Origin of the sequence: Pseudarthrobacter sp. CCNWLW217 (assembly GCF_037203985.1) — a bacterium.
In the GTDB taxonomy this organism is placed as follows: domain Bacteria; phylum Actinomycetota; class Actinomycetes; order Actinomycetales; family Micrococcaceae; genus Arthrobacter.
Genome location: NZ_JBBCBT010000004.1, coordinates 115,085 through 228,335 on the forward strand (window position 1 = coordinate 115,085; position 113,251 = coordinate 228,335).

Annotated in this window: 106 protein-coding genes (1 of these 106 only partly in view); 63 read left to right on the top strand and 43 right to left on the bottom strand. The window is 64.9% G+C overall.

What is annotated here, in order from left to right; all coding sequences use genetic code 11:
* Positions 1-226: the 3' portion of a hypothetical protein gene (locus V9L18_RS06635; protein ID WP_337346391.1), read on the top strand. The gene continues 5 nt to the left of window position 1, outside the view; 226 of the gene's 231 nt are visible here — the last part of the coding sequence; its start codon lies beyond the left edge, outside the window; its stop codon occupies positions 224-226.
* A gap of 111 nt (positions 227-337) precedes the next feature.
* Here V9L18_RS06635 and V9L18_RS06640 read toward each other — a convergent pair whose 3' ends face one another.
* Positions 338-1,852 (bottom strand): sodium:solute symporter, encoded by a 1,515-nt coding sequence (locus V9L18_RS06640; RefSeq protein WP_337346392.1) that lies wholly within the window; start codon positions 1,850-1,852, stop codon positions 338-340.
* Between the two features lie 297 nt (positions 1,853-2,149).
* On the opposite strand from V9L18_RS06640, the gene V9L18_RS06645 reads away from it, so the two are divergent.
* Positions 2,150-2,725 (top strand): helix-turn-helix domain-containing protein, encoded by a 576-nt coding sequence (locus V9L18_RS06645; protein ID WP_337346393.1) that lies wholly within the window; start codon positions 2,150-2,152, stop codon positions 2,723-2,725.
* Positions 2,726-2,860: 135 nt separating this feature from the next.
* Here V9L18_RS06645 and V9L18_RS06650 read toward each other — a convergent pair whose 3' ends face one another.
* On the bottom strand, positions 2,861-3,688 hold the full coding sequence (locus V9L18_RS06650; RefSeq protein ID WP_337346394.1) for a DUF559 domain-containing protein: 828 nt from the start codon (positions 3,686-3,688) through the stop codon (positions 2,861-2,863).
* Between the two features lie 306 nt (positions 3,689-3,994).
* Here V9L18_RS06650 and speB point away from each other — a divergent pair, with 306 nt between their 5' ends.
* The 10 genes from speB to V9L18_RS06700 all read left to right on the top strand — a co-directional run bounded on the left by speB (position 3,995) and on the right by V9L18_RS06700 (position 17,904).
* Positions 3,995-5,071: an agmatinase gene (speB, locus tag V9L18_RS06655; RefSeq protein ID WP_337346537.1), complete on the top strand. Its 1,077-nt coding sequence runs from the start codon at positions 3,995-3,997 to the stop codon at positions 5,069-5,071.
* A 5-nt stretch (positions 5,072-5,076) separates the two neighbouring features.
* On the top strand, positions 5,077-6,771 hold the full coding sequence (locus V9L18_RS06660; RefSeq protein WP_337346395.1) for a thiamine pyrophosphate-binding protein: 1,695 nt from the start codon (positions 5,077-5,079) through the stop codon (positions 6,769-6,771).
* A gap of 150 nt (positions 6,772-6,921) precedes the next feature.
* Positions 6,922-7,395: a MarR family winged helix-turn-helix transcriptional regulator gene (locus tag V9L18_RS06665; protein WP_337346396.1), complete on the top strand. Its 474-nt coding sequence runs from the start codon at positions 6,922-6,924 to the stop codon at positions 7,393-7,395.
* A gap of 118 nt (positions 7,396-7,513) precedes the next feature.
* Positions 7,514-9,451, top strand: coding sequence for an MDR family MFS transporter (locus V9L18_RS06670; protein WP_337346538.1), 1,938 nt, complete (start codon positions 7,514-7,516; stop codon positions 9,449-9,451).
* 124 nt (positions 9,452-9,575) lie between these two features.
* A complete protein-coding gene (locus V9L18_RS06675; protein WP_337346397.1) occupies positions 9,576-11,309 on the top strand; it encodes an ABC transporter ATP-binding protein in 1,734 nt (577 codons plus the stop codon).
* Positions 11,306-13,366: an ABC transporter ATP-binding protein gene (locus tag V9L18_RS06680; protein WP_337346398.1), complete on the top strand. Its 2,061-nt coding sequence runs from the start codon at positions 11,306-11,308 to the stop codon at positions 13,364-13,366. The genes V9L18_RS06675 and V9L18_RS06680 overlap by 4 nt, the downstream gene beginning before the upstream one ends.
* A 146-nt stretch (positions 13,367-13,512) precedes the next feature.
* Positions 13,513-13,929 (top strand): acyl-CoA thioesterase, encoded by a 417-nt coding sequence (locus V9L18_RS06685; RefSeq protein ID WP_337346399.1) that lies wholly within the window; start codon positions 13,513-13,515, stop codon positions 13,927-13,929.
* Positions 13,930-14,005: 76 nt separating this feature from the next.
* Complete coding sequence (locus V9L18_RS06690; RefSeq protein ID WP_337346400.1) at positions 14,006-14,245, top strand: PLDc N-terminal domain-containing protein; 240 nt, start codon at positions 14,006-14,008, stop codon at positions 14,243-14,245.
* A gap of 70 nt (positions 14,246-14,315) precedes the next feature.
* The gene (locus tag V9L18_RS06695; RefSeq protein WP_337346401.1) at positions 14,316-16,541 is read left to right on the top strand and encodes an McrB family protein; all 2,226 of its coding nucleotides are present in this window, start codon (positions 14,316-14,318) and stop codon (positions 16,539-16,541) included.
* A gap of 166 nt (positions 16,542-16,707) precedes the next feature.
* The gene (locus tag V9L18_RS06700; RefSeq protein WP_337346539.1) at positions 16,708-17,904 is read left to right on the top strand and encodes an McrC family protein; all 1,197 of its coding nucleotides are present in this window, start codon (positions 16,708-16,710) and stop codon (positions 17,902-17,904) included.
* A 28-nt stretch (positions 17,905-17,932) separates the two neighbouring features.
* Here V9L18_RS06700 and V9L18_RS06705 read toward each other — a convergent pair whose 3' ends face one another.
* Positions 17,933-19,588 (bottom strand): sensor histidine kinase, encoded by a 1,656-nt coding sequence (locus tag V9L18_RS06705; protein WP_337346402.1) that lies wholly within the window; start codon positions 19,586-19,588, stop codon positions 17,933-17,935.
* A gap of 102 nt (positions 19,589-19,690) precedes the next feature.
* Between V9L18_RS06705 and V9L18_RS06710 the strand changes: the two genes are divergently transcribed.
* Complete coding sequence (locus tag V9L18_RS06710; RefSeq protein WP_337346403.1) at positions 19,691-20,464, top strand: response regulator transcription factor; 774 nt, start codon at positions 19,691-19,693, stop codon at positions 20,462-20,464.
* Here V9L18_RS06710 and V9L18_RS06715 read toward each other — a convergent pair.
* From V9L18_RS06715 to V9L18_RS06725, 3 genes are all read right to left on the bottom strand, one after another.
* Positions 20,437-20,847 carry an Hpt domain-containing protein gene (locus V9L18_RS06715; protein WP_337346404.1) on the bottom strand — a complete coding sequence of 137 codons (411 nt, stop codon included), beginning with the start codon at positions 20,845-20,847 and terminating at the stop codon, positions 20,437-20,439. The genes V9L18_RS06710 and V9L18_RS06715 overlap by 28 nt on opposite strands.
* A gap of 582 nt (positions 20,848-21,429) precedes the next feature.
* Positions 21,430-21,903: a very short patch repair endonuclease gene (locus tag V9L18_RS06720; protein ID WP_337346405.1), complete on the bottom strand. Its 474-nt coding sequence runs from the start codon at positions 21,901-21,903 to the stop codon at positions 21,430-21,432.
* Positions 21,904-21,923: 20 nt separating this feature from the next.
* Positions 21,924-22,358, bottom strand: coding sequence for a pyridoxamine 5'-phosphate oxidase family protein (locus V9L18_RS06725; protein WP_337346406.1), 435 nt, complete (start codon positions 22,356-22,358; stop codon positions 21,924-21,926).
* 220 nt (positions 22,359-22,578) lie between these two features.
* Here V9L18_RS06725 and V9L18_RS06730 point away from each other — a divergent pair, with 220 nt between their 5' ends.
* Both V9L18_RS06730 and V9L18_RS06735 read left to right on the top strand, forming a co-directional pair.
* On the top strand, positions 22,579-24,306 hold the full coding sequence (locus tag V9L18_RS06730) for a purine-cytosine permease family protein (protein WP_337346407.1): 1,728 nt from the start codon (positions 22,579-22,581) through the stop codon (positions 24,304-24,306).
* A 137-nt stretch (positions 24,307-24,443) separates the two neighbouring features.
* Entirely contained in the window at positions 24,444-25,514 is a 1,071-nt protein-coding gene (locus tag V9L18_RS06735; RefSeq protein ID WP_337346408.1) for an alkene reductase, read from the top strand.
* A gap of 197 nt (positions 25,515-25,711) precedes the next feature.
* Here the strand turns inward: V9L18_RS06735 and V9L18_RS06740 are convergent, their stop codons facing one another.
* The gene (locus V9L18_RS06740; RefSeq protein ID WP_337346540.1) at positions 25,712-26,029 is read right to left on the bottom strand and encodes a hypothetical protein; all 318 of its coding nucleotides are present in this window, start codon (positions 26,027-26,029) and stop codon (positions 25,712-25,714) included.
* 123 nt (positions 26,030-26,152) lie between these two features.
* Here V9L18_RS06740 and V9L18_RS06745 point away from each other — a divergent pair, with 123 nt between their 5' ends.
* Entirely contained in the window at positions 26,153-28,687 is a 2,535-nt protein-coding gene (locus V9L18_RS06745) for a Tex family protein (protein WP_337346409.1), read from the top strand.
* A 57-nt stretch (positions 28,688-28,744) separates the two neighbouring features.
* Here V9L18_RS06745 and V9L18_RS06750 read toward each other — a convergent pair whose 3' ends face one another.
* Positions 28,745-29,536 (bottom strand): ZIP family metal transporter, encoded by a 792-nt coding sequence (locus tag V9L18_RS06750; protein ID WP_337346410.1) that lies wholly within the window; start codon positions 29,534-29,536, stop codon positions 28,745-28,747.
* A gap of 93 nt (positions 29,537-29,629) precedes the next feature.
* Between V9L18_RS06750 and V9L18_RS06755 the strand changes: the two genes are divergently transcribed.
* Positions 29,630-29,950, top strand: a complete 321-nt coding sequence (locus V9L18_RS06755; RefSeq protein ID WP_337346411.1) for a hypothetical protein — start codon at positions 29,630-29,632, stop codon at positions 29,948-29,950.
* A gap of 83 nt (positions 29,951-30,033) precedes the next feature.
* On the opposite strand, the gene V9L18_RS06760 is transcribed toward V9L18_RS06755, so the two are convergent.
* The 4 genes from V9L18_RS06760 to V9L18_RS06775 form a co-directional block, all read right to left on the bottom strand.
* Positions 30,034-31,917, bottom strand: a complete 1,884-nt coding sequence (locus V9L18_RS06760; protein ID WP_337346412.1) for an HNH endonuclease signature motif containing protein — start codon at positions 31,915-31,917, stop codon at positions 30,034-30,036.
* Positions 31,918-32,045: 128 nt separating this feature from the next.
* On the bottom strand, positions 32,046-32,441 hold the full coding sequence (locus V9L18_RS06765) for a DUF1622 domain-containing protein (protein WP_337346413.1): 396 nt from the start codon (positions 32,439-32,441) through the stop codon (positions 32,046-32,048).
* Between the two features lie 94 nt (positions 32,442-32,535).
* Positions 32,536-33,396: an SDR family oxidoreductase gene (locus V9L18_RS06770; protein WP_337346414.1), complete on the bottom strand. Its 861-nt coding sequence runs from the start codon at positions 33,394-33,396 to the stop codon at positions 32,536-32,538.
* Positions 33,397-33,400: 4 nt separating this feature from the next.
* Complete coding sequence (locus tag V9L18_RS06775) at positions 33,401-34,306, bottom strand: MSMEG_6728 family protein (protein ID WP_337346415.1); 906 nt, start codon at positions 34,304-34,306, stop codon at positions 33,401-33,403.
* 219 nt (positions 34,307-34,525) lie between these two features.
* Between V9L18_RS06775 and V9L18_RS06780 the strand changes: the two genes are divergently transcribed.
* Positions 34,526-35,053: a hypothetical protein gene (locus V9L18_RS06780; RefSeq protein WP_443197965.1), complete on the top strand. Its 528-nt coding sequence runs from the start codon at positions 34,526-34,528 to the stop codon at positions 35,051-35,053.
* A 109-nt stretch (positions 35,054-35,162) separates the two neighbouring features.
* Here the strand turns inward: V9L18_RS06780 and V9L18_RS06785 are convergent, their stop codons facing one another.
* Both V9L18_RS06785 and V9L18_RS06790 read right to left on the bottom strand, forming a co-directional pair.
* The gene (locus tag V9L18_RS06785) at positions 35,163-35,819 is read right to left on the bottom strand and encodes a transglycosylase family protein (protein WP_337346417.1); all 657 of its coding nucleotides are present in this window, start codon (positions 35,817-35,819) and stop codon (positions 35,163-35,165) included.
* Positions 35,820-36,010: 191 nt separating this feature from the next.
* Positions 36,011-38,662 carry an excinuclease ABC subunit UvrA gene (locus V9L18_RS06790; RefSeq protein ID WP_337346418.1) on the bottom strand — a complete coding sequence of 884 codons (2,652 nt, stop codon included), beginning with the start codon at positions 38,660-38,662 and terminating at the stop codon, positions 36,011-36,013.
* Between the two features lie 48 nt (positions 38,663-38,710).
* Between V9L18_RS06790 and V9L18_RS06795 the strand changes: the two genes are divergently transcribed.
* From V9L18_RS06795 to V9L18_RS06810, 4 genes are all read left to right on the top strand, one after another.
* Positions 38,711-39,790, top strand: a complete 1,080-nt coding sequence (locus V9L18_RS06795) for an adenosine deaminase (protein WP_337346419.1) — start codon at positions 38,711-38,713, stop codon at positions 39,788-39,790.
* A gap of 255 nt (positions 39,791-40,045) precedes the next feature.
* Positions 40,046-41,008, top strand: coding sequence for a pullulanase X25 domain-containing protein (locus tag V9L18_RS06800; RefSeq protein ID WP_337346420.1), 963 nt, complete (start codon positions 40,046-40,048; stop codon positions 41,006-41,008).
* A gap of 141 nt (positions 41,009-41,149) precedes the next feature.
* Positions 41,150-41,695 carry a YceI family protein gene (locus tag V9L18_RS06805; protein ID WP_337346421.1) on the top strand — a complete coding sequence of 182 codons (546 nt, stop codon included), beginning with the start codon at positions 41,150-41,152 and terminating at the stop codon, positions 41,693-41,695.
* A gap of 4 nt (positions 41,696-41,699) precedes the next feature.
* Positions 41,700-42,056: an acylphosphatase gene (locus V9L18_RS06810; protein WP_337346422.1), complete on the top strand. Its 357-nt coding sequence runs from the start codon at positions 41,700-41,702 to the stop codon at positions 42,054-42,056.
* A 16-nt stretch (positions 42,057-42,072) separates the two neighbouring features.
* Here the strand turns inward: V9L18_RS06810 and V9L18_RS06815 are convergent, their stop codons facing one another.
* From V9L18_RS06815 to V9L18_RS06825, 3 genes are all read right to left on the bottom strand, one after another.
* Positions 42,073-45,741: a TM0106 family RecB-like putative nuclease gene (locus tag V9L18_RS06815; protein ID WP_337346423.1), complete on the bottom strand. Its 3,669-nt coding sequence runs from the start codon at positions 45,739-45,741 to the stop codon at positions 42,073-42,075.
* Between the two features lie 119 nt (positions 45,742-45,860).
* On the bottom strand, positions 45,861-47,060 hold the full coding sequence (locus V9L18_RS06820) for a TerC family protein (protein WP_337346424.1): 1,200 nt from the start codon (positions 47,058-47,060) through the stop codon (positions 45,861-45,863).
* Positions 47,061-47,097: 37 nt separating this feature from the next.
* Positions 47,098-48,801, bottom strand: coding sequence for a RecQ family ATP-dependent DNA helicase (locus tag V9L18_RS06825; RefSeq protein WP_337346425.1), 1,704 nt, complete (start codon positions 48,799-48,801; stop codon positions 47,098-47,100).
* 230 nt (positions 48,802-49,031) lie between these two features.
* Between V9L18_RS06825 and V9L18_RS06830 the strand changes: the two genes are divergently transcribed.
* Positions 49,032-51,359: an FdhF/YdeP family oxidoreductase gene (locus V9L18_RS06830; protein ID WP_337346426.1), complete on the top strand. Its 2,328-nt coding sequence runs from the start codon at positions 49,032-49,034 to the stop codon at positions 51,357-51,359.
* Positions 51,360-51,440: 81 nt separating this feature from the next.
* On the opposite strand, the gene V9L18_RS06835 is transcribed toward V9L18_RS06830, so the two are convergent.
* Positions 51,441-51,770 carry a DUF6457 domain-containing protein gene (locus tag V9L18_RS06835; protein ID WP_337346427.1) on the bottom strand — a complete coding sequence of 110 codons (330 nt, stop codon included), beginning with the start codon at positions 51,768-51,770 and terminating at the stop codon, positions 51,441-51,443.
* A gap of 222 nt (positions 51,771-51,992) precedes the next feature.
* Here V9L18_RS06835 and V9L18_RS06840 point away from each other — a divergent pair, with 222 nt between their 5' ends.
* On the top strand, positions 51,993-53,186 hold the full coding sequence (locus V9L18_RS06840; RefSeq protein WP_337346428.1) for a serine hydrolase domain-containing protein: 1,194 nt from the start codon (positions 51,993-51,995) through the stop codon (positions 53,184-53,186).
* Between the two features lie 69 nt (positions 53,187-53,255).
* A complete protein-coding gene (locus tag V9L18_RS06845; RefSeq protein ID WP_337346429.1) occupies positions 53,256-53,609 on the top strand; it encodes a GNAT family N-acetyltransferase in 354 nt (117 codons plus the stop codon).
* 68 nt (positions 53,610-53,677) lie between these two features.
* Here V9L18_RS06845 and V9L18_RS06850 read toward each other — a convergent pair whose 3' ends face one another.
* A complete protein-coding gene (locus tag V9L18_RS06850) occupies positions 53,678-54,826 on the bottom strand; it encodes an ROK family transcriptional regulator (protein WP_337346430.1) in 1,149 nt (382 codons plus the stop codon).
* Between the two features lie 299 nt (positions 54,827-55,125).
* Here V9L18_RS06850 and V9L18_RS06855 point away from each other — a divergent pair, with 299 nt between their 5' ends.
* The 4 genes from V9L18_RS06855 to V9L18_RS06870 are packed head-to-tail and all read left to right on the top strand — an operon-like array spanning position 55,126 to position 59,637.
* A complete protein-coding gene (locus V9L18_RS06855; RefSeq protein WP_337346431.1) occupies positions 55,126-56,541 on the top strand; it encodes an ABC transporter substrate-binding protein in 1,416 nt (471 codons plus the stop codon).
* Positions 56,538-57,539: a carbohydrate ABC transporter permease gene (locus V9L18_RS06860; protein ID WP_337346432.1), complete on the top strand. Its 1,002-nt coding sequence runs from the start codon at positions 56,538-56,540 to the stop codon at positions 57,537-57,539. Before V9L18_RS06855 ends, V9L18_RS06860 begins: the two co-directional genes overlap by 4 nt.
* Positions 57,539-58,468: a carbohydrate ABC transporter permease gene (locus V9L18_RS06865; RefSeq protein WP_337346433.1), complete on the top strand. Its 930-nt coding sequence runs from the start codon at positions 57,539-57,541 to the stop codon at positions 58,466-58,468. The genes V9L18_RS06860 and V9L18_RS06865 overlap by 1 nt, the downstream gene beginning before the upstream one ends.
* A complete protein-coding gene (locus V9L18_RS06870; RefSeq protein WP_337346434.1) occupies positions 58,468-59,637 on the top strand; it encodes an MGH1-like glycoside hydrolase domain-containing protein in 1,170 nt (389 codons plus the stop codon). The genes V9L18_RS06865 and V9L18_RS06870 overlap by 1 nt, the downstream gene beginning before the upstream one ends.
* On the opposite strand, the gene V9L18_RS06875 is transcribed toward V9L18_RS06870, so the two are convergent.
* Complete coding sequence (locus V9L18_RS06875; protein ID WP_337346435.1) at positions 59,618-60,193, bottom strand: SGNH/GDSL hydrolase family protein; 576 nt, start codon at positions 60,191-60,193, stop codon at positions 59,618-59,620. The two genes, V9L18_RS06870 and V9L18_RS06875, sit on opposite strands and share 20 nt — an antisense overlap.
* Before the next feature lie 91 nt (positions 60,194-60,284).
* Here V9L18_RS06875 and V9L18_RS06880 point away from each other — a divergent pair, with 91 nt between their 5' ends.
* The gene (locus tag V9L18_RS06880) at positions 60,285-62,069 is read left to right on the top strand and encodes a class I mannose-6-phosphate isomerase (protein ID WP_337346436.1); all 1,785 of its coding nucleotides are present in this window, start codon (positions 60,285-60,287) and stop codon (positions 62,067-62,069) included.
* Here the strand turns inward: V9L18_RS06880 and V9L18_RS06885 are convergent.
* Positions 62,066-63,046: an ROK family protein gene (locus tag V9L18_RS06885; protein WP_337346437.1), complete on the bottom strand. Its 981-nt coding sequence runs from the start codon at positions 63,044-63,046 to the stop codon at positions 62,066-62,068. The genes V9L18_RS06880 and V9L18_RS06885 overlap by 4 nt on opposite strands.
* 88 nt (positions 63,047-63,134) lie before the next feature.
* Here V9L18_RS06885 and V9L18_RS06890 point away from each other — a divergent pair, with 88 nt between their 5' ends.
* On the top strand, positions 63,135-64,175 hold the full coding sequence (locus V9L18_RS06890; RefSeq protein ID WP_337346438.1) for a LacI family DNA-binding transcriptional regulator: 1,041 nt from the start codon (positions 63,135-63,137) through the stop codon (positions 64,173-64,175).
* Positions 64,176-64,216: 41 nt separating this feature from the next.
* Here the strand turns inward: V9L18_RS06890 and V9L18_RS06895 are convergent, their stop codons facing one another.
* The gene (locus tag V9L18_RS06895; RefSeq protein WP_337346439.1) at positions 64,217-65,209 is read right to left on the bottom strand and encodes a Gfo/Idh/MocA family protein; all 993 of its coding nucleotides are present in this window, start codon (positions 65,207-65,209) and stop codon (positions 64,217-64,219) included.
* 133 nt (positions 65,210-65,342) lie between these two features.
* Here V9L18_RS06895 and V9L18_RS06900 point away from each other — a divergent pair, with 133 nt between their 5' ends.
* From V9L18_RS06900 to V9L18_RS06920, 5 genes are read left to right on the top strand one after another with little or no spacing between them, the layout of a single operon-like run.
* Positions 65,343-66,407, top strand: a complete 1,065-nt coding sequence (locus tag V9L18_RS06900) for a zinc-dependent alcohol dehydrogenase (RefSeq protein WP_337346440.1) — start codon at positions 65,343-65,345, stop codon at positions 66,405-66,407.
* The gene (locus tag V9L18_RS06905; RefSeq protein WP_337346441.1) at positions 66,404-67,201 is read left to right on the top strand and encodes a sugar phosphate isomerase/epimerase family protein; all 798 of its coding nucleotides are present in this window, start codon (positions 66,404-66,406) and stop codon (positions 67,199-67,201) included. Before V9L18_RS06900 ends, V9L18_RS06905 begins: the two co-directional genes overlap by 4 nt.
* On the top strand, positions 67,201-68,526 hold the full coding sequence (locus tag V9L18_RS06910) for an MGH1-like glycoside hydrolase domain-containing protein (RefSeq protein WP_443197969.1): 1,326 nt from the start codon (positions 67,201-67,203) through the stop codon (positions 68,524-68,526). Before V9L18_RS06905 ends, V9L18_RS06910 begins: the two co-directional genes overlap by 1 nt.
* Positions 68,523-70,493, top strand: coding sequence for a glycogen debranching N-terminal domain-containing protein (locus V9L18_RS06915; protein ID WP_337346443.1), 1,971 nt, complete (start codon positions 68,523-68,525; stop codon positions 70,491-70,493). The genes V9L18_RS06910 and V9L18_RS06915 overlap by 4 nt, the downstream gene beginning before the upstream one ends.
* The gene (locus V9L18_RS06920; protein WP_337346444.1) at positions 70,493-70,705 is read left to right on the top strand and encodes a hypothetical protein; all 213 of its coding nucleotides are present in this window, start codon (positions 70,493-70,495) and stop codon (positions 70,703-70,705) included. The genes V9L18_RS06915 and V9L18_RS06920 overlap by 1 nt, the downstream gene beginning before the upstream one ends.
* A gap of 109 nt (positions 70,706-70,814) precedes the next feature.
* Here V9L18_RS06920 and V9L18_RS06925 read toward each other — a convergent pair whose 3' ends face one another.
* On the bottom strand, positions 70,815-71,195 hold the full coding sequence (locus V9L18_RS06925; RefSeq protein WP_337346445.1) for an STAS/SEC14 domain-containing protein: 381 nt from the start codon (positions 71,193-71,195) through the stop codon (positions 70,815-70,817).
* Between the two features lie 97 nt (positions 71,196-71,292).
* On the opposite strand from V9L18_RS06925, the gene V9L18_RS06930 reads away from it, so the two are divergent.
* Positions 71,293-72,654 (top strand): MFS transporter, encoded by a 1,362-nt coding sequence (locus tag V9L18_RS06930; RefSeq protein ID WP_337346446.1) that lies wholly within the window; start codon positions 71,293-71,295, stop codon positions 72,652-72,654.
* Here V9L18_RS06930 and V9L18_RS06935 read toward each other — a convergent pair.
* Positions 72,651-73,670 carry a LacI family DNA-binding transcriptional regulator gene (locus tag V9L18_RS06935; RefSeq protein ID WP_337346447.1) on the bottom strand — a complete coding sequence of 340 codons (1,020 nt, stop codon included), beginning with the start codon at positions 73,668-73,670 and terminating at the stop codon, positions 72,651-72,653. The genes V9L18_RS06930 and V9L18_RS06935 overlap by 4 nt on opposite strands.
* A 161-nt stretch (positions 73,671-73,831) precedes the next feature.
* Here V9L18_RS06935 and V9L18_RS06940 point away from each other — a divergent pair, with 161 nt between their 5' ends.
* From V9L18_RS06940 to V9L18_RS06955, 4 genes are all read left to right on the top strand, one after another.
* Positions 73,832-74,767, top strand: a complete 936-nt coding sequence (locus V9L18_RS06940; RefSeq protein ID WP_337346448.1) for a dihydrodipicolinate synthase family protein — start codon at positions 73,832-73,834, stop codon at positions 74,765-74,767.
* A 142-nt stretch (positions 74,768-74,909) separates the two neighbouring features.
* Complete coding sequence (locus V9L18_RS06945; RefSeq protein WP_337346449.1) at positions 74,910-76,208, top strand: Nramp family divalent metal transporter; 1,299 nt, start codon at positions 74,910-74,912, stop codon at positions 76,206-76,208.
* 154 nt (positions 76,209-76,362) lie between these two features.
* Positions 76,363-76,605: a hypothetical protein gene (locus tag V9L18_RS06950; protein ID WP_337346450.1), complete on the top strand. Its 243-nt coding sequence runs from the start codon at positions 76,363-76,365 to the stop codon at positions 76,603-76,605.
* An 81-nt stretch (positions 76,606-76,686) separates the two neighbouring features.
* Positions 76,687-77,019 carry a hypothetical protein gene (locus V9L18_RS06955; protein WP_337346451.1) on the top strand — a complete coding sequence of 111 codons (333 nt, stop codon included), beginning with the start codon at positions 76,687-76,689 and terminating at the stop codon, positions 77,017-77,019.
* Between the two features lie 10 nt (positions 77,020-77,029).
* Here the strand turns inward: V9L18_RS06955 and V9L18_RS06960 are convergent, their stop codons facing one another.
* Positions 77,030-77,926 carry an SDR family NAD(P)-dependent oxidoreductase gene (locus tag V9L18_RS06960; RefSeq protein ID WP_337346452.1) on the bottom strand — a complete coding sequence of 299 codons (897 nt, stop codon included), beginning with the start codon at positions 77,924-77,926 and terminating at the stop codon, positions 77,030-77,032.
* A gap of 194 nt (positions 77,927-78,120) precedes the next feature.
* Positions 78,121-78,870, bottom strand: coding sequence for an ArsR/SmtB family transcription factor (locus V9L18_RS06965; RefSeq protein ID WP_337346453.1), 750 nt, complete (start codon positions 78,868-78,870; stop codon positions 78,121-78,123).
* 293 nt (positions 78,871-79,163) lie between these two features.
* Here V9L18_RS06965 and V9L18_RS06970 point away from each other — a divergent pair, with 293 nt between their 5' ends.
* The 6 genes from V9L18_RS06970 to V9L18_RS06995 all read left to right on the top strand — a co-directional run bounded on the left by V9L18_RS06970 (position 79,164) and on the right by V9L18_RS06995 (position 86,586).
* On the top strand, positions 79,164-79,703 hold the full coding sequence (locus V9L18_RS06970) for a hypothetical protein (RefSeq protein ID WP_337346454.1): 540 nt from the start codon (positions 79,164-79,166) through the stop codon (positions 79,701-79,703).
* Between the two features lie 467 nt (positions 79,704-80,170).
* Entirely contained in the window at positions 80,171-82,240 is a 2,070-nt protein-coding gene (locus V9L18_RS06975) for a beta-galactosidase (protein WP_337346455.1), read from the top strand.
* 11 nt (positions 82,241-82,251) lie between these two features.
* The gene (locus V9L18_RS06980; RefSeq protein WP_337346456.1) at positions 82,252-83,226 is read left to right on the top strand and encodes an ABC transporter permease; all 975 of its coding nucleotides are present in this window, start codon (positions 82,252-82,254) and stop codon (positions 83,224-83,226) included.
* Between the two features lie 83 nt (positions 83,227-83,309).
* On the top strand, positions 83,310-84,179 hold the full coding sequence (locus V9L18_RS06985; RefSeq protein ID WP_443197968.1) for a carbohydrate ABC transporter permease: 870 nt from the start codon (positions 83,310-83,312) through the stop codon (positions 84,177-84,179).
* A gap of 5 nt (positions 84,180-84,184) precedes the next feature.
* Positions 84,185-85,843: an ABC transporter substrate-binding protein gene (locus V9L18_RS06990; protein WP_337346458.1), complete on the top strand. Its 1,659-nt coding sequence runs from the start codon at positions 84,185-84,187 to the stop codon at positions 85,841-85,843.
* Positions 85,844-85,851: 8 nt separating this feature from the next.
* Positions 85,852-86,586 carry a DUF624 domain-containing protein gene (locus V9L18_RS06995; protein WP_337346459.1) on the top strand — a complete coding sequence of 245 codons (735 nt, stop codon included), beginning with the start codon at positions 85,852-85,854 and terminating at the stop codon, positions 86,584-86,586.
* 21 nt (positions 86,587-86,607) lie between these two features.
* Here the strand turns inward: V9L18_RS06995 and V9L18_RS07000 are convergent, their stop codons facing one another.
* From V9L18_RS07000 to V9L18_RS07030, 7 genes are all read right to left on the bottom strand, one after another.
* Entirely contained in the window at positions 86,608-86,889 is a 282-nt protein-coding gene (locus tag V9L18_RS07000) for a hypothetical protein (RefSeq protein WP_337346460.1), read from the bottom strand.
* 44 nt (positions 86,890-86,933) lie between these two features.
* Positions 86,934-87,674, bottom strand: a complete 741-nt coding sequence (locus tag V9L18_RS07005; protein ID WP_337346461.1) for a hypothetical protein — start codon at positions 87,672-87,674, stop codon at positions 86,934-86,936.
* 1,084 nt (positions 87,675-88,758) lie between these two features.
* Positions 88,759-88,899 carry a hypothetical protein gene (locus V9L18_RS07010; RefSeq protein WP_337346462.1) on the bottom strand — a complete coding sequence of 47 codons (141 nt, stop codon included), beginning with the start codon at positions 88,897-88,899 and terminating at the stop codon, positions 88,759-88,761.
* On the bottom strand, positions 88,896-89,306 hold the full coding sequence (locus V9L18_RS07015) for an integrase catalytic domain-containing protein (protein WP_337346463.1): 411 nt from the start codon (positions 89,304-89,306) through the stop codon (positions 88,896-88,898). The genes V9L18_RS07010 and V9L18_RS07015 overlap by 4 nt, the downstream gene beginning before the upstream one ends.
* Positions 89,307-89,362: 56 nt before the next feature.
* On the bottom strand, positions 89,363-89,821 hold the full coding sequence (locus tag V9L18_RS07020; protein ID WP_337346464.1) for a hypothetical protein: 459 nt from the start codon (positions 89,819-89,821) through the stop codon (positions 89,363-89,365).
* Positions 89,822-89,881: 60 nt separating this feature from the next.
* A complete protein-coding gene (locus V9L18_RS07025; protein WP_337346465.1) occupies positions 89,882-91,222 on the bottom strand; it encodes an amidohydrolase family protein in 1,341 nt (446 codons plus the stop codon).
* A gap of 152 nt (positions 91,223-91,374) precedes the next feature.
* Positions 91,375-91,872, bottom strand: a complete 498-nt coding sequence (locus V9L18_RS07030) for a DinB family protein (protein WP_337346466.1) — start codon at positions 91,870-91,872, stop codon at positions 91,375-91,377.
* A gap of 75 nt (positions 91,873-91,947) precedes the next feature.
* Here V9L18_RS07030 and V9L18_RS07035 point away from each other — a divergent pair, with 75 nt between their 5' ends.
* Genes V9L18_RS07035 through V9L18_RS07050 form a run of 4 tightly spaced genes read left to right on the top strand, consistent with a single transcriptional unit; the run spans position 91,948 to position 94,465 of the window.
* Entirely contained in the window at positions 91,948-92,517 is a 570-nt protein-coding gene (locus V9L18_RS07035) for an AAA family ATPase (RefSeq protein WP_337346467.1), read from the top strand.
* A 24-nt stretch (positions 92,518-92,541) separates the two neighbouring features.
* The gene (locus V9L18_RS07040) at positions 92,542-93,033 is read left to right on the top strand and encodes a DUF3592 domain-containing protein (RefSeq protein WP_337346468.1); all 492 of its coding nucleotides are present in this window, start codon (positions 92,542-92,544) and stop codon (positions 93,031-93,033) included.
* 21 nt (positions 93,034-93,054) lie between these two features.
* Positions 93,055-93,918, top strand: a complete 864-nt coding sequence (locus tag V9L18_RS07045) for an alpha/beta fold hydrolase (protein ID WP_337346469.1) — start codon at positions 93,055-93,057, stop codon at positions 93,916-93,918.
* 40 nt (positions 93,919-93,958) lie between these two features.
* Complete coding sequence (locus V9L18_RS07050) at positions 93,959-94,465, top strand: GNAT family N-acetyltransferase (protein ID WP_337346470.1); 507 nt, start codon at positions 93,959-93,961, stop codon at positions 94,463-94,465.
* Here the strand turns inward: V9L18_RS07050 and V9L18_RS07055 are convergent.
* The 3 genes from V9L18_RS07055 to V9L18_RS07065 are packed head-to-tail and all read right to left on the bottom strand — an operon-like array spanning position 94,462 to position 95,575.
* Positions 94,462-94,779 (bottom strand): hypothetical protein, encoded by a 318-nt coding sequence (locus V9L18_RS07055; RefSeq protein ID WP_337346471.1) that lies wholly within the window; start codon positions 94,777-94,779, stop codon positions 94,462-94,464. The two genes, V9L18_RS07050 and V9L18_RS07055, sit on opposite strands and share 4 nt — an antisense overlap.
* A 44-nt stretch (positions 94,780-94,823) precedes the next feature.
* The gene (locus V9L18_RS07060; RefSeq protein WP_337346472.1) at positions 94,824-95,084 is read right to left on the bottom strand and encodes a helix-turn-helix domain-containing protein; all 261 of its coding nucleotides are present in this window, start codon (positions 95,082-95,084) and stop codon (positions 94,824-94,826) included.
* A complete protein-coding gene (locus V9L18_RS07065; RefSeq protein ID WP_337346473.1) occupies positions 95,084-95,575 on the bottom strand; it encodes a DUF2975 domain-containing protein in 492 nt (163 codons plus the stop codon). The genes V9L18_RS07060 and V9L18_RS07065 overlap by 1 nt, the downstream gene beginning before the upstream one ends.
* A 107-nt stretch (positions 95,576-95,682) precedes the next feature.
* Between V9L18_RS07065 and V9L18_RS07070 the strand changes: the two genes are divergently transcribed.
* Positions 95,683-96,012 (top strand): hypothetical protein, encoded by a 330-nt coding sequence (locus tag V9L18_RS07070; protein ID WP_337346474.1) that lies wholly within the window; start codon positions 95,683-95,685, stop codon positions 96,010-96,012.
* Between the two features lie 361 nt (positions 96,013-96,373).
* Here V9L18_RS07070 and V9L18_RS07075 read toward each other — a convergent pair whose 3' ends face one another.
* On the bottom strand, positions 96,374-98,653 hold the full coding sequence (locus V9L18_RS07075) for a beta-glucosidase family protein (RefSeq protein ID WP_443197967.1): 2,280 nt from the start codon (positions 98,651-98,653) through the stop codon (positions 96,374-96,376).
* Between the two features lie 320 nt (positions 98,654-98,973).
* On the opposite strand from V9L18_RS07075, the gene V9L18_RS07080 reads away from it, so the two are divergent.
* The 4 genes from V9L18_RS07080 to V9L18_RS07095 are packed head-to-tail and all read left to right on the top strand — an operon-like array spanning position 98,974 to position 102,878.
* Positions 98,974-100,095, top strand: coding sequence for a Gfo/Idh/MocA family protein (locus tag V9L18_RS07080; protein WP_337346476.1), 1,122 nt, complete (start codon positions 98,974-98,976; stop codon positions 100,093-100,095).
* Between the two features lie 31 nt (positions 100,096-100,126).
* Positions 100,127-101,080: a PmoA family protein gene (locus tag V9L18_RS07085; RefSeq protein ID WP_337346477.1), complete on the top strand. Its 954-nt coding sequence runs from the start codon at positions 100,127-100,129 to the stop codon at positions 101,078-101,080.
* A gap of 2 nt (positions 101,081-101,082) precedes the next feature.
* Positions 101,083-101,820 (top strand): cupin domain-containing protein, encoded by a 738-nt coding sequence (locus V9L18_RS07090; protein ID WP_337346478.1) that lies wholly within the window; start codon positions 101,083-101,085, stop codon positions 101,818-101,820.
* Between the two features lie 35 nt (positions 101,821-101,855).
* Positions 101,856-102,878 (top strand): LacI family DNA-binding transcriptional regulator, encoded by a 1,023-nt coding sequence (locus V9L18_RS07095; RefSeq protein ID WP_337346479.1) that lies wholly within the window; start codon positions 101,856-101,858, stop codon positions 102,876-102,878.
* Between the two features lie 35 nt (positions 102,879-102,913).
* On the opposite strand, the gene V9L18_RS07100 is transcribed toward V9L18_RS07095, so the two are convergent.
* From V9L18_RS07100 to V9L18_RS07110, 3 genes are all read right to left on the bottom strand, one after another.
* Positions 102,914-104,170, bottom strand: coding sequence for an MFS transporter (locus V9L18_RS07100; RefSeq protein WP_337346480.1), 1,257 nt, complete (start codon positions 104,168-104,170; stop codon positions 102,914-102,916).
* Entirely contained in the window at positions 104,167-104,625 is a 459-nt protein-coding gene (locus tag V9L18_RS07105) for a MarR family winged helix-turn-helix transcriptional regulator (RefSeq protein WP_337346481.1), read from the bottom strand. Before V9L18_RS07105 ends, V9L18_RS07100 begins: the two co-directional genes overlap by 4 nt.
* 170 nt (positions 104,626-104,795) lie before the next feature.
* Entirely contained in the window at positions 104,796-105,191 is a 396-nt protein-coding gene (locus tag V9L18_RS07110; RefSeq protein WP_337346482.1) for a DUF1801 domain-containing protein, read from the bottom strand.
* Between the two features lie 104 nt (positions 105,192-105,295).
* Here V9L18_RS07110 and V9L18_RS07115 point away from each other — a divergent pair, with 104 nt between their 5' ends.
* Positions 105,296-105,640, top strand: coding sequence for an iron chaperone (locus tag V9L18_RS07115; protein WP_337346483.1), 345 nt, complete (start codon positions 105,296-105,298; stop codon positions 105,638-105,640).
* A gap of 13 nt (positions 105,641-105,653) precedes the next feature.
* Here V9L18_RS07115 and V9L18_RS07120 read toward each other — a convergent pair whose 3' ends face one another.
* Positions 105,654-106,232, bottom strand: a complete 579-nt coding sequence (locus V9L18_RS07120; RefSeq protein WP_337346484.1) for a dihydrofolate reductase family protein — start codon at positions 106,230-106,232, stop codon at positions 105,654-105,656.
* Between the two features lie 127 nt (positions 106,233-106,359).
* Here V9L18_RS07120 and V9L18_RS07125 point away from each other — a divergent pair, with 127 nt between their 5' ends.
* From V9L18_RS07125 to V9L18_RS07135, 3 genes are all read left to right on the top strand, one after another.
* Positions 106,360-106,872, top strand: coding sequence for a mycothiol transferase (locus V9L18_RS07125; RefSeq protein ID WP_337346485.1), 513 nt, complete (start codon positions 106,360-106,362; stop codon positions 106,870-106,872).
* Between the two features lie 220 nt (positions 106,873-107,092).
* On the top strand, positions 107,093-107,470 hold the full coding sequence (locus V9L18_RS07130) for a VOC family protein (RefSeq protein WP_337346486.1): 378 nt from the start codon (positions 107,093-107,095) through the stop codon (positions 107,468-107,470).
* 364 nt (positions 107,471-107,834) lie between these two features.
* The gene (locus tag V9L18_RS07135) at positions 107,835-108,989 is read left to right on the top strand and encodes a GmrSD restriction endonuclease domain-containing protein (RefSeq protein WP_337346487.1); all 1,155 of its coding nucleotides are present in this window, start codon (positions 107,835-107,837) and stop codon (positions 108,987-108,989) included.
* An 81-nt stretch (positions 108,990-109,070) separates the two neighbouring features.
* Here the strand turns inward: V9L18_RS07135 and V9L18_RS07140 are convergent, their stop codons facing one another.
* On the bottom strand, positions 109,071-109,469 hold the full coding sequence (locus V9L18_RS07140) for a DUF1304 domain-containing protein (RefSeq protein ID WP_337346488.1): 399 nt from the start codon (positions 109,467-109,469) through the stop codon (positions 109,071-109,073).
* Between the two features lie 120 nt (positions 109,470-109,589).
* Here V9L18_RS07140 and V9L18_RS07145 point away from each other — a divergent pair, with 120 nt between their 5' ends.
* The 3 genes from V9L18_RS07145 (at position 109,590) to V9L18_RS07155 (ending at position 111,489) form a co-directional block, all read left to right on the top strand.
* Positions 109,590-110,627, top strand: coding sequence for a helix-turn-helix transcriptional regulator (locus V9L18_RS07145; protein WP_337346489.1), 1,038 nt, complete (start codon positions 109,590-109,592; stop codon positions 110,625-110,627).
* A 156-nt stretch (positions 110,628-110,783) separates the two neighbouring features.
* On the top strand, positions 110,784-111,248 hold the full coding sequence (locus V9L18_RS07150; protein WP_337346490.1) for a DinB family protein: 465 nt from the start codon (positions 110,784-110,786) through the stop codon (positions 111,246-111,248).
* Entirely contained in the window at positions 111,235-111,489 is a 255-nt protein-coding gene (locus tag V9L18_RS07155; protein WP_337346491.1) for a DinB family protein, read from the top strand. The genes V9L18_RS07150 and V9L18_RS07155 overlap by 14 nt, the downstream gene beginning before the upstream one ends.
* A gap of 139 nt (positions 111,490-111,628) precedes the next feature.
* On the opposite strand, the gene V9L18_RS07160 is transcribed toward V9L18_RS07155, so the two are convergent.
* Positions 111,629-112,036 (bottom strand): hypothetical protein, encoded by a 408-nt coding sequence (locus tag V9L18_RS07160; RefSeq protein ID WP_337346492.1) that lies wholly within the window; start codon positions 112,034-112,036, stop codon positions 111,629-111,631.
* Between the last annotated feature and the right edge of the window lie 1,215 nt (positions 112,037-113,251).

The window sequence follows — 113,251 nt, forward strand, 5'->3', positions numbered from 1 at the left end:
CACCACCGGACAGCACCCGGACATGCCGCACCTTGATGCCGTAGAAGCAGATCCCGCTTATGACTACGCCGAGGATGCGCCGGTTGACGCGAACGACTGGGATGCAGAGGACGAGTTCCTGGACGCTGAAGACGTAGTCATTCCGACCCCTCCGGTCGAAGTTGACGCCGAGGAGCGCGTGGTTCCGCTGGACCCCGAGGAGTTCCGCGAACCAGAACCTGAGTAGGACGGACGACGGCGGCGCCTCCCGTTCGCTGATGAGCGAAAGGAGGCGCCGCCGTCGTGCTTTGTACTGCTCGAGTCTGTCCCTGGGGTGGTTCGAGCCCTGTCGAAATCCTTACGGCGCAGTCACGGTGACAGGAACTTCGTTTTCCTTGCCGGCTACGCGCCGCGCCCAATTCCGCATGACCTGCGGGTCCGTGGGCTTGGTGAGCAGCGAGACCGCCACGTAAACCACGGCTGAGCTGATGAGGCCGAAGTAGATCGGTTCGTTGGCGAAGACGCCGTCCAGCGGGGCCTTGGCGTTGACCTCCAGCACGATCATGGTGCCCAGCGTGACAACCGAACCCACCGCCATGGAGGCCGCGGCAGCCAGGCCGGTTCCGCGCTTCCACACCAGGCCGCCCAGGATGGCGACCAGGAGCCCGCCCACGAGGATGTCGTAGGCGATTGTCAGGGCGGCCACGACGTCCTTGGTGATGATGGCGATCAGGATGGCCACGATGCCGAGCGAGAGGACCCACATGCGGTTGGCCTTGACGTCGTGCTCTGGGTTGTCGGTGTCGTCGGTGTTGATGTCCTTGCCGAACCAGCTGGCAACGAACGGCAGGACGTCGGCGCGGGCAACCGTGGCAGCGGCGATCAGGGCGCCGGAAGCGGTGGACATCATGGCGGCCACAGCTGCGGCAAGTACCAGTCCGCCGATACCAACAGGGAGGATTGTCTGGGCAACCTCGGCGTAGACGTCGTCCTTCGCCGCAATGTCGATCCCGGACAGGGCCACGCTGGCAGCCATGCCGATCAGGGCGCCGGCAACACCGTAGAGGATGCAGTAGATGCCGGCGGTGGCGCCGCCCCAGCGAGCTACGCCCGGGGTCTTGGCGGTGAACACGCGCTGCCAGATATCCTGGCCGATCAGCAGGCCCAGGGTGTAGACGACGAAGTAGGTGATGATGGTCTGCACGCCGATGCCATCCATCTGGAAGAAGCTTTCATCGACACGGCTGCGGATGCCGTCGAGGCCGCCCGCTGCATTGAGGGTGAAGGGAAGCATCAGGGCGAAGATGCCCACGGTTTTGATGACGAACTGCACCTGGTCCGCCAGGGTGATGGACCACATGCCGCCGATGGTTGAGTAGACCAGCACGATCGCTCCGCCGATGGCGATGGCGAGCCAGCGGTCCCAGCCGAAGAGGACCACGAAGATGGTGGCGTAAGCGCTGGTGGAGGTGGCGCACAGCATCAGTGTGTACGCCAGCATGACGATGCCCGAGGTCTGCGTTGCCTTGCTTCCATAGCGAAGGGTGAGCATCTGGGAGACCGTGTAGATCTTGAGCTTCTGGATAGTACCGGCGAAGAGGAGGCTCAGCAGCAGCACGCCGGCGCCGATGGCCACCACCAGCCACATGCCGGAGATGCCGAACTTGTAGCCGAGGCCAACGCCGCCGACGGTGGAGGCGCCGCCCAGGACAACGGCGGCCATAGTGCCTGTGTAGAGGAACGGGCCGAGCCGGCGGCCGGCCACGAGGAAGTCGCTGTTGTTCTTGGTGCGGGACTTACCCCACCAGCCGAAGGCAAGCATTGCGATGAGGTACACCACCACAATGGCGATGTTGACGAAGTTAGCGTCCATGTTGGGCTCCTTGGAGCTGATCTGCAGCGTGGCTCGAACCCGGCGGCGCTGCTGGGGAGGCCGGTGTTCCGCTGCTCTTACGAGGTGGGGATGAGGGGAATCCTCGGATGTTGCCTGTCTGCAATATTGCATAGGAGACAACACTTGTTGCCTAAAAGAGTAGGCTGTGACCGTGGTAACAGTCAAGGGCCCGCCGCAACGTCCCCCGGCTGTGGCGTAGCGGCGTCACATGGGTACGTGGCCATTAGGATTGCTCCAGAGATGGGGCCGGGGTTGCCGGCCATGAAAGGTCTGCACATGAAGGCACTGCCAGTAGAACCGAGCAACGTTCCGGTTGCCATCGGGTCCCGTATCCGGGCTGCCCGGCAGTCCCAGCGACTCACCATCGAGCAGGTTGCCGACGCCACCGGGCTGACCAAGGGCTTCCTGAGCCGTGTGGAGCGGGACCTCACATCGCCCTCTGTCGCTTCGCTGGTGACCCTCTGCCAGGTGTTGTCCATTTCCATTGGGGACCTGTTTGCCGCTCCCGAAACCCACCTGACCAAGCGCAACGACGGGCCCCGAATTTCACTGGGCGGCGAAGGGATCGTGGAGCGGCTGCTGACGGCCCGCTCAGAGCGGCGGATCCAGATTATCCAGGCTGTTATCGAGCCTCACGGCCGCGGCGAGTCCGAGCTCTACGCCGTGGACTGCGACGTAGATGTGCTGCACGTTATCAAGGGCAGCATCAAGCTGATCCTCACCAACGAAGAATACGAGCTCAGCACCGGGGACACCGTCACGTTTCCCGGACGCGAACCCCACACCTGGATCAACCCCACCGGCGAGGCCGTTGAGGTCCTCTGGGTGCTGGTCCCCGCCGCCAGTCGGTAGCGCGCGCTTTTCGGCTGGAGTTGTGCGTTCCTGCCCGGTTTGTGGCCGGGCTTCCGCGGGCGTCCCCTGTGCGGGCGCGGGCTGCCGCCCAGGCACAGCGACCTGGGCCGGAGTAACTGGGAAGGAGCGCTCGCCTTACCTGGCCGAGGCGTTCCTGGCATCGAGCACCGCCCTGATTTCCGCCACCACCTGCTCCGGGTTGAACCAGATGTGTTCGGGCATGTAGCGGAGGACGGCGAAGCCCTTGACCGTTGAGGTGTTGTTCCTGTGGCGGTCCCTGAGCATGTCCGCGCGCTTTGAATGAAAGGCGAATCCGTCGATTTCCACGATCAGGAAACCGTCCAGCAGGAAATCCACCCGCCCGATGCCGGGCAGCGGCACCTGGGCCTCGAAATCGATCCCATTGCTCCGAAAGAGATGCTGTGCGTCGACTTCCACTATCGATTCTGCCCGCAGGTCAAGCTCCTGCAGCGCGCGTCGAATGGGCCCCGAGCGGTCACCGCGTACCTCGGCCCTGAGTAGCTCCATTGGTACGCCGTGCAGCCGGACCGCCGATGTTGCGATGGCCGTGGACGACGGCGGCGCCAGGCACCCAAGTGCGTGCAGGACCACGTCTTCCACCGCCGCCACCGGCAGTTCCGGGTGGCCCTCGAATCGCACCGTCCGGTGCCGGACGAAGCCTTTGCCATGGCCGTGGTTGCAGGCCAGGTGCAGCCGGGACGGAGGGTTCCGGAGCCATAACCCGTGGCGTGCGGCTGCGCTGGCGCAGGTCAGCCGGCCGTTATGGTGGATTGCGGCGGCGAGGTCCGCGTCGCAGTTAGGTGCGAGGAAAACTCCCCGCCTGGGTTGCATGGCACCCAGCCCGGTCAGGCGCCCTAAGTCCCGTCTGGAGAATCCGGCGCTGAGGAGCTGGGCGGTGCGGGCAACCCCGCCGGCCTGTACAAGGTATTCGAAGATATCCATGGAGCCCATTGCAGGCTGCCGGAGCCGGATCTGACAGAGGAAGCAGGCCGTATGTGGGCAACGCACGCTACTTACTGTGCGTTCCTGCCCAGTTGCTTCCGCCGACGTCGCCTCCTGGCAGGGGATGTTCCCGGGATCCCGCGGCGCGAGATGGGCGCCGGCCGTGGACCGGGACAGTAACTGGGCAGGAGCGTTCGGGACACCTGCGCCCCAAGGACCGCTTGTAAACACTTGATGCGCATAAGGAAACTTCAAGGTATGATGGCTGTCACACCCGCCGACCAATCCTCGAAGGAGAGGCTCACTGTGAAAGAGCTGCGCATCGAAGCCAACGGCAACCTTGGCCCGATCGATTCATCCCGCATCCCGCGTTATGCGGGCGCTGCCACCTACGCCCGACTGCCGCGCCTGGACCAGGTGGCGAAGGCTGACGTGACGGTGGTGGGCGTGCCCTTCGACTCCGGCGTGTCCTACCGTCCGGGTGCCCGTTTCGGCTCTAACCACATCCGCGAGGCCAGCCGCCTCCTCCGTCCGTACAACCCCGCGTGGGACGTCAGCCCGTTCGAAAACATCCAGGTGGCCGACGCCGGCGACATGGCGGTCAACCCGTTCAACATCAATGAAGCCATCGAAACCATCCAGCAGAACGCCCTGGACCTCACCTCGGCCGGCAGCAAACTGGTAACCCTCGGCGGTGACCACACCATCGCCCTTCCGCTGCTCCGGGCAGCGGCCGAGCGCGCCGGCGGACCCATCGCCATGCTGCACTTTGACGCCCACCTCGACACCTGGGACACCTATTTCGGCGCCGAGTACACGCACGGAACCCCGTTCCGCCGGGCTGTTGAAGAAGGCATCCTGGATACCGAAGCCATCAGCCACATCGGCACACGCGGCCCCCTCTACGGCAAGAAGGACCTCGACGACGACCACCGCTTCGGGTTTGGCATTGTCACCTCCGCCGACGTCTACTACCAGGGCGTCCTGGAAACTGTGGCCAAGGTCCGTGACCGGATCGGGAACCGCCCGCTCTACATCTCGGTGGACATCGACGTCTTGGACCCCGCCCACGCCCCGGGCACCGGAACGCCCGAGGCCGGCGGCATCACCAGCCGCGAACTCCTGGAGATCATCCGCGGCTTCCGCGGCATGAACCTGGTGGGTGCCGACGTCGTGGAGGTCGCCCCTGCCTATGACCACGCCGAAATCACTGGCGTGGCCGCCAGCCACGTGGCCTATGAACTCATCACCCTGATGGCGGACAATGCTGTTGAAGGTGACCGCTTCGGGGCAGCCAACGGTTACGCCGCCCAAGCCCTTGGCCGGGAAGTCCGCCAGCCTGCCGGGTTCGCGGCCAGCATCCCCGCCGGAATCAAGGAGTAGCCAATATGATCGATTTCGATCCCGGCACAGCAGCCCCCACGAAGGGTACCGATGTGCGCAACGGCGGGGATCTCGTCGTCGAAACCCTTGAAGCCCTGGGCGCCAAAACAGTCTTTGGGATTCCCGGCCAGCACGCACTGGGCTTGTTCGACGCCATGGGCCGCGGCAACTTGCACTTCGTCTCCTCGCGCGTGGAGAACAACTCAGCCTTCGCCGCGGACGGCTACTCCCGCGCCACGGGCGAAGTGGGCGTGCTGTTCCTTTCCACCGGACCGGGCGCGCTGACCTCGCTCGCCGGGCTGCAGGAGGCTTACGCCACTGGTGTGCCCATGGTGGTGGTGGCCAGCCAGATCCCGCTCGAAGGACTCGGTGCCCGCCGCAAGGGCATGCTCCACCAGCTCGATGACCAGAAGGCCTCGGCCGCGAACGTCACCAAGAGCCAGCGGCTGATCCAGCATGCCTCCGGGATCCCGTCGGCCATCCAGGATGCCTGGACCGAGGCCATCTCCTCCCCGCAGGGGCCGGTCTGGCTGGAAATCCCGCAGAACGTCCTGCTGGATCCCATCATGGTCCCGCCGGTAGAGGATGCCCTCGCGGAGGCTGCGGACAACCCGCCCCGCGTGGAACTGGTCCGCGAAGCCGTGAAGTGGTTGTCGACGGCGGAACGTCCCGCCATCATCGCAGGCGGCGGGACGCGTCGGGGCCGGGCCGAGAAGTCCCTGCTCTCGATTGCCGAAAAGCTGCGGGCACCGGTGATCTGCACTCCCGGCGGTAACGGGGCATTCCCGTGGAACCACGAACTGTCGCTGCAGTCCTGGATCGAGGACCGCCACATGACCGACGTCCTGGAGGACGCGGACGTCCTGATCGTGATCGGCTCCTCCTTGGGCGAGGTCACCTCCAATTACTTCACTTTCGAACCCCGCGGGCGGATCATCCAGATCGATGCCGAACCCCGCGTGCTCGAGTCCAATCGTCCCGGCCTGGGCATCCGCGCCGACGCCGGCCAGGCGCTCGCCGCCCTCGATGAAGCCTTGGTTGTTCCCGTCGACGCCAGGCGCAACTGGCACGGCGTCAGGCCCGAGGACCTGGTGAAGGAGTCCCTTGCAAAGGTCAAGGCCCGGCTGGAATCCCAGGACCTGGCCAAGGAACTGAAGTTCATGGCCGACATCCGCGAAGCCGTTCCGGCAGATATGCAGACCTTCTGGGACATGACCATCTCCGCATACTGGGGCTGGAGCTGCTGGGATGCCCGGCAAGGCCAGTTCCACTCCGCCCAGGGCGCCGGCGGCCTCGGCTATGGTTTCCCTGCTGCAATCGGCGGCGCTGTCGGTCTGGAAACGGTGGGCAAGCCAAGTCGCGTCCTGGCTGTATCCGGTGACGGTTCGTCCATGTACTCCATCTCGGAACTGGCCACGGCCAAGCAGCACAACATCCCGGTCACCTGGCTGATCGTGGACGACGGCGGCTATGGCATCCTGCGCGAATACATGGTGGGTGCCTTCGGCAAGGCCACCGCCACCGAGCTGGCGCGCCCGGACTTCGTCAAACTGGCCGAAGCCTTCGGTGTGCCGGCCACCCGGGTGGCCCCGGAGGACGTGGGGGACGCGCTCAAAGCTGGTTTTGCCGCCGACGGCCCCAACGTCGTCGTCGTTGAGACCCTGCTCAAAATGTTCGGCCCCACCCACCTGGACTACTGAGCACCTCTTCCACAGCCGCGCGAGCTGGCAGCTAATAGCTGCCAGCTCGCGCTTTGTGGTTAAAAGGACAGTCCGGCGCGATTAGTTTCCTAAAGCAACCTTTTGGGTATATAGTTGCCTCAGGCAAACAATCGAGGAGCGTCCAGACCCATGTCAGTTGCGCCGGATACCGCGGCAGACCTCGTCTACCAAATATTTGACCTCCAGCGTGCGGTGCGATGCGTCGCCACAGCCAGCCTTCGCGGACAGGAAACCGGTGTGGCGCTGCAGGGCGTACTCCGGTTTGTGGGGGAGGGGGAGACCCGCGCCACGCGGCTGGCCGAGCGGCTTGGCGTCAGCGCCCCGGTCCTCAGCCGCCATATCGCCGAGCTGGAGGAACAGGGCTATGTCACCCGCCGGCAGGATCCCGACGACGGACGGGCCCAGCTGGTTGCCCTGACCTCCGAAGGTGCGGGCAAGCTGCGCCATATCGAGGAACAGCGCACGGCGGCGCTGCAGGACTACCTCCGCGAATGGAGCCAGGAGGACGCCGAGGACACGGCAAGAATCCTTCGGAAACTCACCGAATCCCTCAAACATTCAGCCCGGGCAAAGGCGGCCGGACCCAGTACAACTAACCACTAGGAGCAGATTTATGGCCAGCCACGCCGCCGCCCCCGCATCATCGTCCACCCTGTCCCAACAGCCGCCGGCCCCGCTGGCACCTCTGGCACCCGCACCAGGTCCGGAAGCGCAACCGGCGATGTCGCACCGCCAGATCATGGAAGCCCTGACCGGGCTCCTGGCCGCCTTCTTCACCGCCATCCTGAGCAGCACCATCGTGGCGAATGCCCTGCCCACCATCATGTCCGAACTCAAGGGCACCCAGACCGACTTCGCCTGGGTCATCACAGCAGCCCTGCTGGCCAACGCTGCCACCACCCCCATCTGGGGCAAACTCGCTGACCTGTTCGATAAGAAACTGCTGGTCCAGCTCAGCATCGTGGTGTTTGTGGCCGGCTCCGTCATGGCTGGCCTGTCCGAGACGATTCCGCTGCTGCTGACTGCCCGCGTGATCCAGGGAGTGGCGATGGGCGGGCTGACAGCGCTGGCCCAGGCCATCATCGGATCCATGATCCCGCCCCGGGACCGCGGCAAGTACTCCGGCTACATGGGCGGCGTCATGGCCGTGGGCACGGCCGGCGGGCCGCTCCTGGGCGGATTCATCGTGGACAGCCCGCTCGGCTGGCGCTGGACGTTCTTCGTCTGCGTGCCGCTCGCCGTCGTCGCCCTCATCCTGCTGCAGGTCACGCTCAAAATCCCGCACGTCAAGCGCCCGGCCAAGATCGACTGGCTCGGCTCCATCCTCCTCACATCAGGGGTAAGCCTGCTCCTGATCTGGGTATCCTTCGCCGGCAACCCAGACTACTACGACTGGTGGTCCTGGCAGTCAGGGCTGATGGTGGGTGGCGGCGTCCTGCTGCTCGCGCTGCTGGTGCTGGTGGAGTCCAAGGTGGAGCAGCCCATCATTCCGCTCAAGATCATCTCCGAACGGACCACCGCCCTGGCCATCCTCGCCTCGGTGGCAGTGGGCGTGGCCATGTTCGGCTCGTCAACCTTCCTGGGCCAGTACTTCCAGGTGGCCCGCGGCGCCACCCCCACCGAAGCGGGCCTGCTGACCCTGCCCATGATCGCCGGTAACCTCATCGGTTCCGTGGTGTCGGGCCAGCTGATCAGCCGCACCGGCAAATGGAAGCGCTACCTCGTGGGCGGGTCCATCCTGCTGATCGCCGGCCTCGGCCTGGCCGGCACCGTGGACCACACCACCGAGCTGTGGCTGACCGGCGTCTACACTGCCATCCTGGGCCTAGGGCTGGGCATGGTGATGCAGAACCTGGTCCTCGCCGTGCAGAACACCGTCAAGGCCACGGATATCGGCACCGCCAGCGCTTCGGTTGCCTTCTTCCGCTCTGTTGGCGGCGCGATCGGGGTATCAGTCCTGGGCGCGGTACTGGGCACCCGCGTCACCCAACTCGCCAACGAAGGGCTTGCCGCCGCCAACATCCCCGTGCAGGGCGACGGTGCCGGCGCCAGCATGGATCTTGTGGACCTTCCCGAACCCGTCCGCGAAATCATGCGTGCCGCTTACGGTGACGCCACGGCGCAAATCTTCCTGATCTCCGCCGTCATCGGCGTGATCGCCTTGGTGGCGGTCCTCTTCATCAAGGAGAAGCCGCTCCGCCGCACGGTAGACGTCCGTCCGGAGGGTGATGGTGCGGAAGCCGTGGCGGCTTCGCTTCCGGCTGCACCTTCGGCCGCGGCGGGCACGACGTCGGCACCCGGGCCGAGTGCGGACGTCGACGACATAGACCGAGAGTTCGTCGAGGTGCTGAGGCGGCAGCGCAGCGGCGAAATCGGCACCGGACGAGGAATGGAGGCAGCTGCCGTGAAGATGGTGCCCTTGATCCTGGAGACGCAGCAACTGCTCGCCGAACAGCAGCTGCAGCTTTCCGAAGCAATGTCTTCGGTCCAGCGGCAGGCGGCCCTCCAGCAGGGAATTGCCGCCGAACAGGCGAAGACGGCGTCCATGCTGAAGGCCGTGGCCAAGGAACTCGGCAAGGAACGGAAACTGCAGAAGGCGGCCGCGCATTACCTGGCCTCCGGCGGCAATCAAAAGGACCACGGTACGCCGATTGGATGATCTTTGGGTGCAGATGTTTCGCACGGGCAACAGATTTCGTAGAGTGGGAAGGCTAAGAATGTCAGCCCCGGCTGCTAGTACTTATCCACACCATTTCGCGCTCTCTCCCTAAGGATCCGTGGGCATGCTCCTCACCCTCATACGGCGCTATTCCAAGCCGTATTTGCCGTACATCGTTGCCGTCATCGTGTTCCAACTGGCGTCCACCATCGCGGCGCTCTACCTTCCCAGCCTCAACGCCCAGATCATCGATGAAGGCGTCTCCCGCGGGGACACGGATTTCATCTGGCGGACCGGCGGCGTGATGCTGCTGGTCGCCTTTATCCAGGTCGGAACCGCGATTGCCGGTGTGTACTTCGGCTCCAAGGCGGCCATGGCCATGGGACGCGACCTGCGCCGTGGGGTCTTCCGAAAGGTCACCAGCTTCTCCGCCAAGGATGTGAACACCTTCGGCGCGCCCACCCTCATCACCCGCGGCACGAACGACGTCCAGCAGGTCCAGATGCTGGTTCTGATGGGGCTGAACTTCATGGTGGCCACGCCCATTATGTGCATAGGCGGCATCATCATGGCGCTTCGCGAGGACATCAGCCTGTCCTGGCTTGTCTGGGTCTCCGTACCCGTGCTGATCGTCGTGGTGGGCTACCTGGTAGTCCGGCTGATGCCGCTCTTCCGCTCCATGCAGAAGAAGATCGACCGCATCAACGCTGTCCTGCGTGAACAGATCATCGGCATCAGGGTGGTACGCGCCTTTGTCCGCGAACCCTATGAAACTGAACGCTTTGGCGAGGCCAACAAGGAACTGACCGACGTGTCGCTGAAGATCGGCTCACTGTTTGTCCTGATGTTCCCTGCCATCGGCATGATCCTGCACCTGTCCACCGCCGCCGTACTGTGGTTCGGCGGTCAGCGCGTTGATTCCGGTGAGATGCAGGTGGGCGCCCTGACAGCGTTCCTGCAGTACCTGCTCCAGATCCTTATCGCGGTCATGATGGGCACGTTCATGGCCATGATGATCCCGCGCGCCTCGGTGTGCGCGGACCGCATTGGTGAGGTGCTCGACGTCGAACCCTCCATCCACGACCCCCAACGGCCGGAAACTCCCGCCACCCTGGCCGGCGTGGTTGAATACCGGAACGTCACCTTCGCCTACCCCGGTGCTGAGTCGCCGGTGCTGAGTAATATCAGCTTCACCGCGAAGCCGGGGGAGACCGTGGCGATCATCGGGTCTACCGGTGCAGGAAAAACCTCGCTGCTGTCCCTGTTGCCGCGCCTCTACGACATCGCTGAGGGCGAGGTACTGCTGGACGGTGTGTCCGTGGCCAACCTGGACCGGGCCGAGATCACCAAGCGCGTGGCCCTCGTGCCGCAGCGCCCCTACCTTTTCTCCGGCACCATCGAGCACAACCTGCGCTTCGGCAAGACTGAGGCCACCGACCAGGAACTCTGGGACGCGTTGCACGTGGCCCAGGGTGAGGACTTTGTCCGCGAGAAGAAGAACGGGCTCAACGCCCGCATTGCCCAGGGCGGCACCAACGTCTCCGGCGGCCAGCGGCAGCGGCTCTGCATTGCACGGGCACTGGTCACGAAGCCCAGGGTGTACCTCTTTGACGACTCTTTCTCGGCGCTGGACGTAGCCACCGACGCCAGGCTCCGTGCGGCCTTGAAACGGACTACCGCCGACGCCACCGTGATCATCGTGGCCCAGCGCATCTCCACCATTACCGAGGCGGACCAGATCCTGGTCCTGGACAACGGTCGGATCGTGGACCGGGGCACCCACGAGGAACTCTTGGAAACCTCGCCCACGTACCAGGAAATTGTTGAATCCCAGCTGAGCGTGGAGGAAATGGCATGAGCGCCCCTAAGAAAGACTCCACAGGCTCGTCCACCGAAACACCGGATCCCGTGGCATCGCCCGAGGTCCTGGAGGACGACGAATTCTTCGAGGAGGAGTACAAACCCTCGGAGGCCGACGGCGACATGTTTGGCGGCGTCCCCGCCAAGAAGGCGGAACACTTCTGGCCCTCCGCCAAGCGCCTGATGGGGCTGTTGAAGCCCGAAGCTGCTGGCATCTACGCCGTGGTTGCCCTGGTGGTGGTCGCGGTGGTCCTGAACGTTATCGCCCCCAAGATCCTGGGCCAGGCCATGGACGTGATCTTCGGTGGAGTAGTGGGCAAGCAGCTCCCCGCCGGCGCGAGCAAGGAAGAGTTCGTGGAAGGGCTCCGCCAGCAGGGGCAGGACAACTTTGCGGACATGATCTCGAAGATGGAGCTGGTGCCCGGAAGCGGCATCGACTTCCAGAAGCTGTCCTTCCTCATTGCCATCGTGCTGCTGATGTACTTTGTGGCCAACATCTTCCTGTGGCTGCAGGGCTACGTCCTGAACCGCATTGTCATGAAGGTCATCCGCCAGCTTCGCGACGACACCGAAAAGAAGCTGAACCGGCTGCCGCTAAACTACTTCGACACCCGGCAGCGCGGCGACGTCCTGTCCCGGGTGACGAACGACGTCGACAATATTCAGCAGGCACTGCAGCAGGCCTTCGCGCAGCTGATCAACTCCCTGCTGACGGTCATCGGCATTGTGGTCATGATGTTCATCGTTTCCTGGCAGCTGGCGCTGATTGCCTTGATCGCCCTGCCGCTGTCAGGTGTCGCCGCCGGCATCATCGGATCACGCAGTCAGAAGCTCTTCGCTGCGCAGTGGAAGAACACCGGCGCTCTGAACGGTCAGATCGAAGAGTCCTTCTCCGGCCACGACCTGGTGCGTGTCTTCGGCCGCGACGCCGACATGCTGGAGCGTTTCGAGGAACGTAACGAGGCCCTGTACAAGGCAAGCTTCGGCGCCCAGTTCGTCTCCGGCATCATCTTCCCGGTGATGCAGTTCGTCTCCTACCTCAGCTACGTCGGCATCGCCGTGGTGGGTGGCCTCCGCGTCGCCTCCGGATCCATGTCCCTGGGCGATGCCACGGCGTTCATCCAGTACTCGCGTGAGTTCACCCAGCCGCTGGGTCAGATGGCCGGAATGGCCAACATGCTCCAGTCCGGCGTGGCTTCCTCGGAGCGGGTCTTTGAATTCCTGGACGCCGACGAGCAGGATGCGGAAACCGCCACCGACCACCTTCCGGCCAAGACCGACGGGCATGTGGAGTTCCAGGACGTCACGTTCAGCTACACCGAGGACAAACCTTTGATCGAGAACCTGTCCTTCACGGCTGAGCCCGGGCACACGGTGGCCATCGTCGGGCCCACCGGCGCCGGCAAGACGACACTGGTGAACCTGGTGATGCGCTTCTACGAGCTCAACTCCGGGTCCATCACGCTGGACGGCGTGGACATCACCACCCTGAGCCGTTCCGAGCTTCGATCGAAGGTGGGCATGGTGCTGCAGGATGCCTGGCTTTTTGGCGGTTCCATCTACGACAACATCCGGTACGGCAACCTCGACGCCACCGAAGAGCAGGTCATGGCAGCAGCCAAGGCCACCTTTGTGGACCGCTTCGTCCGCGCGCTGCCGGAGGGCTACAACACGGTGATCGACGAGGAAGGCAACAACGTCAGCGCCGGCGAAAAGCAGCTCATCACCATCGCCCGCGCGTTTGTGGCCAACCCGTCGCTGCTCATCCTCGATGAAGCCACCAGCTCTGTGGACACCCGCACGGAACTGCTGGTCCAGAAGGCCATGGCCGCGCTGCGGACTGACCGGACCAGCTTCGTGATTGCTCACCGCCTCTCCACGATTCGCGACGCCGACACCATCCTGGTGATGGAGAACGGGAAGATTGTGGAGCAGGGCAACCACAAGACGTTGCTCGCGGCCGAGGGAGCCTACTACAGGCTCTACATGTCCCAGTTCGCCGGAGCGAATGCTGAGGAATCGCCCGTGGATGACTCGACGGCGGTGCACAGCTGACCGCGCAGGAGGCCGGTACGCGGGCGACTGGTGCGCCTGCGGCCGGAGACACGGCCGCAGGAACACCGGCGGCCGGCCCGGCGGACACCGGAACGGCCGCAGCTGAAAACAAGGCAGCACCCCGGCGCATCGAGGTGCTGGTCCCCATGCGCTGGGGCGACATGGACGCCTATGGGCATATCAACAACGTCCAAATAGTGCGGATGCTGGAGGAGGCGCGGATTGGTGCCTTCGGGCCTCCGCGCGGCGCCGGGCTGCCGGGCATCGAGCCTGAGGTGTCCCTCTTCAACGACGTACCAGAAGGCGTTATGGCGCTGGTGGTGGATCACCGGATCCGCTATGTCAGGACCTTGGAATACCGCAATGTCCCGGCCGTGGTCCAGGTGTGGGTCGGAGCGATTAAGGGCGCCAGCTTCGATATCCACTACCTTGTCCAGGACCCCGTCACCGGGGAGGACTGCGTCCGTGCCAGCAGCCACCTGGCATTTGTTGACGAGGCCACTGGGCGCGTGGTCAGGCTGACGCAGGAGCAAAAAGACCGGATGGCACCGTTCGCCGCCTAAGCCGTTGCGTTGGTCCTGTCCACACCGGAAACTGAAGACCTGGGCCACTGAAGGCCCGGACTAAGGAGCTTTAACCATGGCTAAGCTGAAAAAGAAGACCTGGAAAGAAATGCCCCCGGCGGCGCGGGCAGGAACTGTGCTGATCGGGATCGTCCAGATGGCGCTGATGGTGGCTGCGCAGCGGGATATCTCGAAGCGCCCGGCGGAGCTCATTAATGGGCCCAAGGCAGCCTGGCGGATGGCCGCCCTGATCAACTTCATCGGTCCCATGGGGTACTTTATCTTCGGCCGGAAGCGGACGGTGACGGGAAAGTAGGCACGTCCGGGTGCGCCGGGGTCAGGGTCCTTGGAGCGGGCGTTCAGCTTAAGCCTGTAAATTTGAACCCATGACCCCGACCGCTAAAACTGCCATGCCCCGCGCCCTCGGTATCTCCCAGGAGATTGAGGACGCGGCGTGGTTTGTGCTCGGGCCGGGCCTGCAGGGCAAGCCGTCCGCCTTGGACGGCCTGACCCTGACCTGGACATCGGAAGCAGCCACTGAACTGCACGACCGCCTGGACCGGGGCGTCCCGGATCCCAAGGCGCCCATGATGACCAACCTGCGCCAGAACCTCCAGGACTCGTCCCGTGCTGCCAAGCAACTGGCCGTTGAACTCCTGTTCCTCCAGTCCCTGCCGCTGGCACACGAGGTCAAGTCGCTCAAGGTCAAGCGTGCCCGGGTGGCGGAGGCTGCGTCCTGGCTGGAACCGCCGTTGGAACTGCCCGAGGAGCTGTACAAGGGCATGACGGACCACGGCGTCATCAGGGACCGCACAGCAGAATTCAACTGGACAATCTGGGACCACCTCAAGTGGCTCTGCCGTTTTGTGCAGCATGTGGACCAGCAAATTCCGGCCGCCATCAGCAAGGCACTCAAGGATCCGCTGAAGTTCCACGAGCTTGCGGCCGGCACCCCCGGGGACCAGCCCGCCATCCGGCGCAGCATCGAATACCTTGCGTGGCCCAGCTACTTCGAGCCGGTAGTTGCGGATGTGGAGCGGCAGGAAATCCGGGACGCCTTCGCGTCCCTGGTGGGCGGGGCGAAAGGCGACGCCGACGAAGACATCACGGCGGACATCCACCGCATCAGGCTGCACCTTGACGAGCAGGCGGGGCAGCGCATCGACTGGTATGCCCGCCAGCTGGTGAGCCAGTGGCGGAAGGTAGGCGATCCCGGCCGCCGGGCGTGGCTGCTGCGGACCCACAGCGATAACGCCGAGCTGCTTGCCGCCTGGCAGGGCGAGGAGAAGATAACGCTCGACGTCGAACATCTCCGGCTCCTTGACGCCGGGGTGACCGCCGGGCTGGTTCAGCACGCCGTGGACGAGGACTACAAGCACCTCGGCTACGTCGAACGCGAGGACACCAAAACCGCGGTCTTTGCGATCCTCACAGTCATGAAACCGGGCGACCTTGTCCTGTACCAGAGCTCTGGAAAGGTGCGGCTTGGCGTCGTGCTGGGGGAGCCCGAGTACAACGACGACAATCGCCGGATCCGACGCAAGGTGCGCTGGTTCGACGAAGCCCACACCACCACCGACCTTCCCCGCCATGTGCAGCGTCAGCTCGCCACACCGGGGATCGTCGTGGACGTCACCAAGGTTGTACAGGCCCTGCAGGCGCTGCTGCCGGCCGAGGCGGAACCGGAAGACGACGACGCCGGTGCTGCCGCCGTCGTTCCCCACCAGGAGGGTTTCCGTCCGCTGACCCGCGAATTCGCCGATTCGCTGCACATGGACCTGGAACCGCTGCAGGAGATCGCGGAACTGCTGGAGGAGAACCGCCAGCTTGTGCTCTACGGCCCGCCCGGCACCGGCAAGACGTACTTGGCCAAGCATCTCGCCGCGGAACTCGCTGATGACAGTACGGATGAGCGCGTGAAGCTCGTGCAGTTCCACCCCTCGTACGCCTACGAGGACTTCTTCGAGGGCTACCGGCCGGACAAGACCGACGAAGGCCAGGTGTCCTTCAAACTCGTCGCCGGACCGCTGCGCCGGCTGGCCGAGGAGGCCGCCAAACCTGGGAACGAAAAGAAGCCCTACTTCCTGATCATCGACGAGATGAACCGGGCCAACCTCGCCAAGGTGTTCGGTGAGCTGTACTTCCTGCTGGAATACCGCGACGACCGGATCTACCTGCAGTACAGCCCCAACGAGCCGTTCACCCTGCCGGACAACCTCTACATCATCGGCACCATGAACACGGCCGACCGCTCCATCGCCATGATGGACGCGGCCATCCGCCGCCGCTTCGCTTTTATCGAACTGCACCCGCAGACCGAACCCGTACGGGGTTCGCTGCTGCGCTTCCTGCAGGCACGGCAGCTGGACGCCACGCCCGCGCTGCTGCTGGACGCCCTGAACGCCGCGATCGATGAGTGGGACCGGGACCTGATGATCGGGCCGTCGTACTTCATGAAGCCTGCCGCCCAGACGCCCGCCGGGCTGCGCCGGATCTGGAAGTACGAGCTGATGCCGCTCCTCGAGGAGCACTACCACGGTCAGTTGACCCGGGCGCAGCTTGAGGAGCGCTTCGGGCTGGACCAGTTGCTGGGACGCCTTGCTGCCAGCTAGGCCGGCCCAGGCCCCCTCGCTGGCGACGGGACGGGCAGCCGGAAATCCGGCCGGAGAGCCCGCCGGAGGGCCGGCCGGAAAAGCTGCCGGCCAGGCGCTCAGAACAGCAACCGTCCAGCCAGGCGCTGGACGCCGGGGACCCGGCAACCCTCCGAGGCACCTGGTCCTGGACGAACTGTCCAATGGCATAGTGGACCGGCTCGATGCTGCCAGCGCGGCTTTCCTGAATTCCAGCGGCCTCGCGAAGGCCTCGCCGATGGGCATGGGCCTCTACCGGATCGAACCGGTGGGGAAGGTAGGCTCAGTCCGCACCTCCACGGTCCAGCTGGACGTCCGTCCCAAGGACCGGCTGGGCCTTAGCCGTCTCCTGTTCCTGCTCAGCTACGCCGGCAACCAGGGCTTCCGGAACGATTCTGTCGCCGCAGCGGAGGACCGCGATCTATGGAGCGCGCTGGCCGAATCCCTGGCCCAGCTCGCCGAACGCGCATTGGGGCGCGGAGTGCTCCAGGGCTACCTCAACGTCGACGAGTCGCTCCGGACCGTGAAGGGCAGGATCCGGATTTCGGACCAGATCTCCCGCCGCCCCGGCATGCTGGTTCCGCTGGAGGTGTCCTACGACGAGTTCACGGAGGATATCGCCGAAAACCGAATACTCCGGGCCGCACTGGAGCGCATGGGCAAGGTCCCTGGTGTCCGTCCCGAGGTCCTGAGCCGGTTGCGGCAGCTCAAGGGCAAGCTCGACGCCGTGACGCGCCTTCCCTCCGGCGCGCCGCTGCCGCCGTGGTCCCCCAGCAGGATGAACGTCCGCTACCAGGCCGTGCTTCGGCTCGCGGAGCTGATCCTGCGGAACGCGTCCGCGGAGGCAGGGGAGGGGAAGCAGCAGACGGCGTCGTTCGTGGTGGACATGGCCCAGGTGTTTGAGGACTTCGTGGGAGCAGCCCTCCGTGGAGCCATGGCGGCATACCCCGGGGAGCTGCGGCTGCAGTACAACGCCCTCCTCAGCGAGGCAGTGGACGACGCCGACCGGCTCTCCGTGCGGCCGGACGCGGTGCATCTTTTGGGCGGGCGTCCCGTGGTGGTCTATGACGCCAAGTACAAGGCTGCCTCAGACCTTGGCGCGTCCCTGTCCGCTGACCACTACCAGATGCTCGCCTACTGCACGGCTCTGAGGGTGCCTACGGCCTGGCTGGTCTACGCCGGCTCGGGCGAGGTGAAGCTTCGGCGGATCCTCAACACTGACATCGACGTCGTTGAGTTTCCGCTGGACCTTTCCCGGCCGCCGTCGGAGATCCTGGCAGCGGTGGCGGACCTGGCACGGCAGTCCTGGGGCGAAGTGGTCCGGGCCTCCAGGGCGGGAGGGTAAGCGCCCGTCGAGAATTTCGGCGGGCGTTTTAGACCGGCAGGCGGAACGTGAAAGTGGTTCCCTTTCCCAGCGAGGAATCGACCTCAATGGTCCCGCCGTGGGCTTCCACGATGGCTTTGCTGATGGGCAAGCCCAGGCCCACGCCCGGAATGGCAGTCCTGCGCACGTTGCTGGTGCGGAAGAACTTCGCGAAGACTTCGCCCTGATCGTCGGGGCTCATGCCCATCCCGGTGTCGCTGACCCGACACGTCAGGTGGCCGGCTTCCTGTTCCAGTGAGACCACTACGTTGCCGCCGTCAGGGGAGTACTTGATGGCGTTCGATACGAGGTTGTCCAGCACCTGGGAGATGCGGGGGCCGTCCACATGGGCATCGAGCCGCACGGGCGTATCGGCTTTGAGCACTACGCGGGAGGCATCAGCCTTGGGGAGGGCGGCGGACACCGTTGCGCGTACCAGCTCCGCAACGTCCACAGCGTGCGGCGACACGATCAGCTGGCCTTGCCTGCTGACCAGGAGGTCGGACACCAGGGTGAGCAGGCGTTCAGAATTGCGCCTGATGATTTCCAAGGGCCCAAGTTGGTCATCTCCGGGATCGTCCTCCAGCAGGATTTCGACGTACCCCAGGATGGACGTCAAGGGCGTCCTGAATTCGTGGGACACGCTGGAGACGAACTCGTCCTTCGCGGCCAGCGCGTTCACCAGGTCGGTCACGTCGCCGAAGACAATGACGGATCCGGCAAACTGCCCGTCGGCGTCCTTCATGGCACGGGCGCTGGTGGTGATGGCGCGCTGTTCCTTGCCTGAACCCAGCCAGACCAGGTAGTCCGTGAAGGTCTCGCCCAGGACGGCCCGGCGCACCGGCCGGTCCTCCACCGGGACCGGTGTGATGCGGTCTGCCGCAAAGACCAGCAGCTGGGATTCGTTCGGGTCCTCGATGTCCTTTGGCCGGGCCAGCTCGTGGTTGGCACGCTGTTTCCGGTTCATCAGGATGTCGTGGCCGTCGGCGTCCACCGCTAGGACGCCCAGATGCACGGTGTCGAGAACGGTGTTGAGCAGGGCTTCTTGCTGCTTTGTACTGCGCAGGCTCGCCTGGAGCTGCTCGTCCTTCTCCTCCAGGGTGCGCTGCTGGCGCATCATGCTCAGGGTCAGCACGCTCACTGATACGCCGATTCCCAGCATCATGACGGGCAGGAGCAGGGACCTGGACAAGCTGGGGCCTGACACGTCCCCGCGGAGCAGCAGCGGTACCCAGATGATGGCCAACGGGGCGAAGAAAGAGAGCCACAGTGAGGCCCTCGGATAATATCCTGAGGCGCAGAGCCAGATCACCGGGAATACCGCCAGCAGGCTGATGCCGGTCAGGCTCTCCTGGCCGCCCTCCCTGCCTACCGCGATGGAGACGAAATCCAGGAGCGGAATGAACAGGAAGCTGGTGTACGGCAGGCGTTCCCACGGCACCAGGTAGCACAGCGCCATGAGTACCAGTTGCGAGACCAGGAACGCCACAAAAAGCGGGTTGTCCATGGTCTCAGGGAAAAACGCCCATGTCAGGAACGCTGTGAAAAGCGTGGTGACAAACAGGGGCATCTGGCTCAGGGCAACGCGGTCCGTTAGCCGGTATTCGTGGAAGGGACGCCGGAAGAATTTCAGGCGGCCCGTGGCCCATGCAACGGGCTCACTCATGGTCAGTTGCCGGAGGCTCGATTAAGTCAAGACGCATGACAGCAGGATATCGGCAGCCAGCTATATACTTCAGACGGTGTCAAGCATGCTGAGGGGGCTGTAATGAGTGATCCACGTGTGGGCCTGGTTATTGAAGACGACCAGGACATCCGGGAACTGGTGCGCACAGTGTTGACGCAGGCAGGCTTTGACGTGACCGTAGCCGGAAGCGGAGCTGAAGGTGTCCTGGCGGCAAAGACCCTGAATCCGGACGTCATCACGCTGGACTTGGGGCTGCCGGACATAGACGGTTTTGAAGTGTCGCGCCAAATCCGGGAGTTCTCCGATGCGTACATTGTGATGCTTACGGCCCGCACCGATGAACTGGACACCCTGATCGGCCTGGAATCCGGCGCCGACGATTACCTGACCAAACCCTTCCGCCCCCGGGAGTTGCGGGCCCGTGTGGCCGCGATGATGCGCCGCCCGCGCGCCGCCGCCGAGCCGGCAGATGCCGCAAGCGCCGCCGACGCGGCCACCCGTGCCGAGCCCAATCCCAGCGGCCGGGGCAACTACACCCACAACGGGCTGGACCTGAGCTACGCGTCGCGCTCCGTGACGGTGGATGGGCAGGAGCTGAACCTGACCCGCACCGAGTTCGAACTCCTGTACGCCCTCCTGGAGGCGGGCCGGACTGTCCGGACCAAATCAGATTTGGTGAGGCGCCTCAGGGACGAGGATTACGACGTCGGCAGTTACATCAGCGAGGCCGACGAACGGTCAGTGGAAGTCCACATGGGAAACCTGCGGAAAAAACTTGGCGATTCGCCGCAGCGTCCGCGTTGGCTTCAGACGGTACGGGGTGTTGGTTACCGGCTGGCGCCGGTCGAGCGCTGAGCCTGGAGGCGGTGCAGGGTCTGCCGGCTGCACTGATTGATGGTTTTGAGGTATGCCGCCGCGAGCCGGGGAAGGACAACTGCGACGTCGCTGTGGGCTGAGTCGCTGCGGATGGCGCTCTCCAAATCCAGCGCCAGTCCGGCCAACCGCTCCGCTCCCACCATCTGGCTTGAAGTCTTGAGGCTAAGGATGGCGTCCACGGCACCGTTCAAGTCGCCCGTGGTCAAGGCCAGGCGGAGTCGGCCGATCCGATACGGGAGGTAGTCGATGAAGTTCCCGACAAAGACCGTGCAGTAGCCCTCGTCCTCGTCCAGTTCTTCCCGCAGCCTGTCCAGGACAGACTGGTCCACCAGCGGCCGCCCTGCATCATCAGACTGCGTCATGACGGTCCTTTCCGCTGGGGCCTCCCGCTCCGGAAATGCGGAGGTGGGTTGAGCCATCTTTCCTCCTTCAGATTAGGTCTGTTCCCCCGCCCTGTAAGGGTTTTGGAAAAGAATTGTGGCTTTCTTGATGAGACTGCGGATTTTCCAGCTAGGATCAAGCCGGTGCCGCCAGCACTGCCTGTTCGTGGCCCGGGCCACGTCTCGATTGTGGGCAAATGATCGCCTTGTTCCGAGTGTTGAAAACCGTGGTTCTCTCGCTTGGCGTGGGTGCCGCTTTGGTCCCCCCTATGTGGATATCGCGGCTTTGGACGGCTACAACTGGGGGACGTCCGCCGCCTGGAGCAGCTGGAGAAGGAAGCTGACTGGCGCATCAACAGCAGCGTTTCTTCCGCAGCGGCCTTCAGCTCCGCCTTGCTGGCCAGGCGCAGTTTGCCGTCTCTTCGTAGCTGGCAGGGATTTCGTAGCACGCATGGGCGGGAAAGGCACACGTTCCTTCCCCATAGTTGATCCGTTGGCCGCGCGATCGCGGCAACAGGGATTCCATCCTTGCTGCCGGTACTCAATATGGGCGGCGGCAAAGGATCAAGATCGCCTCAAGTTCCCTTCAGGCGGCTTACGGGACCGTTGGCTTACGGCACCGCCCAGGAACTGGACGAGCTGGGCCTCGAGGGCGGACCCGTCCTTCAGCTCGCATTCCCACACGGTCAACACCTCCCACCCGGCGTCTTCAAGCTGCCTGCGCTGATCGGCGTCGCGGTCCCTGGTGCGTGTGCGCTTGGCTTCCCAGAAGGTGGCGTTCGCCTTGGGGGCATGCTGGCCCACCCTGCAGTCATGGAAATGCCAAAAACAGCCGTTGACGAAGATGACCTTGCGGCGGCCCGCGAAGACCATATCGGGGTTGCCCGGCAGGCGGACCTTGCCCGCTCCGCCATGCAGGCGGTATCGGTAGCCTTTGGCATGCAGGAGGCGGCGGACCAGCAATTCGGGCTTGGTGTTCTTGCCCCTGATCCGGGACATGTTCCAGCTCCGCTGCTCGGGGGTCAGCCTGTCCGCCATACCTCCAGTCTAGGCAGCCCCTAGATGACGCGCTCCGGCTGCTCGCCAAGCTGGAAATGCCGGCCGCTCAGGGACGTGGGCACGATCTCCACATAGAAATCCTTGAGTGTGGGGACCCAGCTCTTGAGCCCCAGTTCCTCCACTGCGGCGAGCTCCGAGGAGTTGGTCAGGACCCGGGCGGTTCCCCGCAGGACGACGGACCACGCTTCGTCGGACAGGACTCCATCCGTTTCGAACAGGACCCTGGAGTTGATGGTGAGCTGCGCCAGCTTATTTCCGGGCGCCGTCCGCAGATAGATCTTCCGGTCCGAGGTTAGGTAGTTGACCGGGAAAATGTCGGGCTCGCCCGCTACTGAAACCACCAGCCGGCCGTGCTTGGTGGCGTCAAGGAGCTGCCAGGACTGCTCGTCGTCGAGTTCCAGGACGGGGTTGCCGTCAGTGTGGTTGAACATCATGGCTCCTATTCTTCTACGTTGCGTAGAAAATGGCTAGGGCTTTGGAGAATTCGCATCCTTTGCCCTAACCCGGGCGACATCTTCATTCATGACTTCACAACGCAGTCAAAAGGTGTAACTGAGTGGAAACAATACCGTGACGAATCCGTCGTACTTGCTGGCTACGGTCGCAGGAGACGTTCCACCAACGTTGTCCCCGCACGGAAAGTGACGCACTCACATGAGTAATGACCTGGAGAGCACGCGACTGCTGGACCCAACCGCGCCCGGAAGTGCCGCCGTCGTCCGCGGTCCGGGGCAAACCCCGACGGCGGGCAACACGGCCGCCCTCAGCGCCACCAAAGAGAGCCTGGAGGATTACACGCTCCGGTTCGCGCCGCGTTCATACCGGAAATGGAGCGCGGGCGTAGTTGCCACGAGCGCCCTGGGCGGCATTGCGTATCTGGCCGATTTCTCGATCGGGGCGAACATCGGCATTGCCTACGGCACCACGAATGCGGTCTTTGGCATCCTGGTGGCGGCGCTCATCATCTTTGCAACAGGGTTTCCGCTCGCCTACTACGCGGCCCGGTACAACATCGATCTGGACCTCATCACACGCGGTTCCGGCTTTGGCTATTACGGATCCGTGGTCACCAACGTCATTTTTGCCACATTTACGTTCATCTTCTTTGCGCTGGAGGGTTCCATCATGGCGCAGGGTCTGGAACTGGGGCTCGGCATCCCACAGTGGCTTGGGTATGCGGCGTCGACAGTGATCATCATTCCGCTGGTCATTTACGGGATGAACACCTTGGCCAAGCTGCAGGTGTGGACCACTCCGCTGTGGCTCCTGCTGATGGTGGTTCCGGTGGGATATCTGGTCATCTCCCACCCGGAAAGCGTCGACAGCTTCTTCGCCTACACCGGCGAATCAGGGGCAGAAGGACCCAGTGTTGCTTCAGTGATGCTGGCAGCAGGGGTCTGCCTGTCGCTGATGGCGCAGATCGCCGAGCAGATCGACTACCTGCGATTCATGCCGCCGCGGACCGAGGCCAACAAAGGCGCGTGGTGGCGGGCGGTGATCCTGGCCGGGCCGGGCTGGGTGATCTTCGGGGCCATCAAACAGATTGTTGGCATGTTCATCGCCATCTACCTCATTGCCACGCTCGATCCCGCAGCATCAGTGCACGCAAACGAGCCCGTCCACCAGTTCCTGGGCGTCTACCAGGAGATGATGCCGGCGTGGCTGGCCATGACGCTGGCAGTGGTGCTGGTGGTCATCTCGCAGATCAAGATCAACGTTACGAATGCCTATTCGGGGTCCTTGGCCTGGACCAACAGCTTCACACGCATCACCAAGACCTACCCGGGCCGAATGGTCTTTGTGGTGGTCAACCTGGTCATCGCGCTGGTGCTGATGGAAGCCAATATGTTCGACTTCCTGAACACAATCCTGGGCTTTTACGCCAACTGCGCCATGGCCTGGGTGGTTACCGTGGCGTCCGATATCGCCATCAATAAGTACCTGCTCAAGATCTCTCCGAAGACGGCCGAGTTTCGGCGCGGCATGCTCTACGCGGTGAACCCGGTGGGGTTCGTCTCCATGCTGGTCTCTGCGGGGATCTCCATCGCGGTTTTCTTCGGGGCGTTCGGTGGCGCTATCCAACCTTTCTCGCCGATCTTCGCCGTGGGGCTGGCGCTGGTCCTGCCTCCGGTCCTGGCGCTGGCGACCCATGGAAAGTACTACCTCCGGCGCACGGACGACGGCATTGACCTGCCAATGTTTGACGCCGACGGGAACCCGAGCGAGGACAAGCTGCCCTGCCACGTGACCGGGCTGGAGTTTGAGCGTCCGGACATGATCCGTTCGGCCCAAGACGGGCCCGACGGCGAGCCCCAATATGTGTCCTCCCTTGCCCTTTCGACCGATAAGACAGGGAAGTTGGTTTTGCCGGCCCAGACGTAGTTTTTGACGTTTTCACGGTGGGCGGCCCGTGCTTACTGCAAGGGCCGCCCACCGTGTTCCCGATCACAACCGGAATAGTTGCAGACGCCAGTCAGTTGGGCAGGGCAGTACCACTTCATTTCTGAAAGGAACTGCGCATGCTGTTTTCCCCGTTGACCCTCGGCGAGCTCGAACTCCCCAACCGCCTGGTGATGGCACCGCTAACCCGTCTCCGCTCCGGTGCGGAAGGTGTGCCCGGCCCCCTCGTCGTCGAGCATTACCGCCAGCGCGCGTCCCTGGGCCTTATCGTCAGCGAAGGTATTTACCCGAGCCCTGCCGGCCGTTCCTACCCGGGCCAGCCCGGGCTGGTCACCGAGGAGCAGGTCGCCGCGTGGAAGCATGTCACAGACGCAGTTCACGCCGAAGGTGGCAGGATCTTTGCCCAGGTCATGCACGGCGGGCGCGTGTCCCACCAGGACATCACCGGAGGCCATCCGATCGTTGGCCCCAGCGCCGTCGCCATTGAAGGTGAAGTCCGCACCCCGTCGGGCAAGGAGCCCTACCCGGTACCGCACGCGCTCACCTCCGACGAACTGCCCGTCGTGATGGACGAGATCGTCACCGCATCCCGCAACGCCATCGAGGCCGGCTTCGACGGCGTGGAACTGCACTCAGCCAACGGCTACTTGCTGCACGAATTCCTTGCGCCGAACTCCAACGTCCGCGATGACAGCTATGGCGGATCGCCGGAGAACCGGGCGCGCTTTGTCATTGAGACCGTCAATGCCGTAGTCGCAGCACTCGGCGCCAACCGTGTGGGCATCCGCATCTCACCGGAGCACAATGTCCAGGGGATCGCCGAAACGGACCTGGCGGATGTCCGCGCAACCTACGAAGTTCTCCTGGACAGCATTTCGCCGCTCAACCTCGCGTACCTGAGCATCCTGCACCACGAGCCCACCGGCGAGTTGGTCCAGGACCTCCGCGCACGCTTTGATGGGACCTTCCTGGTGAACACGGGCTTCGGTGTTGTCACTACCCGCGACGAGGCCGTGGCCCTGGTGGCCGACGGCCACGCCGATGCCGTGGTGGTGGGCCGGCCTGCCATTGCCAACCCTGACCTGGCCCGCCGCTGGAAGGAAAGCCTCCCGCTGAACGAGCCGGATGCTTCCACTTTCTATGGCGAGGGTGCCAAGGGCTACACCGACTACCCCGCGTACCAAGGCTGAGAGCCACATAACGACGACGGCGGCACCCGCTTGGGTGCCGCCGTCGCTGGCTGCACGGTGTGCTGTCCCGGCAGCGCGCGCCAAGAAGCCATCCGACGGCTTTTTGGCTCATTTTATGATTGGCCCGCCTGGATCCCTTGGGGTCCGGGCGGTGCTTACATGATATTCCACCGAATGGATTATCGCTAGGGTTTTCGCTAGAGGAATGCCTCGCGGCCCGTCCCCTCACGCATCACCAGCTTGCCGTCCTCGATTGAAACGAGCAGGCTTTTGGGTTTCCCGCTGACCTTGAGGATGCCTTTCAGGCCCCTGTTGGTGATCTCCACGCCCACCTGTGCCCCTTTCGCGGGCAACTCCACTGATCCTTCAAACGCTTCCCCGAGAAGGGGATTGGTGGAAACTCCGACGTCTCGACGGACCTCTTTGCCGTTGACCATGACGGTGATGTTGGCCTCGTCGAATCCTTCCTGAAAGACGATGAGCAGTTCCCGCATGGTGGCCTCTTCCTCGAGAATGATTACCTGTGACGGCAACTCCACTACAGCACTTCACGGCCCGTAGCGGAATACCCGGGCTGGCGCGGCCCTTGGTGGAGACTGTCGCTGGAGACCGTCAGACCCGTAGGGCAAAATGTTCTGGTGACCCAACTCCCGCACGCCCCGTCCGCCCCCGCATCCGCCCCCGCATCCGCCCCAACACTGGACAGCGCCATCCACGCCCAGATCGCCGCCGAACTTGGTGTGAAAACCTGGCAGGTCAAGGCTGCTGTGGAACTGCTCGACGGCGGGTCCACCGTCCCGTTCATCGCCCGGTACCGCAAGGAAGCCACCGGGACGCTGGATGACACGCAGCTCCGGGACCTCGACGAACGCCTGCGCTACCTCCGGGACCTGGAAGACCGCCGTCGTACGGTCCTTGAGGCGATTGCCGCGCAGGGACAGCTGACATCGGAACTGCAGGCGGCCATCCTTGCCGCGGACACGAAATCACGGCTGGAAGACATCTACCTTCCCTTCAAATCCAAGCGGCGCACCAAAGCGCAGATCGCGCGGGAAGCCGGATTGGAGCCGCTCGCCGACGTGCTGCTGAAGCGGCCGGAGCTGGACCCCGAACGCGAGGCCGCCAAGTACTTGAACCGAGAGCACTCCATAGACGACGCCGCTGCCGCGCTCGCCGGAGCCCGCTCCATTCTGGTTGAGCGTGTCGCCCAGGACCCGGACCTTGCCGCCACCCTGCGGGACCGGCTCTGGACTCAGGGCCGGATGGTGTCGCGGGTCAAGAAGGGCAAAGAGGCGGAGGGGCAGAAGTTCGCCGACTACTTTGAGTTCGCGCAGGCGCCTTCCGGGATGCCCTCGCACCGCGTCCTAGCCTTGCTGCGTGGCGAGAAGGACGGTGTCCTGGAACTGGATCTTGTTGAGGCAGATCCGACTAACGACGACGCGCTCGCTGCCGCCCGTGCCCGCTACGAGAATGCGGTGGCCAGGTGCCTTGGTGTCGCCGAACGGGGTCGGCCCGCCGACGCCTGGCTGATGCAGACTGCCCAGCTAGCGTGGCGCTCACGTGTACTTGCCCGGTTGACGGCCGACCTTCGCGGACGGCTGTTTACCGCCGCCGAGGACGAGGCCGTCCGGGTATTCGCCGCAAACCTGCGCGACGTTCTTCTCGCGGCACCTGCCGGCAACCGCGCCACCCTGGGGCTGGACCCGGGACTGCGGACCGGCGTGAAGGTGGCCGTGGTGGATGGCACAGGCAAAGTGGTAGCCACCGACACCGTGTATCCGCACGCACCGGCCCGGAAGTGGGACGAGGCCCTGGCCACGCTGGTCCGGCTGGCCCAGGAGCACAACGTTGAACTGGTGGCTATTGGCAATGGCACGGCGTCCCGCGAGACTGACAAGCTGGCCGCGGAACTGATCAAACTGCTGCCGGCCGCGGAGAAGAAACCGCAGAAACTGGTGGTCTCCGAGGCAGGGGCGTCCGTGTATTCGGCGTCGGCGCTGGCAGCCGCTGAACTGCCCGGGATGGATGTGTCCCTGCGGGGAGCCGTCTCCATCGCCCGGCGCCTGCAGGACCCCCTTGCCGAACTGGTCAAGATCGATCCGAAGTCCATCGGGGTAGGGCAGTACCAGCACGACGTGACGGCGTCGAAACTGGACCGCAGCCTGGACGCGGTGGTGGAGGACTGCGTGAACGCGGTGGGCGTGGACGTCAACACGGCGTCGCCCGCGCTGCTGAGCCGCGTGGCCGGCGTCGGGCCTTTGCTGAGCGAAAACATTGTGGCGTACCGGAACGAACACGGCCCGTTCGCCAAGCGCACCGACCTGAAGAAAGTGCCCCGGCTCGGCGCCAAGGCGTTCGAGCAATGCGCGGGCTTCCTGCGGATCACCGGGGGAGCGGAGCCGCTGGATGCCTCCAGCGTGCACCCGGAGGCATATGCAGTGGCGCGGAAAATCCTGGTGGCTGCCGGTTCGGCGCCGGCGTCGTCCCTTGATCCCCGGGAGTTCGTGGACGGGACCTTCGGGTTGCCCACGGTCCAGGACATCCTGGCTGAACTGGACAAGCCCGGCAGGGACCCGCGGCCCGCGTTTGCCGCCGCAACGTTCTCCGAAGGGATCGAAAAGATTTCGGACCTCAAGCCCGGCATGGTGCTTGAGGGGACCGTCACCAATGTGGCCGCTTTCGGCGCATTCGTCGACGTCGGAGTGCACCAGGACGGGCTGATCCATGTCTCGGCGTTGGCCAACCGCTTTGTGTCCGATCCGCGCGAAGTGGTGAAGTCCGGCCAGGTGGTGCGGGTCAAGGTCCTAGAAGCCGATCCCGAGCGGAAGCGTATCTCCCTGACACTGAGGCTCGACGACGAAACCTCACCATCCGGCGGGCGGCCGGAAGCTGGTCGTGGGGCTGGTGGGCGTTCGGAAGCTGGTCGTGGGGCTGGTGGGCGGCCTGAGGCAGGTCGTGGCGCTGGCGGGGGTTCGGAAGTTGGCCGTGGGGCTGGTGGGCGTTCGGAAGCCGGCCGTGGGGCTGGTGGGCGGCCTGAGGCAGGCCGTCAGGATCGCGGGAAGGCCCCGCAGCCGGCAGGCGGCCGGACTGCTGCCCCAAAGTCGGCGCCGAAGCCTGCGCCGGTGAACACTGCCATGGCGGAGGCCCTTCGTAAGGCGGGACTCGGCAAGTAGCTGGTTCCGTTTCCGCTAAGGCGCTCAAGCGAGGACGGGCGGTTCAGGCGAGCGGGTTCAGGCGAGCGACAGTACAAACGCAAGGACGAAACCCGCCGCAGTGCTGATGGCCACGGCGGGCCCGCCGTGTTCGTAAGCCTCAGGCATGAGTGTGTCGGCGAGTGAAGCAATGACCGCGCCGGCTGCGAACGCCAGGGGTAGGGAGATTGCTTCGGGGTCGGTACCGGACAGCGGGCCGGCTCCGATCACCACGGCGACTACCAGGAGGATTGCGCAGGCAAGCCACAGTCCAATGACGCTCAACGAGGAACGGCCTTGGCTGCGCATCGAGGCCGCACCCACCAGGGCCTCGGGCAGGTTGGAGACGAAGATGGCGGCGAGCAGGGCCAGTCCTCCGGTACCTTCTCCCAAGGAAACACCGAGGGCGACGTTTTCCGGCACGCCATCCAGGGTGACGGCTGCTAAGAGAGCCATCCCGGCCGCGCCGCGGGTGGAAACCTTGGCGGCTGGCTTGTCCTCCGCGGCAGCATCTGTGTCCAGCTTGGCGCTGCCTTGGAATTCATCGGCAGGTATCGCCTGGTCGCCGGGCTGGGCCCAGCGGTCCAGCAGTGCACTGAGGATTGTGAAGACGATGGCACCGCCCAGCAAGCCAAGTGCGGCCCGGATGATGCCACCGCGCTCATAGGCGTCCTCGAAGAGTTCAAACGCCAGGGCGGTAATCAAAGAGCCCGCTGCGAAGGCCAGAAGGATGGCCAAGAGCCGTTTGGGCAGCTCGAACCGAACACCGATGAAGGCACCCAGAACCAGTGCACTGGATGCTATGACGCCGAACAACAGCGACATCATCATCCCGTTAGTATAGGAGTGGCGGGCGGGCACGGGAACCTGTGAGTTTCTCAGCAGGAACTTTCGGCGCCGAGACGTATCTGCAAGGGTGGAACCATGACTTACTTCTTGGAGTACACGGTCCCAGCCGCTTCCGACGAGGAAGGATTCGCCTTTCCCCACGATGAAATCAGTCCCGGCACTACCGTCCCTTTGGTGCAGACAGATGCGGACATCGTTCATGCCCCCGACCTTCCGGCTCGGACGGGCATCATCGGAGCGACTGTCGCAGAAGCCAAGCTCGAGGCCGAGCAGCTCATCACGCATAGCCGCGCCACCGAAGCCACGCTTTATGAGGATCCGTCGAACTCGCTCCGGGCTGGCGTCGGAACCCGGGTGGCCACCTTCAAAGAGGGGCGCGGCTGGCAGGACGCCTAGCCAGACTGAGGCGGTTGGCTCCCTTTTGGTCGAGGCTCAGGGAGAGTGGAGAACGCCCAATCCGTGAAAGTGTGCAGGTCGTCTTAGGGCGCGGCAGGGCCAAAGACAGGCTCAAGTTGCTGTCCGAACGGCTGGTCTTCCGCCACGGCGGGGCTGTGTCCTTGGTCCTGGTCCGGGATCGGGCCGAGGAGCTGGGGTGGCCATTGGGGTGGTTCCCAGTCTTGGTGTTCGCTTTGGTAGTGGCGGCCGGTGGGTGAGGTCCAGCCGGGTGGTTTGTCGATGCTGGCTTGAGTGGGTGTCCAGGCGGTGGTGTGTTTCAGCCGGTGGTGTTTGGGGCAGGGCTGGCCGAGGTTGCTGATGCCGGTGGTGCCGCCGTCGGCCCAGGCCAGGAGGTGGTCTGCTTCGTTGTCCAGGGACTGGTTGTTGCAGCCGGGGAACGGGCATTTGCCGTCCCGGAGCCTCAGCCATTGGCGCATCGCGGCGGGGATCCGGTAGCTTTGGCGGCCGATCTCCAGTGGTGCCCCGTTGCGGGGGTCGGTCAGGACGCGGTGGAATGAGCCGGCGCCGTCGGCGACCAGGTTGCGGGCCATCGATGCCGGGATTGGCCCGTAACCGTCGAGGGTGGCTGGTTCGTTTGTGAGGCCCATCAGCGCGAACACCGGCACGGTCACGAGGACCTGCGCCGCCGGCGACGGGACTTGGCCCGTCATCAAGTCGTTGCCCGGCAGGACGTCGTTGCCCGGCAGGACGTCGCTGCCCGCCACGGATTCGTTGCCCGCCGGGGTCCCGGTGGTTTCGACATGGCCCGCCTGGACGTCGTTGCCCGCCATGGTCCCGGTGGCCAGGACCCTTCCAGCGTCGCCATGGCTGTCGGGGGAACTACCAGCGGTAAGGTCGGGGCCCGCGGGGCAGCCTGCCGAGACGTCGCGGTCCGGGGCGCGGCTGCCTGCGGCGGTCCGGCGGTCCGGGGTGCTGCCTGCGGCGGCATCACGGGCCGGGGTACAGCCTGCGGTGGGGTTGATGGTGGCGGGGCCTGCATCGGCGACCGCGGCGATCCGATGGGTGCTGGCCTCGGCCGGCTCGGCCGGGCTGGCCGTGGTGCCGGTGTAGCCTGCGCTGAGGAGCAGTTTGGCGGCGATGTCGGCGCGGAGCTGGGTCATGGTGCGGGTCTCGGCCGGGCCCTGGAGGGTGCGGGCGGCGGCGGTGATGCCGTTCCAGATCCCGGCTGCCCGGTCCGCGGGCAGGTAAGCCGAAAGCCAGGCCATGCCGTCCCGGTCCGGGACGTACTCCAGCCGCCGGTCCAACACACTCCTGGCATGGCGCTTTTCGATACTGACCGGGTGGTGCCGTTCCCGCCAGGCCCTGGCCTTGGCCCGGAACCGGGACGGGACCAGCTCCCCGGCCGGGCACTCCCGGGCCCGGTCCGGAACGTCCGGGCCCAGGAAACGGGCCTCCAACGCCGCCGCCCCGGCCGCATCCAGGCCGGTAGTTTCATCGACCATGACCCGCGCGTGCTGCCACGACAGATCCCCGGCCTGCAGCGCAGCCAGCGTCAGCGGCAAGGCAGTGGTCAGCTCATGGGCCTGCGCCAACAGCGCCGAGGCCGAGCGTTCACTCACCGTCAGCGCACACGCGACCTCGGACACCACACCCATCTCCTGGGCCGTGTGTTCCCCAGGGCTCCTGACCGGGCCGTCCAGGGCCGCAGCCTTTCCCGCGTACGCGGCGGCCAGGCGAACCCTGAACGCCGCCACCATCGCGTCCACCCGGACCGAACCGCCGAGCCCGTCCAGGCACGCATCCGCCTGCCCCCGCAAGGGATCACCACCCCCGGACCCCGTTCCGGAATCCGTCTGGGAACCCGTCCCGGAACCGCGGCCATCCAGCCCCCGGCGCACAAAGGCAGCAAACTCCGCAGCAGCAGCCTCGAAAGCCTCCACCGCCTCCTCAACACCCGGGATCCCCATACCCCCATCATCCAGCGACCCGCCAACAAAAACACCACAGCACATCGCCTATGTGGATAACCTCCGACCACCAGGACCGCCTTAGGTGATTGGGCCAGTCAGGGGGGGGCAAGCTGGTGTCCGCGTGCTTAGGTCTCCGCGCGGGCCCGCTCGGAGGGCGTCTCGGAAGGTTCCTTCTGCCATGGCCAGCGTCCGGTGATCTCCAGTTCCAGCGAGAAGCTCAGGAAGGTTCGGATCAGGACGATGATCGCGAGCACGCCCACGCTTTCATACGTGGGTGTCACGGCAACTGTGCGAATGATATCGGCGGCCACCAGAAGTTCCAGGCCCAGCAGGATGGACCTCCCCAACAGTTGCCGGTAAGAACGGTACACGGTCAACTTTTCGGCTCCAGCAGGGCGCTTTCGAGGCTGGTAGCCGCGCAAGGCCATGGGAATCGATACGACAGCGCCGATGACCATAACGGCTACTCCGGCGAAGTCCATATATCTGCCCACGGCTTCGATGATGTGCTGGAAGTCCACGATGCTCCTCGGTTACGACGGGTTCTCACAGCTCAGTACGCCGCGGTGCGGCTTACGGCGGTCCGGCCCCAAGTGTACGTTCGCGCACAGGAAGCTAGGGGTGACGGGCGCCTTTACCGGCAAGGATGTCGCGGTAGCCCTCGCGGAATGACGGGTAGGCGAACTCGAATCCGGTGCTCCGGAGCAACGCATTGCTGCACCGCTTGTTGCCACCGCGGGCCTCGCCAGCAGGGCCGATCGGCGGTTCGGCATAGCCCATCTCGGAGGCCAGGAAGCCCAGCACGTCGCCGAGGTCGGCCGGCTCATTGTCCACGCCAACATATACCGGAGCAGGCATGGACTCCATGGTGCATAGATGGACGATGGCCGCCGCTGCGTCGTCCCGATGGATCCTGTTCGTGTACCGCGGCTCGTCTGGAGCGACCGCCGCTCCGTTACGGACCTGGTCGATAAGCCGGGTCCGCCCGGGCCCGTAGATTCCACCGAGCCGCAGGACCACCGGTGCGCATGCGGTGCCGCGCAACCGCGAAAGCAGGAGTTCCTCAGCCTCGCGGATGATGCGCCCGGAGAAACCACCAGGTGCCGCCGTCGTACTTTCATCAACCCAGCCACCGCCCGCGTCCCCATAGACGGCAGTGGAGGAAACAAAGAGGACGCGGCGTGGTGTCACGCCGTCGCGGTCCAAGGCGTCCAAAACGTGGGAAAGCCCGTCCACGTACGCTGCCCGGTAGGCCGCTTCCGTGGGTGAATCGGCTGCCACTGCAATCACGACGGCGGCAATTCCGGCCGGGATAGCGGGAAGGGCCGCGGTGGACAGGTCAGCTGCGACGCCTTCGATTTCTGCGGGAAGTTTTTCCGGCGAGCGTCGCCAACCCACTACGCGGTGTCCTGCCGCAGCGAAGCGCAGGCCCGCTTCCGTGCCCAGATCGCCGCAGCCGGCCAGGAGGATGGTCATGCGGTCAGGGAGCGGGGACCGGGAAGAAGACCCGGGGGTCCTGCAGGAGTGCCGGGTAGTCGAAGGCGGAGCGGTCGATCACCTCGGTGACGCTGAAGTTCCGGCCAAAGCGGCCGTCGTCGAGCGTGATGGGCCGGCCCAGGACCTGGCCTACAGCGAACTTGGCGCCGTCCTCGAACGAGACCGCCACAGCGGTTTTGCCAGGGAGGGTGGCAAACGCTTCCTCCTGGGCCTGGCGCTTCCTCGTGGGCTTCTTGATCTTCGCCTTGGGGGGAAGCTTCCGGGGCTGCTTGGAGGGACGGCGCGACCCGTCGTCCGCATAAACAAGGGAGTAATCGTCCTGCTCGGCGGCAGCAATGGCGCGGCGGACCGGCGGCAGGGCCACGGTGTTTAGTGTCTCCGGGCTGAATTCTGCATGCGGTGAGCGCAGGATCCACAGGATGTCGCCTTCGGGGTCCTCGGGCAGGAACTCATGCTTGGGCTCGGGCCAGATGTAGTCAATGTCCGGTATGGCGTCAGGGAACACAGATTTGTAGAACTTGGGTTCCTTGCGGAGGAGCTTTGACCGGTGGCTCAGGTGGAAATCCGAATTTCCCAGCCATGGCGGCATGGGGATTTTGGCGGCGTAGTCGGGGTGGGCTGCCTGCGGAGCGAACTCGGTGATGTTGGCGCGGGTGTTGTCCGGGTGGCCACGTTCAGTCCACTCGTCAACCATGGCCAAGCCGTACATGGTCAGTGCTGGAACGTAGCCCATCCACATCCGGACGGCCGGGTGGGTCTGCCAGCCGTACTCAGGGATGACCAGCGCCCGAAGGGTCTGCAGCGCTTCGACGCGCTGCTTGCCGAGCCTGGCAGTGTCCAGTGCTGCGGCGCTCTGCCGGAAATCGGGGTACGGAAGGAAGGTTTGCATCCCTTCAGTCTGACGGCATGCGGCCCAAGTGCCAATTGCAGTGCCGGCCGCCACAGGAGAAAGCCGGAGGATGTTCACATAGTGGACCGATGCATACAGCAGGTAGGCCTTACCACTAAGATCACCGAAACACCCCAGCGTCCCGGAAGCCTTTACATGACAACTACACCTGAAATGACCCCCGGTACTGCACAGCCTTGCACGCCTAAGTTCGGGCAGATGCTGAGTCCGGAGGCCAACGGCATCCTGGTCCTTGATGAGTTCATAATCGACCCCGCCACGGCCCGCAAGGACCAGCACGGATTCCGCGCCGCCCTGGCGTCTGTGGCCCTGACCCTCCGTAAGATCGCCGCCCTTCGCGTCATCATCGCGATTGTGGCCATCGGAAACCTGCCGCTGTTCCTCCTGACCAGCGGCTGGTGGATCTACGGCGTCTCCCTGGCCCTCGTCATCGGCGTCCACGCGGCTGTGTCCTGGCTCAACAAGCACGAACCCAAAGTCCGCCAGCGCCAGAGCCTCGAACTGCACCTGCACCGTGAACGGAGCGCGAATTACCGCAAAGTCCGTGACGCTGTGAAGTACATGATCGACACGCCCAGCCGCATGAACGAGCACCTTTACCTCGAACTGCTGGCAGCCAAGCGCGTGGCACTGAACGTGGCCCACGGCACGGTGGCCCTCCTGGATACCAGCGATGACGCCGCCTGGAAAGTGCGCATCATCCGCGAAATCCCGGCCGTAGCGTAACCGCAGCAGCCGGTCCACAAGCTCAAGACACAACAACGACGCCGGAGCTCCCCGCTGGGGGGAGCTCCGGCGTCGTTATTCCGGATAGAAAGCCGGGGTTCCTGGCAGCCTAGGCTGGAAGCTGAAGGACCTGGCCCTCAAACACGAGGTCAGGATCAGCGACGGTGTCCGTGTTGGCGTCGGCCAGGCTCTGCCAACCGCCATCGATGCCCAGCTTTTCGGCTGCGGTGCTGAGGGTATCGCCCGCCTCTAGTGTGTAGGTTTCGCCGCTCAACGCCACGGGTGCGACGTGCTGGGCGGCCTGCACCGCGTCAGTCGGCGCTGCCAGTGGCGCGCTCTGAACGGGGACGTTTTGGGCCGGTGCCGTCTCGACCGGCACGCTCTGGACCGGCACGCTCTGGGGAGCAGTGGCGCCGCCTCCACCGCTCAGGCCAAGCTGGGAGGCGCAGGACGGCCACGCACCCCAGCCCTGGGATGCTTGCACTTGTTCGGCCACGGCGATCTGCTGCTCACGGCTGGCGTCTGCAGCCGAGCCTGTGCCGCCGTAGGCTGCCCACGTGCTGGCGCTGAACTGCAGGCCGCCTGTGTAGCCGTTGCCGGTGTTGGTGGACCAGTTGCCGCCGCTCTCACACTGCGCCAGGGCGTCCCATGTTGATGTGCTGGTGGCCGCGTTAGCGGCTGTTGCGGAGAGTGCAAGCCCTGCTGCTGAGACGGCGGCAAGGGTGACTCCACGGCGTGCGGCAGTACGGAAGGTGGTGTTTTTCATGTGGTGATGCTCCTGAAGGCCACCTGCGCTCGATCCGTCCCCGGAGGTCGTTGCGCCACTGCCCGCCCCTGACGAATAGAGGTCATTTTCGGTGTCTGCCGGCCGGGCAGTTCTGGTGGAGGCAGCACCGGGCATTCCTGTCGCCCGTTTGGCGGGCTTGTCTTTCACGCTAGGACATCACGGTGCCGTTATCAAACCGAGATGCCTTCTGGGAGTTGGCTGGTGGTCGGTTGGGGAAGTGCCGCGGCCAGGTAAGCGGCAGTACGGCTGTGCGGGGAACGCGCGACGTCGGCAACGGTTCCGGCGGCGACGATCCTGCCGCCGGCGTCCCCGCCGGATGGGCCCAGGTCGATGACCCAGTCCGCCCCAGCTACGACGGCCATCTCGTGTTCCACCACCACCACGGTGTTGCCGCTGTCCACCAGCCCGTGGAGTTGGGCCATGAGCAGTTGGACATCGGCGGCGTGGAGCCCGGTAGTGGGCTCGTCTAGAAGGTAGAGGGTGTGGCCCTTCTTTGCGCGCTGGAGCTCGGTGGCCAGCTTGATGCGCTGGGCCTCGCCGCCGGAGAGTTCAGTGGCCGGCTGGCCCAGGCGGAGGTAGCCCAGGCCGACGTCCCTAAGGCTCTTCAAGCTGCGGGCCGCGGCGGGAACATCGGCCAGGAACGCTGCGGCAGCGTCCACCGTCAGGCGGAGCACCTCGGCCACGTTCTTCCCCCGGTACGTCACCTCCAGGGTTTCCGGGTTGTAGCGGGAACCGCCGCACTCCGGGCACGGGCCGTAGCTGCCCGGGAGGAAGAGCAGTTCCACTGCCACAAAGCCCTCGCCCTGGCAGGTTTCGCAGCGGCCGCCTGCCACATTGAAGGAGAACCTCCCGGCGCCGAAACCGCGAGCTCGGGCCTGCTCCGTGGCGGCGAACTCCTTGCGCACGGCGTCGAACAGTCCGGTATACGTGGCGAGGTTGGAGCGGGGTGTGCGCCCGATGGGCTTCTGGTCCACAGTGACCAGCCTGTCGATCCGGTCGGTGCCGCTGACAAGGCCCACCGACAACGGCGTAGCAGGTCCCTCCTCGTCCGGGCCTTCCGTCTGCGTAGCTTTTGCCGGTTGTCCCGCCTGATGGGTCCTCAGTCCGGATCCCACCACCTCCCCGAGGACGTGGCTCACTAAGGTGGACTTGCCTGAACCGGACACTCCCGTGACTGCCGTCAAGACGCCCAACGGGAACCGCGCATCGAGATCCTTGAGGTTGTGCCGACTGATGCCGGCCAGCTCCAGCCAGCCATCGGGCTTCCGGCCACCGCCCGTCCGTGGCGCGCCGCCGCCGTCGGACTTGCTGCGTCCAAAAGTGCCGCCCTCGGGCGAACCGCCGCCGGACCCGCTGTGGGCCCCACCGCCGTCGAACAGGAACGGGCGGGTAACCGATTTTTCGATGGCCGCGAGCCCGGCAACGGGACCGCTGTAAAGCACCTCGCCGCCGCCTTCCCCCGCGCGGGGTCCAACGTCCACGAGCCAGTCTGCCCGGCGGACCACGTCCATGTTGTGCTCCACCACGAAAACCGAGTTCCCGGACGCCTTGAGCTGGTCCAATACCGCCAGGAGCGGCTCCGCGTCTGCCGGATGGAGGCCGGCCGACGGCTCGTCCAGCACATAGATCACGCCGAACAGTCCGGAACGCAGCTGTGTGGCGATCCTCAGCCGCTGCATCTCGCCGGGTGAGAGGGTGGGAGTGCCGCGGCCCAGGGCCAGGTATCCCAGGCCCAGCTCCAGCAGCACGGTGATGCGCTGCAGGAGGTCTGCGGTGATGGCTACCGCCACCTCGTTTTCCTCGCCGGAGGATTGCCGGCGGGAGGCAGTTCCGGCGTCCTTCAAAACGGCGGTCGGACGGAGGATCTCGGCCAACTCGGCCATCGGCGTTGCGTTGAATTCTGCGATGGTCCGGCCCGCGAAGGTTACGGCGAGGGCTTCAGTCCGGAGCCCGGTGCCGCCGCAACGCGGACACGGCCCGGACTCCATAAACGCCAGGACGCGCTCGCGCATGGCGGTACTCTGGGAGTCCGCCAAGGTGTGCAGGACGTAGCTTTTGGCGCTCCAGAAGCGCCCCTTGTAGGGTTTGGCCACCCGGTCCCGCTCGGGGGTGACTTCCACGACGGGCTGTTCATCGGTGAACAGGATCCAGTCGCGTTGCTTCCTGGGCATCTTCCGCCAGGGCACGTCCACGTCGTAGCCGAGATGGCTGAGGATATCGCGGAGGTTTTTTCCCTGCCACGCTCCCGGCCAAGCCGCGATGGCACCTTCCCGGATGGTCAAGGTGGAGTCCGGGACCAGGGATTCCTCGGTCACCGTATGGGCGACGCCCAGTCCGTGGCATTCGGGGCAAGCTCCGGCGGCGGTGTTCGGCGAAAAGGCGTCGGAGTCCAATGGCTCGGCGCCCGCCGGATAGGTCCCGGCCCGTGAAAAGAGCATACGGAGCGAGTTGGAGAGCGTGGTCACCGTGCCCACCGTGGAGCGGCTGCTGGGCGCGCCGCGCCGCTGTTGAAGCGCGACGGCGGGCGGCAGCCCGGAGATCATCTCCACCTTGGGATTGTGGCCCTGCTGGATAAGGCGGCGTGCGTACGGTGCCACTGATTCGAAGTAGCGCCGCTGGGCTTCGGCATAGATGGTGCCAAAAGCCAGTGACGACTTACCCGAACCGGAGACCCCGGTGAACGCCACGATGGAGTCCCGCGGCACATCCACGTCCACGTTCTGCAGGTTGTTCTCGCGCGCGCCCCGGACCCGCACAAAGCCGTCCGAAAGATGGTCAGGAGTGGGAAGGGAAATATCGTCAGCCTGCTGAGGGTTCCGCATTGATCCGACTCTAGCCGCGAACCGGCCGGTGGGCGATATCCTGACCCGATGGACAATTACCGGGACACAGCCGCCACTCCTTTCGCCGAACCGGAAGTTCCGGCGTCGGACCTTCCAGACACGGAGCTGGCCGGGACCGAAGCGGTTGTGAGGATCCTGCCCGTCGCGGAACTGCACCTGCACATCGAGGGAACCCTGCAGCCGGAGCTGATCTTTGAGTTGGCGGAGCGCAACGGCATCTCCCTCCCATATTCGGGGCTTGACGAGCTTCGTGGACTGTACGAGTTCACCGACCTTCAGTCTTTCCTGGACCTGTACTACGCCAACATGGCGGTGCTGCAGACGGAACAGGACTTCGCCGATATGACCCGCGACTACCTGGCCCGGGCTGCGGCCGCCGGTGTCCGGCACGCCGAGATCATGATGGACCCGCAGGCCCACCTGTCCCGCGGCATCAGCTTGGAAACCTGTGTCAACGGAGTGGCCTCCGCCTTGGCGACCTCGGTGAAGGACTTCGACATCTCCACCATGCTGATCGCCGCGTTCCTTCGCGACCTCTCTGAGGAATCCGCGCTGGAAGTCCTGGATGGATTGTTGGCCATGAACGCCCCGATCGGCGCGATCGGCCTGGACTCGGCCGAGGTGGGCAATCCGCCGTCGAAATTTGAACGCCTCTTCGCCAAAGCCCGGGAAGCGGGCCTGCGGCTGACCGCCCACGCGGGCGAGGAGGGACCGGCGTCGTACATCATCGAGGCGCTGGACATCCTTGGCGTGGAGCGGATCGACCATGGCATCCGGTGCATGGAGGATCCCGACCTGGTGGAGCGGCTTGTAGCAGACCGGATTCCGCTGACAGTCTGCCCACTGTCCAACGTCCGGTTGCGCGCAGTGGATACGCTGGCGGACCACCCGCTGCCCGCCATGCTGGCAGCCGGGCTCAACGTCTCAGTGAATTCGGATGATCCGGCGTATTTCGGCGGCTACGTGGACGACAACTTCGCCCAGCTCGAAACTGCCTTGGGGCTTTCCGACTTTGACCGTTCCCGGCTGGCCGCCAACTCCATCCACTCGTCCTTTGCCTCGGAGGAGCGCAAAGCGGAGCTGCTGGACGAACTGAACCGGGCGTAGCCCAAAGCCTTGGACGCAACCGGGGCTACCAGCAGCTAAACTAGTGCCGCAAAGCGTGTCTGGGCGGGGACCGGCGGAAGCCATTTCAGCGCCCCGGGTTGAGTAAACAGCCCCAAACCCGAGACTCCCGCCTCACTTCCGGTGTTACACGCGTCATAGTCGGTCACGACACGCAGAGTTAACCAATTCAAGTCGTGCGATTTAACAGGCTATTGGCAAGATGCCTATTGACCGATCGCTTTACAAAGGGGAACCATGGCCAAGTCCACTACAGAAAACACCAACCTTCGACTCAAGTCCGTGCTGGATGTCCTGACGGAAGGCACGTGGACCGGCGATGCTCTGAACGCAGGAGGCGTGCTCGCAGAAGCCACCGCCCGCGTACCGTTCAGCCCGCACGAGGCCGAGCTTCTCAGCGGCGGGATCCCCCGCGGACACAAGACCCTCACGTCCGCTACCGCCAAGCTGGTCAAGGCCGGCTGGCTGGTCAAGGGCCGCTCCGGTTGGACCATCACCGAGGACGGGATGCGGGCCACGGTTGCCTTCCCTGATGCGGACTCGTTTGCCTCGGCGCTCGACGCCGGAACTCCCGTCCCTGCCGACACCCCGGTTCCGGTTGCGCCTGTTGCCGCCCCCGCCAAGGTTGCCGCGGCCAGGACTACCCGCAAGAGCGCCGTGGTCAAGGACTCAGCAGCCGGCGATGAGGTCGCCAAGAAGGCTCCCGCCAAGAAGGCCCCTGCCAAGAAGGCGCCGGCGAAGAAGGCTGCCGAGGCTGTCGGCAAGGCCGCCAAGATTATCGAAGAGGCCGTGGAGCCGGTGGTCAAGGCTGTCCGTACGCGGAAGGCTGCTACGAAGACGAAGACGAAGTCGGAAGCGGCTGTGGCGGAATCGCTTGAAGGACCGGATGTGGAAACCTTCCCGCAGCCCGAGGCCGTGGCAGTGGCGGGTGACTTCAACACGCTCCTTGGCGCTCCCGAGGACTGGGCTCCGCAGTACGACGAAGCCCAGATGACGTTCGATTTCGTCGCCCAGCAGTGGGTTATCAGTGCCGAACTGCCTGCTGGCTACTACACCTTCAAGATCGCGTTGAACCGTTCCTGGGAAGAGAACTACGGCGCGTTCGGCACCTTCGATGGCCCCAACCACGAACTGCACCACAACGGCGGCACTGTCACCATCCGTTACGATCACCGCACCAGGGATATCGTCATCAGCTGACTGCGCCGGGGATCTTTTGTCCAGTAGTGGGCCGGCCTGCGGATCCTCCGTGGGCGCCCCTCTCTGGACAAAAACTGCGGAGTGACGCACTGTGGGTTTTGGTCGCTGTGACCGGTTTCCACCCACCTAGGAGATGCGGAAATGACTCTTCCCTCAGGAATCACGCCGGGCGTCTGGACATTGGACATGTCCCACAGCGAGATCGGCTTTACGGTCCGCCACGCGGGCATCAGCAAAGTCCGCGGCCGCTTCACGGACGCCAGCGCCGAGGCCAGGATCGGCCAGTCCTTGGCCGACGCCTCGCTCCACGCCACCGTTAAGACAGCCAGCTTCGATTCCGGCGACGCCAATCGGGACGCCCACGTAAAGGGTCCGGATTTTTTCGACGTGGAGAACTTCCCCGAGATGACTTTCCGGGCCACCTCAGCAGAAGGCGACGGCGAGGACTACACGCTCACAGGCGACCTCACCATCCGCGGCGTCACCAAACCCATCGAACTCGAAGTTGAATTCACCGGCGTGGCCGTTGATCCCTTTGGAGCCACCCGCGCCGGCTTCTCCGCAGAGGCCGAGATCAGCCGCAAGGAGTTCGGCCTGACGTGGAACGCGGTCCTGGAAACGGGCGGTCTCCTGGTGAGCGACAAAGTCAGGATCAACGTCGAAGCGGCGCTGGTCAAGCAGTCCTGACGCCATGGCAGCTTCCGAAGGGCGGCATTCCGGGAGGCACTCCGCTGGGCGGGATCCATCAGGACCGGACTGGGCAGGGCCGGACGACGGCGACATCCGGCTTTCCGCTCGCGTCTTCGGCGCGGTGCAGGGCGTCGGATTCCGCTTTTGGACGATGGGGAAGGCGGAGGAGTTGGGCCTGACGGGGTTGGTGAAAAACCTCGACGACGGCTCGGTCTCGGTGATTGCCGAGGGACCACCAGCCCGGGTGGAGGAGTTGCTCGACTGGCTGAAGTCGGACAACACCCCCGGCAGGGTGGAAAGGGTTGAAGATACCCTGTCCGCGGCCGAGGGTGCCTTCCGGGGTTTCAAGGCCCGCTGACCGGGGCGTTTTACTTTTAGCCCGGCCGGACGACGCTGGTCCTGGGGCTTAGGCCGATGAACGCTCCGAGTTGCTCCAGCACCTCTGGTTTCCGGGGCATGTAGTTGGTGAGTTCGGGGGAGCGGACAATCACTGCCCGCCACTGGCCGCGGGAAACTGCCACGTTGATCCTGTTCCGGTTCAACAGGAATTCGGCGCCGCGGGGGGCTTCGGCGACAGCGGAGCAGGCCATGGACACCAGGACAACGGGAGCCTCCTGCCCTTGGAACTTGTCCACGGTCCCCACCCGGACCCCTTCCAGGCCCGCCTGTTGGAGCGCGTGGCGGATCAGCTGGACCTGGGCGTTGTAGGCGGCTACCACCAGGATGTCTTCGGCTGCCAGCGGCCGGGCAGGCTGGTCGCCGCCTGCGATCCACTTCAGCCCGATGTGCCGCCGCGCCTGCCTGACTACTTCGGCGGCCTCTTCGGCGGACGAGGTGGTGTTGCCGCTGTGATCTACGAACACCGTTTCCACTCCGGGAGCCACCTCGGCCAGGCTCCGGAGTGTGGCCGCCGGTGCGGATTCGAGCTTGGCGTCGTAGCTCAGTACTGACACTGCGCGGCACAGTTCGGGGTGCATTCGCCAACTGTCCGCCAGGAAATAGCCCAGCTCCGTGGGGAGGGTGGCGTGCCCGGCGGCCAGCCAGCCGAGCGCGGACTCGTCCACGGGTTCCGGATGCGAGCCCTGGGTAACCTGCGGGAGCTGTTGCGGGTCCCCCAGGAGCAGCAGGCGTTGAGCGGAACGTGCCACAGCCAAGGTGTTGGCCAGCGAGAACTGCCCTGCTTCGTCAATGACCAGCAGGTCCAGGGACCCGGCCGGAACTGTCTTGCCGGTCATGGTCCACGCGGTGCCGCCCACCAGGCATCCGCCGTGCGAAGCAAGCAGGGCGGCGACGTCGGCTTCCTTAGTGTGGTGCCAAGGCACGTCGTGACCCGAGGCAAGTTTCTTGGCCACCCGGTCAGGGGCGACCCCGGCGGTTTTAATGGCTGTGCAGAGCATGTTCTCCACAACGGCGTGGGACTGGGCGACAACGCCGATTTTCCAGCCCTCCTGCACCAGCCGGGCGATGACATGGGAGCCGACGTAGGTCTTGCCGGTTCCCGGAGGACCCTGGACGGCGAGGTAGGAGCGGTCAAGGTCCTGCAGCGAGGCGGTAATGGCCGTGGCATAGTCCGCCGCTCCGGAGCTGTCCTTCCCGACGGCGGCGGGGGAGGAGAGCGAGCGGAACCGCGGCGGTGCCTTGCGCAGGATGTCCACACCCGGATGCTCCGGCAACCGTGGCACCGAGGCCCCCACGGACTGGGCCAGCTCCGCCAAGGCGGCCTCTATATTCAGTGTGGGGACGGGCTTATCCTCCGTCAGGGCCACCGGGAAGTGCGGGTACGCAGGGACCTTGCCGGTCTCCTTTTCCTCGATGGTGATGAGGGTTTTGCCCGGAATGTCCGGGTGGTCCTCTACGGCGGTGACCAGGGTGCCGAAGCTAAAGCCACGCGCCAGCAGGTTTCCCTGCGGATCCTCCAGTCCGTCTGGCACTGGTGAATCGTAGAGCCGGCACCACGTGCTGCCGGGTTTGAAGTCCGAGCCCTCACTCATGGTTCCGCAGAGCCTCAGGACACGGGTGCGCATCCGCACTGTGGGCTTGGCGAGGACCCAGTCCGCCACCACTTCGGCGGAGTCCACCACAAACACGTTGCGGTGCTCGGACCAGTGGTCGATTTCGGATTCCGTGCGGTCGAAGTGCTCCCACCAGAACTGCTTCCGTTCGCGCCGGTGGTAGCCGGTGGCGGCGGCCACCATGGCGATGGCACGCTCATCGTCGGTCCAGGGCCTGGTATCGGGGAGTCCGGCCAGATACTCCCGGAGCCGGAGCTCCTCGGGCGTTGGTTCCACGTCCGGCCCGTCCTCCGGAAGCTCCCGCAGCAGCGGCAGCTGCCCCCCGGAGTCGAGCGTTGCTGCCGCCGCGGGCTCCCCTGATGGGGCCCCGGAAGCCGAACTCCGCAGCTGCAGCAGCCAATCGCGGAGGCGGAGGGTGGAGAGGCAGTCGTATTCGTTGTAGTCAGAAATTGAGGCCAGGACTTCCTGGGCGCCGGCGGCATCGCCGTCGTCCCGCGCCGCGCAGTAGGCGGCGTAGGCCACCACGGAGGCACCTGCATCCTTCACGTCGCCTGAGCGAAGGTTGTCGCCCATATAGAGGGGCTCAAGTTTCTTGATGGAGTAAGAGGGCTCGGAGATCCGGAGGGAGTGCCGGGCCGTGGCGTAGAGGTCCACCAATACACCTTCCCGGAGCCAGTCGTCTACGATCTCCTCGCCCGCCAGGTGGGTCACGGACAGGTTCCGGAGCGCAGACTTTTCATACGCGGCGTAGTGGTAGACATGCATGTCCGGGTACCGGGAACGACGTTCCTCCACGTAGGCCAGGAAGTCCAGGAAAGCCTGCCGTTCTTCAGAGCGGGAATGCGCCCAGAACGGACGGAATACCGGCTTATCAGCGGTATCAGCGGCGGCATCCGGGGACTCAATCACGCCGAACAGGTACTCGAGTCCCCACTGGCTGGTGGCCGGGTCCTGCCAGAGCGGATCACCCTCGAAGTCAAAGAAGATGTCGCCAGGGCTGGGCGCGGGGATGGTGTCCAGTGCGTTCTCCGGCAGCACCTTGAACGTGACCGTGTGGTCCTCGCCGTCCTTGATGAACGTCCGCGAGCCGTGCGGAACGTCCCGGCCCAACTGCATCCTGGCTTGGTCGCGGAGCCGCGCCAGTGAACCGGTTGCCTGCTCCGGCGGAAGGTCCGCCAGGGCATCAATGGTGGTGATTCCCTCGGCACGAAGCTTCTTCCGGCGGAGGGTGGACATCCCGCCCACCATCAAGAGGTCCCGGTGAGCCTTGACCTGCTCGGCGCAATAGTTGCACCGCCCGCAACAGGTGATGCCGGGCTGCAGCCACTCCACGGGGCCGTCGCCTCCGCGGTGGGAAGCGGTCAGGGAACGGAAGCGATCGCGGCGCTCGCGGAAGACCGGCAGCAGGTCTGGCAGGGAATGGACGCTGCGCACGTAGTCGCCGTCCACCACGGCGCCCAGCACCAGGGTGACCTTGGGGGAGGGGTCCAGCCCCATCCCGATCAGCTGGTCGCCATAGGCAGCCAGTTGCAGGAGGGCGCCCACCTTGGCGTGCCGGGCCAGCTTGGTGTCCCAGACCTCGTACCGTCCCGGACTTCCGGTGCCGGCGGCCTCGTTGACGATGAAGTCCGCGTAGCCGAGGAATTCGCCGTCGAAGAAAGTTGCCTGGAAGACCACGTCCGCCCCTGCCCGCAGCGCCAGCTCGGTTTCCGCCTGCTTGGCTACGAGGTCTGCACGGGCGTTTTCGCCACGCTCGATCGAATACACACCGGCACCGCGGCTGGCATCCCACTGGCCGTACTGCGCGATCAGGCCCGCCAACACCTTCGCCTCGTGCTTGTCGCCCAGGGCGCCGGCGCGGCGTTGCATCTCGTCGTCGGGAAATTCGGCCTTGGGGGAGCGGCCCAGTTTCTCGTCCAGGACCCGGAGCGTCCGGTACTCACACTCGCTGGCGGCCACGAGGTCGCTGGCGGAAAACACCAGGTCAGGCGCCGCGCCGGGATCAAGGGTGGCAGGATCGAGCAGGAACATGGGGCCTCCCCATTGACTGGCCTGGCCTGAGGACGGTTCCCCTGGCCTTTATTTGAATCTAGCAAGAGGGACTGACAATTTGGTCCGGACGGCAAGGAAGGGGGTGGCGGGGTCTCCGGTCAGCCCTCGGCGTCCGCCCGGACCTGGGCCTTGTCGTGCTCGGTGTGGGCGTTGCGCAACAGCGTTAGGAACTCGGTCTCGTTGCGGATGAGCCGCTTGTACTTCTCGGGAAGCTTGCGGATCTGGTCTTCCTCGCGGACCATGCGGGCGAAGATCTTGTCCCGCTCCGCCATGTCCGTTTCGTAGGTGAGGTCCAGGTATTCGGTGGCGTGCCGCTTGGCGCCGGACACCGCGTTCTTGGCTTTGCCCTTGGGACTGAAGATGGACGCGAGGATGGTGACCACCAGGACGCCCAGGATGACCGTGAGGGAAACTGCCGTGCTGACTTCCACCACATTGACGTGCTGGCCGTCGTTGACGAAGGGCAGGGTGTTCTCGTGCAAGGCGTGCAGGATCAGTTTCACGCCGATGAAGCCCAGGATGGCTGCCAACCCGTAGGAGAGGAAAATCAGGCGGTCCAGCAGGCCGTCAATGAGGAAGAACAGCTGGCGCAGGCCCATCAGTGAGAACGCAGTGGCGGTAAAGACGATGTACACATTCTGGGTCAGGCCGAAAATTGCGGGGATGGAGTCCAGGGCGAACAGGATGTCAGTTCCGCCAATGGCCACCATCACCAGGAGCATCGGTGTCAGGACGCGTTTGCCGTCCTCCATGGTGAACAGTTTGTCGCCGTCGTAATGTGCCGACGCCGGGAGGTACTTCTTGGCGAGCCTGACCACCAGGCCTTCGGATTCTTCGTCGTGGACATTGGGCCTGAGCAGGTTGCCGGCGGTGATCAGGAGGATGAGCCCGAAGATGTAGAACACCCACGCGAAGCTGTTAATCAGGGCGGCGCCGAGGAAGATGAAGGCCGTGCGGGCAATGAGCGAAAAGACGATGCCGAACAACAGCACCTTTTGCTGGTCCGCCCGGGGCACCCGGAAGCTGGCCATGATGATGAGGAACACAAAGAGGTTGTCCACGGACAGTGCCTTCTCCGTGACATAGCCGGCGAAGTATTCGGTACCCATGGTGGTGCCGCCAAACATCAGCACGCCAAGGCCAAAGAGGAGCGCGATACCCACGTAGATGGAGGACCAGATGGCCGATTCCTTCAACGACGGGGTGTGGGCCTTTCGGACATGGAAGAAGAAATCGAAGGCCAGAAGGCCAACAATTCCTGCGATGGTCAGGGTCCAGACAATGGAGGGAACTTCCACGTGGCGGGCCTTTCGTCGGAGTCTCCCTCCAGCCTACCTAAGCAGGCTTCAGCAGTTTCCGCTTCAGGACAGCCTTCCGTGAAAGCGTCTTATAGCCCTCCCGCTCAAACAGGACCGTGATCACATCGTCCTCATAGCGCATCACCAGGCCGGGCCCCCAGGACTTGTGGGTGACTGTGGACTGGAGGGGGAACGGAACATCCTGCTCTTGGCCGGCAGGGCCGCCGTCGTGGTCCACGCCCGGGTGCTCCTGCCCAGCCGGGGCGGACTGCCGTACTGCCTCCGCACAGGCATCGCAGTTGCCGCACGGCTGCGGAAGGTGCTCGCCGAAGTAGCCCAGCAGGAATTGCCGGCGGCAGCCGTCGGTTTCGGCGTAGGCGCGCATCATGTTGAGCCGGGACTGGTCCACTCGTTGGCGGGCTTCGGCGAGGCCGACGGCGTCCCGCACCAGCGCGGACAGCTTGGCTTTCGAGGTGAGGCGCACACCCCGTTTGCCTGAGGTCACCGCCCCGGCCTCGTGCAGCAGGTTCAGCAGGCCCGTCACGCGCCGGGGCAACAGGTCCGTGAGTTCTGCCAGGGACGACGCAAAAACAGGGCCGTCCGCCGACCGGAGCACCTTGAGCAGGGCCAACAGCGAATCCGGGTCCGGGGAGTGCGTGCCGAAGAACTTCCGCAGGCCCAGGTCCTCGGCCCGGTAGTGCAGGACAGCAACCGCAGGCTCGCCGTCCCGCCCGGAACGCCCCACCTCCTGGTAGTAGGCATCGAGCGATTCGGGAATGTCGGCGTGGATGACGAACCGGACGTTGGGCTTATCAATTCCCATCCCGAACGCGGTAGTGGCCACCACAGTGTCCAGCCGGTCGTCCATGAACAGCCCAAGGATACGCTCGCGGTCCGCGGCGGAGCGGCCGGCATGATAGGCCTCGGCGCGGAGTCCGCGCGAAGTCAGCTCGGCCGCATACTTCTCTGTGTCCTTGCGTTTGGCGGCGTACAGCAGCCCCCTCCGGACGGCGCCGCCGTTTCCCTCGGCCAGCGCGCAGACCTGCTCCACTACAGCGCGGCGCTTTTCCTTTGCCTCATGGTGCCGGACCACCTCCACGCTGATGTTGGGCCGGTCAAAGCCGCGGACCAGGACCAGCGGATCCTTCATCCCCAGCCGCTCCACAACTTCCTCCCGCACCGGCGGCGAAGCCGTGGCTGTCAGTGCGGCAACCGGCGGGTTGCCCAGCTGCTCCCTGACCGTGCCGAGGGTGAGGTAATCGGGCCGGAAATCGTGGCCCCAGGAGGAGACACAATGTGCCTCGTCCACCACCAGCAGAGTGGGGTGCAGGGCGGCGAGCCGCTCCACCGTTTCCTTTTTTGCCAGCTGCTCCGGTGCCAGGAACAGGAAGATTGCAGTGCCTGCCTCCACCTTTTGCCAGGCATCTTCCAGTTCCGCGCCGGAGCGGACAGAATTGATGGCGACGGCGGCGTCCGGTCCCAGCACCTCGGCGAGACCATCGATCTGGTCCTCCTGGAGGGCTATCAGGGGTGAAACCACGACGGCGGGGCGTCCCGTCCGGCGGTGCAAGTGGACGGCTCCAACCTGGTAAATGGCGGACTTGCCATAGCCGGTGGGCATCACGGCGAGGACATCACGGCCGTCAGCCAGTGCGGCCATACCCGCGAGTTGGCCGTCGCGCAGTTGGGGCAGTGAAAAAGCAGAGGAGGCGAGCGCGCGCAGCGCAGGATTCTCGGACATGTTGCAGCTCCGGAAGGTGGGTCCTGCGGCCGGTTGCTTCAGCCGTGGTGACTAGCCTACGCGAGGTGGCTGCCGCCGTCGTCCGTGCTTGTACTTGAGCCCGTTGCTGCCCGGCCCTGAACCGGCCACCGTCCTTGACTTCCGGGGGCCCCTGAACAACTGTGGAAAGTGACCGTTCCGCTGATGCAGCCGGCGCGTTTCGGTCTCCGCAGGAACAAGGAGAGTGCAGCGTGACGCGCAAGAACCCCAAGGTGGAAGAGGCCGACGAGTCCGAGATCGAGGTCAGCGGGCATCCTAAGGCGTGGGCGGCAGGCGTTCCCGGCGTGTACCACTCCATGCAGCCGGCCTTGAAGCACATGGGCGCGGGCCGGGCAGCAAAGACGCTGCTGGCGCTGAATCAGAAAGACGGCTTCGACTGCATGAGCTGCGCCTGGCCGGACCCCGGGCACCGCAAGACCTTTGAGTTCTGCGAGAACGGCGCCAAGGCCGTCACCTGGGAAGCGACGCCCGTGGTGATCGGTTCCGATTTCTGGGCGGAGCACCCGGTCAGCGAGCTCCGCGAACGCTCCGAATACTGGTTGGGGATGCAGGGGCGCCTCACGGAACCCGTCTACAAGCCCGCGGGGGAGGACCACTACCGCCCCGTCAGCTGGGAACAGGCGTTCAGCATCGTTTCGGACAAGCTCAAGGGCCTCACTTCCCCGGACCAGGCCACGTTTTACACCAGCGGCAGGACCTCCAACGAGGCCGCATTCCTCTACCAGCTGTTCGTCCGCGCCTACGGCACCAACAACCTGCCGGACTGTTCCAACATGTGCCATGAATCCTCGGGCTGGGCGATGGGCCAGACCATCGGCATCGGCAAAGCCACTATCTCCTACGATGACTTCGCCAAGGCGGACCTGATTGTCATCATGGGCCAGAATCCGGGGACCAACCACCCGCGGATGCTCACCGCGCTGGAGGAAGCCAAAGAGGCCGGGGCCAGCATCGTCGCGGTGAACCCGCTGCCGGAGGCCGGCCTGATGCGTTACAAGAACCCGCAGACGGTCAAGGGCATCGTGGGACGCGGCACGGATTTGGCGGACCAGTTTATGCAGGTCCGGATCGGCGGCGATATGGCACTCCTGCAAGCCGTTTCGAAGCGGGTGCTGGACGCCGAGGCCGCAGCCCCAGGCACCATCCTCGACCATCAGTTTCTCCAGCAGCACTGCGAGGGGCTGGAGGAACTGCGGACCCATCTCGCCCACCTGGATGAAGCCGCGGTCCTTGAGGCCACCGGGCTGCGGACCGAGGAGATCGACGAGCTTGCGGACCGCTACCTGAGGGCGGACAAGGTGATCATCACCTGGGCCATGGGCATCACGCAGCACAAAAAGGGCGTGGCCACCATCAAGGAGATCATCAACCTGCTGCTGCTCCGCGGCAACATCGGCAAGCCGGGCGCCGGCGCCTCGCCCATCCGAGGCCACAGCAATGTCCAAGGCGACCGGACCATGGGCATCTGGGAGCAGATGCCGCCGGCCTTCCTGGACTCGCTGGGCAAGGAATTCAACTTCGATCCGCCCCGCGAGCACGGCGTGGACGCCGTCGAAACCATCCGGCAAATGCGCGACGGCGGCATCCGGGTTTTTGTGGGGCTCGGCGGCAACTTCGTAGGGGCCATTTCGGACACACACGCCGCGTTTGCGGCGATGGAAAACACCGAGCTTTCGGTGCAGATTTCCACCAAGCTCAACCGCTCACACACCGTCACTGGCGCCGAAGCGCTGATCCTGCCCACCTTGGGCCGCACGGAAATCGACCTCCAGGAATCCGGGCCACAGTTCGTTTCGGTGGAGGACACCGTTTGCGCCGTGCACGCCTCACACGGAACGGTGGACCCCGTAGCGCCAGGCCTGCTGTCCGAGGTGGCTATCGTCAGCAGGCTTGCCCGGCACGTAGTGGGAGATTCGGTCCATGCCGACTGGAGCGGTTTCGAAAGAAACTATGACCTCATCCGTGACCACATCTCCCACGTGGTGGTGGGCTGCGATGACTACAACCGGAAGATCCGGCAGGAAGGCGGCTTTGTGCTGCCCAACGGGCCCCGGGACTCTCGGACGTTCAACACCCCCACCGGCAAGGCGGTGCTGACGGTCAACGAACTTGAGCATGTGGAGCGGCCCGCCGGGACGCTGATCCTGCAGAGCATGCGCTCACACGACCAGTTCAACACCACTATCTACGGCCATAACGACCGCTACCGTGGCATCCGGAAGGGCCGCGAAGTGGTGTTCGTCAGCCCCGAGGACCTGGCCGATTTGGGCCTCAATGACGGGCAGCATGTGGATATCCACGGCGTTTACCACGACAACGTGGAGCGCGTGCTGCGAAACTTCCGGGTGGTGTCCTACCCCACGGCCCGCGGCTGCGCTGCCGCCTACTATCCCGAAGCCAATGTCCTGGTGCCGCTGGAGAGTGTGGCGGAGGGCAGCCAGACGCCTGTGTCCAAGGCGGTCATCGTCCGGCTGGAGCCGGTGCCCGTGCTGGTTGAGGAACCCACGGCGGCGGGATAGCGGGAGCCGGTAGCCGCATAAGCGGTGCCGGCCAGCACCGGCCCATGCGGGCCACGGCAGTTGACGGGAACCCTGCTGCGGCTATTGCCCGGTGTCCGCCCAGCCCGTGGCTGCCGGGCCGCCGTCGTGCCCGTCCTCGCACAGCCGGAACGCGACGTCGGCCGCCTGCGAAACTGCCGCGGAGGACGCCTCCTTGGAACCGGCGCTGCCGTTGCCGGCTGCGAGCCCTGCCGCGTAGCCCACCAGGAACGTGGTGACCGGAGCTGCGGCGTGGATCACGGAACCGGCAGACTTCCGAGCCAGGTCAAGGAGAAGCTCCTGGTCCACGTCCAAGTCCAGGATCTGCAGCGCCTGGGCCAGCCGCTGGGTCCACTGGTCCAGAACCACTGCTTCGTCGTCGTTGACGGCCATGCTCTCTCCTAAATCCGTGGGTCAGTTCCTTGTTCGCTTGGGCGCGATGCCCTCGACACTGCGATGCCCTCGACACTACAAGGCCAAGCCGGCTGAGTCACTGGGTACCGCATCGTCGTCCTTGACAGCCGTTGGCGCCCTGAGGAATATCGGAGGTGCCGGTGCTGCTGGCGGTCTCTTGGGAGTCCAGCTGTTGTCCGGCCCCCCTTGAAGGGACATGGGATGCAGGCTGCCGTTCATGCTTTCGGGTCCTCCCGCCTTGCGTCCGGCCTGGCTGCGGCCGTGCTGGTGGCCTCCCTTGCAGGCTGCACCGGCGCCCCGGATCCCCCTGACCAGCCGTCGCCGACCGCCCCATCCCCGGCAGCGACGACTGCCCCAACGGAGCCAGCCTTCGCCGCAGTGCTGAAAGAGTACAGCGAGAACGTGCGCGCCCGGGGAGCCACCGCCGTCATCGTCCAGCTCAAGTCGCGGGTGGGGGAGTGGTCCTCGGCAGACGGCGTCCGAAACCTGGAAACCCGGGAACCCGTACAGTTGACCGACCAGACCCACGTTGGCGACATCACCATGACCATGGTGGCGGTCTCGGTCCTGAAGCTGGTGGAGGAGGGGGAAATCCAGCTGGATGACGCCATCCAGGAGTACCTGCCGGACTTCGAAAGCATCATCAAGCCGCCCGGACCCATCACGATCCGCAGCCTCCTCAGCCACCGGTCCGGGATGCCCGACTACTGGTATGCCTTGTTTCAGATGGGTAAGGCAGGGGACCAGCCCATGAGCCTTGAAGAGCGGCTCAGTGCCGCTGCGACCGCCCGCTGGACCGGAGGGTCAGGCAGCCTCTACAGCTACTCCGGCACCAACTACTCGGCCCTTGCCCTCCTGGTGGAGAAGCTGCGGGGCCAGGACATTGGAACCGTCATCCGCGCAGACAACGTGGAGCCGCTGGGGTTGCAGGGCACCCTGATGACCGGTGATGAACCTGGCCCGCGGCAGCTGGTCCACGGCTATACACAATCGGAGAGCGGCGAGTTGGTGGACAACGCGCTCAGTCCGTTCCACAGGGGTTCCCCTGACGCTGGTTTGATTTCCACCGTCCCTGATCTCAACACGTATTTCGCTGCCCTGCAGAAAGGGACCCTGGTGACGCGGCAAACCTTGGAAGAGATGCACCATCCCAAATATCAAGAGTTCGGCCTTGGCGTGGTGAGGCGGTACGACTCCTGCTCCAATAACGACTATTTCGGCCACATAGGGGTAGTGCGGGGATATGCAGCGCTGGCGCTCATCAGCGCTGACGGATCCCGCCAGGTGGCCATGGCGGTGGCACGCGCTCCCAAGCCGGACCTGATTGGCTTCGACGACCCGCAGGCTGTTGAGATGGCCAAAGCCGCCGTGGACGCGCTGAACCTGGCCTGTTAGGCGGTTATTGAAATAACGGTGCGCGTGCCGAGGTTAGGCTGTATCAGAAACCGAACCGAGGAGACCTCCGTGAATGACGCCACCATCCGCCACAATCCTGAACGCGAGCGCTTCGAAGTGCTGGTGGCCGGAAACGTCATCGGCAAGGCGGCCTACAAGGATTACGACGGCGGCAGCTCACCGCAGAGGATTTTCTACCACACGGTGATCAACGAGGAATACGGCGGGCAGGGGCTTGCGGGCAAGCTCGCCACCGCGGCGCTGGATGAGACAGTCGGCGCCGGCTTCCGGATCGTGCCGGTTTGCCCATTTATCAAAAAATTCATCACCAAGAACCCTGAGTATGCCAGCGACACCGCACCAATCGCTCCGGCGCACCTGGAATTCTTGAACGACGCCCTGGCTCCGCGGGCCCGCGCGTAAAGCTGGCTGTCCAGGGATGTTCCCTGTCTGTCAGGCCAGGCAGGCGTTGTCTGGCCAGGCAGGCGTTGTCAGGCTAGGCGGGCGTTGACCGCAGCGGGCGAGAAGACCTGGTTCACCAGCAGCGATGACATCCCCCGGATTGCTGCGTCTTCGCCCAGCGCCGCCAACCGGACGTCCAGGTGGCGTGTGGCTCGCGGGAGCGACATGGGATAAAGCGTCTCGCGGATGCCCCCGATCAATGAGGACGACGCGAGATCGCCCGCGATCAGCAGCACTGCCGGATTGAGCAGGCACACTACGGTGGCCATCACTTCACCAAGCCTCCGGCCGGCGTCGTGCGTGAGGCGCATCGTGTCCACGTTGCCGGCCAACAGTTGCTGGCGCACATCACGTCCGGACGATGCATCGATGCCCATCTCCGCGAGCTTGCGCGCGATCGCGCCTCCGCTGGCCCCAGCGGCCAGGCAGCCAAACGAGCCGCACTGGCACTGCAGTTCCGCGAAGGCAGGATGGCGGACGTGGCCGATATCGCCGGCCCCGCCGTCGACGCCCTGATAGACCTGGCCATCGATGACCAGGCCTGTGCCGATGCCGGTGGACACCTTCACCAGGCATAGGGAAGGGACCCCGGCAAAGCCCGTGCTGTATTCGCCAACTGCCATCGCATCGGCGTCGTTCTCCACCAGGACCGGCACGGGGAAGGTGTCCTGGATGAACTCGACAATGGGGTATGCGTCCCAACCGGGCATGATGGGCGGCTGGCTTGGGCGGAGCGTGTGGGGATCCACCGGGCCGGGGATGGAGATGCCCATTCCCGAAACTTTTGCCATGGGCGTGTTGGACCGCTGGAGAAGCAGCAGTCCGGCTTCGGTGATGGCGTGCAAAACTTTCTCGGGGCCGTCATCGACGGCGATGTCCAGGTGCTCGTCGGCGATGATCGCCCCGCTGAGGTCGGTGAGCGCTACCCGGCTGGACGTGGTCTCCACCGAGGCGGAGACAGTGCAGGAGTGCTGGAGGTTGAAGGCCAGATCCGTTGGCCGCCGGCCTCCGGAAGGCCGTGCAGTGCCGGCTTCGCGGATCAGTTCAGCCTTGAGCAGGGCATCCACGCGCTGGGCCACTGTCATGCGGGACATGCCCGTTTCTTCCTGGATGTCCCCGCGGGTTCGGGCCTTGCCTGACCTGATCAGGTGAAGGACGTCCCCTGGTCCGACGTACATCTGCGGCTCCTACGGTTGAAAAGGCACTTTTGACATCCTAGGCGCTCGGGGAGCGCATAGGGCAGAACCTGCATCCACTCGTGTCGATTGACTCTGCAGCTAATGCTAGACAACTAGGCAACATTTGGATAGCCTTTAGGCACAAGTCCCGGGATTGTGACTGCGCTCACGGCCGGGGAGTTTTCCAGCACCTCTTCCGCTGGCCAGGCCAAAGTGGTCCAGTGCCGGTGGACCGGGGGAGCAAAGCGCGAATCCGCGGGGCCGCTCAAGGCACCGCCGAAGACAGGAGCATCGAAGTGATGAGAACCAGAAGCCGGTCCAGCGTGGCCGTCTTGGCAGCTGCATCGTTGACCGTGGCAATGCTGGCGGCCTGCACGCCCAACGAAGGCACGGATGACGGCTCAAGCCCCGACGCCAGTGCCCAGGCCATCACAGTCTGGACGGCGGATACCCTCCCGGACCGGGTGGCCAAGACAGAGGCAATCATCGATAAGTTCACAGCAGCCACCGGCGTCGAAGTTGAGCTCGTGGGCGTGCCGGAAGACCAGTTCAACCAGGTCCTGACGTCCTCGGCGGCCGCCGGCGACCTCCCGGACGTGATCGGTTCCATCTCGCTGGCTCAGGTCCGGACCCTGGCTGCCAACGACCTGGTGGATGCCGACAGCAACAAGGCAATCGTTGAAAGCCTCGACGAAAGCACGTTCTCCGAACGGGCCCTGGAACTTACCCGCGACGGCGACCAGCAGCTCTCAGTGCCTGATTCCTCCTGGCAGCAGCTCCTGTACTACCGCAAGGACCTCTTCGACAAGGCCGGCATAGCGGCGCCGAAGACCTATGACGACATCAAGGCCGCGGCGCAGAAGCTCGACACCCCCCAGCTGGCCGGGATCGCGGCTGCCAACAAGCCCGGCGAGGCCTTTACGCAGCAGACCTTCGAGCACATTGCCCAGGGCAACGGCTGCGAAATGGTCAACGACAAGGGCGACATCACCTTCGACAGCCCTGAATGCATTGGTGCCCTGGAGTTCTACCGCGACATGCTGAAGGACTACTCTGTTCCGGGCGCCCAGGACGTGGACACGGTCCGTGCTTCCTACTTCGCCGGCCAGGCCGCCATGTCCATTTGGTCAACTTTCCTCCTGGACGAGATGGCAGGCCTTCGCAACGATGCCAAGCCCACGTGCGCCGAGTGCGTGGCCGACCCGTCCTTCCTGGCCAAGAACACCGGCGTTGTAACCGGCATCCAGGGACCGGACGGCGACCAGCCGGCGCAGTTCGGTGAAGTTGTCTCCTGGACAGTCACCAAGGACTCCGCTTCGGAGTCTGCCCGCAAGTTCGTGGAGTACTTCATGACCGAGGGCTACGTTGACTGGCTCTCCATCGCTCCTGAAGGCCGGCTCCCGGTCAGGGCAGGCACGGCGGACAACCCCACCGAGTACGCAGACAAGTGGAAGACCATGCCTGCGGGCGTGGACAAGAAGGAACCCCTGGGCAACTTCTACTCCCAGGACGTGCTGTCCGTCCTGGAACAGGGCCCGGATGAGCTCAAGCGCTGGGGCATCACCCAGGGCCAGGGCGACCTCGTGGGCGCGGCTTTGGGCGAACTGCCTATCGCCAAGGCTGTCAGTGACGTCACCTCCGGCGGAGTGGATCCCGAAACCGCAGCCAAGCAGGCCGCTGAATCCCTTCGCTCGATTCAGGGCTCGCTGAAGTGAGTTCTGTCAAAAAGGACGTTCCTGCAGGACCGGCGGCATCGGCCGCCGGCCTGCGGGGGCGCCGCAAGCTTTCCCCCATGGCAAAGGAGGAGCAGCGGGCGGGCCTGACCTTGCTCTCGCCCACCCTGGTCCTGGTTTTAGTCATGGTGGTCTTGCCGATCCTGTGGACGTTGGTGCTTGCCTTCCAGCGGGTCCGGATCCTGAACATCCGGACGGCCGGAATCTTCGGCCCGTACACCCTTGCCAACTTCGACAACGTGTTCTCGAGCAGCTTCTTCACGTCGCTGGGGACCACGCTGGCTTACTCCATCTTCGGCACCGCCGGCGCGATCATCCTGGGACTGATCGCGGCCCTGGCACTCCGCAAGCCCTTCAAGGGAAGGACCCTGATCCGGGCTTCCATGCTGATCCCGTACGTGTCACCCATCGTGGCCGTGACGTTCACCTGGACCACCATGCTGGATCCGCAGTTTGGGCTCATCAACTATTGGGGCAAGCGGTTGCTCGGCTGGGAGGAATCCATCCCCTTCCTCAGCGAGCGGGCCAGGGAAGTGTCCTTCCTGGGCTTGAACTTCGAGATCCCCACGGCTCTGATCGCTGTCATCGTGTTCGAAATGTGGCGGTCCTTCCCGTTCGCCTTCCTGTTCCTGACCGCCCGGATCAATGCCATTCCGGACAGCCTGGAGGAAGCGGCCAGGGTGGACGGGGCTACCCCCATCCAGCGCTTCTTCCACATCATCCTGCCGCAACTGCTCCCCACCATCGCCATGCTGTCCGTGCTGCGCTTCATCTGGACGTTCAACAGCTTCGATGACATCTACCTGCTCACCGGCGGTGGCGGCGGCACCGAAGTCGTGGCCGTGACCGTGTTCAACTTCCTGACCGCCCGCGGTGACATCGGTGCGGCATCCGCCCAGGCGCTGGTGCTGGCAGTCATCCTCGGCCTGATGGTGGGCATCTACATTAAATTCTTCGGCAAGAAAGAGGAGGTCTCCTGATGGCGATTCCCGTCGAAACGAGACGCCCGGCCTCCCCGTCCCGGCCCCCGGAGGGTTCGCGCTGGACGCGGGACGTGATCGAAACCAAAGTTTTCGGTGTGCTGCGCTGGGTGGTGATCGTCGGCCTGGTGCTGGTGACGTTGTTCCCGTTCTATTACATGTTCGTCCTGTCCATCCGGCCGCTGGATGCGCTGCTGCGTGATCCGGGTTCGTTGGTCATTCCATTCGGCGAACTGGACTGGGGCTCCTACCGGAGCATCCTGACTCCGCAGGAAGACGGCGGGCAGGGCTTCCTGAAGTTCATGGGCAACTCGGCCATGGTGGCGCTGGGCACCGTGCTCATCTCGCTGCTCGTGGCCATTCCAGGTTCCTACGCCATTAGCCGGCTGAACTTCTTCGGCCGCCGCCAGGTCAGCGCCCTGTTCCTTGCGGTGTACCTGTTCCCCAGCATCCTGCTGGCCATTCCGCTGTTCACCTTCTTCACGAGGCTGGGCCTTCGCGGCCAGCTGGTGGCGCTGCTCATCGTGTACGTGGCCCAGGTCATCCCTGTCACTATCTACATGCTGCGCAACTACTTCGACACCATCCCCACCAGCCTGGAGGAAGCTGCGGCCCTGGACGGCTGCAGCAGGCTCGGCGTGCTCCGCCGGATCAGCCTGCCGCTGGCCATGCCGGCCATCATTTCCAACGGCCTGTTCGTGTTCATGATCGCATGGAACGAATTCCTCTTCGCCCTGCTGTTCCTGGTCAACACCAGGCCAAGCTGGACCGTTTCGCTGGGCCTGTCCCAGCTGGCCGGCAGCATCGAGGTGCCCACCACCGTCCTGATGGCCGGCTCGGTCATCCTGACGCTGCCCATCATCATCATCTTCTTTGCCGCCGAGCGGCTCCTGACCGAAGGCCTGACCGCAGGCGCGGAGAAAGGATGATGGGCCGCACCACGAACGCCGGTCTTGCAGGCACTGTGCGCGACCTTATGGACGCGCACTGGCGCCCGGAGCACGGCTATTCCGTGCCGAACCCCGGCACCTACCCGCATCTGTGGCTGTGGGACTCCTGCTTCCACGCCATCATCTGGGCCAAACTGGGAGATCCCCGTGCGGTCCAGGAGCTCGACGCCGTCCTGGCCGGGCAGCTGGACAACGGCATGGTGCCGCACATGCGTTACGGCGGCGCCGGCCCGGACACTTGGCTGGGCCCGCTCACCGGGACGTCGTCCCTGACGCAGCCGCCCATGTTCGGGCACGCCGCACGGGTGTTGTCCGACGCCGGCATTCCACTCTCAGAGGCAACGCTGGCCAAGGCGCGGGCGGGGCTGGACTGGCTGTGGGAGAACCGGCGGACTCCCGAGGGGCTTATCTACGTGGTGCACCCGTGGGAAGCAGGCAACGACCACGCCCCGCGCTGGGACGACTGGGGCGCCCCCGGCCGGACCAAGGAAGGGTACAGCCGCCCGGCCCGTACGGCGTGGAACAAGGAACGCATGAACGAGGTCTCCTTCTCCGACGACGGCGCCGCCAACTGGTCCACCAGCTTCGTGGCCTGCCCCGCGGCATTCAACGCCTACACCGCGTTCAACCTCCGCGAACTCGCTGCCGTCACAGGCGACGCGACGCTCGAGGCGCGGGCCACCGAACTCGCGGCCGCCATGGACGAACGCCTGTGGGACGACGGCGAGCAGCTCTGGTCCGATCTCGCAGTGCTGGGCGGGGGGCCGTCGGTACGAATCCCCATCAGCGACGGCGTCATGGGCGCCTTGGTCACCGGGGACGAAGCCAAGGCCCGGGCGGCCCTGAAGCAGCTTGAGGATCCGGCCCGGTTCGGCGCGGAGTTCGGCCCTGCCAACGTGGCCCGCGAGCACCCCGCCTACGATCCGGACACGTACTGGCGCGGACCGGCGTGGCCCCCGCTGAACTACCTCTTCGCCCAGGCCTACAGGAGGCTGGGCATGGAGCAGGAGGGCGCTGCGCTCGCAGAGCTTACGGCCAAAGGCGCCACTACCAGCGGGTGGGCGGAGTACTGGAATCCCGACAACGGGCGCGGACTGGGTGCCGTTCCCCAAAGCTGGGCCGGTCTTGTTATTGCCATGCAGCAGTAGTAGCGCGGACGGCGGCGCGGGCCAGGCAGCTATGGCCCGCGTCGTTGGGGTGGACCGTGTCCGCGTCCAGCATGGTGGCAGCGTTCCAGCCTGCGGCCTCGGCCACCACCACCTGCGGAAACTCCGCCGCAACCCGCCGCAGTTCCTCGTTGTACGTGGCCACCAGGGCGTTGGACCCCAGATTGTGCGGGGCATGCAGGCTGAAGTCCAGCAGGGGCGGCTGTGCGAGGGCCACTACCAGCGCGTCAGGGGCTGCCTGGCCGAAGGCGGCAAGGATGCTCCGGAGCGCGGCGGTGTACTGCTCAAGGGACGACGGCGCGTCCCCGCCCAGGCGAAGATCGTTCAGTCCCGTCATCAGCAGGTACAGCGTGGCGGGTGGGGGAGGCGTGTCCTGGACGAGGGCCGCAGTTCCGGTGCTGCTGGAGCCGCCCACACCGCGGTTGTCCAGCTCCAGGCCCAGCCGGGCAGCCACCCGCGCGGCCAGGCAGGAGGCCGGCCCGGACGCGCCGTCGCCGTCCACCCACGAGTGTCCATAGGAAACCATCGTCCGCCGCATTGCGGCACCTGCCCTTCGGTATCAGCCCGCCCCGAGCGGGCCAGTGCATTGCTGGTAACGTTATCAAGAAACATTCCCGGATCGGAAGACCATGAGCCACACACCTCCCCTCTATGACAAATTCCCCACCGTGACCGTCCCGGGCAACCCGCGGACCTGGACCGGACGGGATGCCTGGCAGGAGATCGCCGGCGCCGGCCGGCCCGTTGTGGTGGACGCCTATCCCGGGGTGAGGTTGGACGAACTCCTGGCCTTCATCGGCGAGGCACTGCCGGGGCACCGGATCATGAACGTGGAAGATCTCGCTGCCAGGCCCATCACGGAGATCGATTCGCTGATTGCCGCCAACCTCACGGATGACCGCGTCTTCGGAGTCATGAGCCACCACACCCTGGCCGACTTCTACGACGCCGAAAGGCTGGCTGACCTCGGCCGCCAAGTGGCGTCGTCGGACGTTCCGGTTGTCCTGGTGGGCTGGGGTGCCGCGCTAGTGCCGCTACCCGAGCGCACCTTGGTTCTGGCTGACATGGCACGCTGGGAGCTGCAGCAGCGCCAGCGTGCCGGCGCCCCCAACTGGCGCTGCCACAACACCAACGAAGACAACCTCCGCAAGTACAAGCGGAGCTTTTTCGTGGAGTGGCGGGTGGCCGACAGGCACAAGCGGCAGCTGTTTCCCGCCGTCGACTACGTTTTGGACACCAACCGGAGTGTCTCCGAAGCCAAGCTGATCACTGGCAACACCTTCCACCGGGGGATGGCCGCTGCGGCCGCCGCGCCGTTCCGGGTGGTGCCGTTCTTTGACCCCGGCGTGTGGGGCGGGCAGTGGATGAAGAAGGTCATCGGCCTGGACTCCGAAGCGGACAACTACGCCTGGTGCTTCGACTGCGTGCCGGAGGAGAACAGCATCCTGCTGGACGTCGGCGGAGAAATCGTGGAGCTGCCCTCGGTCAACGTGGTCTTTACCCAACCCTCGGCGCTCCTCGGCCAGCAGACCTACGCCCGCTTCGGCGCCGAGTTCCCCATCCGCTTCGACTTCCTCGACACCATGGGCGGCGGCAACCTGTCCCTGCAGGTCCACCCGCTGACGGACTACATCCAGGACCGCTTCGGCATGCACTACACGCAGGATGAGAGCTATTACATCCTGGACTGCGACGACGACGCCGTGGTCTACCTCGGCCTCAAAACCGGCACGGACCCGGAGGCCATGGTGACGGCCCTGAAAGAAGCGTCCGACGGCGGCACCCACTTCCCCGCGGAGGATTACGTTAACGCCTTCCCGGCCAAAAAGCACGACCACTTTTCCATCCCGGCAGGGACCGTGCACTGTTCAGGGGCCAACTCGATGGTGCTGGAGATCTCTGCGACGCCGTACATCTTCACGTTCAAGATGTGGGACTGGGACCGCGTGGGCCTGGATGGCCGGCCGCGTCCCATCCACGTTGACCATGCCAGCCGTAACATCCAGTGGGACCGCAACACCGAGTGGGCGCGCGAGCAGCTCCTGGACCAGGTGGAGGAGCTGGGCTCCGGTCCGGGCTGGACCGAGGAGCGCACCGGCCTGCACGAACTGGAATTCATCGAGGTCAGGCGGCATTGGTTCACGGACACCGTGGAGCACCACACCAAGGGCACCGTGAACGTCCTGAACCTCGTCGAGGGCGCGCAGGCGGTGGTGGAAAGTCCTGACGGAGCGTTCGAACCGTTTGTGGTGAGCTACGCCGAAACGTTCATCGTCCCGGCTGCCGTGGGCCGGTACACCATCAGCCCGCATGGCCCCGGAATCGGTCAGAAGCTGGCCACCGTGAAAGCCTCGGTGCGGGGGACCGAGACGGCACTGCCTGCCCGCGTTGCGGCCGGCGGACTTGTGAACTAGGCGCCTGTGGCGGTGTGCCCTGCCCAATAGGCAGCGCCCACCAAGCCAGCCTCTTCGGAGCGCTCCGCCTTCCGGAGGGGCAACGCTGCCAGGCCGGGTGCCACGGCTGCCATGCCCTTCCGGATGGCGGGTTCCACAATGTCCCAGGAGCCCGTCATCGAGCCGCCCACAATCAGGACCTCGGTGCCGAAACTCGAAAGATACGGCGCGGCAGCCTCGCCGACTGCAGAGAAAGCACGCTCCAGGACCCTGGCGGCCACGGCGTCGCCCGCACGGGCCGCCTCGGCGATGTCGCGCACATCCGGTGTACCGGCGTCGGGATCTCCGGGGGCGCCAGCGGCACCAGCACCGGGGGCGCCGGCGGAACCGGAAGCACCCGCGGCCGCCGCGTAGGCCCGCCGGATCGCCCGGCGGGAAACGGTATCCTCGAGCGGCCGTCCCCGGTATTCCAGCAGGTAGCAGCTGCCATCCGGCGGAACATCCGTCCCAGTTTTGACGGGCATGCCGTCGGCCAGGAAAGACGAACCCACCCCGGTGCCCAGCGTGATGCAAACGGCCCGCCGACTGCGGCCCGCGGCGCCGAGCGCCACCTCGCCTATTCCGAAAGCATCGGCGTCGTTCAGGAACGTGACTGTCCCAAGTGCCATGCCCAGCCGTTCCGCCAGCCCGGCACGGACATCCACGTCCTGGAGCCCGTCGAATTTGCCCACATGCTCGTAGCGCGCGATTCCGCTCGCATAGTCGAACGGCCCGGGCAGCGCCACGCCCCACCGGCCGTTGTGGCCGGTGCCGAGGGAGTTGGCGGCTGCCGCCAGGGCGTCAAGGAGTTGGCTTGCGGGAGCATGCGCGTCAAGGTCCCGGCGGACAACACTGTCCGCCGCGACAGTCCAGGAGCCCGGCGCGTGCCGGACCAGCGCCGCCGTAACATGGGTGCCACCAATTTCCAGTACCGGGGTGGGCAGTTCAAGGTCATTCATGTGCGTCTCTCCTGGCACTTGGTAACGTTGACACAGCCTGGCAGGAAGCCGCCGGGCGGATAGTCCGAACTGAAAGCACGGGATGGCCATGGCCCGCAGCAATGCCTCTTCCGTCCCTACTGTCAGGGACGTCGCCGCGCTGGCCGGTGTCAGCCCGATGACCGTTTCCCGGACCATGTCCGGTGGCCTGAACGTGCGGCCGGAAGTCCAGGAACGGGTCCGGGAAGCCGTGGAAAAACTTGGCTACCGGCCCAACCAGAGCGCCCGCAACACACGGCTCAGCAAACCCACGGGGCTGATTGGCGTTGCAGTTACGAATCTGGGCAACCCCTACTACGGTCAGTTCGCACTCGGCGTCGAGGACGTTGCCGCCGCGCACGGACGGCACATCGTGGTGGGTAACAGCGGTGAAGATCCCGGCCGGGAGGGCAGCCTTCTCGCCGACTTTGCCGCCCGCCAGCTGGAGGGAGTGATCCTGGTGCCGGCCGGCAAAGGCGGAAACCCGTTGGGCCCACGGCAGTTGGGCGGCGTTCCGCTGGTCCTCGCCACCCGCACCGTCGAAGGCGTGGAGTGCGACGCCGTCCTCGTGGACGACGCCAACGGCGCTGCTGCCGGAACAGCGGCACTCCTGGCCGACGGCCACCGGCGCATCGCCTTCCTCGGGGATGTTGCGGGAATTTCCACCGCTCAGAGCCGCTTCGACGGCTTCACGCAGGCGCTGGCTGGGGCCGGCATCAGCCTGGATCCGGATTATCTGGTGGTTGTCCGGGAAACCGACGCCGCCGCTTGCGCCGTTCGGCGGCTGCTTGCCGGTCCGAATCCGCCCACCGCGTTTTTCTCCGCCAACAACCGAACCACGGTAGGTGCCCTGCGGGCAATCTGCGAATGGCGCGACGGCGTGCCGCAGCGGCCAGCGCGCCAGCCGGTGCCGGCGCTGGCAAGCTTCGATGATGTTGAGCTGGCAGACCTGTTGGGCATCCCGCTCACGGTGATGTCCCATGATGCGCGGGCCCTCGGGGCAGCGGCGGCGCGCCTGCTGTTCGACCGGCTGGACGGAACAACGGCGCCGGCCGAAGCTTCGCCGGCGCCGCGCCTGGTCCTGATGCCCGTCACCGTACGGCGTTACTGAACGAGCCGTCGCTGAGTTCGGATTGTGCGGGCCACGCATCGTCAACCGTTCTGCAGGATCTCGGCCACGGCGACCATGCGCCGCTCCCGGGCCGAGAGCGCTGCCGCCTCAACCAGCGCCTGGACATGCAGGGCCCGCTCCACATCCACGGTGACCGCGCTACCCAGCCGGACGGCGTCGGCGAATTCCCGCCGCAGGGCTGGCCAGCATTCGGAGTGGTCCATCCCGTCGGTGGTGTAATCCAGGCTTCCGGCCGCTGAATAGACGCTGATGGTGGTCCTGGCCTGGGGGAGGCGGACGGAGCCTGACAGGCACGCCTGGCCGGTGGCGCCGTCACGGTGGAACGTGGTGATGGTGACGTAGTCCTTGCTGCCCTCGGCCCGCACGGCCTCAATTGGTCCTGCAGTGAGCTCCATCAGGTCCAGCAGGTGGGGGCCGAGATCGTGGAGCGCGCCGAACTCATCGCGCCAACTCTTGCTGGCGTTGCCGGCCCGGGATGCGGTGTCCAGGAACCCGCCATCGAGGAATCCGCCGTGGAGGTAACTGCCGGTGACGCCGAGCACGGCCGCTTCGCTCCGCAGTTCCGTCGCGGCGGCGAGGAAGCTGCGCGTCCGCTGGTGGTAGCGCTTGGTAAGGACGACGGCGTTCGCCACCTTGTTGCGGCGCACGGCATCCGCCACGGCTGCTGCCTGCTGCAGGGACGCCCCGAGCGGCTTCTCCAGGAGGAGGGCAAGCCCGGCATCGGCCGCACGGGGTGCAAGTTCGGCCTGCACGGGCGGCGGTACGGCAAAGTCCACGGCCTCGCAGGAAGCAAGAAGTTCCTCGAACGTGTCGAAGGCACGGACTCCGTGTTTCCCGGCAAGCGCCGCGGCGGTGCCGCCGCTTGCGGACCAGATCCCGGCGAGCTCTGTCTCAGCGCCGGCACTGTGCAGCGGGGCGTGCATGGTCGCGGCCCATTGCCCGGCACCCACGAGTCCAATCCTGACGGGGGGATAACTGGCAGGGGAGTGCCCCGGGGAGGTGTCCGAATTCATGTGATGAACTTACTGCAGATTCTGCCTAACGTCTATACACAAGTTGGCTAGTGATTGTGCTAATGTCGTTTGCATCACATTCGGTTGCATCGCTTCCAGATGCCCGCTCAGCCAACCTAAGGACCGATCCGAAGTGTCCCGCTTCCTCCGTATTGCGGCGCCCCGCAGCGTCGCCGTCATTGACCAGCCGTCCGTCCCCCTCGAAGCCGGCCAGGCGCGGGTCCGGACCCTCTATTCCGGAATCTCGGCGGGCACCGAACTCACGGCCTACCGCGGCACCAACCCGTACCTGACGTCCACCTGGGACGCAGAGTCACGGCTGTTCCAGCCCGGGCAGGAGGCCCTTGGCTATCCACTCGACGGCTGGGGATACTCCGAAGTCGGCGAAGTTGTGGAGCTGGCCCCGCCGGAAGGGCCGCTGGCCGGAGCTGCTGGCAACGATGCTCCCGTCCAGGTGGGGGACATTGTGTGGGGCATCTGGGGCCACCGCGACGAGGGCGTCCTCGCCGCGGAAGCACTCCGCGGACACGTGCTCCCCGCCGGCATGGATCCGCTGGCCGGTGCCTTCGTTCGCGTCGGCGCCATCGCCTTGAGCGCCGTCCTGGCCGCAGACCTCGGGCCCGGCTCCACCGTTGCCATCTTCGGCCAAGGCGTCATCGGCCTGCTGGCCACCCGCTTTGCCGTCCTGAACGGGGCGAAGGTCATCGCCGTGGACGGCATCGACGCCCGCCGCAACCGGGCCCTGGGATGGGGAGCCGTTCATGCACTTCCCCCGAGCCCTGCACTGGCAGGAGAGATCCGCAAATTTACCGGAGGCGCCGGCGTCGACGTGGCCATTGAGCTCAGTGGCAACTACCGCGCGCTGCATGAGGCAACCCGCGCCGTGGGCGCCGACGGCACCGTTATCGCCGCCGGTTTCTACCAAGGCGAGGCCGCCGGCGTCCGCTTCGGCGAGGAGTTCCACCACAACAGGGTGCAGCTCCTGGCCTCCCAAATCGGCTCCGTCCCCAACCGCCTCCGGTCCCGCTGGACCGTCCCGCGCCTGCAGCAGACCGTGGTGGACCACCTCGCCAACGGGCTGGTGGACGCCCCGTCCCTGGTCACCCACACCTTTTCCCTGGCCGATTCCGCCAAAGCCTATGAACTCCTGGACACGGACGCGCAGTCCGCGCTCCAGGTTGTATTGGAGTTCTCATGACCCTCATCACCGTCCAGGAACAACACCTTCCGGGCCGCAGTCTCGAAGAGAAATTCGACCATGCCCTGGCTTGGGGCTTCGACGGCATTGAACTGCGGTCTGCCGGCGAACTGCAGTTCAAGGCCCGGCTGCCCGAGCTGCTCCGGGCCAGGAACGCCGGCGTGGTGATGCCCACCGCCTGCGTGGAGATGCCCCACTTCGTGGGTGCCTTCGACGACGAACTGCGCAAGGACGCCGTCATCCAGCTGAAATCGCAGCTGAGCGTGATGGCGGAGATCGGCGGCCGGGGCGTCATGACTCCAGCGTCCTATGGCATGTTCTCCAAGCGCTTGCCCCCGTTTGTCCCGCCCCGCACGGAGGAGGAGGACACCGCAGTGCTTGTTGAATCCTTCACTGCCTTGGGGGAGCACGCGGCGTCCGAGGGTGTGGAGATCTACCTCGAACCCTTGAACCGCTATGAGGACCATATGATCAACCGGCTTTCCGACGGCGTCCGGCTGCTGAAGCTCGTGGGCCTGGACTCCGTGCGGCTGGCTCCGGATACGTACCACATGAACATCGAGGAAAGTGATCCAGCTGCTGCCCTCCAGGACGCTGCCGGATTCATCGGCCATATCCAGGCCAGCGACTCGAACCGGCTCGAGCCAGGGGCAGGAAACATCGACTGGGCGCTATTCGGCGCCACCCTCAAATCCATCGGTTACCACGGCACAGTGGCCTTGGAGTCGCGGCTGTCCGGACCCGCGGAAGAAGTGCTTCCGCGGGTGCCCTCCCTGTTAGGGCGGTACCTGTGATGCCGGGTAATGTCCGGGCGGAGGCCGACCAGGCGGAGCTGGATGCGCGGATCGCTGCCCGTTCCATCGCCGTGCTCGAGGCCAACTGGCGGAAAACCCATACTGTTCCTGCCGCTGGCTTGTATCCGCACCAGTGGAGCTGGGACTCGTCCTTCATCGCCGTCGGACTGAGCCGGGTCTCGCCCCGCCGCGCCGGCCAGGAAATGGACGCGCTCTTCGCCGGACAATGGGAGGACGGCCGGCTGCCGCAGATCATCTTCGATCCGCACCGGGACCAGGACTACGCGCCCGGCGCCTCGTTCTGGCAGTCCCGGAAGATTCCCGGGTCCCCGAAGCAAGTGGACACCGCGGGCCTGGTCCAGCCGCCCAACCACGCCTGGGCCGTCTGGAAAATCCACCAGGCCGACCCCGCAGAGTCCCGCCGCCGGTCCTTCCTGGAGCGGAACTATCCCAGGCTGGTGCATTGGCACGAATACCTGTCCGGCCGCCGGGACCGCGGCGGCTCGGGACTGGCCTGCATTGTGCACCCCTGGGAGTCCGGCACCGACAATTCGCCCCTGTGGGACACCGTGATGACACGGATTCCGGCGGACTGCAAGACAACCCTGGACCGTCCCGACCTACAGCACGCCGACGCCGGGGAACGGCCAAGCCAGAAGGAGTACGGCAAGTATTTCTGGATGGCTGAGCGCTACCGGGACCACGGCTGCGACGACGCCGATCCGGACTATCCCTTCCTGATGGAGGATCCGCTCTTCAACACTCTGCTGGCGGTCTCGGAGCTGGCCCTGGCGGACATTGCCACCGAGCTGGGCCTGCCCGGGGAAGCCCACCGCGACCGGGCACAACGCATCACCACCGCGTTGGAGGAGCTGTATGTCGCGGAACTGGGCTGCTACTCAGCCCGCGACGCCACCGACGGGTCAGTGGTCCATAAGGCGACCATCAACGGCCTGATCCCGTTGCTGCTGCCGGACCAGGTCCACACCGAGGCCCTGCTGGAAACCCTGAACGGTCCGCGCTTCATGAACGGCAATGCCCTGATGGTGCCCAGTTACGATGCCACCGCCGAGGACCACAACCCCGCGTTGTACTGGCGCGGTCCGGCTTGGTTCAACATGTCCTGGATGGTTGCCGAGGCCTTGGAAAGGCTGGGACTTACGGAGGAAGCGGCCTTCCTGCGCGGCAACATCGGCAGACTGGCCCTTGAACACGATTTCCCTGAATACGTCGACCCCTGGACCGGGGCGGCCCACGGTACGCGAAGCTTCAGCTGGACCGCCGCCCTGGCCCTCGAAACCACCTACGTCCGGAGCACGCCATGACCGCCCTTGCACCCCCGTCAGCAGTTTCGGTCCTCGTGGCCCACGGCGCCATGATGCGCGGCGCAGCGGATGGCAGCGTCGGCCGCGCTGACGCACCCGCCCAGGGTACCGAGGGCCTGTACGTGGCGGACACGCGGCTCCTGTCCCGCTGGATCCTGGAGATCAATGACTCCACGTTCTGGGATGTGGGCAACGTCCGCGAACCCGGCCGCCGCACCACAGCGCTCAGCCCTGCCGCACGGCGGAACCAGACCCACGACCTCTTCGTCTTCCGGACCCAGGAACTGGATGCGGCAGGCCTGCGTGAAACCCTTCGCATCCGGAATCTCGGCCGGGAGCCCATCACCGCCCGGTTGGTCCTGCGCGCGGGCACCGATTTCGCTGACCAATTCACTGTGCGCACTGACGGCAGGACCTTCGACCTCAGTGGCGCCGCGAGCAGCCTGACGGTGGTCGACGGCGGCGCCCTGACTTTCGATTACACCCATACTTTCCGGGGCCGGACCTTCACGGCCGGCGTCGAGCTCACGGCGAGCATCGCTCCGGCGGTCCGCCGGGAGCCGGTGGACGGGCGCTTCGTCGGCGTCGTCCTGTCCTGGGACCTGGCATTGGCGGCGGGACAGACGCAGGCCCTGGTGATCTCGGCCGCTTCCACCGGCGGGCAGGCGGACCCAGCGGTGCCAGCCGCCGTCGTGCGTTCCACGGAGGGCCTGACCGCGTTGGCACGGCAGAGCCTCAAGGACCTTGACTCGCTGTTGATGCCGTGCCCGGTCAAGCCGGAGCTGACCATCCCCGCAGCGGGGTTGCCCTGGTTCCTGACGCTGTTCGGCCGGGACTCCCTGCTGACATCCATGCTGACGCGGGCAGAATCTCCGCAGCTATTGGGCGACGTGCTGCGTGCCCTGGCAGCAACCCAGGGGACCGTGGACGATCCCGCACGTGTGGAGCAGCCCGGGAAAATGGTGCACGAAGTGCGCGTCAGCGAGCTGGCCCAGCTGGGCGCGGTTCCCTACGGCCGCTACTACGGCACAGTTGATTCCACTCCGCTGTTCCTGATGGCGCTGGGGCACGTGGACGACGACGCCCTCATCCGCGAACTCGAACAGCCGGCGCGGGCAGCCGTGGAATGGATCCTCGGCGACGGCGGCCTGAAGGACACCGGGTTTGTCCGCTACACGCCGGACCCCAACGGGCTGCTCCACCAGGGCTGGAAAGACTCGTTCGACGCTGTGGCCGGAGCCGACGGCAGCGAACCGACGGGCGCGATCGCCCTCGCCGAAGTCCAGGGTTACACCTGGCGCGGACTGCGGGAATGTGCCCGGCTGGCGGCCGAATATTGGGGCGACCAGGCCTGGGCGGAGACCTTGAACGGGCTGGCCGACGGGTTGAAGGCGCGCTTTCGGAAAGCGTTCTGGATGGATTCGCAGAACTTCCCGGCACTGGCGGTGGACGGGGAAGGCCACCACGTGGACGCGCTCGCCTCCAACGCGGGTCATCTGCTCTGGTCTGGCATGCTCGACGCTGAGGATGCCCGCGCGGTGACCTCGCGCCTGCTGCAGCCCGACTTCTTCACCGGCTGGGGCATCCGGACGCTTGCTGAAGGCCAGCACTACTACCACCCGATGTCCTACCACAATGGCTCTGTATGGCCCCACGACACCATGCTGGCCGCCGAAGGGATGGCCGCCTACGGCTTCCTGGACGACGCCCGGACTGTGGCAACCGGAATCCGTGAGGCGGCCGGGCATTTCGGCAACAGCCTCCCGGAACTGTTCGGCGGGTTCTCGCGGACGGACTTCCCCGTGCCGGTCAAGTATCACCATGCGGGCTCGCCCCAGGCGTGGGCGGCTGCGGCCGGGCTGGCGGCGGTCCGGCTGACTGCGGGCCCACTGACTGCCGTCCCGCTGACGGACGACGGCGGAACCCGGGTCCCGGACTTGGCCTCCGCCGGGCACAAAGGCCAGTGATGCCCGAGAGCAGGAGCGCCGGAGCCGTGGAAGTCCGGGCGGGCCAGTCAGACGACGTAGGCCGGGTTCTGGACGACGCCGTCCGTGCCGTGGGTGAGGCCGCGGACCGGCACGGGACAGGGATCATGATCACCGACGTCGGGGAAGGGTGTTACGTGGTGCGCGCCCATCCGGCGGTGCCGCACGGCCTGGTGCGGGAGCAGCGGAAGTGATCCGCGCTGCCGGGCCGGATGACGGCGTCGGAATCCCCGGGACGGTGCCCGGACGCTAAAGCGTTCGGGCGACCCCCGACCGTTCCCGCGACGCCGGGTTTTCCGCCCCTTAGTTGGCGGGCTCTGCCAGCAGCCAGGCCATGGCATCGTCCCGGGAGGTGAAGAACCGGGTGGGGCATGGCGGGACGTGCAGGCTGAGGAAAAAGTTGGCGAGCACCCGATCCACCGGGCTTGAGCCCAGCAGGGCGATCCTGGACGCCGCGCACGGAATCGAGAAGACAGCCCGGGCCTGGCGGCTCACGGACTCGGTGGTGGCCATGTCAACGAGCATCGGATACTCACGGCCGTCGGCCACAACGTTAACTGCTGCCATGGCCTCCTGGGCATCTACTTCCTCGATCCGGACACTGCGGTTCCAGACCAGATGGATGTACCTGCCATCCTCCAGATCTACCGTGCCCTTGCCGCCTTTGACCGTGATCGGTTCCATACTGCCCCCAGAAGTGTCAGTTGAGCACATCCTAGTCCCAGCCGCGGCGGCGGTCACAAAATCGCGGATTTAAAGGCCTGTGCGCCAGACTGTTTCCGTGAGCAACAAACCCCGGACCGGTCTGGCGGTGGCAGGCCTGAGCCTGGGCACCGCGCTGAACCCCCTGAATTCCTCCATGATCGCCGTCGCGCTGGTGGTCCTGCGCGCGGATTTCGGGCTCGACGTCGCTACCGTCACCTGGGTGATCACGTCCTTCTACCTCGCTTCCGCCGCCGGGCAGCCGCTGATGGGCAGGCTGGCGGACCGGTTCGGGCCGCGGCGCATGTTCATGCTGGGCATGGGCACTGTGGCCATCACGTGCGCGCTCGCACCCTTTTCACCCAACTTCGCGCTGCTGTGCGTCGCCCGCGCCGTCATGGCGTTGGGCACCGCTACGGCCTATCCCAGCGCGGTAGTCATGATCGGTGCCATCGCGCAGCGTGCAGGAACGGAATCGTCACGCCCGCTCGGCCGGATCCAGATGGCAAACACCTCCGCGGCGGCGGTGGGACCGGTGGCCGGCGGCCTGCTCGTAGGCCAGGTGGGCTGGGAGGCACTCTTCCTGGTCAACGTCCCGCTGGCATTGGCAGCCCTCTTTATCGTACGGAAGGTGGCCCCGGCGGACGGGGTCCGGGAGCGGGGGAGCCTTGCCCGGCTGGCCAAGGATTCGGACATCCCCGGGATCGCAGCTTTTGTTGGTTCCCTCCTGCTGGTCATGATGGCGTTGCTGGACGTGGCCCCGGGCTACCGCTGGTGGATGCTTGGCGCCGGAACCGCCATCGCCGCACTGTTTGTGTGGCGCGAACTCCGCTTCAGCCCGCCGTTCCTGGACCTGAGGCTGCTGGGCCGGAACCGGCCGCTGATGCTGGTCTACCTGGGATTCGCGGTCTTCAGCAGCGTGTACTACTTCGTCTTCTTTGGCCTGCCTCAACTGCTGCAGGAAGCCGGCGGCTATGACCCCGGGCTTGTGGGGCTTCTTATGCTGCCGCTTGCGGCGATGTCCGTGCTGGCCACGCCCTGGGCTGTCCGGGCCATGGGCAAATTCGGCGTACGGCGCGTGCTGATTGCCGGCGTCGTACTTTTGACCATGGTGGCAGCGCTGATGTGGCTGCTGACCGGATCACTGGCCATTCCCCTGGTGCTGGCGCTCACCACGCTGATGGGCATTCCCTACGGGGCGGTGGGCATTGCCACCAACCAGGGCATGTTCCTCTCGGTCAGGCCGCAAGAGCGGGGGGTGGCAGCCGGAATCTACCAGACCTGCCGTTATGTGGGAGCCATTACCGCCACAGTGCTGATCGGTGTCTTCGCTGACGGCGGCGTGGATCAGGCAAGCTGGGGCCTGATGGTGCTGGCCATGCTGGTGCTCAGCGCCGTGGCGTTCGGTGTGACCCTGCTGTGGCGGGCGCCAAAAGCCTAGCCGCCGCGCTGAGGTGGCCCGCTGGATTCGCGGGGAATCAGGCTGGGCATGGCCTTACGGATCCGGGGTTCCTTGCCGGGGTTCACGATGAGGTCGATCGCATTCCCCGCAATCTGGTCCAGCGGGACGCGCACGGAGGACAAGGGAGTGGCGAGCCGCGACGAGAGGGGAATGTCGTTGTAGCCCACCAGTGCGAGATCCCGTCCCACGATCGCCTGGCAGCGGTGCGCCGCCGCGATAATGCCCATGGCGAGGTTGTCGTTGGCGGCGAAAATAGCAGTGGGGCGTGGGTTGCTGCCCAGCAGCGTCTCGCCGGCCGCGAAGCCGTTTTCGATGCCATAGCCAGCCGCCAGCAGCCACTCTTCCCGCGGGGTGACGCCAGCCTCCTCCATGGCCCGGCGTGCACCGGCCAGGCGGGCCGTCCCCGTGGAAGTGAAGGACGGACCGGTGACCACCGCGATGTCACGGTGACCCAGGTCGATGAGGTGCCGCGTGGCAAGGTACCCGCCCACTTCGTCGTCGCCGAGGGCTGACGGGCTCACGCCGTCGGTACGCAGCACCAGGGCGTGTGCCACCTTCCGCTGCCGCAACAGCTTGGGGAGTTCGTCGTCGAGCCTGGCCGTCGCAAGGATCAGCCCGTCAACATTGCGGTCCAGCAGCGTCTCCGCGGCGCGGCGCTCATCGTCCGGGTCATCCCCGCTGGTGGCCACCATGGCGAAATAGCCGCGGTCTGAGGCGGCGCGCTCCAGTTCTTCGAACATCAGGGCCATCACGGTGTCGCTGAGGCGCGGGACCAGTACCCCCAGGGTCCGGGTTTCGCCGCGGCGCAGGCTGGACGCGAAGGAGTTTCGGCGGTAGCCAAGTTCCTCGGCAACCTTCCGGACGTGTTCCGCCGCGGCGGAGCGGGAGGCGGTTCCGCGTTCATCCAGGGCACGGCTGGCCGTGGAAAGGCTTACCCCACTGGCGGCGGCAACGTCCCGCAGGGTAACGGTGGTGCCGGGTGCGACCGGTTCCATGTGGGGTCTCCTCTTCACGATTGTCCTAGAAGACACTCTATTTCCTCCGTCTTTCACAGTTGGCCCTTGACAGTGAGCTGGAACACACCGCACAATGAAAACGTTCCCGCAAACGTTCTCACATTAGCGGAACCACCGACTACAAGACAGAGGAAGCTCTCATGACCATCGATCTCCGCGGGCTGGTTCCCGCTCCCGTAACCCCGTTCACCCGCGACGGAGCCGTCGACGTCGACGCGATCCACCGCCTGGGCGGCTGGCTGGCCAGTGTTGAAGGCGTCAAGGGCCTGGTGGTCCTCGGCCACGCCGGCGAAGGAACCTTCCTGACCCAGGACGAGCAGGCCCTCGTCATCCGCGAATTCAAGAACGCCGTCAATGGCGGAATCCCGATCATCGCCGGCATCACCGGTGAGGGCAACACGGTCGCTGCCCTCGAAGCCAAGCGTGCAGTGGAAGCCGGCGCCGAGGCCGGCCTGGTCTACCCCTCCCACGGCTGGCTCCGCTTCGGCTACCAGAAGGGCGCACCCCAGACCCGGTACAAGGAAATCTACGAAACGTCCGGCCTGCCGCTGATCCTGTTCCAGTACCCTGATGCCACCAAGGCAACCTACGACCTCGAAACCCAGCTGGAAATCGCCGGCCAGGAAGGCGTCTTCGCCACCAAGAACGGCGTCCGGAACATGAAGCGCTGGGATACAGAAATCCCCGTCCTGCGGGCAACCTACCCGGACCTGCAGATCCTGACCTGCCACGACGAGTACCTGCTGCACACCATGTTCGACGTCGACGGCGCCCTGGTAGGCTACGGCGGACTCGCGCCGGAGCCGCTGGTTGAGCTCATCGCCGCCGGTAAGGCCAAGGACTATGCCGCCGCCCGCGCCATCCACGACCGTCTCCTGCCGGTCACTAAGAACGTCTACCACCGTGGTTCGCACATGGAAGGCACCGTCGCCCTCAAGGAAGGCCTCGTAGTCCGCGGCATCCTGGACCACGCCACTGTCCGCCCGCCGCTGCTTCCCCTCGCCGAGGGCGCCGGCGCGGAAATCGCCTTGGCCCTCAAGTCAGCCAACCTCGGCAGCGTCACCGTCCCTGCCTGACCAGCGCTGCCTGATCCAGCACGGCCTGATCCCAGGATCTCTCGGGATGGCGGGTACCGCCCGCCATCCCGGCCCCAACTTTCACTCTCCACCCTGGTCAACGACGACCCCCAGCACTGAAGCTGGAGAAGGAGGACTCGCAATGCGCGAGCAGAATAGGACCATCCATACCCTGGACGAACAGCGAGGTCAGATGGTCACCCCCGAAAGCACTTCCCTTTCCAAACCACCTGCCAAACGCAGAACTTTCCTCGGCTACCTGGCACTCATGGGCCCGGCCTTCGTGGTGGGGGCCTGGCAGTTCGGTCCGGGAAACCTCACTACCGCCGTCCAGGCCGGCAGCCGGTTCGACTACACCCTCGTCTGGGTCATTGCCGTCTCCACCATCCTCATGATCTTCTTCACGGACATGAGCGTCCGGCTCGGCATTTCCACTCCGACGTCGTTGATCACCTCCATCAAGGACAGCCTCGGGAAGTGGGTGGGGATCCTCGCCGGCTTCGGCGTCTTCGGTATCACCCTGATGTTCTCGGTCGGGAACGCAGTGGGTTCGGGCCTGGGATTGTCCCTGGTCTTCGGTGGCTCACCTGTCCTCTGGACGGTTGTCTGTACCGCCGCCGTCGCCTTCGTCCTGGCGTTCAAAAACGTCTACGGCATCGTCGAAAAAGCCCTCTTGGCCATCGTTGTCCTGATGGGTATCGCCTTCATCGCCAGCACCATCGTTGCCCAGCCCGACTGGTACAGGTCCCTGGAGGGGATGGTCCCGCAGTTGCCTCCGGGAAGCGAGATCCTCATCGTGGCACTGGTCGGCACAAACTTCTCCATCAACGCAGCCTTCTACACGTCCTACGGCATCAAGGAAAACCGCCGTACGCAGGCGGACTACCGGGACATCACCCTCGTTGACACCATCCCGGGCATCGTTGCCCCTGGCATCATGACCGCACTCGTCATCATGGTTGCCGCGGCCGTACTCGGCAAGACCGGCGCCGAGGCCGGAACGATCAACGCCCTCGCCTCGGTCTTCGCCCCACTGGCCGGGCCTGTGGGTTCCATGCTGTTCGCCCTGGGCTTGTCCGGTGCAGCGTTCTCCTCCATGATCGCCAACGCAACGGCCGGCGGCACCATGCTCTCCGACGCCCTCGGACGCGGCGCCAAGGCTGGTTCAGCTGCCGCCCGCATTGTCACCGGCATCATCCTGGCTTTCGGGCTGATCATTACCTTGTCGTTCCAAGCATCCCCGGTAGCCCTGATTGTCATAGCTCAGTCACTGACGGTCCTCATCGCACCGCTTCTGGGCATCCTGATCGTCATCATGGCCAACAAGCGCTCTGTCATGGGTGACCTGCGGAATAAGTGGTGGCATAACCTCTTCGGGGCGATCGGACTCATCGCGATCATCGCCTCTTCGGTCAGGCTGATCACTACCCTGCTGGGGTAGTGCCAACACAGCCAACGTCCAACATCTCCGGCAAGGCGGAGTGGCGATGCCCCCAGGGGCATCGCCACTGTGCTTTTGCATCAGCCGGGAGCGGCGATCCCATAAATCGTGAGCGGGTCCATCACACCTGTCTGCAGGGGCATATCGTGGAGGTATGGAGTTCCTGAGAGGACCTTTGTATCTGGACATAGCTGCAAAGGGCCTGTGCTTTGTGGGCGTCGTGTTGATGATCTTCGGCCGGGACGGGTGGTTCACGGCTGGCGTGGTTGCCGTGGTCCTGGGTGTGCTCTTTGGTGCTTGGGAAATGGTTGTTGTCCGCAAAATACGGCCCCGCGGCTGGGACGGCTTCCTCCGTACCGGACAAAGCGGTGATCAGGGTCCCCAGCCGCGTGGCTAGTCTTGACTAAGCCTCCGGGGGATGCTGTGCCCGGAACGGAGGCCGATGGACCAGCACGCAAAGCGGAGAACAAGGACCTCGGTGGGTGCAGCCATTCTCGGATTGGTGGGGGCGGTGGTGAGTTGGCCCGCCGCGGCATTGTTCGGAATCACTGCGGGTGAGTACCCCAGCCGGATGGAGTGCACCCGGGAGACGCTGGGATCCGGTTGCTATGAGGGCGACGTATTTATTGCCGCCGCCATCTTCGCCGCATTCCACCTTCCGTTCTTTGCCCCGTCCCTTCTCCTGGCCCTCCGTCAGAGGGGAGCGAACAACCGTGTGGGCACTTGGTGGCCGTTCACTGTGCTGTGCGTAGTGCCCATGCTGACCATCGCCGTCGTTGCATTGTCAGTGGCCGGCCAGGCAAGCCCCTAGCGAAGCATGGTCAGGTGAGTCCGGCGAGGCGGGAGCACGCGTTCCAGAGCCTCTGGCGGGCTTCCGGGTCCGAGCCCATGCCCGGCGTCGGAAGTTCTTTGCGCTTCGTCCATAGCTTTCCGGTGACCGCCGCTGTTTCATTGGCGGTGGCGAGCCAAAGTGGTGTGTCGGCCGCTTTTTCGGCGGGGGCACCGAACGTGTTCGTGATCCAGCGGAACGGCCCGCCGACGTCCTGCAGCAGCGCCGTGTTCTTGACCAATCCCGGATGGGCGGCGTTTGCCACCACGCCGGAGCCGCGGATTTGCTCGGCGAATTCCTGGGTCAAGAGGACGCGTGCCAGCATGGTGGGTGGTGTCGAGCGAAGGTAGCTGTACTTGCCCTTCGCAGTTTGAAGGTCGTCAAAGTCGAGCTTGGCGTTGCCGTATCTGGACGCGATGTTCACGATGCGGGACGTGCGCGGCCCCGCAGCAGGCCGTGCGGCTGTTCCTGTGTTCTCCCGTCCAGCCACGGCAGCGTTCCTGAGTGCGTCCAGCAGAAGCCGGGTCAGGAGGAAGTAAGCCATCACGTTGGTAGCGAAGGTCAGTTCGAGCCCGTCGGGGGTTAGATGGCGTTCCTTGCGGAACACGCCCGCCGCGTTGACCAGCACGTCCAGCCGGTCATGGCGGGACAGGAAGTCAGTGGTCGCCGCATGGATCGAGGATTGAAGGGAGAGGTCGCATACCACCGGCTCAAGCTGGGCGTCCTGAACGCGCGAGCGAATGCCCTTCATTGCCTCTTCGGCCCGCGAAGCGGAGCGCCCCACCACCACAACCAGCGCCCCTTCGCGGGCAAGCCCGGTTGCCACGGCTTGTCCCAGGCCGCCCGCCGCACCTGTCACCAGCGCCACGGTTCCCTCCATGGAAGCCATCGCCTCCGCCTCCTGACGCCCAGTGTTGGTTCCGGCCCCCGTGTTGGTTCCGGCCGGCAATCGTGTCGCTCGGCACTGCCGGGTGCTTTCAGGCTATGCCTCGTGACGGCAATATCACAGGAGTTTTTGTCCAGACACAGCGACCAAGAAGGCCGTGAAGTCGCCGTCTCTGGACAAAAACTCCCAGGAGCGGATTAGGTGTACATGAGCGAACCCGGTGTGGTGAGTTTCTCTCCCGTCTCAAGCCACGTCTTAAGGCCGGAGAGGATCATTGGCCAGCCACCGTAGAGCTGTTCGTTGGCGCCTTCACGCAGGTCGCTGTGGGTGACGGTGAGGTGGCAGGAATCGCCCACAGGTTCGATTTCCCAGGTGATGGTGGACCAGCCTTCGGCCTTGACGTCCTCGCCCCACAGGGCGCGCATGGTCTGGACGAGCTTCCGCGGAGGGTCCACCTCCTTGTTCTCGCCTTCGCCCAGGAGGTCCCCGCCGTTGGGTGACATCTCGAACCGGGACCCCGGAGTCCAGTCTGAGCTGATGTTCATTCCAAACTGGTATTTGCTGCGGATCTCGCTGTTGGTGATGGCCTCCCAGAGCCGTTCCGGGGTGGTTTTGATGTAGATTTCGAAGATTTTTTCCATGGGACTTTCCAATCTGGATTTGAGGTCGCTGAGGGCAGCGGCCCATGGTTCGGAGTACTTGCTCACCCAGCGGTCGTGGATGAGGCGGATGGGCACCGGATTCAGGAAGTGCAGTTTCTGCCGGCCCCGACGGCGGGTCACCACCAGGCCGGCTTCCTCCAGCAGCTTGAGGTGCTTGGCGATCCCGAAGCGGGACATTTCGAACCTGGCCCCAAGTGCGCCCAGCGACTGCCCGTCCTCGCGGAAGAGCTCATCGAGCAGGTCCCGGCGGGTGGGGTCGGAGAGTGCCTTGAAGACGGCGTCCATAGGGATAAAATAGGTGACCAAACGGTCACATGTCAATGGTTTGCACCACGCAGCATGGCTAGCAAATGGAGCCGGTCCTCCACTAACTGAGTGTTGACTCCGCGTGGGCCCTGAGTAGGCTCTGCGGTGCAGGCTGAGCCTGTAACTGTTGTTTCGTCGCCGTGTCCAGGTGCGGCAAAGGGGGCCGAACCTGCGTAAGAGCGCTGCGGATCTTTCGCGGACGCTCGTTGCGCAGCCTTTGGCTGTGCTCGTTATTTGCGCGGCCCAGAATGCCGCCCACCCCTGGAGAAGCCATGAAAAACGCCCCAGTCCGCCGTCTCGCGCCCATCGCCGTCCTTGCCGCAGCATTGTTGGCGCTCCCTGCAGGGGCCAATGCGCTGGCCCCAATACCTGGTGACACCCCGCCTGACTTCCCTCCCGATCTGGTCTTGCCCGCGGGGGAGGGCTGCCCCGACTTTGCCTTGGGCATCGAAGCAACCGGTGCGTCGTCGAAAGTTCGGACTTTTGTTGACAGGAACGGCGACCCGGTTCGCGTCCTCACTACCGGGAAGGGATACACCCTGACTTTCGTCAACGACGACACCGGCGCGGAGATCGTCTTCAGGGCCACCGGCTCCAACCGGACCGCCGTCACCAACCCGGATGGCACAACCTCCGTGACGGACAGGGGGGCTGTGGGCATCATTCTCTTCCCAAGCGACACTCCAAAAGGGCCAAGTGCCACGCTGTACCACGGGAGGGTCGAGTACACACTGACCGCTGATGGAACCAATACGTTCCTGTCTTTGGAAACCTCCGGGACAAGTTTCGACATCTGCGAGGCGCTTTCCTGAACGCGCGTGCGTTCCTTCCCAGTTTGTCCCGGCTCGGCACGTCCTAGGCCGCGGAGTTTCTTGTATCCGCGCTGATTCTCGCGGCATGGGCCGAGGTGCCCGCCGGAGCAACTGGGCGGGAGCGCACGCCTAATGCCGGGAAGGCCGCGATGGTGGCAGAAATGCGACGTCGCGGCCTTTCGCTTTGTGCAGGGGCTGCCACATTGCGTGCAGTCGAGCATTTCCGATAGTTTCTATCGCTCTCCGGAAACAACAAGCGCCTGTACGTGACAAGAACCGATCCAACGTAGCCAGATAATGCTTCAAAAGGCCCTTGTCGCGACCGCTGCCCACCCTTCCCTGCCAAAGTGGTAGTGGAATACGCTATCCAAAGTGTTGTTATTGCGTAAAGTTTACGATACTTTCTACGTGTGATGCAGGTCGCAGGGTTGGAACCACGCGGCCGACGTGCCAACCAAAGGACAATGATGACCAGCGAGCCACACAGCACGGCCGAAGACCGCCTGAAACACCTGCACGAACGCCTCGGCGGCATTGCCTACGGCGGCGACTACAACCCGGAACAGTGGCCGCGCGAGGTCTGGCAAGAGGACGTCCGCCTCATGAAGGAAGCTGGCGTCAACCTGGTCACGCTGGCCGTCTTCTCCTGGAGCCGGCTCGAAACCGCCGACTGCGTGTACGACTTCGGCTGGCTGGACGAGGTCATGGACCTTATGCATTCCAACGGCATCGGCGTAGACCTGGCAACCCCGGATGCCGTACCGCCGGCCTGGCTGATCGCTCAGCACCCGGACATCCTTCCAGTCATGGCGGACGGCACCACCTTCGGTTTCGGCTCGCGCCAGCACTTCGACGTCTCCCACCCCGCCTACCGCGAAAAGTCCCTGGCAATGGCCGAGAAGATGGGGGAGCGGTACGCCCAGCACCCGGCGCTCTGCATGTGGCACGTGAACAATGAATACGGCCCCGTTTCCTACGGCCCGCACGCAGACCGCGCGTTCCGGGAATGGCTGCAGCGCAAGTACACCGACCTGACCGAACTTAACCAGGCCTGGAGCACCGACGTGTGGGGCCAGGTTTACTCGGACTGGAGCCAGGTCAGCGCCCCGGCCCAGCCCCGCACCTGGTCCAACCCCTCCCGCCGCTTGGACTACCACCGCTTCACTTCGGACTCCATGCTGGAGCACTACAAGGCGGAGCGGGACATCCTGCGCGGGCACACCCCGGACCTGCCAATCGTCACCAACTTCATGCGCTTCTACAAAAACAACGACTACTGGGCCTGGGCCGCGGAAGAGGACGCTGCCGCGCTGGATATCTACCCGGACCCGCGCGAAGCCGACGCCCACGTGGCCGCCGCATTGAACTTCGACCTCATGCGGTCGCTCCGAAAAGGCCAGCCCTGGCTGGTCATGGAACAGGCCACCGCGGCGGTCAGCCAGTGGTCCGTCAACGTCTCCAAGCTCCCTGGCAAGATGCGGCTGGGCTCGTACCAGGCCATTGCGCAGGGCGCGGATTCCATCCTCTTTTTCCAGTGGCGCCAAGCCAAGGGCGGCGCGGAACGCTACCACTCGGGCATGGTCAACCATGCCGGCCCCAACACCCGCGTCTTCCGCGAAGTCTGCCAACTCGGCCAGGAACTCAAAGGGCTCGGCGGCATTACCGGCACCCGCTCCGCCGCCAAGGTGGCAATCGTCTTCGACTGGGACTGCTGGTGGGCACTGGAACTGGGCAACTCGCCGCGCTCGGACCTGAGCTATACGCAGGAGGTCCTCCGCCTCTACCGGCCCTTTTTCGATGCCAACATTCCGGTGGACTTCGTCAACACCGCATCAGACCTTAGCCAGTACGGCTTGGTGGTCCTCCCGGCGTCGTACCTGCTTTCGGACCAGGCGGCGCAGCGCGTCGAGGACTACGTGTCCGACGGCGGCCGGCTGGTGGCCAGCTACCTCTCCGGCATTGTGGACCCGGACAACACCATCCGCCTCGGCGGCTACCCGGGCGCCCTCCGGAACGTGCTCGGCGCGTGGAGCGAGGAACTGCATCCGCTCGCCGGAGAGGGTGAGGAGGTCAAGCTTTCAACGGCCGACGGCGGCACCGCCTCCGCCAGTTACTGGACTGAGCACCTGCACACCGAAACAGCCGAGGTCCTCGCCAGCTATGCGTCTGGAAGGCTTTCTGGCTCACCGGCCGTCACCCGCAACACCTTCGGCCAGGGCACCGCCGTCTACTTGTCCGCCCGGGTGGACAGCACCTTTCTGGAGGAGTTGCTCGCCGTCGAACGTGCGGCCGCCGGGATCCGTGCGGAATTGGACGCTCCGCTGGGAGTCCAGGTCCGCCGTCGAACCGGCAACCGGGGCAGCTACTTGCTTGTCCTGAACCACAACGACGCCCCCGTCAGCGTGGATGTGAAGGCTGGCGGCACCGACCGCATCACTGGCACACGGCTCCAGGGAACCGTGGAGCTCGCCGCCAACGGCGTCCTCGTCCTGGAAGAAATCCCCACAGAAACCGTGCCCGCAGAAACCATCCGATAGGAGGAAATACCATGGCCATTCAACTGGAAGTACCTCCCGAGGCGGTCACCGCGGACCCGCCCGGCACCAAGCCGCGGAACAAGCCCAACGGCGGGAAGCTGGCCCTCAAGCGGGACTGGCGGCTGTACACCCTGGTGGCGCTGCCGCTGCTTTACTTCGCGGTGTTCCGCTACCTGCCGATGGCCGGCAACGTGATCGCGTTCCGGCAGTTCCAGCCCGGCGGCAGCATCTTCGGCGAGAAATGGGTGGGGCTGAAGTACGTCACCCTGTTCATCAACGATCCCAGCTTCTGGCAAGCGTTCCAGAACACGATTGTGCTGGGTGTGCTGACGCTGCTGTTCTGCTTCCCGATGCCCATCATCTTCGCGCTGATGCTCAATGAGCTTCGGTCACAGAAATTCAAGAAGTTCGTCCAGACCGTCGCGTACCTGCCGCACTTTATGTCCGTAGTGATCATCGCCGGCATGATCCTGCAGAACTTCTCGATGACCGGCACGGTGAACCAGATCGCGGAATCCCTGTTTGGCACCACAGTGAACTTCACCCAGGACGCATCCTGGTTCCGGCCTATGTACATCAGCTCCGAGGTCTGGCAGACCATGGGCTGGGGCGCCATCCTCTACCTGGCCGCCCTGACCCGGGTGGACGAGTCGCTGTATGAGGCGGCACGGATCGATGGCGCCAACCGCTGGCAGCAGACCTGGCACGTGACGCTGCCGGCCATCCGGCCCACCATCATCACGTTGCTGATCCTGAACATCGGCACGTTCATGGCCGTGGGCTTCGAAAAGATCCTGCTGATCTACAACCCGCTGAACTACGAAACCTCCGATGTCATCTCCACCTACCTGTACCGGGTGGGCCTGGAATCGTCCAACTTCAGCTACGCGGCCGCGATCGGAATGTTCGAATCCGTCATCGGCCTCACGCTGATCCTCTCCGCGAACGCCATCTCCAAGCGACTCGCCGGAACGAGCCTGTGGTGAAAGGGGCAGTCATGAAGGAAGCACTCCTTAACAGGGCGGGTTCGAAGGCAGCGAGGAAGGAAACCGGCGTGCTGGTCAAGGACATGAAAGTCTCCCGCGGCATGCGGGTGTTCCGGGTGGTCAACCTGGCCTTCCTGCTGCTGGTGGTGTTCCTGACGGTGTATCCGTTCCTGAACATCGTGGCCCAGTCGTTCTCCAGCGAAGGGTTCATCAACGCCGGGCAGGTGAACCTGTTCCCGCTGGGCTTCAACGTGGAGACGTACAAGCTGATCCTGGCCGACTCCACCTTCTGGAACAACTATGGCAACACGGTCCTGTACACCGTGGTGGCCACGGCCATCTCCATGGTGCTGACCACATCCTTCGCCTACGCCATCGCCAAGAGGGACCTGAAGGGCCGCAGCGTGTTCATCGGCATCGCGGTGTTCACCATGTTCTTCAACGGCGGCTTGATCCCCAATTACGTGCTGATCAGCTCGCTCGGCATGCGGGACTCCATCTGGGCCGTGGTGCTGCCGAACGCCATCAGTGTCTTCAACCTGCTGATCATGAAGTCGTTCTTCGAAAACATGCCCCGCGAACTGGAGGAAGCCGCCGCCATCGACGGCCTCACCCAGTACGGCGTGCTGTTCAAGGTGGTGCTGCCGCTGAGTAAGGCGATCGTAGCCACCATGGTGCTGTTCTACGCCGTGTCCAACTGGAACTCCTGGTTCCAGGCGTTCCTGTACCTGGACAAGCCGGAGCTGTTCCCGGTGACCATCTACCTTCGCAACATGATCGCCGGCGTCACCACGGCCGGTTCCGCCGGCGGCACCGCGGAAAACGTGGGCCAGATTGCCGCCAACATCCAGTCGGTCACCATCGTCCTGACCGTCATCCCCATCCTGTGCATCTACCCGTTCGTCCAGAAGTACTTCTTTTCGGGCGTCATGCTCGGCTCCGTCAAGGAATAACCCTTATGAAAGGAAAGCCCATGATTGCAAAACCAGAGTTCCGCAGACGAGACTTCCTCGGCCTGTCAGCGCTCGCAGCCTTCGGCCTGGTGGTTGCCGGTTGTGATTCAGATTCCGGCAGCAAAATTGATACCTCCAAGGCCCGCACCGGCGCCATGGACAGCTTCGGGGTGGGGGATACGTTCAAGGCGACGGCGCCGCTGACGTTCAGCTTCCTCTTCAGCGACCAGCCAACGTACCCGTACAAGAAGGACTGGCTGCTGTTCACCAAGATGGCCTCGGACAACAACGTCACACTGGAGACCACCATCGTGCCCAGCAGCGACTATGAGCAGAAGCGCAGCCTGCTCATCAGCTCCGGCAACGCCCCGGAGATCATCGCCAAGACCTACCCGGGCCAGGAATCGGCCTACGTCTCCTCCGGCGCAGTGCTGCCGGTCAGCGACTACGTGGACCTGATGCCGCACTTCCAGGACAAGGTCAAGAAATGGAAGCTGGAGCCCGAGATCGCCGGGCTCACCCAGGAGGACGGCAAATACTACGTGCTGCCGGGCCTGCATGAGGAGCTGTGGCCGGACTACACGGTGGCGTTCCGCAAGGACATCCTGGAAAAGGAAGGCATCGCCGAGCCGAAGACCTGGGATGAGTTCCGCGAGGTGCTGCGGTCGCTCAAAAAGGCTTATCCCGACGTCGTGCCCTTCTCCGACCGCTTCAAGGGTGACAGCGTGCTGAACATTGCGGGCAACGCCTTTGGTACCGTGGCCGGCTGGGGCCTCGTGGACGGGCTGAACTTCGCCGAGTCGGAGAAGAAGTTCGAGTTCGGCGCCGGCACCAAGCAGTTCAAGGAGCTTCTGGAGTACTTCAACTCGCTGGTGGCCGAAGGGCTGATGGACCCGGAGAGCTTCACCCAGACCGACGATTCGGCCATTCAGAAGTTCGTCTCGGGCAAGTCGTTCGTGATCAGCGCGAACTCCCAGAACATCATCACGTACCGCACCTCCATGGAGCAGTCCCTGGGCAAGGGCAACTTCAAGGTAGGCAAGATTACGGTGCCCGGCGGTCCGGCCGGCGACGTCATAGGCGGCTCGCGGCTGGAGAACGGCATCATGCTGAACTCGTCAGTAAAGGACAAGGACAGCTTTGTGGCGCTGATCCAGTTCATCGACTGGCTGTTCTACAGCGACGCCGGGCAGGAGTTCTCCAAGTGGGGCGTGGAAGGCACCACCTTCACGAAGGAGGGAGGCAAACGCGTCCTGGCCAAGGACATCAACTTCCAGGGCCTGAACCCGGCGGGCACCAAGGACCTGCGCATGGAGTACGGCTTCTCCGGCGGCAACTTCGCCTACGGCGGCACCACCGACCTGCTGCACTCCACCTTCAACGAGGAGGAACTGGCGTTCCAGAAGGCCATGAAGTCCAAGAAGCCCAAGCCCGTGGCGCCGCCCGTGCCGTTCAGTGACGTGGACCGCGAGCAGGCCACCCTGGTGCTCACCCCGCTGAAGGACCACGTCAAGCAGAACACCCTGAAGTTCATCACGGGCCAGCGGCCCCTGAGCGAATTCGACGCCTACGTGAAGGAGCTCGACGCGAAGGGCCAGTCCAAGTACGTAGAGTTGGCGAACAAGGCATACAACGCCTATCAGGCGAACAACAGCAAGAAGTAAGGCAGTTCGTGGCACAGAAGAAAGCGGAGTACGGCTCCGGTCCGCTGTTCAGGGCGGCCGGAGCGGTCTACGGGGTCATGGTGGCCGACGCACTGCTGGTCCTCGCGAACCTCCTGCTTGTTCTGGCGCCTGTTCTCGCCAGCCTGGCAGGTGGTTCCGCCCTGCTGGCGGCGCTCCTGGTGGTGGCGTTTGTCCCGGTGGGACCGTCGCTGGTGGCCGCGGCCTACGCGTTCAACCGCCTGCTGGCGGGGGAGGAGACGGGGGTGTTCCGGGACTTCGTGCGCGGCTACCGGACCAACTTCCGCCAGGCGCTCGCGGTCTGGGTGCCGTATGTCGCGGTGCTGGCCGCCGTCGTCGTCAATCTTCTGCTGCTGCCCGGAACGTTCGACGCCGGGAACCCCGCTCCGTCAGCCGCACGGGTGGGGCTGCTGGGGCTGGGGCTCCTGGTGGCGACGGCCGGTGTGACTGCCATGCTGCTGCTGTCCCGGTTCACGTTCCGCACCCGGGACGTCTACCGTCTTTCGCTGTACTGCCTGGGCGCGCAGAAGAGGGTGTCGCTGGGCAACGCCGGGATCCTGTTCATCACGGCGTTCCTGCTGACCGCCACCACCGCGGGGCTGCTGATCTTCGTCGCCGGGCTGGCGATGTTCCTGGTCTGCCTGAACTCGAGGCCGCTGCTGACGCTCATCGAAGCAAGGTTCACGGTGCAGGAACCGACATCGCAGGAGCCTTTGACAGCCTAGTACAAGGGTGATTTGTGACTCTCACCCTTCGTGTTCCGGGTCCACCGTGAGCGATTCTCTTGGTTTGTTGTGCGCATCGATGTGTCGCATCACGAGCGAAGCTGAGATAAGAGCCGCTGAAAATGGCAAGAAGCCGACGGTAACCAGTTGCCAGAGAACCGACATAATCTCGCCCAGCATTGGAGCGTTGTTTAGCGTAAAACCGGCTCTTTCAACTACCCGGGCAGTGAGGGTAATTGCCAGCACTCCGAGGATCCCAACGATGATTCCGGCGCGCAATGTTCGTTTGGGCATATCGGCCATCTTTTATCCTTTCGTTGGCACACCAATTCACTATACGTCGGCCCCTAGGGAACCTTGGATGCGCAAAAGGGCTTAATTCTTGAAGAAAAACCGGACAAATACTGATCCAGTTCCATATGGTGTCCACGTTGTCGTTTCTTCACTTGCTCGACAACTGTGGAGTCGACGATCGATTCAATTAAGTCTTTGGAACCAAGAAATTTTTGGTCAAGAAAAGAAATTGTGGCACTGTACTGTGTGGGATTGACGGCAGCGTCAACTATGGAACTAGTGAGGAAAAAGCTGCAATCACCCATCAGGGGCTGCCTTGGTGTGATCCGGGGGCTCTCGGGAACGAACGCTGAAGGTCCATCGAAGGTCCGAAATCTTGCCTTTATTTTCTCCAACTGCAAGGGAGGGCCAACAGCGAACCACTTATCTGTATGAATGACTTGTCGTTCCGGGGACAAGATGTGTTCCCAATCCTGAAGGACTACCAGTGCAGATCCTTCTGCTTCATAGACGCGAATATGAACAGCTTCACCGTCGCCTAGAAAGCAGCTTAAACCGTTCATCGAGTCATAATAAGCAATGTCATCCACGAAATATGTTGCATGCTTGCAATTAAGAACCCGCTCCGCAGCGTCTGCCTGCGTGAGTTCAATGGGCTCTGAGGTGGGACGCGGAAAACCTGCAACGCTAATTGCGACGACAAGGGCGCAGACCGCGCCGGAAGCCACAAGCCCAAAGCGCGCCCAGCGTGAATTCTTCGAGACTCCTTCAAAAGTCTCGGTGGCTAGTACCAAACTACGGTAGTTCCTGTTGTGCCCATCGACGCGAGCTGGACCTTAGCAACTGAAGCGACGTTCCCCCAAGGAACATTTACTCCACCGCTCCCACCGCAGCCAGCAGAGACCCAAACAACGGCACTCGTGTGGTTGTAACCCCGGGCCTTGACACATGCATTCGAATTGACAAACGGGGCGAGTTGCCAAGAGTAGTAGCGCGTCGCCAGCGAATTTAGTCCAATGTACGAGCATCCATCCTGGGAAAGGTAGAAGGCGCCTCCAACCGGCGCTGACGACTGCCTTCCTCCGCATCCAGCCAATGGGCGCACTTCCAGTGCCTTGATGTCAGGGTCAGTTGCCTGTTCTGGAGTCAGTCCACTTCCAAAAGTCTTCTGGTCTTGGAATATGGGTTGATCAAACCGGAAATCTGACTTCACCTCAACTTTAGGAATCTTGGCGTCCGATGTGTCCGGAGAGGCTAGTGCAGTGCCCGACGAGGTGCCAATCAGTGCTGTCGCAACCAGGAGAGGAACAGTTATTCTTCTGAAAGAATTAAACCTCATTTGCGATCCCCCATCTTGTTGTAAGTTGGATTTTTTGTATTTGATCGAATTAGTGGCATGCCCTCATCGGCTGCAGACTCCGTCGAGGTTGATTAATGTGGACTCACGGGTGAGGGTCCAGGCCCTTCAGTGAAACCCTAATCCTGGAAACGGGCACTGAGTGGGCCTCACGTCGAAAATGAGTGGCGAAACCGCCCAGATTAGGTGTTGCGATCTCGAATACCGGCTCGAACAGGGGCCGTTGCATTCCTGCCAATCGGAATCGTGGCCCCGGCTCTGGCGGTCGCAATCGTATTACTGGGCACCGTATTTAGATCGCGGCTTCACAACGGGTCTGTCCACCAGTGCACCGGCTCAACTGATGATCATGGAATGGTTGAACAGCAGAAGACACCCGTTGTCGCTCAAGGCTCTGACGAGCTACCGTGCTTGCGTCCCGTCGACAGTTAAGAATCTACAAGGGTCCCTGTTGCCTCATTGCAATACCTCCGGGAACGCGTTTCGTTGCCTCATTGAAAAACCTCCGCGGGAACGTCGGTTCATGATCGGGCTTCCTGGATGGTGGTAGCCGTGGGTGCAGTGCCGGCTTTGTGCCGGGATATGGTCTCGAGTTCGGCGGTGAGTGCGTAGATCTGGCGGGAGAGCGCCATCGGTCGGATCTTCTTGTACTGGGCGTTCATGGCGATGATCGGAGTTCCCAGATCCGGTTCAGCAGGTCCAGCTGCCGGGCCGTGTCGTAGCGGTAGTAGCCGACGAGTTCACGGACGCGGGACCAGTTCTTCTGCTCCACGTGCGCGGCGTCGTTCTTGTTGCCCGGCCGGGACCGGGTGAAGGTGATCTGGTGTTCCTGGCAGTACCGGTAGATCTCGTTGTTGATGAACTCGCTGCCGTTATCGGAATCGATGCCGATAATCGGGAAGGGGAACACCGCGGTGGCGTGTTGGATCGCTTCGAAGACCCACTTCTGGGCCTTGTTGCGCACGGACCGGTTCACCGTCCAGCCCGTGGCGATGTCGGTGACGGTGAGCGTGAAGCAGAACTCGCCCTGGCTGTTGCCGCCCTCATGGCCGACCAGGTCGATCTCCACGAAACCCGGCGCCGCGTCGTCCCACTCGGCCCAGGTCCGGATCGGGATCTGGGCCTTCAGCAGCGACCCGGGCTTGGTGTGGGAGCGCTCATGCGCACCAACAGCTCCGCCTGAGCATCGGTGATCACCAGGACCCGCTCGGCGCGCAGCATCGGGACGAGGTAGCCGGTCGCGGCCGCCAGCAGCTTCCCCGCCGGGCCTCGAAGTACCGACCAGCACAACACCAGGGACGGTTGCAGGTCCGCCGGGTAGACAGGCTTCCGTCCCTGGTGTGCCGTCCGTGGTCGACGCGGCTTGAGAGCCTGGCGCAGCGCGGACCGGGCATAGTCGCGGTGCCAGCCGGTCAGGTCCACCAACTCCGAGAGGATCTGCCCCTTCACCAGCCGGTCCGCCGAGCGGTACCGCAGCGCTAGATGCTTCGTCACTGCCCTGCGCTCACCCATGGTCAGTCCCAGCCACAACAATCGCGCCGCCAGCCAGGCCCCGGCAACCCTGCCCATCCGGAGGTTTTCCAATGAGGCAACGTATCGGCCTCCGCGGAGGTTTTTTATGAGTCAACTCGGGTCTTTACAGGCCTAGAGTTCGTTGCGGACAATGGCTCCCTGGGCCACCACCACGCTGACCGTCTCCAATGCGGAGGCGTCGGCCAGCGGATCGGCGTCCACCACGATCGCGTCGGCGAACCCACCGCGGACCAGCCGGCCGCCGTCGTCGCCGAGGCCCAAAAGCCGGGCGGCGTGGACAGTGGCTGACCGCAATGCCTCCAGCGGGGAAAGGCCCGCCTCGGCGAGAAGCCGCACTTCCTTGCCGATGGGAGTGACATCGGTTCCGAAGGAATCGGTGCCGGCCACGATCGTCACGCCTGCTTGGTGCGCGGCGCGGACGGCAGCCTGAAGGATGGGCGTGTACTCCTGCCCGCGTGCCGCGAGGATCGGGTTGGCTGACGCCGCCATGGAGGTGATCGCGTCCATGGTGGGGGTGAAGTAGGTTCCGCGGCGGGCCATCTCGGCGATAGTGCCTTCGCTGACGAAGACGCCGTGCTCGATGCTGCGCACCCCGGCCCGTACGGCGCCGTCGATGCCTTCCGCGCTGTAGGCATGGCAGAGGACACCGGCGCCGTTTGCCGCCTTGACCACTGCGGAGAGCTGCTCCTGGTTGTAGACCAGTTCGCGGGGGTCCTGCTCCGGAAGTCCGGCGCGGGGGTTGGCCCGGGTCTTGATGACCTGGGCTCCGCGGTTGAGGTTGACCCTGGTCAGGTACGCCAGGTCGGCGGGGTCCTTAACCCCGCCGGCGAGCGTGGCCAGCGGCGCGAGGTCGGGGTCGGCCAGGAGCGAATCGCCGAGGTCGGGGGAGATGAACAGGCCGGCGGGCGTCATGCGCGGGGAGACGCCCGGGGCCCAGCCCGGAAGCGCGGCGAGGGCCACGTCCTGGTAGAAACTGCTGGAGCCGCTGCGGACGCTCGTGGCGCCGCCCTGCAGGATGGCGCGGGCATCGGCCAACGCGTTGGCGTGGACGTGTACGTCAATCAGGCCCGGGAGCACCCAGCGGCCCGTGGCGTTCAGGACCTGCGCGCGGCCGGCGACGGCGGCAACAGCCTTAAGGGTTGCATCGCGGCTTCCGACGGCGGCCACCTTGCCGCCGTCGAGCACCAGGACGCCGTCTTCCACAGCTTCGCCCGTCTTGGGGTCCACGATGGTGCCGCCCTCGATGATCAGGGCGGGGTGGGTCAGGGGGCTGCCGTGGTAGTTGGGGCCCGAAGGCCGATCAGCGGCGTGGGCAGCGGGAGCGCCGCCGATTTGGGCGGCGATACTGGCCATTGAGATACCGGCGAGGGCTGCGGCACCAGCGAGGATGCCGCGGCGGGGGAGGTTGGCTGGCAGGGCGGGCGCAGAAGTGTGGTCATGAAGGCACATCATTGTCTCCTTGGGGAAGGCCGCCTGGGGGAGTGAGCGGATGATAAATATGGTACTTGGTATTCCAAAGTACGGCCAGCTCAAGGAGTGGTGCCAGGTCGTTAGCCAACTTGAGGTCTCAGATACCAGACGCACGCCACGTTTGGTATTCCATATTACCGGCCAAGGATCTGTTCGCGGAGGATGTCAGCGTGGCCGCAGTGCTGAGCCAACTCCCGCAGCGTGTGCAGATAGACCCAGCGCAGCGGCAGCGGGCCCCGCCGGTTGCCGTGGACCAGATCGTCGAGCTCGAGGGAGGCGACCGCGCGCCGGGATGCTCCGCAGGCTTCGCGGTATGCCTGCTGGACGGAGGCGATGGTGTCGCCGTCGTCGAGGATAAACGACTCGTCCGGTGTCGCCGGAATACCAATCTCGGTGCGTGGCCGGCAGGTGATGGCCTCATCGAACCAGACCCTTTCGACGAAGGTCGCGTGCTTCACCAGGCCCAGCAGAGTGGTGCGGGAAAGGACAAGCGACCGGCGGGCCTGCTCCTCGGTCAGCCCGTTGAGGCAGTCGCTGAGCGCCGTGCGGTGCTCGTCCAGGAACACGTCGAACTGGACGCGCGCTGGTTGGTGGGTAACGTCATCGGCGGAAGTCGCAGGCTGGGAAGTCATGGTCGGAGCGTAGCAAGGGAGTAGCCGTGGACTGCACGTGGCGGGAGGGGCCGGGTCCGGTACTAGGGTCGATTCATGCGCTCCTACAACGAACCCCTTCCGCGCCAGCCGAAGCGTGTGCTCGTGGCGGGGGTCTCGGGTGCTGGCAAGACGACGCTGGCCGGACGGATTGCGGGGATTACGGGAGGCCCGCACCTGGAGATTGACGCGATCTTCCATGGACCGGACTGGACACCGCGCCCGGAGTTCCTCACAGACGTGCGCTCGTTCATCAGCGCGGACACGTGGACCACGGAGTGGCAGTACGACGCCGCGCGGCATTTGCTGGCGGAGCGCGCGGACCTCCTCGTCTGGCTCGATTTTCCCTTTGCCCGCGTGACATTGCCGCGCGTGCTGCGGCGAACCGTCCGCCGTCGGGTGCGCCGCGAAGAATTGTGGAACGGCAACCGTGAGGCGCCGTTAAGGACGTTCTTCACCGACCGGGACCATATCGTCCGCTGGGCGATCCGGACGCGGTGGAAGTACGTCGAGCTGATGCCGCAGTTCGTCAACGAATACCCGCATGTGGTCGTCGTCCGGCTGCGTTCGCAGCGGGAAGTCGAGGAATGGCTCCGTGGATCGCTGGTTCCCGCGGTCACTGGCTGACTTGCGCTGCGGCAGAATGGGTGCGTGACTTCGCCTAACGCAACCGTGAACAGCAAAACCAAAAGTGCCTGGGGAGCGGTGGTGAATATCGCGATTCTGGTCTTTCTATTCGCCCTTGGCCCGGTGATGATCGGTATCGGTACCCATCTAGGCAACGCTGATGCGGAGTTGGTGCGGACCGGCCAACGTGCAATGGGAACGATCGTCGACTTCAACGATGCGCGCCAAGCCTCAAAGCGAACGATCGACGTGGAGTTTCAGTCGGCCGACGGGCGCTTCCACTCGGTCGGGGTCCTGGTGGATCATGACCAGCATCCCGTTGTTGGCGAGGAGGTCACGGTGGTGTACCGGGAATCCGACCCGGAAGATGCCACAGTGCTCGGATTTGAGGGCGACGGGAACTTTCTTGCCGGCGCGGGCGGTATCCTGACTTTCATCTTCTGGGGAATCGCGCTCATCTTCCTCATCAAGAGCCTGGTGCGGGCAACAAAACGCCGAAAGAATCGGGCCAGCTAAGCCGCCTGAAAGGGGATCAACATGGCTGAAACTGCCGAGGCCGTCCTCCACGACGGGTCGATCATCCCCGTTACCATTCATGGCGAGGGGCCTGCGCTGCTGTTGCCGGCCCGGCTGGTGCCGTTCGAAGCGGCCGCTGCCGAGACCATGCGTAAGTGGGGCGGGGACCCTGACCTGGGGCCGGCTTTGGTCCGCGGCCTTTCGGGAACAAACCGGGTGATTGTGGCTGACTATGAGGGCCACAGAATGGCGCAGCCGGCCGCGGAGACGCTCACACCGGACAACCTCGCCGCTGACTTTTTGGCCATCGCGGATGCCGCCAGCACGGAGGTTTTCGGCTACTACGGCTACTCCTGGCTGGCATTGAGCGGACTCCAGCTCGCCCTGCGCACCGACCGCCTCCGGGCCCTGGCCATGGGCGGATTTCCGCCGTTGGACGGTCCGTACCAAAGCATGCTGGCCGTCACCCGCGCCGCGCACGCGATGTCCACCCAGGAACCGGACCCAGCGTGGGTTCCAGCAGACGAGGCCGAGCCGGGCGACTGGGATTCTGCCGGCGTCCAGACCACCGAGGGCCAAACGCGCCAGTTCGTCACCCTTTACGAGGCACTCCAGGACTTCGACGACTCTGCCGCAGCCCTGCCCCGTGACCTGCCGCGGCTCGCGTTCGCGGGGGCCGATGACCAGATCGACTACAGCCCGCAATGGGGCGGTGTCCAGGTTCGGATCGGTGAACCCCTGGCCAGGCACGGGGAGGAACTCATCGCTGCCGGCTGGGATGTGCAGGTTCTTCCCGGGCTCGACCACCTGGGTGCGATGCACAGCTCAGTGGTCCTGCCGGTTCTCACGGGCTGGCTCCGGAAGGTCGGTTGGGTTAATGGCTGACGTGTCGCGGCGCGAACGGCGCCGGGCCTAGGCTGGGACGATGGACTTTCAGCTCCGCCAGGCCACACCCGACGACGCCGAAGCGGTGGTGCGGATGCACACGCTGGCCCACGAGGAGTGCTACTCGCATTTGCTGTCCCCGGAGTTCTTCCGCACACGCCGAGCCAGTATCCCCGAGCGTGTGGAACGGCGGCGGCCCCACCTGGACGTGCAGGACCCGCGAATTATTGCCCTGGATGCCGACGGAGAGGTGGTGGGATTGGCCGACGCCGGTCCGGGCCGCGACGAGGACGGGCCGGTTGAGCTTGAGCTGTACTCGATCTACGCACTGAGGCGCACGCACGGCACCGGACTTGGTGCGGCCCTGCTGCGCGCAGCCATTGGAGATTCCCCGGCCTACCTCTGGGTGGCTGAGGGCAACCCCCGTGCGCTGGCGTTCTACCTCAAGCATGGATTCCGGCCCGACGGAAAACGCGGGCAGTTGCCGCCCGAATGGGAAAGCCTGCCGGAATTCCGGATGGTCCGGCCCGGACCGGCCCTCGGCTAGCTTGCGGAGCGCCGGTTGCGGGCCTGGCGGACCAGTCGCAGGAAGGCAAAGACGAAAACGGCCTCGATCGCGGCCATCAGTCCAAGCATCAGCCACAGGTTTTCGCTGATGAAGTAGATGACCCCCAGCAGGACCAGGACGGTTCCAAGGACCAGCGCGTACACGGCGAAACCAAGGGCTACCCTGGCGCTGCGCACGCCGGTCCGGAAGCCAAAGCCCACGGGCTGTCCGCCGGGGTACCCCTCCACGCGGTCGCGGCCGGCGGGTTTGAGCCTGTCGAACTCATCCCACAGCTCATGGTCCTGGTCCGTCATACCTCCATTATCCCGCGCAGCACTAACGTCCGTGATCTATACAGCTAGCTGGACTCGGCAAGCGGCCGCCCGCCGTCGTCCGCGTTAAGTGAGGCGGAGTCCTCCGGTTCCCAGCGCAGCAGGTCGCCGGGCTGGCATTCGAGCACCTCGCACAGCGCCTGGAGGGTAGTGAACCGCACCGCCTTGGCGCGGCCGTTCTTGAGAACCGCGAGGTTGGCGGGGGTGATTCCCACACGTTCGGCGAGCGTGCCCACCGGCATCTTCCGCTTGGCCAGCATCACATCGATGTCGACGACGATGGGCATCAGATCACCTCGTCGAGCTCGGACTGGAGGTGGTGTGCCTGCGCATCCAGTGCCACCGCCTGGGCCAGCAACGTGCGCATCACCAGCACCACCAGGGCAACCCCGGCGATCATGACGGACGCTCCGCAGATCAGGAGTACGATGCCCGGCGCGGTTTCGCCGGGCGCCAGGATGGCGGCGATCCCGAACATCAATAATGAGGCGAAGGCGATCGCGCCGAAGATGATGTCCACATATCGAAAGGCTCCGTGGGAGAAGACCGTCCCGCGGCGCACCATGGTGAGCAGGCGCCACACGCATACTGCGGTGACCTGGACGCACGCGATGCCCAAAACGAAGATGGTAAGCAGTGCAATGCGTGGGCCATCGGGCGCGCCCGCCTCCACGAGGTCGGTCGAGACCAACGGAATCATCCACACCTGAACGAACAGGGAACCGGCAAGCACCATCGCAATCACGATGCGCAGGGCGAGGACGGTGAGCTTTCCCATGAGGTCTCCTAGGCTGTCGATTAACAGTTAGATAGTATCGATAATCGAGAGGTCAGGCAACGCGGCGACGCTGGCGGTCCTAGGGCGTCCGGGCCTACGGTGGAGGCATGACTGATACTTTCTCCAACCTTGTGGACACGTTCAAGAACGTCGGCGTCGCCAGGGCATACGGCGATCCCGTCCAGTTGGGCGGGCAGGAGGTCATCCCGGTGGCCCTGGTTACGTTCGGGTTCGGTGGCGGCGCGGAGGGCGAGGCCGACGGCGGCGCGTCCGGCGGTGGGGGCGGCGGCATGGTGCTGCCACTGGGCGTCTACCGGAACGACGGCGGCAGCGTCACCTTCCGGCCCAATACCGTGGTCACCCTGGTGTGCCTGGTTCCGCTGATCTCCGTGCTGGGCGCGGCGGTTCGCCGGGCTATCAGGGCGGCGAAATCCTGACGCTGCCCGCTTTTCGGGCGATGGACTCGCACGCCGGCCTTGCCGACGGCACACAGCGAGGGGACCGGAGGACCAGATGGAGGTTCCTCAGCGTGGTGCTGCTGTCAGCAGTCGGCATGCTTCGTCGAGACAGGCCTGGCGTTGTTCGGATGTGATGAGTCGGCGTAGCCGAAGCAGACAGGTGGGTAAGAGCTAAGACAACGCTGATGCATCTGTTCATCACTAGGGTAGCTTTCGGTGCTTGGAAGAAACCCAGGGAACCAGAGCAAGCAGCCACCCAAAAGATATGGCAGGTAGCCCATTGAGATTCCCGCAAGGAGACCTAGCGCTGCGAGTCCAAATACACCACAGGCCTGCTGGCTTAGTCCATCGGTGCCGGGGTGACCGCGACGGGGGTGAGCATCTCGCGCTCGAAACCCACGACGCGTCGCGGACCGTGCAGGATGATCTCGTGCGTGTGGACATCGGACGCGCTTGATGTGGACACGTGGAGCTTGACCAGTCCGGGCGCCACTACGCGTTTCAGGTCCACACCTGTGAAGGACGTCCGGTCGGCGTGCACCGTGAACTCCACCGCGGCGGAGGCGCCGGCAGCCAGGTCCACCCGCGCGTAGCCGATCAGCTCGCGGACCGGCCGCACCACCTCACCCACGGGGTCCTCCAGGTACAGTTGCACCACTTCGGCGCCGCCCACCGCGCCGGTATTGGTCACCGTACAGGCCACCGTCACCGAGCCCGATGTCGACACCGTGGGGGCGCTCGCCACATGCTCCGAAAACTCAAACGAGGTGTAGGACAGACCGTGGCCGAACCCGAACAGTGGCGACGGGTCCAGTGCGCTCACGCCACTGGGACCGGCCAGCCGGCTGTGCAGGTACGTGCCGGGCTGCCCACCCGGGGTCCGCGGCACGGACACCGGAAGCTTCCCGGAAAAATTGACGACGCCGGTGAGAACGTCCCATAGCGCCTCGGCACCTTCCTCGCCGGGAAAGAATCCCTGCACGACGGCGTCCGCGCGGTCCGCGAAACCGCCCAGGGCGTAGGGACGGCCGCTGAGGACCACGAGGATGGTGCGCGTGCCGGCAGCGGCGGCCGCGGCGAGCACCTGGTCCAGCATCGCGGACTGGTCGCCGGGGAGACGAAGGTCTTCGGCGTCGTTGCCCTCGCCGGAAGTGCCTCGGCCGAACAGCCCGGCGTTGTCGCCCACCACCACCACACACGTGTCCACGGCCGCGGCGATCCGGCAGGCCTCGGAGATCTCCTCCGGCGTAATGGCCTCGCACGACCCTGTTGCGGCGGAAACGACTCCCTCAAAGCGGCGTTCCGCGGCTTCGGCCACGGTGGACACGGAAATGCCCATCGGCACGTCCGGGTGCGAGGTGCCCACATGAGCGTCGAACGAGTAGCAGCCCAGCATCGCGAACGGGTCCTCCGCCAGCGGCCCCACCACACCCAGCGACCGCACGGCCGCAGCGGGCAGCGGCAGTGCCGCGCCGCCGTCGTGCGTCCCGTTTTTCAGCAGCACCAGCGACTGCGCCGCCATGGTCCGGGCCAGCGCGCGGTGCCCGGCCGGGTCCAGGTTGATGCCGTCCGTTAAGGCAGGCGGGGCAGGGTCAAAGCCGGGAGAGAGCAGCCCGGCCTGCTGCTTCTGCGTGAGTACGCGGCGGAGGGCGGTATCAACCAGTGCCTCGTCCACCGCGCCGTCGCGGATCCGCTGCAGCAGCGGCGTTCCGTAGCAGTTCACGGTGGGAAGTTCGACGTCGACTCCCGCAGTCAGTGCCAGCGCTGCGGCCTCGCCGAGGTCGGCGGCCACGCCGTGGGTGACATTGAGGAAGGCGACGCCGAAGTAGTCGGCCACCACCGTTCCCGCGAAACCCCATTCATCGCGGAGCAGCCCGGTGAGCAGGGCCTGGTTGGCGGCGGCTGGGACGCCGTCGACATCTGTGTAGGCGTGCATCACTGAGCGGGGGCCGCCGTGCTTGATGGCCATTTCGAACGGCGGCAGCATAACGTCGGCCAGCTCACGCGGGCCCATGGACACCGGGGCGTGGTTGCGCCCGGCCACCGAGGCGGAGTACCCCACGAAGTGCTTGAGCGTGGCAACAATGCCCGCCTCCTCAAGCCCCTGGACATATGCGGACGCCACGGTGCCCACCAGGAACGGGTCCTCGCCGATGGTCTCTTCCACGCGGCCCCAGCGGAGGTCGCGCACCACGTCCAGCACAGGCGCCAGTCCCTGGTGCACGCCGAGCCCGCGCATGTCCGCGCCGATCAGCCCGGCCATCTCGCGGACCAGCGCGGGATTGAATGTGGCGCCCCAGGCCAGGGGGACGGGGAAGGCGGTGGCTTTCCAGGCGGCCAGCCCGGCCAGGCACTCCTCGTGCACCTGGGCGGGGATCCCGAAGCGGGAGGCAGCAATGATTTGCTCCTGCGCGGCTGCCAGCCGGCGTGCTCCGTCCAGCGGTTCCAGCGGGGTGGTGCCGTACATCCGGGTGATCTGGCCCAGGCCGTTGGCGATCACGTCATCCCAGGAGCGGGCGTCGCCGGCCATCTGGTTCTGCAGCGGGGCCACGGAGTCGCCGTCGGTGGACGCGTTCACCCACACACCCACCAGCTGGGCGAGCTTCTCTTCCAGCGTCATCTCAGCGATGAGATGCTCAACGGTTTCCGGCCCGGCGGAACGGGGGAGTGCTTGTTTCTCGGCGGCACCGCTCACGGCGTCTCCTCACATTGGAATCAGTTTTTAAGAAACTATCAGAAATCAGCATTTAGTTTCTAGGGGACAAAAACCATTGACTTCGGCGCATCTTGCTTCCTACGGTTGAAGGGCGGCCCGAATTGGAGTCCCAAAGGTTTCGGAAACTAATGACCAAGTCATGAAAGTTTCTGATTTTCCGGGCCGCCCGTGATCAAAGTGACCGGCACCATCCAGTGAAGAACTGCAAAGGCGGAGAATTTCAAATGCGGACGTACAAAGTGGCCATCGTGGGCACCGGCGGGATCGCCGCGGTCCACGCGGACAACTTGGCCCGGACCGGCGGCCGGGCGGAAGTCGTGGCGGCCTGCGATGTGGACCAGGCCCGGCTGGACAACTTCGCGGACCAGCACGGCATCGCCGGGCGCTACCTCAGCCTCACCGAACTGCTGGCAGAAGCCAAACCGGACATCGTGCACCTCTGCACCCCGCCCATGATGCACATCGACCAGGCCCTCGAGTGCCTGGCGGCGGGCGTCCACGTGCTGTCGGAGAAGCCGCCGGCCTTGTCCCTGGCCGACTTCGACCGGTTGGAAACCGCCCAAATCCAAGGCGGTGCGCAGTTCTCCTGCGTCTTCCAGCACCGCTTCGGCGATGCCTCCGCTGCAGCGCAGTCGCTCATCGGCGGCGGCGAGTTCGGCCGTCCGCTAGTTGCCCGGTGTGACACGCTCTGGTACCGGCCGGACACCTACTGGGACCTGCCCTGGCGCGGCACCTGGAACGCGGAGGGCGGCGGCCCCACCATGGGCCACGGCATCCACCAGTTCGATCTCCTGCTCCACCTGCTCGGCCCGTGGCAGGAGGTCACCGCCATCGCCTCCCGGCAGGCCCGCGCCACCTCCACGGAGGACCTGTCCGCCGCGCTGGTCCGGTTCCAAAACGGCGCCGTTGCCACCATCATCAACTCGCTGCTCTCCCCGCGCGAAACTTCGGACATCCGGATCGACTGCGAGTTCGCCACCGTTGAACTGAGCCACCTGTACGGCTACGCCACGGACAACTGGACCATCACCCCGGCGCCGGGCCACGAGGACGCGGTTACGGGAGCGTGGGACGCGCAGCCGCTGGAACGGGGAAGCGGACACTCGGCCCAGTTCCTGGCCATGTATGACGCGCTCGACGCCGGCAGGCCGCTCCCAGCCGGCGCGGACTCCGCGCGGCAAACGCTGGAGCTCGCTGCCGCGATCTATGCCTCCGCCTTCACCGGCGCACCCGTCCGCCGGGGCGAGATCGTGCCCGGCCACCCCTTCTACGCCGGTATGGACGGCGAGGGCCTGGGCACCCGGGTCCTCGATTCCACCGCGCCCGCCGCCACGTCCGCCGCCTGACCAAACACCCTTGAACCTTTAGGAAACACCCATGACCAGCCCCGCAGTTACCACTACCCCGGCCACGCAGCTCAGCTTTTCCGACGACGGCGCAGCCCTCACCTTCACCGCCGGTGGCCAGCAGATCGCCACGTACACCTACAGGCCCACGGATGACCAGTACGAAAGCCCGCGCCCCTACTTCCACCCGCTCAGGACCCTCGGCGGCGACGAGGTGACCATCTTCCGGCCGTGGGACCACGTCTGGCACAAGGGCCTCTCACTCGCCCTGCCCAACGTGGGCAAGGACAACTTCTGGGGCGGCGCCACTTATACCCGCGCCACCGGCTACGCGAACCTGGACAACAACGGCGCCATGACCCACGAGGCCTTCACCGCCATCGACGACTCCGGAACCGGGATCACCGCGGCCGAGGAACTCGTGTGGAGTTCACAGGACGGGACGCCGGTCATCGCCGAGAAGCGCCGCTTCAGCGTCCAGGTCCTCGATGTCCCGGCCACCCCGGCCTGGGTGCTGCTCTTCGAAACCGAACTGGCCAATATCTCGCCGGACGTCATCGAGATCGGCAGCCCCACTACCGAGGGCCGCGACAACGCCGGGTACGGCGGACTGTTCTGGCGCGGGCCTCGATCCTTCACCGGAGGCCAGTTCCGCTCCGACGCCGGTACAGGGCAGGACGAGTTCATGGGAACCCGCTCGGAATGGATCTCCTTCACCGGCCGGCACGATGACACCTGCCGGTTCTCGTCCATCACCTTCGTGGAGGACGGCTCCAACCCCGGCGCCCCGAACCAGTGGTTCGCCCGCTCGTCCATGTTCGCGTGCCTGGGATCCGCGCCGTTCTTCAGCGAAGTAGTCCCGTTGAAGGCGGGTCAGCCGCTCACGTACCGCTACGCCGTCGTAATTTCCGACGGGCAGGTGGACGAGCGGTCCGCTGCCGAATTGGCCGGCGCCGCCAAGACTGCCCTGCAGGCCTGGTCCTGAATATGGCAGCCACGACGTTCCCGGGAGCCACCGCCCTGTCCGAGGTCAGCATCTACGACTGGCCCGCAGCGGACGGTGCGGCCGGCGGCACCCCGCACCTGCATACGGCGTCCGCGGAAGCGTACATGGTGCAGCAGGGGTGGGGCCGGCTGGAGACGCTGGACTCCCGCGGGTTCACCTCCACGCCGCTGGAGCCGGGGGTGGTGCTGTGGTTCACGCCGGGCACCATCCACCGTGCCATCAACGATTCGGGCGACCTGCGCGTCCTGGTAGTGATGCAGAATGCGGGCCTGCCGGAGAACGGCGACGCCGTCATGACGTTCCCGCCCGCGCACCTGGCGGACGTGGATGCGTACCGGCGGGCAGCGGCACTGGTACCCAGTGATGCCGACGGCGGTGACCCGGACGCAGAAGCGGCCGCGCGCCGTCGTCGTGACCTGGCGCTGGAGGGGTACTTTGCCCTGAAGGAGGCGGTGCTGCAATCCGGTCCCGGGGCGTTGGCCGGGTTCCATGCGGCGGCGGCCCGGCTGGTTAGTTTTCGGACCTCCGAGTGGCAGGACATGCTGGCCCAGGGGGCGGAACGGCAAGCGGCGGCGACGCGGGAACAGTTGGAGTCTCTGGAAATCGCCGAAAGTTTCTATCTGCAGGATGCGCGGACTACCATGGGGAAACGGAAACCCCGCAGGATTTACGGCATGTGCGGCCGGATCCAGGCGTGGGGACTTTCCGAAAACTCATAGGGCCGGGCGAGTGCTCCGGCGGGAAGGTGGGTTACATGGTGACCAAGCAGGACACCGGGCGCGCGACAATCAGTGAGATTGCCCGGGAGGCCGGGGTCTCGGTTCCCACCGTTTCCAAAGTGCTGAACGGCCACGCCCACGTTGCGGCCGAAACACGGGCGCGGGTGGAGGAGATCATCGCGCGGCGCGACTACGCCCGCCGCCCGGCCAAGCGGAGGCAGAAGGCCGGCCTAATCGACCTGGTGTTCCCTGGTCTGGGGTCGGAGTGGGCGCTGGAGATCATCGAGGGCGTGGAGCGCGTGGCGCAGGAGGCCGGCTACGGCACAGTGGTGAGCAGCCTGAACATGGACGGCTCACGGATCCGGCCGTGGCTGGCGAACGTAGCTGAGCGAAAGTCGGACGGGCTGCTGATGGCCGTGTACCAGCTGGATGCCAAACAGATCCAGCGGATCAAGTCGCTGGGGATCCCGGTGGTGCTGATCGATCCGGTGGGCCAGCCCGGGCCGGACCTGATGACCGTGGGCGCGGCTAACTGGGACGGCGCGCACTCGGCCACCGAGCACCTGCTGCAACTGGGGCACCGGCGGATCGGGATGATCGGCGGCCGCGAGGACCTGCAGTGCAGCAGCGCCCGCGAGGACGGCTATGTCTCGGCGCTGCGGCGGGCGGGGATCGCGGTTGATCCGGCGCTGATGGTCCCGGGCGACTTCTCCATCGAGGCCGGCGAGTCCGGGACCCGGAAGCTGCTGTCTTTGGACGACCGCCCCACCGCGATCTTCACCGGCAACGACGACCAAGCCATGGGCGCTTACCGCGCGGCCCGGACCGCCGGACTGCGGATTCCCGAGGACCTGTCCATCATCGGCTTTGACGACATCCCGGCGGCCGAGTGGATCGAGCCGGGCCTGACCACCATCCGCCAGCCCGTGGTCCAGATGGCCGAGACCGCCATGCGCGCGTTGCTCCGGCACCTGGACGGGGACGAGGAACTGCCGCAGCGGATCGAGCTGGGAACAGAGCTGGTGGTTCGAGGCTCGACGGCGCCCCCGCGGAAGTAGGGCGCCCCGCCCCGACCAGGATGCAGTGGGTGAACTCAGGCCGAGGCGCGGCGTCCGGGAAACGCGGTCCGCACCTGCTGCCGGAACGTCTGAGGGCTGCGGCGGTTCACGGCGATGACCGCGAACAGGCCGGTCAGCAGCACGATCGCACCTGCCGCGGCCACTGACCAGCGGGCCCCGAATTCGGTGCCGATCCAGCCCAACAGTGGCGCCCCCAGGGCAGTCCCGCCCTGCAAGATGGCGAGGTACAGGGCAAGCACGCGCCCGCGGAACTGGGGCTCTACCGTGAGCTGGATGGTGGTGTTGCAGCTGTTCAGGAAAGTGATGCAGGCCAGGCCCAGTGGTATCAGCACGGCGGCGTAGAGCCAGATCGACGGCGACGCGCTGGCCAGCAGCGAAAAGACGCCTACTCCGAGGGCCCCGCCCAGGAGGAAACGCAGCCGCGGGCCTGACCTGCGGGCGGCGAGCAGGGCACCGGCGAGTGTCCCGACGGCCATGACGGAACCGAGAAGCCCGAATTCCCCGGGGCCTGCCCGGAATTCCACGGTGGCCATCAGGGCGTTGGTGATGGCGAAGTTCATGCCGAAGGCCCCGATGACACTGACCATGACGAGGATGAGCACCAGGTCCGGCCGCTGCCGGACGTACCGCAGGCCGTCCATTACCGGATGCTTGCTGCGCGCTGCGGGGGTGGCCAGGGTCAATTCAGAGGTCCGGATCCGCGACAGCGAAATGATGACGCCGGCGAAGCTCACGGCGTTGAGCAGGAAGACCGGTCCCGTTCCCACCCAGGCGATGAGCACGCCGGCGATGGCAGGTCCGGTGAGTCGGGCGGTGTTGAAGGATGCGGAGTTCAGGGACACGGCATTGGTGAGGTGTTCACGCCCCACGAGTTCGGACACAAACGCCTGGCGGGCGGGTGCATCAATGGCGCTGGCGAGGCCGAGACAGAGTGCGGCCAGGTAGGCATGCCACAGCTGCGCGTTGCCCGTCACCACCAGGAGTCCGATGGCAAGCCCGCACAGGCCCATGGCCACCTGGGTCCACAGCAGGATCCTGCGCTTGCGGTACCGGTCCGCGAGGACGCCGCCGTAAGGGCCCAGAAGCAGGCTGGGCAAGAACTGCAGCGCGGTGGTGATGCCGACGGCGGTGCCGGAGTGGTCGGTGAGGACTGTCAGCACCAGCCAGTCCTGCGCGATCCGCTGCATCCAGGTGCCGACGTTGGAGACCAGCGCCCCGCCCGCCCAGATCCGGTAGTTACGGTTCTCCAGTGCCCGGAACATGGCGCTCATTTGGCGCTCATTTCCTGCATGATGTGTGCGGCCCGGCTCAGGACTCGGCGGTCCTCTTCGCTGAGCCCGGCGACACGCTGGGCCAGCCATACGGTCCGTTGGCTGCGGGCCTCGGCCAGGACGGTTTCGCCCGCCGGAGTGATGGCTATCTGGATCTGGCGGCCGTCCTCCGGATGCGGGGATCGTGACACGAACCCCTGTTCCGTGAGCGCATTGACGATCCGGGTCATCGACGGCGCCTGTACGTGTTCGCTTTCGGCTAGTTCGCGCAGGGTCTGGGATCCGGTGCGGAGGTGGGCGAGCACCGTGTACTGGCCCGGGGTGATGACATCGCCGGTTGCCTCGATGCGGAGCCGCCGCGACGTTCGCATGACGGCCGTGCGAAGGTCGATTGCCAGCATGTCCGGTTCAATGTTGTCCGCGGACTCGTGGTCCGTCGCTGTGGTGGTGATCATGGGTCCTCGCAGATAGTTAGCACTGCTAATTAGCTCTGCTAACTATTATGCTCCCGAGGGGTTGTCGAAGACAAGTAATGTCCGGCAACTCACAGTGTCTGGCCCATCATGTGCGGCCTCCCGCTGAGGTCCACAGCGGCAAGGTGTCCGGTCCACGTGGCGAAGCGCCTCTACTGCCCGCCTTTGATCTTCCGCCAGCCGCCAGCGCGGTTGTTCGCGATGATCGCCCGGAACATCTCCACCAGCGCGTCCTCGTCCATCGGCTCGCCCTCGTGGTACGAAATCATGCGGCCGGTCTTGTTGCCATGGCCCGCGGTGATGATGTTGTGCGGGTCAGGGGTGATGCCGCCGTCGTACAGGAAGACGTTGACGTGATCTTTCGCCGCGAGCAGGGCAATGACGTTGGCCTGCAGGACGAAGTACGGCTGGACGGTCCGTTTGATGGTTTCCTGGACCTCGGGGTCGGCGGCATGGACCAGGTCGCGGACCTTGCGGCAAATGTCCTGCTGCCATGCAGGGAGGGCGTCGATGTACTGGTCAACGCGGGGGTCTTTAACGTAATCCATAGCTTCAATTCACCCTTCGCTTGCCAGTTTCTGTGATTGAGCCTGTTTCGAAACTCTAGGCGCTCCCAGCCGCCAACAGAATGGGCAGGAATAGAATGGGCGCCATGGGCACCGTTGATGATTCCCTGGCCGATTTGCCCGAGCCTGAGCGCCTCTCCCTGCAACGCGTGATCGCCGTTGCCCGGACCCTTGTCCCGGAGGCCGAGGAGGGCATGAGCTACGGGATGCCTGCCTTGAAGCTGGATGGGAAGCCCCTCCTCGGCGTCGTCGCAGCGGCCAAGCACCTCTCCGTCTTTCCCTTTTCGCCCGCGGTGATTGACGCCGTCGCGGACCGGCTGGAGGGATACTCGCTGTCCAAGGGCACCATCCGCTTCACCACGGACCACCCGCTTCCCAACGACGTGCTCGAGGACATCGTCCGCCTTCGCCGGGCGGAAATCCAAAAGTAGGTCCGGGGTCCGGTCACACGGTCGCGTAAGTTGCAATCACGACGCCGGTGGTGGTCGTCACGCTGTTGGTGAGCCGGAGCCCTGACTCCGGTCCGTCCGGGAACAGTCGGCGGCCCGTCCCCAGAATCAGCGGATGGATGAGCAGCACATATTCGTCGATGAGGTGCCTGCCCCTCAGCGACTGGATCAGTTCCCCGCTGCCCAGGATGGCGATGTCCGGCCCGGGCTGCTCCTTGAGCCTGGCCAGCGCATCCGCCGCATCACCCTGAAGCAGGGTGGAGTTCTGCCAGGGCAGCGGCTCGGTCAGCGTGGTCGAGGCAACGTACTTTTGGATATTGTCCAGGAGGTCGGTGAAGGGGTTGTCCGTCTGGCGGGGCCAGTAGCCGGCGAAGTCCTCGTACGTGCGCCGCCCCAGCACAAGCGCGCCGGTTTTCGCCATGCCCTCGCCCATGGCGCGTCCCATGACTTCGTCGTTGTAGGGCAGGGCCCAGCCACCGCGCTCGAACCCTCCCCGGGTATCCTCATCGAAGCGTCCGGGCGCCTGCATGACGCCGTCCAGGGACACGTTGTTGGTGACGCTCACTTTTCTCATGGTCGATTCCTTAGAGCAGCCGCCCCCAGCGCTGATGGGTGAGGCCTCCATTATCCCGCTCTATGCGGCGCCACGCCTCCGTGCAAGCATGGGGTTCAGCCCAGAGAAGCGCACTGAGAGGGACCCGATGAAATCGAATGAACTCCTGCTGGACGCCTTCGGCCGGATCCGGGAAACTGTGGAATCCACGCTGGAAGGGCTCGACGACGCGTCCCTGGTTAGGCGCCCGGCCGGCACCGGGAACTCCATCGCCTGGCTGATCTGGCACCTCAGCCGGGTGGAGGACGCACAAGTTGCCGAAGCCGCCGATGTCGAACAGGTGTTGACCGCGCAGGGCTTTGTGGCCCGCTTCGACCTGCCGCTTCGCGCCCGTGACACGGGCTACGGCCATTCCTCCGAGCAGGTGGACGCCGTCAGGGCAAGCCCGGAGCTGCTGCTGGAGTACTACGACGCCGTCCACCGGCAGACCGCGGACTTCCTGCAGACCGTCGACGACGAGGCCTTGGACCGCGTCGTCGATACCCGCTGGGACCCGCCCGTGACCTTGGGAGTGCGGCTTGTCAGCACCATCGCCGACTGTCTCCAGCATGTGGGGCAGGCTGCGTACGCCAAGGGTTTGAAGCCCACGCAAGTGCAGTAGGGATCACCTATTTCCGTCGCCGCAATTCGGCTCCATAATGGCCACATGAGCTTCGGGGACCCTCGCGCCGATGATGGCTGGCGTGGCGTTGCAGGGTCCCAGGTGGCCACCCCGGCTTTCGGCGGAACGGGCGGCCACGCGGCACCGGACAAGGATGTTCCGGGACCGAACCGGGGGAGAGCGGCGCCATCATCGGGAAAACGCACCAAAGGAAATCATCATGCTCAACAATTCAACGGTCATGGCTGTTCTTCCGGCGAAGGACATCAACAGGGCGAAGGATTTCTACCGGGACAAGCTGGGGATGGAACCCGCCGAAACGGTGGAGGACAGCCTTTTGTACCGCTGCGGCAACGGAACCAGCTTCCTCATTTACCAGACAGACAATGCCGGGACGGCCAAGAATACGCAGATGGGCTGGGACACGGACAACCTTGAACGCGAGATGGAGGAGCTGCGGGGCCGCGGCGTCGCCTTCGAAGAGTACGACCTGCCGGGTCTGAAGACGGAAAACGGCGTTGTTGACAACGAATGGGGAAAGGGCGCCTGGTTCCTGGACAGCGAGGGAAACATCCTCAGCCTTTCGCAGCGGACCTAGCAAGGAACGCACGACGCCGGCGCTCGGCGCCGCCCGCCCGCTCACCCCGGGTGGGCGGCGCGGGGCGTCGACGTGTCACTCTAGCGGTTGGCCGCGGTCAGCGCGCTGGGGTTCTGGCGGCACTCGGTGTTGCGCCTACCTCACCAGCCGGTATTTGCCCATCATCCAGCAATTGTTAAGTGCCGAATTTCTTCTGCGACAGGCACCATCAAGATCGGCTCAAGACTCAATCAACGTTGCCCGAGGATCGCCGAAGATTCGGTTTTGCCGGGTGTCTGAGAAATAGGCTCCTCACCAGCAGCAATATTGGCTTAAGCAAAGGGCCCGGCTATCCGCCGGGCCCTTCTTTAATTTGGGGGAATTTTTGTCGGATTATGGCCCGCCCAGGAAACAACGCGCCTCCAGGTTCGTCGCAGGCACCAAGCGGAAGGTAGGGGTTGCCGCCGTCGCGGCCTCCTTTGCATTCATTGTCGGGTGTTCCGCCGGGTCGCCGGGGACCACAACGCAGGAGCCGCAGGCTGGTTGGAACGAAACTTCGGCGGCCACAGCCAAGTCGACTGACGCCGCCAAGCCTTCGCCGCCGCCGTCGGGCGCCCCGCTGGATCCCGAGACGCCTTACCTCGTGGCGAATGGGGTCAGCGTCACGGCTCCGAAGACGCAGCCCGCCTTCGCCACCAAGGCGATTGACCTGCTCGCGACCCTGCCGATCAAGGGCAGGGCACCGAAGACGGGATATGACCGTGCCCTGTTCGGCCAGGCCTGGGCGGACGTTGACCGGAACGGCTGCGACACCCGGAACGACACCCTTAAACGCGACCTGACGGGCATCACCTTCACCAACAGCGTCCCGTGCAAGGTGCAGTCCGGAACGCTGGCAGACCCCTACACGGGCACCAGCATCAGCTTCCTCCGGGGCACCTCCACCAGCACTGCGGTCCAGATCGACCATGTTGTTGCCCTCAGCGACGCGTGGCAGAAGGGCGCGCAGCAGTTGAGCACGGAACAACGGACAGCCTTCGCCAACGATCCTCTGAACCTCCAGGCGACGGACGGCCCAACCAACATGAAAAAGGGCGACGGCGACGCGGCCACCTGGCTGCCGCCGAACAAAGGCTTCCGGTGCGAGTACGTTGCCCGGCAGATCTCGGTGAAGGCCACATACAGCCTGTGGGTGACCCAGGCGGAACACGACGCGATGGCCAGGATCCTCGGCGACTGCTCCGGCCAGCTCGCACCGACCAACGAGCAGGCACCAGCCGCAGCGCCGACTCCAGCACCCGCACCCGCACCAGCACCCCCACCCGCCGTTGCAGCTGCACCGGTGGCTCCCCCTCCCGCAGCGGTGGCACCAGCCCCCGCCCCTGTTGTGCCGGCACCTGCTCCAGCGGCACCGGCCGCCGCCTATTACGCCAACTGCACGGCTGCCAAGGCCGCCGGCGTGGCTCCGATCTTTGCGGGGCAGGCCGGCTACCGGCCCGCGCTTGACCGCGATAAGGACGGCGTAGCCTGCGAGAGCTAGCACGCTCTGAGTTAACAGGAATGCCGTGGATACCTTCTCCCTGAGGGTATCCACGGCATCTTTGCGTCTTTCAAGTGCCGCTTAGAACGCCAGCGCGACCAGCGCCACCAGCGCCGGGACCGTTGCACCGAGCGTGCCTGGAATGCTTTCGCCCTTGCGGGGGTAGTGGCCCAGGGCGTCCGCCAGCAGCATGGTGGATCCGCCGAGCACCATGTTCGCGCAGCAGTAGATCACCAGCGTGTAGCCCACCACCAGGTACCCCAGGTTCACGGCCACTACGCCGGCGATGACGCCCAGTCCGATCAGGAGGTTGCGGAAACCCGTGGGGATGGCCCACATCATCACGGCTGGCACGTTCTGCGGGGGTGTGCTGAGGAACTTCTGCGCCCCCGGCCGGTGCATAAAAAAGCTCTCCAGCGGAAATACGGCGATGTGGATCACGGCGGCCAGCACCGCGAAAACCTGGGCTACGGCGTTCATGAAGGAAAAGTACGACGCCGGCACTCGCTGCCGCGATCCCCTCACCGGGGGTTTGGGGAGAGGCCCTTAACCCCCGGTTTGGGGGATTGCGGTCCTCCGGGCCGATCGGATACTGGATGTATGTGGGAGGAACGCGCTGAGCGTGCGCGGCGGGAGATCGCCGCACTGGCTACCGGCGGCCTGGACGTAGCCGACCTGTATGCGTCCGCGATGGCTGTTGTGCGGCAAACCGTGCCGTTCGAGCAGGCCTGCTGGGCCGGCGTCGACCCCGAATCCCTGGGGATGACGTCCGTGACCAACTGGCGTCCATGGCCGGTCACGGACGAATATGCGGCCCGCTTCGCCGAGTCCGAATACACCGGCCGGGAACCCAACACGTTCGCCGAGTTGCTGCAGCGGCCGCGGCCTGTCGCGAGGATTTCCGATGCACCGCACCGGGAAGTGGTCCGCAGTATCCGGATCAACGACCTGCTGCTGCCGCTGGGCCTGGACCACGAGCTGCGCGCGGCGTTCCGCGTGGACGACGCATGCTGGGGCGTGGGCAGCCTGTTCCGCGAGTCCGGCCATGACTTCACGGACCGCGAGGTGGAATTCCTCGACGCCGTGACGGCGACCCTGGCGGCGGCCACCAGGATCGCGGTGAGGGCCGCCCACCAGGCCCGGCCCGCCGCCGTCGGGCCCGTGATTGTCCTGGCCGGACCGCACGGTGAACTGCAGGCGGCAACGCCCGCTGCGACGTCCTGGCTGGCCGAGGTGGAGGACGCGGCGCCCGGCCGGTTCAGCATGACGCTGTATGCCGCGGTGGCGCGGGCGCGCGCGGCGCCGTCGGGGACTGCACGGGCGCGGATGCGCGACGCAGGCGGCACCTGGGTGGTGCTGCAGGCCAGCCGCCTCATCATGGGCGACGACCCTGAACAGATGGTGGTCACGGTGGAACCGGCCACCACGCACGACCTGGTCAGCTTGCTGCTGGCGGCCTACGGGGCCACCGCCCGGGAGCGGGACGTCTGCCTGGAGGTGCTGTCCGGGAGTACGACGGCGGACATCGCCCGGCACCTGTTTATCTCCCCACACACAGTCCACGACCACCTGAAGGCGCTGTTCGGAAAAGTGGGCGTGGGCAGTCGCGGCGAGTTGGTGGCGAAGCTGCTGGTATGAAGGGGCTGTCGGCACTCGGTCCGCGAAAGGCAGTGCCGGGCCATACCCTTCGGCGCGGCCCCGTAATGCTTGATGCTCTCGGTTCCTCCATGGAAGAGTTACGCGCATGGCGACCTTCACCGGATCCGAAGACCTGCAGGGTGCTCAATTTTTGACGTGAACCTGCGTGGGGCCCGTATCGTCCGAAGTGATCTGTCCGGTTCCGTGATGCGAGGCGTGGACGTGGAGCGTGCTGACATCGACGCGCCGTGGCTCCTGGAAGGCAAGAGCTTCCTGCGGGTCAACGGCGTGGACGTGGCTCCTTTCGTGGAAGCCGAACTCAATCGCCGCTTTCCCGGCCGTGAAACCAGGCACGCCCGGGATCCTGAAGGCCTGCGCGAGGCCTGGGCCATGCTGGAGCGGACGTGGGCGGCCACGCTGGAGCGCGTCGCAGGCTTGCCTGCTGGCACTGTCAACGTATCGGTCGACGGCGAGTGGTCCTTTTCCCAGACGCTCCGGCACCTGGTGATGGCGACGGACAAGTGGCTGGGCAAGGGCATTCTGGAGAAGGACCAGCCCTACCACCCAATTGGCCAACCCAATGTCGAGTATGAGCGATGGCCTGGACATGTCGGTCTTTAGCACGGCCGCACCGTCCTATGATGACGTGCTCGACGTCCGGGCCGGCCGCGTCGCCATGGTGCGCGAGTTCCTCGCCGGCGTCACCGCGGTGGACCTGGCCCGGACGCACGAAGCCCCCGATGAGCCGCAATACATGGTGACCACACTCGAGTGCCTGCACACGATCCTCCACGAGGAATGGGAACACCACCGCTTCGCCGTCCGCGACCTTGACGCGATCCAGGCGGAACGTAAGGGATAAGACACTTGGGTGGGATAGGAACCTCAGCCTCAGGAGAGGCAAAGGATGCGATCCCGGACTTCCAGGGCTCAGAGGAGATATTGAATTCTTGGCGGGTTAGTAGCCGTGCGGTGAACTATCTGCGTCAAGATTCGGCATCTCATGATTTTGAGGAGGAGCCTGCAATGCGTTCCGCCAGGAAACGGGCTATGGCAAAGCTCCTCGACTCCGGCTTTTCCTGGTCACTGCCCTCCAACTCGGCCTCAACTCGGCCCCATCGGTGCAGTTCGTCCAGAACGAACCGCCACGCCGCCATTGGCAGCGCGATGCTGAACTCATCGTTTGTGGGCGGCCAGCCGACCAGCCCTTCCCCACTTCTCGGATGAAGACGCGCCGCCTCCCAGCCTGCACTACGGACTCGCCGGCCTTGGTCGAGCACGCGATCGTCGCCGTTCTCTGCAGCAATGTCAACACTGTTATCAATGGTCGCGTCAATGATCTGCCAATCACCGACACTAAGAGTTACCTCAACCGTTTCGGCTGAATTCTCTGATTCCGGATACGACATAGTCTCAGCCTGCCGTGACCCACCTTGGTGGTGAACAGGCGCGCCGTTGGACTGCTCGTTTAGGGAACGCTTATCGGGCGTCTTGCCGGGCGATTGATGGATCCGCAATGAGTCTCACAGTCAGATCGGCATATTCGCGAAGACGGCGATTCCTATTGCGAGTCTCAGTGCAGCAACGCCAACGCCAATGCCCCCAAATGCTCCCTCGTCAGGTGCGGCAGCATTAAAGTACAGATGCGTTCTCTTTCGCGTGCTGGCCAGGCCAGCCGACTGATCGGCGGAAGTCCGTAACCAAGCACAGTCCCAACAGGATCAAGAGGCCGGCAGTAGTATGCCAAGCCCCTTCAGGGGCAGAGGCATACGTGACTTCGGCTGCATGCATTTCTCCGTCCACATCGGGGGACCATTGGATCACGCTGATCATCGTGTCCTAGCTTCCCTGATCTCACAGATTCGCACCAGTGGCTGTGTATAGCAGGGACAAACGAGGGGTTTAGCAGCGATAATTGTCGCTCCGGCCGCACGCTAGCCCAACCTTGAGCGGGCCCTCCTTCCTAGGCAGAGGCGTTAGGAGCTACTTACGTAAGTGGTTTGAGCAATTTACGCTGGCATGACTGTGGCTGTTTGGGTGTCAGCGGGCAGAAGCAAGAAGAGAGAGCGTGAATCGCCATGCAAGTAGGGAACGCAGACAATTCTGAGCCGATCAGGGTTATCCCACCAAACCAATGGTCCACCCTGCCAGTACAGCCCACGGCGGGGTATTGGTGGCGCATAACCCGACGCCTCATCATTGGTGTGTTCATAGCCATGGGAATCCTCATAGTCATAGCCTTTGCATCTTTGGCTGACAGATCCATTGCACGGCTGGCGCCACCGGTACTAGCGGCGTTAGTGGTGCAATGCGCCGCCAGTGTTGTCCTCTGCAGTATCGCGGCACGGCCATACAGGAAGGAGCGACGTTTGGGGTACACCACATGGCCATCGGGCAAGGAGCTGAACCAACGCTCATGAATCGCCATGGGTCCCAGCGGAGTAAGTTCGAATCAACGTTCCGTCCCAATCAGGGAACGCCAACGGGCATACATAGGCGGTCCTGGATATGGTGGTTTCAAGGACCTAATCTGCGATTAGGAGCTCATATAAATAGTTCCCCCTACGGGATCCGCAGCCCCTTTCCACGCATGGTGCTGTCGGCACCATTAGCGGGTAACGTCG

Bases quoted from the DNA above. Each gene is read 5' to 3' on its own strand.
- V9L18_RS06640 (WP_337346392.1), bottom strand. From the start codon at position 1,852: ATGGACGCTAACTTCGTCAACATCGCCATTGTGGTGGTGTACCTCATC.
- V9L18_RS06645 (WP_337346393.1), top strand. From the start codon at position 2,150: ATGAAGGCACTGCCAGTAGAACCGAGCAACGTTCCGGTTGCCATCGGG.
- V9L18_RS06650 (WP_337346394.1), bottom strand. From the start codon at position 3,688: ATGGATATCTTCGAATACCTTGTACAGGCCGGCGGGGTTGCCCGCACC.
- V9L18_RS06660 (WP_337346395.1), top strand. From the start codon at position 5,077: ATGATCGATTTCGATCCCGGCACAGCAGCCCCCACGAAGGGTACCGAT.
- V9L18_RS06665 (WP_337346396.1), top strand. From the start codon at position 6,922: ATGTCAGTTGCGCCGGATACCGCGGCAGACCTCGTCTACCAAATATTT.
- V9L18_RS06670 (WP_337346538.1), top strand. From the start codon at position 7,514: ATGTCGCACCGCCAGATCATGGAAGCCCTGACCGGGCTCCTGGCCGCC.
- V9L18_RS06675 (WP_337346397.1), top strand. From the start codon at position 9,576: ATGCTCCTCACCCTCATACGGCGCTATTCCAAGCCGTATTTGCCGTAC.
- V9L18_RS06680 (WP_337346398.1), top strand. From the start codon at position 11,306: ATGAGCGCCCCTAAGAAAGACTCCACAGGCTCGTCCACCGAAACACCG.
- V9L18_RS06685 (WP_337346399.1), top strand. From the start codon at position 13,513: ATGCGCTGGGGCGACATGGACGCCTATGGGCATATCAACAACGTCCAA.
- V9L18_RS06690 (WP_337346400.1), top strand. From the start codon at position 14,006: ATGGCTAAGCTGAAAAAGAAGACCTGGAAAGAAATGCCCCCGGCGGCG.
- V9L18_RS06695 (WP_337346401.1), top strand. From the start codon at position 14,316: ATGACCCCGACCGCTAAAACTGCCATGCCCCGCGCCCTCGGTATCTCC.
- V9L18_RS06705 (WP_337346402.1), bottom strand. From the start codon at position 19,588: ATGAGTGAGCCCGTTGCATGGGCCACGGGCCGCCTGAAATTCTTCCGG.
- V9L18_RS06710 (WP_337346403.1), top strand. From the start codon at position 19,691: ATGAGTGATCCACGTGTGGGCCTGGTTATTGAAGACGACCAGGACATC.
- V9L18_RS06715 (WP_337346404.1), bottom strand. From the start codon at position 20,847: ATGACGCAGTCTGATGATGCAGGGCGGCCGCTGGTGGACCAGTCTGTC.
- V9L18_RS06720 (WP_337346405.1), bottom strand. From the start codon at position 21,903: ATGGCGGACAGGCTGACCCCCGAGCAGCGGAGCTGGAACATGTCCCGG.
- V9L18_RS06725 (WP_337346406.1), bottom strand. From the start codon at position 22,358: ATGATGTTCAACCACACTGACGGCAACCCCGTCCTGGAACTCGACGAC.
- V9L18_RS06730 (WP_337346407.1), top strand. From the start codon at position 22,579: ATGAGTAATGACCTGGAGAGCACGCGACTGCTGGACCCAACCGCGCCC.
- V9L18_RS06735 (WP_337346408.1), top strand. From the start codon at position 24,444: ATGCTGTTTTCCCCGTTGACCCTCGGCGAGCTCGAACTCCCCAACCGC.
- V9L18_RS06750 (WP_337346410.1), bottom strand. From the start codon at position 29,536: ATGATGATGTCGCTGTTGTTCGGCGTCATAGCATCCAGTGCACTGGTT.
- V9L18_RS06755 (WP_337346411.1), top strand. From the start codon at position 29,630: ATGACTTACTTCTTGGAGTACACGGTCCCAGCCGCTTCCGACGAGGAA.
- V9L18_RS06760 (WP_337346412.1), bottom strand. From the start codon at position 31,917: ATGGGGATCCCGGGTGTTGAGGAGGCGGTGGAGGCTTTCGAGGCTGCT.
- V9L18_RS06770 (WP_337346414.1), bottom strand. From the start codon at position 33,396: ATGACCATCCTCCTGGCCGGCTGCGGCGATCTGGGCACGGAAGCGGGC.
- V9L18_RS06775 (WP_337346415.1), bottom strand. From the start codon at position 34,306: ATGCAAACCTTCCTTCCGTACCCCGATTTCCGGCAGAGCGCCGCAGCA.
- V9L18_RS06780 (WP_443197965.1), top strand. From the start codon at position 34,526: ATGCTGAGTCCGGAGGCCAACGGCATCCTGGTCCTTGATGAGTTCATA.
- V9L18_RS06785 (WP_337346417.1), bottom strand. From the start codon at position 35,819: ATGAAAAACACCACCTTCCGTACTGCCGCACGCCGTGGAGTCACCCTT.
- V9L18_RS06790 (WP_337346418.1), bottom strand. From the start codon at position 38,662: ATGCGGAACCCTCAGCAGGCTGACGATATTTCCCTTCCCACTCCTGAC.
- V9L18_RS06795 (WP_337346419.1), top strand. From the start codon at position 38,711: ATGGACAATTACCGGGACACAGCCGCCACTCCTTTCGCCGAACCGGAA.
- V9L18_RS06800 (WP_337346420.1), top strand. From the start codon at position 40,046: ATGGCCAAGTCCACTACAGAAAACACCAACCTTCGACTCAAGTCCGTG.
- V9L18_RS06805 (WP_337346421.1), top strand. From the start codon at position 41,150: ATGACTCTTCCCTCAGGAATCACGCCGGGCGTCTGGACATTGGACATG.
- V9L18_RS06810 (WP_337346422.1), top strand. From the start codon at position 41,700: ATGGCAGCTTCCGAAGGGCGGCATTCCGGGAGGCACTCCGCTGGGCGG.
- V9L18_RS06815 (WP_337346423.1), bottom strand. From the start codon at position 45,741: ATGTTCCTGCTCGATCCTGCCACCCTTGATCCCGGCGCGGCGCCTGAC.
- V9L18_RS06825 (WP_337346425.1), bottom strand. From the start codon at position 48,801: ATGTCCGAGAATCCTGCGCTGCGCGCGCTCGCCTCCTCTGCTTTTTCA.
- V9L18_RS06835 (WP_337346427.1), bottom strand. From the start codon at position 51,770: ATGGCCGTCAACGACGACGAAGCAGTGGTTCTGGACCAGTGGACCCAG.
- V9L18_RS06840 (WP_337346428.1), top strand. From the start codon at position 51,993: ATGCAGGCTGCCGTTCATGCTTTCGGGTCCTCCCGCCTTGCGTCCGGC.
- V9L18_RS06850 (WP_337346430.1), bottom strand. From the start codon at position 54,826: ATGTACGTCGGACCAGGGGACGTCCTTCACCTGATCAGGTCAGGCAAG.
- V9L18_RS06855 (WP_337346431.1), top strand. From the start codon at position 55,126: ATGAGAACCAGAAGCCGGTCCAGCGTGGCCGTCTTGGCAGCTGCATCG.
- V9L18_RS06865 (WP_337346433.1), top strand. From the start codon at position 57,539: ATGGCGATTCCCGTCGAAACGAGACGCCCGGCCTCCCCGTCCCGGCCC.
- V9L18_RS06870 (WP_337346434.1), top strand. From the start codon at position 58,468: ATGGGCCGCACCACGAACGCCGGTCTTGCAGGCACTGTGCGCGACCTT.
- V9L18_RS06875 (WP_337346435.1), bottom strand. From the start codon at position 60,193: ATGCGGCGGACGATGGTTTCCTATGGACACTCGTGGGTGGACGGCGAC.
- V9L18_RS06880 (WP_337346436.1), top strand. From the start codon at position 60,285: ATGAGCCACACACCTCCCCTCTATGACAAATTCCCCACCGTGACCGTC.
- V9L18_RS06885 (WP_337346437.1), bottom strand. From the start codon at position 63,046: ATGAATGACCTTGAACTGCCCACCCCGGTACTGGAAATTGGTGGCACC.
- V9L18_RS06890 (WP_337346438.1), top strand. From the start codon at position 63,135: ATGGCCCGCAGCAATGCCTCTTCCGTCCCTACTGTCAGGGACGTCGCC.
- V9L18_RS06895 (WP_337346439.1), bottom strand. From the start codon at position 65,209: ATGAATTCGGACACCTCCCCGGGGCACTCCCCTGCCAGTTATCCCCCC.
- V9L18_RS06905 (WP_337346441.1), top strand. From the start codon at position 66,404: ATGACCCTCATCACCGTCCAGGAACAACACCTTCCGGGCCGCAGTCTC.
- V9L18_RS06910 (WP_443197969.1), top strand. From the start codon at position 67,201: ATGCCGGGTAATGTCCGGGCGGAGGCCGACCAGGCGGAGCTGGATGCG.
- V9L18_RS06915 (WP_337346443.1), top strand. From the start codon at position 68,523: ATGACCGCCCTTGCACCCCCGTCAGCAGTTTCGGTCCTCGTGGCCCAC.
- V9L18_RS06920 (WP_337346444.1), top strand. From the start codon at position 70,493: ATGCCCGAGAGCAGGAGCGCCGGAGCCGTGGAAGTCCGGGCGGGCCAG.
- V9L18_RS06925 (WP_337346445.1), bottom strand. From the start codon at position 71,195: ATGGAACCGATCACGGTCAAAGGCGGCAAGGGCACGGTAGATCTGGAG.
- V9L18_RS06935 (WP_337346447.1), bottom strand. From the start codon at position 73,670: ATGGAACCGGTCGCACCCGGCACCACCGTTACCCTGCGGGACGTTGCC.
- V9L18_RS06940 (WP_337346448.1), top strand. From the start codon at position 73,832: ATGACCATCGATCTCCGCGGGCTGGTTCCCGCTCCCGTAACCCCGTTC.
- V9L18_RS06945 (WP_337346449.1), top strand. From the start codon at position 74,910: ATGCGCGAGCAGAATAGGACCATCCATACCCTGGACGAACAGCGAGGT.
- V9L18_RS06950 (WP_337346450.1), top strand. From the start codon at position 76,363: ATGGAGTTCCTGAGAGGACCTTTGTATCTGGACATAGCTGCAAAGGGC.
- V9L18_RS06960 (WP_337346452.1), bottom strand. From the start codon at position 77,926: ATGGCTTCCATGGAGGGAACCGTGGCGCTGGTGACAGGTGCGGCGGGC.
- V9L18_RS06965 (WP_337346453.1), bottom strand. From the start codon at position 78,870: ATGGACGCCGTCTTCAAGGCACTCTCCGACCCCACCCGCCGGGACCTG.
- V9L18_RS06970 (WP_337346454.1), top strand. From the start codon at position 79,164: ATGAAAAACGCCCCAGTCCGCCGTCTCGCGCCCATCGCCGTCCTTGCC.
- V9L18_RS06975 (WP_337346455.1), top strand. From the start codon at position 80,171: ATGACCAGCGAGCCACACAGCACGGCCGAAGACCGCCTGAAACACCTG.
- V9L18_RS06980 (WP_337346456.1), top strand. From the start codon at position 82,252: ATGGCCATTCAACTGGAAGTACCTCCCGAGGCGGTCACCGCGGACCCG.
- V9L18_RS06985 (WP_443197968.1), top strand. From the start codon at position 83,310: ATGAAAGTCTCCCGCGGCATGCGGGTGTTCCGGGTGGTCAACCTGGCC.
- V9L18_RS06990 (WP_337346458.1), top strand. From the start codon at position 84,185: ATGAAAGGAAAGCCCATGATTGCAAAACCAGAGTTCCGCAGACGAGAC.
- V9L18_RS07000 (WP_337346460.1), bottom strand. From the start codon at position 86,889: ATGGCCGATATGCCCAAACGAACATTGCGCGCCGGAATCATCGTTGGG.
- V9L18_RS07010 (WP_337346462.1), bottom strand. From the start codon at position 88,899: ATGAACGCCCAGTACAAGAAGATCCGACCGATGGCGCTCTCCCGCCAG.
- V9L18_RS07025 (WP_337346465.1), bottom strand. From the start codon at position 91,222: ATGATGTGCCTTCATGACCACACTTCTGCGCCCGCCCTGCCAGCCAAC.
- V9L18_RS07030 (WP_337346466.1), bottom strand. From the start codon at position 91,872: ATGACTTCCCAGCCTGCGACTTCCGCCGATGACGTTACCCACCAACCA.
- V9L18_RS07035 (WP_337346467.1), top strand. From the start codon at position 91,948: ATGCGCTCCTACAACGAACCCCTTCCGCGCCAGCCGAAGCGTGTGCTC.
- V9L18_RS07045 (WP_337346469.1), top strand. From the start codon at position 93,055: ATGGCTGAAACTGCCGAGGCCGTCCTCCACGACGGGTCGATCATCCCC.
- V9L18_RS07050 (WP_337346470.1), top strand. From the start codon at position 93,959: ATGGACTTTCAGCTCCGCCAGGCCACACCCGACGACGCCGAAGCGGTG.
- V9L18_RS07055 (WP_337346471.1), bottom strand. From the start codon at position 94,779: ATGACGGACCAGGACCATGAGCTGTGGGATGAGTTCGACAGGCTCAAA.
- V9L18_RS07060 (WP_337346472.1), bottom strand. From the start codon at position 95,084: ATGCCCATCGTCGTCGACATCGATGTGATGCTGGCCAAGCGGAAGATG.
- V9L18_RS07065 (WP_337346473.1), bottom strand. From the start codon at position 95,575: ATGGGAAAGCTCACCGTCCTCGCCCTGCGCATCGTGATTGCGATGGTG.
- V9L18_RS07070 (WP_337346474.1), top strand. From the start codon at position 95,683: ATGACTGATACTTTCTCCAACCTTGTGGACACGTTCAAGAACGTCGGC.
- V9L18_RS07075 (WP_443197967.1), bottom strand. From the start codon at position 98,653: ATGACGCTGGAAGAGAAGCTCGCCCAGCTGGTGGGTGTGTGGGTGAAC.
- V9L18_RS07080 (WP_337346476.1), top strand. From the start codon at position 98,974: ATGCGGACGTACAAAGTGGCCATCGTGGGCACCGGCGGGATCGCCGCG.
- V9L18_RS07085 (WP_337346477.1), top strand. From the start codon at position 100,127: ATGACCAGCCCCGCAGTTACCACTACCCCGGCCACGCAGCTCAGCTTT.
- V9L18_RS07090 (WP_337346478.1), top strand. From the start codon at position 101,083: ATGGCAGCCACGACGTTCCCGGGAGCCACCGCCCTGTCCGAGGTCAGC.
- V9L18_RS07095 (WP_337346479.1), top strand. From the start codon at position 101,856: ATGGTGACCAAGCAGGACACCGGGCGCGCGACAATCAGTGAGATTGCC.
- V9L18_RS07100 (WP_337346480.1), bottom strand. From the start codon at position 104,170: ATGAGCGCCATGTTCCGGGCACTGGAGAACCGTAACTACCGGATCTGG.
- V9L18_RS07105 (WP_337346481.1), bottom strand. From the start codon at position 104,625: ATGATCACCACCACAGCGACGGACCACGAGTCCGCGGACAACATTGAA.
- V9L18_RS07110 (WP_337346482.1), bottom strand. From the start codon at position 105,191: ATGGATTACGTTAAAGACCCCCGCGTTGACCAGTACATCGACGCCCTC.
- V9L18_RS07115 (WP_337346483.1), top strand. From the start codon at position 105,296: ATGGGCACCGTTGATGATTCCCTGGCCGATTTGCCCGAGCCTGAGCGC.
- V9L18_RS07120 (WP_337346484.1), bottom strand. From the start codon at position 106,232: ATGAGAAAAGTGAGCGTCACCAACAACGTGTCCCTGGACGGCGTCATG.
- V9L18_RS07125 (WP_337346485.1), top strand. From the start codon at position 106,360: ATGAAATCGAATGAACTCCTGCTGGACGCCTTCGGCCGGATCCGGGAA.
- V9L18_RS07130 (WP_337346486.1), top strand. From the start codon at position 107,093: ATGCTCAACAATTCAACGGTCATGGCTGTTCTTCCGGCGAAGGACATC.
- V9L18_RS07140 (WP_337346488.1), bottom strand. From the start codon at position 109,469: ATGAACGCCGTAGCCCAGGTTTTCGCGGTGCTGGCCGCCGTGATCCAC.
- V9L18_RS07145 (WP_337346489.1), top strand. From the start codon at position 109,590: ATGTGGGAGGAACGCGCTGAGCGTGCGCGGCGGGAGATCGCCGCACTG.
- V9L18_RS07155 (WP_337346491.1), top strand. From the start codon at position 111,235: ATGTCGGTCTTTAGCACGGCCGCACCGTCCTATGATGACGTGCTCGAC.
- V9L18_RS07160 (WP_337346492.1), bottom strand. From the start codon at position 112,036: ATGTCGTATCCGGAATCAGAGAATTCAGCCGAAACGGTTGAGGTAACT.